At 61.8% G+C, this 115343-nt stretch carries 97 protein-coding genes and 1 tRNA gene (2 of these 98 cut by a window edge); 49 read left to right on the top strand and 49 right to left on the bottom strand.

Annotated elements, in window-relative coordinates; genetic code table 11:
• From C4J90_RS24200 to pqqE, 11 genes are all read left to right on the top strand, one after another.
• Positions 1 to 1739: the 3' end of a bifunctional diguanylate cyclase/phosphodiesterase gene (locus C4J90_RS24200; RefSeq protein ID WP_124420974.1), read on the top strand. 2005 nt of this gene lie to the left of the window's left edge; 1739 of the gene's 3744 nt are visible here — the last part of the coding sequence; the start codon falls outside the window, past its left edge; its stop codon occupies positions 1737 to 1739.
• 15 nt (positions 1740 to 1754) lie between these two features.
• Positions 1755 to 1831, top strand: a tRNA-Ile gene (locus C4J90_RS24205).
• 110 nt (positions 1832 to 1941) lie between these two features.
• A complete protein-coding gene (locus tag C4J90_RS24210; RefSeq protein WP_124420975.1) occupies positions 1942 to 2388 on the top strand; it encodes an Lrp/AsnC family transcriptional regulator in 447 nt (148 codons plus the stop codon).
• 167 nt (positions 2389 to 2555) lie between these two features.
• A complete protein-coding gene (locus C4J90_RS24215; protein WP_124372479.1) occupies positions 2556 to 4238 on the top strand; it encodes an NAD(P)/FAD-dependent oxidoreductase in 1683 nt (560 codons plus the stop codon).
• 10 nt (positions 4239 to 4248) lie between these two features.
• Positions 4249 to 5043 (top strand): carbon-nitrogen hydrolase family protein, encoded by a 795-nt coding sequence (locus C4J90_RS24220; RefSeq protein WP_124408345.1) that lies wholly within the window; start codon positions 4249 to 4251, stop codon positions 5041 to 5043.
• A gap of 48 nt (positions 5044 to 5091) precedes the next feature.
• Positions 5092 to 7479: a pyrroloquinoline quinone biosynthesis protein PqqF gene (gene pqqF, locus C4J90_RS24225; protein WP_124420976.1), complete on the top strand. Its 2388-nt coding sequence runs from the start codon at positions 5092 to 5094 to the stop codon at positions 7477 to 7479.
• Positions 7480 to 7637: 158 nt separating this feature from the next.
• Positions 7638 to 7712, top strand: a complete 75-nt coding sequence (pqqA, locus tag C4J90_RS24230; RefSeq protein WP_003194766.1) for a pyrroloquinoline quinone precursor peptide PqqA — start codon at positions 7638 to 7640, stop codon at positions 7710 to 7712.
• A 71-nt stretch (positions 7713 to 7783) separates the two neighbouring features.
• The gene (gene pqqB, locus C4J90_RS24235) at positions 7784 to 8695 is read left to right on the top strand and encodes a pyrroloquinoline quinone biosynthesis protein PqqB (protein WP_124420977.1); all 912 of its coding nucleotides are present in this window, start codon (positions 7784 to 7786) and stop codon (positions 8693 to 8695) included.
• A 9-nt stretch (positions 8696 to 8704) separates the two neighbouring features.
• Positions 8705 to 9457 carry a pyrroloquinoline-quinone synthase PqqC gene (gene pqqC, locus C4J90_RS24240; RefSeq protein WP_124364666.1) on the top strand — a complete coding sequence of 251 codons (753 nt, stop codon included), beginning with the start codon at positions 8705 to 8707 and terminating at the stop codon, positions 9455 to 9457.
• Positions 9454 to 9729, top strand: a complete 276-nt coding sequence (pqqD, locus tag C4J90_RS24245) for a pyrroloquinoline quinone biosynthesis peptide chaperone PqqD (RefSeq protein ID WP_124420978.1) — start codon at positions 9454 to 9456, stop codon at positions 9727 to 9729. The genes pqqC and pqqD overlap by 4 nt, the downstream gene beginning before the upstream one ends.
• Entirely contained in the window at positions 9671 to 10852 is a 1182-nt protein-coding gene (pqqE, locus tag C4J90_RS24250) for a pyrroloquinoline quinone biosynthesis protein PqqE (protein ID WP_124364668.1), read from the top strand. Before pqqD ends, pqqE begins: the two co-directional genes overlap by 59 nt.
• Positions 10853 to 10857: 5 nt before the next feature.
• On the opposite strand, the gene C4J90_RS24255 is transcribed toward pqqE, so the two are convergent.
• A complete protein-coding gene (locus C4J90_RS24255) occupies positions 10858 to 11016 on the bottom strand; it encodes a YqaE/Pmp3 family membrane protein (protein ID WP_003194776.1) in 159 nt (52 codons plus the stop codon).
• Positions 11017 to 11196: 180 nt separating this feature from the next.
• Positions 11197 to 12459, bottom strand: coding sequence for an aspartate aminotransferase family protein (locus C4J90_RS24260; RefSeq protein ID WP_124420979.1), 1263 nt, complete (start codon positions 12457 to 12459; stop codon positions 11197 to 11199).
• A 209-nt stretch (positions 12460 to 12668) separates the two neighbouring features.
• Between C4J90_RS24260 and C4J90_RS24265 the strand changes: the two genes are divergently transcribed.
• Positions 12669 to 13568, top strand: a complete 900-nt coding sequence (locus C4J90_RS24265) for a LysR family transcriptional regulator (RefSeq protein WP_124364670.1) — start codon at positions 12669 to 12671, stop codon at positions 13566 to 13568.
• Positions 13569 to 13795: 227 nt separating this feature from the next.
• On the opposite strand, the gene C4J90_RS24270 is transcribed toward C4J90_RS24265, so the two are convergent.
• The 10 genes from C4J90_RS24270 to bioB all read right to left on the bottom strand — a co-directional run bounded on the left by C4J90_RS24270 (position 13796) and on the right by bioB (position 26245).
• Positions 13796 to 15574: an acyl-CoA dehydrogenase C-terminal domain-containing protein gene (locus tag C4J90_RS24270; RefSeq protein ID WP_124420980.1), complete on the bottom strand. Its 1779-nt coding sequence runs from the start codon at positions 15572 to 15574 to the stop codon at positions 13796 to 13798.
• Between the two features lie 139 nt (positions 15575 to 15713).
• On the bottom strand, positions 15714 to 17483 hold the full coding sequence (locus tag C4J90_RS24275; RefSeq protein ID WP_124420981.1) for an acyl-CoA dehydrogenase C-terminal domain-containing protein: 1770 nt from the start codon (positions 17481 to 17483) through the stop codon (positions 15714 to 15716).
• Between the two features lie 89 nt (positions 17484 to 17572).
• Complete coding sequence (locus C4J90_RS24280; RefSeq protein WP_124420982.1) at positions 17573 to 18862, bottom strand: diguanylate cyclase; 1290 nt, start codon at positions 18860 to 18862, stop codon at positions 17573 to 17575.
• A 344-nt stretch (positions 18863 to 19206) separates the two neighbouring features.
• Positions 19207 to 21012, bottom strand: coding sequence for a phenylacyl-CoA dehydrogenase (locus tag C4J90_RS24285; RefSeq protein ID WP_124368582.1), 1806 nt, complete (start codon positions 21010 to 21012; stop codon positions 19207 to 19209).
• Between the two features lie 334 nt (positions 21013 to 21346).
• Positions 21347 to 21628, bottom strand: coding sequence for a pyrroloquinoline quinone biosynthesis protein PqqE (locus C4J90_RS24290; protein WP_124364675.1), 282 nt, complete (start codon positions 21626 to 21628; stop codon positions 21347 to 21349).
• A 106-nt stretch (positions 21629 to 21734) separates the two neighbouring features.
• Positions 21735 to 22415, bottom strand: a complete 681-nt coding sequence (gene bioD, locus C4J90_RS24295) for a dethiobiotin synthase (RefSeq protein ID WP_124364676.1) — start codon at positions 22413 to 22415, stop codon at positions 21735 to 21737.
• A complete protein-coding gene (gene bioC / locus C4J90_RS24300) occupies positions 22412 to 23224 on the bottom strand; it encodes a malonyl-ACP O-methyltransferase BioC (RefSeq protein WP_124420983.1) in 813 nt (270 codons plus the stop codon). Before bioC ends, bioD begins: the two co-directional genes overlap by 4 nt.
• Positions 23217 to 23948 (bottom strand): alpha/beta fold hydrolase, encoded by a 732-nt coding sequence (locus tag C4J90_RS24305; RefSeq protein WP_124420984.1) that lies wholly within the window; start codon positions 23946 to 23948, stop codon positions 23217 to 23219. The genes bioC and C4J90_RS24305 overlap by 8 nt, the downstream gene beginning before the upstream one ends.
• Positions 23941 to 25122, bottom strand: coding sequence for an 8-amino-7-oxononanoate synthase (bioF, locus tag C4J90_RS24310; RefSeq protein ID WP_124420985.1), 1182 nt, complete (start codon positions 25120 to 25122; stop codon positions 23941 to 23943). Before bioF ends, C4J90_RS24305 begins: the two co-directional genes overlap by 8 nt.
• Positions 25123 to 25189: 67 nt before the next feature.
• Entirely contained in the window at positions 25190 to 26245 is a 1056-nt protein-coding gene (gene bioB / locus C4J90_RS24315; protein ID WP_124364680.1) for a biotin synthase BioB, read from the bottom strand.
• A gap of 92 nt (positions 26246 to 26337) precedes the next feature.
• Here bioB and C4J90_RS24320 point away from each other — a divergent pair, with 92 nt between their 5' ends.
• The 5 genes from C4J90_RS24320 (at position 26338) to rarD (ending at position 32080) form a co-directional block, all read left to right on the top strand.
• On the top strand, positions 26338 to 27075 hold the full coding sequence (locus C4J90_RS24320; protein ID WP_124420986.1) for a ComF family protein: 738 nt from the start codon (positions 26338 to 26340) through the stop codon (positions 27073 to 27075).
• 57 nt (positions 27076 to 27132) lie between these two features.
• On the top strand, positions 27133 to 27897 hold the full coding sequence (locus C4J90_RS24325; protein ID WP_124420987.1) for a TOBE domain-containing protein: 765 nt from the start codon (positions 27133 to 27135) through the stop codon (positions 27895 to 27897).
• 79 nt (positions 27898 to 27976) lie between these two features.
• Positions 27977 to 29875, top strand: a complete 1899-nt coding sequence (locus C4J90_RS24330; RefSeq protein WP_124420988.1) for a PhoX family phosphatase — start codon at positions 27977 to 27979, stop codon at positions 29873 to 29875.
• Positions 29876 to 30042: 167 nt separating this feature from the next.
• Entirely contained in the window at positions 30043 to 31017 is a 975-nt protein-coding gene (locus tag C4J90_RS24335; RefSeq protein ID WP_124364684.1) for a serine/threonine protein kinase, read from the top strand.
• Positions 31018 to 31195: 178 nt separating this feature from the next.
• Complete coding sequence (gene rarD / locus C4J90_RS24340) at positions 31196 to 32080, top strand: EamA family transporter RarD (RefSeq protein ID WP_124415752.1); 885 nt, start codon at positions 31196 to 31198, stop codon at positions 32078 to 32080.
• A gap of 222 nt (positions 32081 to 32302) precedes the next feature.
• Here the strand turns inward: rarD and C4J90_RS24345 are convergent, their stop codons facing one another.
• On the bottom strand, positions 32303 to 32815 hold the full coding sequence (locus C4J90_RS24345; protein WP_124420989.1) for a glycine cleavage system protein R: 513 nt from the start codon (positions 32813 to 32815) through the stop codon (positions 32303 to 32305).
• Positions 32816 to 33082: 267 nt separating this feature from the next.
• On the opposite strand from C4J90_RS24345, the gene C4J90_RS24350 reads away from it, so the two are divergent.
• A complete protein-coding gene (locus C4J90_RS24350; protein WP_124420990.1) occupies positions 33083 to 35260 on the top strand; it encodes a malate synthase G in 2178 nt (725 codons plus the stop codon).
• A gap of 176 nt (positions 35261 to 35436) precedes the next feature.
• On the opposite strand, the gene C4J90_RS24355 is transcribed toward C4J90_RS24350, so the two are convergent.
• A complete protein-coding gene (locus tag C4J90_RS24355) occupies positions 35437 to 35883 on the bottom strand; it encodes a response regulator (protein ID WP_124405473.1) in 447 nt (148 codons plus the stop codon).
• 246 nt (positions 35884 to 36129) lie between these two features.
• Here C4J90_RS24355 and C4J90_RS24360 point away from each other — a divergent pair, with 246 nt between their 5' ends.
• The 8 genes from C4J90_RS24360 (at position 36130) to C4J90_RS24395 (ending at position 45200) form a co-directional block, all read left to right on the top strand.
• Positions 36130 to 38052, top strand: coding sequence for a putative nucleotidyltransferase substrate binding domain-containing protein (locus C4J90_RS24360; RefSeq protein ID WP_124415754.1), 1923 nt, complete (start codon positions 36130 to 36132; stop codon positions 38050 to 38052).
• Positions 38049 to 38756, top strand: a complete 708-nt coding sequence (locus C4J90_RS24365) for a PolC-type DNA polymerase III (RefSeq protein WP_124372079.1) — start codon at positions 38049 to 38051, stop codon at positions 38754 to 38756. Before C4J90_RS24360 ends, C4J90_RS24365 begins: the two co-directional genes overlap by 4 nt.
• 183 nt (positions 38757 to 38939) lie before the next feature.
• Positions 38940 to 39458: an RNA polymerase sigma factor gene (locus tag C4J90_RS24370; protein WP_124415756.1), complete on the top strand. Its 519-nt coding sequence runs from the start codon at positions 38940 to 38942 to the stop codon at positions 39456 to 39458.
• Complete coding sequence (locus C4J90_RS24375) at positions 39455 to 40423, top strand: FecR family protein (protein ID WP_124420991.1); 969 nt, start codon at positions 39455 to 39457, stop codon at positions 40421 to 40423. The genes C4J90_RS24370 and C4J90_RS24375 overlap by 4 nt, the downstream gene beginning before the upstream one ends.
• Before the next feature lie 207 nt (positions 40424 to 40630).
• A complete protein-coding gene (locus tag C4J90_RS24380) occupies positions 40631 to 43060 on the top strand; it encodes a TonB-dependent siderophore receptor (RefSeq protein WP_124420992.1) in 2430 nt (809 codons plus the stop codon).
• A gap of 64 nt (positions 43061 to 43124) precedes the next feature.
• Positions 43125 to 44228 carry a PepSY domain-containing protein gene (locus tag C4J90_RS24385; RefSeq protein ID WP_124420993.1) on the top strand — a complete coding sequence of 368 codons (1104 nt, stop codon included), beginning with the start codon at positions 43125 to 43127 and terminating at the stop codon, positions 44226 to 44228.
• Positions 44225 to 44407 carry a hypothetical protein gene (locus C4J90_RS24390; protein WP_124420994.1) on the top strand — a complete coding sequence of 61 codons (183 nt, stop codon included), beginning with the start codon at positions 44225 to 44227 and terminating at the stop codon, positions 44405 to 44407. The genes C4J90_RS24385 and C4J90_RS24390 overlap by 4 nt, the downstream gene beginning before the upstream one ends.
• Before the next feature lie 163 nt (positions 44408 to 44570).
• Positions 44571 to 45200, top strand: coding sequence for a glutathione S-transferase N-terminal domain-containing protein (locus C4J90_RS24395; RefSeq protein WP_124420995.1), 630 nt, complete (start codon positions 44571 to 44573; stop codon positions 45198 to 45200).
• Positions 45201 to 45374: 174 nt separating this feature from the next.
• On the opposite strand, the gene creD is transcribed toward C4J90_RS24395, so the two are convergent.
• The 4 genes from creD to C4J90_RS24415 are packed head-to-tail and all read right to left on the bottom strand — an operon-like array spanning position 45375 to position 49432.
• A complete protein-coding gene (gene creD / locus C4J90_RS24400) occupies positions 45375 to 46748 on the bottom strand; it encodes a cell envelope integrity protein CreD (RefSeq protein WP_124420996.1) in 1374 nt (457 codons plus the stop codon).
• A 51-nt stretch (positions 46749 to 46799) separates the two neighbouring features.
• Positions 46800 to 48239: a two-component system sensor histidine kinase CreC gene (gene creC, locus C4J90_RS24405; RefSeq protein ID WP_124420997.1), complete on the bottom strand. Its 1440-nt coding sequence runs from the start codon at positions 48237 to 48239 to the stop codon at positions 46800 to 46802.
• Positions 48239 to 48907 (bottom strand): two-component system response regulator CreB, encoded by a 669-nt coding sequence (creB, locus tag C4J90_RS24410; protein WP_124364700.1) that lies wholly within the window; start codon positions 48905 to 48907, stop codon positions 48239 to 48241. Before creB ends, creC begins: the two co-directional genes overlap by 1 nt.
• A gap of 9 nt (positions 48908 to 48916) precedes the next feature.
• Positions 48917 to 49432, bottom strand: coding sequence for an ATP-dependent zinc protease (locus C4J90_RS24415; RefSeq protein ID WP_372237481.1), 516 nt, complete (start codon positions 49430 to 49432; stop codon positions 48917 to 48919).
• 171 nt (positions 49433 to 49603) lie between these two features.
• Here C4J90_RS24415 and C4J90_RS24420 point away from each other — a divergent pair, with 171 nt between their 5' ends.
• Positions 49604 to 50491, top strand: coding sequence for an acyltransferase (locus C4J90_RS24420; RefSeq protein ID WP_124364701.1), 888 nt, complete (start codon positions 49604 to 49606; stop codon positions 50489 to 50491).
• On the opposite strand, the gene C4J90_RS24425 is transcribed toward C4J90_RS24420, so the two are convergent.
• Positions 50488 to 51060, bottom strand: coding sequence for a DUF2780 domain-containing protein (locus C4J90_RS24425; protein WP_124420998.1), 573 nt, complete (start codon positions 51058 to 51060; stop codon positions 50488 to 50490). The genes C4J90_RS24420 and C4J90_RS24425 overlap by 4 nt on opposite strands.
• Positions 51061 to 51185: 125 nt before the next feature.
• On the opposite strand from C4J90_RS24425, the gene C4J90_RS24430 reads away from it, so the two are divergent.
• Positions 51186 to 51644 (top strand): anti-sigma factor domain-containing protein, encoded by a 459-nt coding sequence (locus tag C4J90_RS24430; protein ID WP_124420999.1) that lies wholly within the window; start codon positions 51186 to 51188, stop codon positions 51642 to 51644.
• A gap of 140 nt (positions 51645 to 51784) precedes the next feature.
• On the opposite strand, the gene fdhA is transcribed toward C4J90_RS24430, so the two are convergent.
• The 8 genes from fdhA to C4J90_RS24470 form a co-directional block, all read right to left on the bottom strand.
• Positions 51785 to 52984: a formaldehyde dehydrogenase, glutathione-independent gene (gene fdhA, locus C4J90_RS24435; RefSeq protein WP_065885453.1), complete on the bottom strand. Its 1200-nt coding sequence runs from the start codon at positions 52982 to 52984 to the stop codon at positions 51785 to 51787.
• A gap of 121 nt (positions 52985 to 53105) precedes the next feature.
• Complete coding sequence (purU, locus tag C4J90_RS24440; RefSeq protein WP_124421000.1) at positions 53106 to 53963, bottom strand: formyltetrahydrofolate deformylase; 858 nt, start codon at positions 53961 to 53963, stop codon at positions 53106 to 53108.
• Positions 53964 to 54083: 120 nt separating this feature from the next.
• Entirely contained in the window at positions 54084 to 54716 is a 633-nt protein-coding gene (locus C4J90_RS24445; protein ID WP_124421001.1) for a sarcosine oxidase subunit gamma, read from the bottom strand.
• Between the two features lie 138 nt (positions 54717 to 54854).
• The gene (locus tag C4J90_RS24450; protein ID WP_124408367.1) at positions 54855 to 57872 is read right to left on the bottom strand and encodes a sarcosine oxidase subunit alpha; all 3018 of its coding nucleotides are present in this window, start codon (positions 57870 to 57872) and stop codon (positions 54855 to 54857) included.
• Positions 57869 to 58171 (bottom strand): sarcosine oxidase subunit delta, encoded by a 303-nt coding sequence (locus tag C4J90_RS24455; RefSeq protein WP_124421002.1) that lies wholly within the window; start codon positions 58169 to 58171, stop codon positions 57869 to 57871. Before C4J90_RS24455 ends, C4J90_RS24450 begins: the two co-directional genes overlap by 4 nt.
• Before the next feature lie 15 nt (positions 58172 to 58186).
• On the bottom strand, positions 58187 to 59437 hold the full coding sequence (locus C4J90_RS24460) for a sarcosine oxidase subunit beta (RefSeq protein ID WP_010207084.1): 1251 nt from the start codon (positions 59435 to 59437) through the stop codon (positions 58187 to 58189).
• A 22-nt stretch (positions 59438 to 59459) separates the two neighbouring features.
• Positions 59460 to 60713 (bottom strand): serine hydroxymethyltransferase, encoded by a 1254-nt coding sequence (gene glyA, locus C4J90_RS24465; protein ID WP_124372094.1) that lies wholly within the window; start codon positions 60711 to 60713, stop codon positions 59460 to 59462.
• Between the two features lie 252 nt (positions 60714 to 60965).
• Positions 60966 to 61694 carry a TraX family protein gene (locus tag C4J90_RS24470; protein WP_124421003.1) on the bottom strand — a complete coding sequence of 243 codons (729 nt, stop codon included), beginning with the start codon at positions 61692 to 61694 and terminating at the stop codon, positions 60966 to 60968.
• Between the two features lie 90 nt (positions 61695 to 61784).
• On the opposite strand from C4J90_RS24470, the gene C4J90_RS24475 reads away from it, so the two are divergent.
• The 3 genes from C4J90_RS24475 (at position 61785) to C4J90_RS24485 (ending at position 63836) form a co-directional block, all read left to right on the top strand.
• Positions 61785 to 62825 (top strand): low specificity L-threonine aldolase, encoded by a 1041-nt coding sequence (locus tag C4J90_RS24475; protein ID WP_124364710.1) that lies wholly within the window; start codon positions 61785 to 61787, stop codon positions 62823 to 62825.
• A gap of 193 nt (positions 62826 to 63018) precedes the next feature.
• A complete protein-coding gene (locus tag C4J90_RS24480; protein ID WP_124368612.1) occupies positions 63019 to 63219 on the top strand; it encodes a hypothetical protein in 201 nt (66 codons plus the stop codon).
• Positions 63220 to 63302: 83 nt separating this feature from the next.
• Positions 63303 to 63836: a transposase gene (locus C4J90_RS24485; RefSeq protein ID WP_124408369.1), complete on the top strand. Its 534-nt coding sequence runs from the start codon at positions 63303 to 63305 to the stop codon at positions 63834 to 63836.
• Between the two features lie 133 nt (positions 63837 to 63969).
• Here C4J90_RS24485 and gbcB read toward each other — a convergent pair whose 3' ends face one another.
• Positions 63970 to 65070, bottom strand: a complete 1101-nt coding sequence (gene gbcB / locus C4J90_RS24490; RefSeq protein ID WP_124364713.1) for a glycine-betaine demethylase subunit GbcB — start codon at positions 65068 to 65070, stop codon at positions 63970 to 63972.
• Between the two features lie 284 nt (positions 65071 to 65354).
• Here gbcB and gbcA point away from each other — a divergent pair, with 284 nt between their 5' ends.
• Positions 65355 to 66650, top strand: coding sequence for a glycine-betaine demethylase subunit GbcA (gene gbcA, locus C4J90_RS24495; protein WP_124368614.1), 1296 nt, complete (start codon positions 65355 to 65357; stop codon positions 66648 to 66650).
• Between the two features lie 688 nt (positions 66651 to 67338).
• On the opposite strand, the gene C4J90_RS24500 is transcribed toward gbcA, so the two are convergent.
• From C4J90_RS24500 to C4J90_RS24525, 6 genes are all read right to left on the bottom strand, one after another.
• Positions 67339 to 68109, bottom strand: coding sequence for an electron transfer flavoprotein subunit beta (locus tag C4J90_RS24500; protein WP_124421004.1), 771 nt, complete (start codon positions 68107 to 68109; stop codon positions 67339 to 67341).
• A 10-nt stretch (positions 68110 to 68119) separates the two neighbouring features.
• Positions 68120 to 69340 (bottom strand): electron transfer flavoprotein subunit alpha/FixB family protein, encoded by a 1221-nt coding sequence (locus C4J90_RS24505; protein ID WP_124421005.1) that lies wholly within the window; start codon positions 69338 to 69340, stop codon positions 68120 to 68122.
• A complete protein-coding gene (dgcB, locus tag C4J90_RS24510; RefSeq protein WP_124421006.1) occupies positions 69340 to 71283 on the bottom strand; it encodes a dimethylglycine demethylation protein DgcB in 1944 nt (647 codons plus the stop codon). Before dgcB ends, C4J90_RS24505 begins: the two co-directional genes overlap by 1 nt.
• 172 nt (positions 71284 to 71455) lie before the next feature.
• Positions 71456 to 73516, bottom strand: a complete 2061-nt coding sequence (gene dgcA, locus C4J90_RS24515; RefSeq protein ID WP_124421007.1) for a dimethylglycine demethylation protein DgcA — start codon at positions 73514 to 73516, stop codon at positions 71456 to 71458.
• Between the two features lie 15 nt (positions 73517 to 73531).
• On the bottom strand, positions 73532 to 74062 hold the full coding sequence (locus tag C4J90_RS24520; protein WP_124368619.1) for a DUF5943 domain-containing protein: 531 nt from the start codon (positions 74060 to 74062) through the stop codon (positions 73532 to 73534).
• 51 nt (positions 74063 to 74113) lie between these two features.
• Positions 74114 to 75091 carry a dipeptidase gene (locus C4J90_RS24525; protein ID WP_017531059.1) on the bottom strand — a complete coding sequence of 326 codons (978 nt, stop codon included), beginning with the start codon at positions 75089 to 75091 and terminating at the stop codon, positions 74114 to 74116.
• 218 nt (positions 75092 to 75309) lie between these two features.
• Here C4J90_RS24525 and C4J90_RS24530 point away from each other — a divergent pair, with 218 nt between their 5' ends.
• Together C4J90_RS24530 and C4J90_RS24535 are read left to right on the top strand one after the other, a co-directional pair.
• On the top strand, positions 75310 to 75711 hold the full coding sequence (locus C4J90_RS24530) for a lysozyme inhibitor LprI family protein (RefSeq protein WP_124364720.1): 402 nt from the start codon (positions 75310 to 75312) through the stop codon (positions 75709 to 75711).
• Between the two features lie 40 nt (positions 75712 to 75751).
• On the top strand, positions 75752 to 76168 hold the full coding sequence (locus C4J90_RS24535) for a DUF3010 family protein (protein WP_124421008.1): 417 nt from the start codon (positions 75752 to 75754) through the stop codon (positions 76166 to 76168).
• Between the two features lie 121 nt (positions 76169 to 76289).
• Here the strand turns inward: C4J90_RS24535 and C4J90_RS24540 are convergent, their stop codons facing one another.
• On the bottom strand, positions 76290 to 77231 hold the full coding sequence (locus tag C4J90_RS24540) for a GlxA family transcriptional regulator (protein ID WP_164488029.1): 942 nt from the start codon (positions 77229 to 77231) through the stop codon (positions 76290 to 76292).
• A 191-nt stretch (positions 77232 to 77422) separates the two neighbouring features.
• On the opposite strand from C4J90_RS24540, the gene C4J90_RS24545 reads away from it, so the two are divergent.
• The 5 genes from C4J90_RS24545 (at position 77423) to C4J90_RS24565 (ending at position 81384) form a co-directional block, all read left to right on the top strand.
• Positions 77423 to 78367 carry a choline ABC transporter substrate-binding protein gene (locus C4J90_RS24545; RefSeq protein ID WP_124421010.1) on the top strand — a complete coding sequence of 315 codons (945 nt, stop codon included), beginning with the start codon at positions 77423 to 77425 and terminating at the stop codon, positions 78365 to 78367.
• 72 nt (positions 78368 to 78439) lie between these two features.
• Entirely contained in the window at positions 78440 to 79327 is an 888-nt protein-coding gene (locus C4J90_RS24550) for a 3-keto-5-aminohexanoate cleavage protein (protein ID WP_124421011.1), read from the top strand.
• Between the two features lie 84 nt (positions 79328 to 79411).
• Positions 79412 to 80377, top strand: a complete 966-nt coding sequence (locus tag C4J90_RS24555; RefSeq protein WP_124421012.1) for an L-carnitine dehydrogenase — start codon at positions 79412 to 79414, stop codon at positions 80375 to 80377.
• A 27-nt stretch (positions 80378 to 80404) separates the two neighbouring features.
• Complete coding sequence (locus C4J90_RS24560) at positions 80405 to 80896, top strand: thioesterase family protein (RefSeq protein ID WP_124421013.1); 492 nt, start codon at positions 80405 to 80407, stop codon at positions 80894 to 80896.
• A gap of 224 nt (positions 80897 to 81120) precedes the next feature.
• Positions 81121 to 81384, top strand: coding sequence for a hypothetical protein (locus tag C4J90_RS24565; protein ID WP_124421014.1), 264 nt, complete (start codon positions 81121 to 81123; stop codon positions 81382 to 81384).
• An 88-nt stretch (positions 81385 to 81472) separates the two neighbouring features.
• Here C4J90_RS24565 and C4J90_RS24570 read toward each other — a convergent pair whose 3' ends face one another.
• The 11 genes from C4J90_RS24570 to pilM form a co-directional block, all read right to left on the bottom strand.
• Positions 81473 to 82576 carry a GlxA family transcriptional regulator gene (locus C4J90_RS24570; protein WP_124364728.1) on the bottom strand — a complete coding sequence of 368 codons (1104 nt, stop codon included), beginning with the start codon at positions 82574 to 82576 and terminating at the stop codon, positions 81473 to 81475.
• A gap of 500 nt (positions 82577 to 83076) precedes the next feature.
• Positions 83077 to 84144, bottom strand: coding sequence for a uroporphyrinogen decarboxylase (gene hemE, locus C4J90_RS24575; RefSeq protein WP_124368627.1), 1068 nt, complete (start codon positions 84142 to 84144; stop codon positions 83077 to 83079).
• Positions 84145 to 84385: 241 nt separating this feature from the next.
• Positions 84386 to 85804 carry an FAD-dependent oxidoreductase gene (locus C4J90_RS24580; protein WP_003171228.1) on the bottom strand — a complete coding sequence of 473 codons (1419 nt, stop codon included), beginning with the start codon at positions 85802 to 85804 and terminating at the stop codon, positions 84386 to 84388.
• Between the two features lie 32 nt (positions 85805 to 85836).
• Complete coding sequence (gltB, locus tag C4J90_RS24585) at positions 85837 to 90282, bottom strand: glutamate synthase large subunit (protein WP_124405500.1); 4446 nt, start codon at positions 90280 to 90282, stop codon at positions 85837 to 85839.
• Between the two features lie 349 nt (positions 90283 to 90631).
• Complete coding sequence (locus tag C4J90_RS24595) at positions 90632 to 92203, bottom strand: SPOR domain-containing protein (RefSeq protein ID WP_124364733.1); 1572 nt, start codon at positions 92201 to 92203, stop codon at positions 90632 to 90634.
• 10 nt (positions 92204 to 92213) lie between these two features.
• Positions 92214 to 93314, bottom strand: coding sequence for a 3-dehydroquinate synthase (aroB, locus tag C4J90_RS24600; protein WP_124421015.1), 1101 nt, complete (start codon positions 93312 to 93314; stop codon positions 92214 to 92216).
• 125 nt (positions 93315 to 93439) lie between these two features.
• Positions 93440 to 93958, bottom strand: a complete 519-nt coding sequence (gene aroK / locus C4J90_RS24605; RefSeq protein ID WP_003171222.1) for a shikimate kinase AroK — start codon at positions 93956 to 93958, stop codon at positions 93440 to 93442.
• Positions 93959 to 93962: 4 nt separating this feature from the next.
• On the bottom strand, positions 93963 to 95345 hold the full coding sequence (locus C4J90_RS24610) for a type IV pilus secretin PilQ (protein WP_124421016.1): 1383 nt from the start codon (positions 95343 to 95345) through the stop codon (positions 93963 to 93965).
• A 12-nt stretch (positions 95346 to 95357) separates the two neighbouring features.
• Entirely contained in the window at positions 95358 to 96329 is a 972-nt protein-coding gene (locus tag C4J90_RS24615) for a pilus assembly protein PilP (protein WP_124421017.1), read from the bottom strand.
• Entirely contained in the window at positions 96326 to 96877 is a 552-nt protein-coding gene (locus C4J90_RS24620; RefSeq protein ID WP_124415780.1) for a PilN domain-containing protein, read from the bottom strand. The genes C4J90_RS24615 and C4J90_RS24620 overlap by 4 nt, the downstream gene beginning before the upstream one ends.
• Complete coding sequence (gene pilM / locus C4J90_RS24625; protein ID WP_256658892.1) at positions 96874 to 97530, bottom strand: type IV pilus assembly protein PilM; 657 nt, start codon at positions 97528 to 97530, stop codon at positions 96874 to 96876. The genes C4J90_RS24620 and pilM overlap by 4 nt, the downstream gene beginning before the upstream one ends.
• Before the next feature lie 220 nt (positions 97531 to 97750).
• Here pilM and C4J90_RS24630 point away from each other — a divergent pair, with 220 nt between their 5' ends.
• A complete protein-coding gene (locus C4J90_RS24630; RefSeq protein WP_372237511.1) occupies positions 97751 to 100213 on the top strand; it encodes a penicillin-binding protein 1A in 2463 nt (820 codons plus the stop codon).
• A 199-nt stretch (positions 100214 to 100412) separates the two neighbouring features.
• On the opposite strand, the gene C4J90_RS24640 is transcribed toward C4J90_RS24630, so the two are convergent.
• From C4J90_RS24640 to rpmE, 3 genes are all read right to left on the bottom strand, one after another.
• Positions 100413 to 101681, bottom strand: a complete 1269-nt coding sequence (locus C4J90_RS24640; RefSeq protein WP_124364741.1) for a malic enzyme-like NAD(P)-binding protein — start codon at positions 101679 to 101681, stop codon at positions 100413 to 100415.
• A 181-nt stretch (positions 101682 to 101862) separates the two neighbouring features.
• Positions 101863 to 102669, bottom strand: coding sequence for a thermonuclease family protein (locus C4J90_RS24645; protein WP_124421019.1), 807 nt, complete (start codon positions 102667 to 102669; stop codon positions 101863 to 101865).
• Positions 102670 to 102683: 14 nt separating this feature from the next.
• Positions 102684 to 102920 (bottom strand): 50S ribosomal protein L31, encoded by a 237-nt coding sequence (gene rpmE / locus C4J90_RS24650; protein WP_003237330.1) that lies wholly within the window; start codon positions 102918 to 102920, stop codon positions 102684 to 102686.
• A 251-nt stretch (positions 102921 to 103171) separates the two neighbouring features.
• Here rpmE and C4J90_RS24655 point away from each other — a divergent pair, with 251 nt between their 5' ends.
• From C4J90_RS24655 to phaC (C4J90_RS24695), 9 genes are all read left to right on the top strand, one after another.
• Positions 103172 to 105391, top strand: a complete 2220-nt coding sequence (locus tag C4J90_RS24655) for a primosomal protein N' (protein ID WP_124421020.1) — start codon at positions 103172 to 103174, stop codon at positions 105389 to 105391.
• 237 nt (positions 105392 to 105628) lie between these two features.
• Positions 105629 to 107365: an arginine--tRNA ligase gene (gene argS / locus C4J90_RS24660; RefSeq protein ID WP_124421021.1), complete on the top strand. Its 1737-nt coding sequence runs from the start codon at positions 105629 to 105631 to the stop codon at positions 107363 to 107365.
• A 1-nt stretch (position 107366) separates the two neighbouring features.
• Positions 107367 to 108068 (top strand): SPOR domain-containing protein, encoded by a 702-nt coding sequence (locus C4J90_RS24665; protein ID WP_124368642.1) that lies wholly within the window; start codon positions 107367 to 107369, stop codon positions 108066 to 108068.
• A 232-nt stretch (positions 108069 to 108300) separates the two neighbouring features.
• A complete protein-coding gene (hslV, locus tag C4J90_RS24670; protein ID WP_003171209.1) occupies positions 108301 to 108831 on the top strand; it encodes an ATP-dependent protease subunit HslV in 531 nt (176 codons plus the stop codon).
• A gap of 37 nt (positions 108832 to 108868) precedes the next feature.
• Positions 108869 to 110206, top strand: coding sequence for an ATP-dependent protease ATPase subunit HslU (gene hslU / locus C4J90_RS24675; protein ID WP_124364746.1), 1338 nt, complete (start codon positions 108869 to 108871; stop codon positions 110204 to 110206).
• Between the two features lie 148 nt (positions 110207 to 110354).
• Positions 110355 to 110732: a gamma-butyrobetaine hydroxylase-like domain-containing protein gene (locus C4J90_RS24680; RefSeq protein ID WP_124368644.1), complete on the top strand. Its 378-nt coding sequence runs from the start codon at positions 110355 to 110357 to the stop codon at positions 110730 to 110732.
• Positions 110733 to 110980: 248 nt separating this feature from the next.
• The gene (gene phaC, locus C4J90_RS24685; RefSeq protein WP_124421022.1) at positions 110981 to 112660 is read left to right on the top strand and encodes a class II poly(R)-hydroxyalkanoic acid synthase; all 1680 of its coding nucleotides are present in this window, start codon (positions 110981 to 110983) and stop codon (positions 112658 to 112660) included.
• A 149-nt stretch (positions 112661 to 112809) separates the two neighbouring features.
• The gene (phaZ, locus tag C4J90_RS24690; protein WP_124368646.1) at positions 112810 to 113655 is read left to right on the top strand and encodes a poly(3-hydroxyalkanoate) depolymerase; all 846 of its coding nucleotides are present in this window, start codon (positions 112810 to 112812) and stop codon (positions 113653 to 113655) included.
• Positions 113656 to 113744: 89 nt separating this feature from the next.
• Positions 113745 to 115343: the 5' portion of a class II poly(R)-hydroxyalkanoic acid synthase gene (gene phaC / locus C4J90_RS24695; protein ID WP_124421023.1), read on the top strand. 84 nt of this gene lie beyond the right edge of the window; the window shows 1599 of its 1683 coding nt (coding positions 1-1599); the start codon lies at positions 113745 to 113747; the stop codon falls past the right edge of the window.

Here is a 115343-nt window from a genome sequence, read left to right on the forward strand (position 1 = left end):
GCGACATCACCGAACGCCAGCTGATGCAGGAAAAACTGCAACAAGCCGCCACGGTGTTCGAAAGCACCGCCGAAGGCGTATTGATCACCGACACCCGGCAGAACATCAGTGCAGTAAACCGCGCCTTCAGCGAAATCACTGGCTACAGCGAGGCCGAAGCGCTGGGCCATACCCCGCGCCTGCTCGCCTCCGGCATGCACGACAGCGCTTTCTATGCCGCAATGTGGCACCAACTGACGACCCAGGGTCATTGGCAGGGCGAAATTTCCAACCGGCGCAAGAACGGTGAGCTGTACCCGAGCTGGCTGACCATCAGCGCCGTGCGCAATCGCGAGCAGGTGGTCACGCATTTTGTCGCCGTATTTGCCGACATCTCCAGCCTCAAGCTCGCCCAGGCGCGCCTCGACTATCAGGCCCATCACGACCCATTGACCGGCCTGCCCAACCGCACGCTGTTTGAAAGCCGACTGCAGGCCGCCCTCAACGGCCAGCAGGAAAGCGGCAGTCAAGGCGCGGTGTTGTTTCTCGACCTGGACCGCTTCAAACACATCAACGACAGCCTGGGCCATCCGGTCGGCGACCTGCTGCTCAAAGACATCGCCGTACGCCTCAAGGACCAGCTGCGCGATATCGACACCGTCGCCCGCCTGGGCGGCGATGAATTCATCATCCTGCTGCCCGGCCTGCACCAGGCCAGCGATGCCCAATACCTGGCGAACAAATTGCTCGATTGCTTCACACCGCCCTTCCAGGCCGGCGAGCACGAGTTCTTTATCAGCGCGAGTATCGGCACAAGTTTGTACCCGCAGGACGGCACCGATGTCGCCACCCTAGTCAAAAATGCCGACGCCGCGATGTACCGTTCCAAAGCCAAGGGCCGCAACCGCGTTGAAAGCTACACCCGCGACCTGACGGCCCAGGCCAATGAACGCGTGGCACTGGAGCATGAACTGCGCCGCGCCATCGAACGTGAAGAGATGAGCCTGTATTACCAACCCAAACGCAGCCTGCTCACCCAGCAACTGATCGGCGCCGAAGCCTTGATACGCTGGCACCACCCGACCTTTGGCGACGTACCGCCGGAACACTTCATCGCCTTGGCCGAAGAGAACGGCACGATCCTGCAAATTGGCGACTGGGTACTGGAACAGGCCTGCCGACAGATGCACGCCTGGCAAGGCGCTTTCGATGATTTCGGGCCACTGTCCGTCAACCTCGCCGGCGCGCAACTGCGTCACCCCAACCTGCTGTCACGCATCGAACAACTGCTGCGCGACTACCGCCTGGAGCCCGGCTGCCTGCAACTGGAGATCACCGAAAACTTCATCATGAGCCAGGCCGAAGAAGCGCTGGACGTGCTGCACCAACTCAAAGGCCTGGGCGTGCAACTGGCAATCGATGATTTCGGTACCGGCTATTCCTCCCTCAGCTACCTCAAGCGCCTGCCGCTGGACTTCCTCAAGATTGACCAATCCTTCGTCCGCGGCCTGCCCGACGACCCTCACGACGCCGCCATCGTCCGCGCCATCATCGCCCTCGGCCACAGCATGCAATTCACCATCATCGCCGAAGGCGTGGAGAACCCCGCACAGCAAGCCTTCCTCGCCGCAGAAGGCTGTGAACAGATGCAAGGCTACATCGTCAGCCTGCCCTTGCCACCGGAGCAATTTGCCGCAACCTTCCTTCGCACGAGGCAGGAGGATTTTTCGGATGGCACAGTGAACAAACCATCGTTATAATCCGCGACCTACTGAGGGCCTATAGCTCAGTTGGTTAGAGCAGGGGACTCATAATCCCTTGGTCGTAGGTTCGAGTCCTACTGGGCCCACCAATTTCAAAAGCCGCGCATTGCGCGGCTTTTGCATGTCTGGCGCCGCAGTTCTGTAAGCCCGACCAAGCCTGTAACATGCACACCCACTGCCCCCCACTGGAGCTCCATCCTTGCCCGTCCTCGACGAAATCGACCGCCAACTGATCGCCGCGCTGCAGCTCAACGCCCGCGAAAGCGTGGCCATGCTTGCCCGGCAGTTGGGGATCGCGCGTACCACGGTGACTTCGCGCCTGGCGCGTCTTGAGAAGACCCAGGTGATTACCGGTTATGGCGTGCGCCTGGGCCAGCGCGTGGCGGATGGCGGGTTGCAGGCGTATGTGGGCATTACCGTGCAACCGCGTTCGGGCAAGGAAGTGCTGCGCCGGCTGAGCGCGATGGCTCAGGTGCAGCAGTTGTGCGCGGTGAGCGGCGAATTTGATTATGTGGCGTGGCTGCGCACAGAGTCGCCGGAGCAGCTTGATCAATTGCTGGATCAGATTGGCAGTGTCGAGGGTGTGGAAAAAACCACTACTTCAATCATTCTCAGTAACAAATTGGACCGTGGACAACCTATCTGACCAGCTACTTCGCCATATTGACTAAAACCAGTGCAATCCGACGACACATTGCGTCTTATTAACGAACGCAACGCTCCCTAAACTGGCTGCCATCTTTTCCTATACTCAACGGGCCCTGTCCCGCAGAGTCGTCAGTAAGGTCAGCCATGAGCATTCCGTCCAGCACCATCAGCAAGACCAACCGACACCCCGCCAATGGTAAAAAGCCTATCACCATCTTCGGCCCGGATTTTCCGTTTGCCTTTGATGACTGGATCGAACACCCGGCCGGCCTGGGCAGTATTCCCGCCGCCAACCATGGTGCTGAAGTGGCGATTGTCGGCGCGGGGATCGCGGGCCTGGTGGCCGCTTACGAACTGATGAAGCTGGGCCTCAAGCCGGTGGTATACGAAGCTTCGAAGATGGGCGGTCGCCTGCGTTCCCAAGCGTTTGAAGGCGCCGAAGGCATCATCGCCGAGCTGGGCGGGATGCGCTTTCCGGTGTCGTCCACCGCCTTCTATCACTATGTGGACAAGCTGGGCCTGGAAACCAAACCCTTTCCCAACCCGCTGACGCCGGCGTCTGGCAGTACCGTCATCGATCTGGAAGGCCAGACGCACTACGCGCAAAAACTCTCCGACCTGCCGGTGCTGTTCCAGGAAGTCGCCGACGCCTGGGCCGACGCGCTGGAAGCCGGTTCGCAGTTCGGCGATATCCAACAGGCGATCCGTGACCGCGACGTGCCGCGCCTCAAAGCGCTGTGGAATAAGCTGGTGCCGCTGTGGGACGACCGCACCTTCTACGACTTCGTCGCCACCTCAAAAGCCTTTGCCAAGCTGTCGTTTCATCATCGCGAAGTATTTGGCCAAGTCGGTTTCGGCACCGGCGGCTGGGACTCGGATTTCCCCAACTCGATGCTGGAAATCTTCCGCGTGGTGATGACCAACTGCGACGACCATCAGCACCTGGTCGTTGGCGGCGTGGCCCAGGTGCCCATGGGCATTTGGCGTCACGTACCGGAGCAATGCGCCCACTGGCCTGCCGGCACCAGCCTCAGCTCATTGCATCGAGGCGCGCCACGGGCCGGCGTGAAGCGTATTGCTCACGCCGCCGACGGCCGTTTCGCCGTTACCGACATCTACGGTGACACCCGCGAATACGCCGCCGTATTGACCACCTGCCAAAGCTGGCTGCTGACCACCCAGATCGAATGCGACGAAACCCTGTTCTCGCAAAAAATGTGGATGGCCCTGGACCGCACGCGCTACATGCAGTCATCGAAAACTTTTGTCATGGTCGACCGCCCGTTCTGGAAAGACAAAGACCCGGAAACCGGCCGCGACCTGATGAGCATGACCCTCACCGACCGCCTGACGCGCGGCACTTATCTTTTCGACAACGGCGACGACAAGCCTGGGGTGATCTGCCTGTCCTACTCGTGGATGAGCGACGCGCTGAAAATGCTGCCCCAGCCCATCGATAAGCGGGTCAAACTGGCACTCGACGCGCTGACGAAGATCTACCCGAAAGTAGACATCAAGGCGCGCATCATCGGTGACCCGATCACCGTGTCCTGGGAAGCCGACCCGCATTTCCTCGGGGCCTTCAAAGGTGCATTGCCCGGCCACTATCGGTATAACCAGCGCATGTATGCGCACTTCATGCAGAAGGACATGCCCGCCGAACAACGTGGGATTTTTATCGCCGGCGACGACGTTTCCTGGACCCCTGCCTGGGTGGAGGGCGCGGTACAAACCTCGCTGAACGCGGTGTGGGGCATCATGACCCACTTCGGCGGCAGCACCCATCCGGAAAACCCAGGGCCCGGAGATGTGTTTGACGAGATAGGGCCAATCGCCCTGCCCGAATAAGGAGCCTGACATGCGTGTCGCCCTGTACCAATGCCCGCCACTGCCGCTGGACGTGGCCGGTAATCTCAAGCGCCTGCAGCAACTGGCGCATGAAGCGTCGGGTGCCGATGTGCTGGTGCTGCCGGAAATGTTCCTGACGGGCTACAACATTGGCGCCGAAGCCACAGGCGCCTTGGCCGAGGCCCGGGATGGCGAGTCGGCACACACCATTGCTGAAATCGCGCAAAGTGCCGGGCTGGCGATTCTGTATGGTTACCCGGAGCGGGCCGAAGACGGCCAGATCTACAACGCTGTGCAGTTGATCGACGCCCACGGCAAGCGCTTGTGCAACTATCGCAAGACTCACCTGTTTGGCGACCTCGATCACGCGATGTTCAGCGCTGGTGAGGATGACTTCCCGCTGGTGGAAGTGAACGGCTGGAAGCTGGGTTTCCTGATTTGCTACGACCTGGAGTTTCCGGAAAACACCCGGCGCCTGGCCCTGGCCGGTGCCGAACTGATCCTGGTACCGACTGCCAATATGGTGCCGTTCGACTTTGTTGCCGACGTCACCGTGCGGGCGCGGGCGTTCGAGAACCAATGTTTCGTGGCCTATGCCAATTACTGCGGGCACGAAGACGATATTCACTATTGCGGCCAAAGCAGTATTGCCGGGCCCGATGGCCAACGCATCGCCCAGGCGGGCCTGGATGAAGCGTTGATTGTCGGCACGCTGGACCGGCAATCGATCCTCGACGCCCGCGCCGCCAATCACTACCTGCACGACCGTCGCCCCGAGCTTTACGGCGCGCTGCACAAGCCCTGATCGACCGGGTTTGCTAGCATAGGCGCTTCCCCCGCTTCGGAAGTGCCCATGCCTGCGTCGGTTCACGCTCAACCCCTGCACCTCACTCTGGCTAATGGCCTGCGGATTCGCCTGCGCCATGCACCGCGCTTGAAGCGCTGCGCGGCTGTTTTGCGTGTGGCTGCCGGCAGCCATGACGCGCCATTGGCATGGCCGGGGCTGGCGCATTTCCTTGAGCATTTGTTGTTTTTGGCAACCGAGCGCTTTCCGGCAGACGAAGGGTTGATGGCCTACGTGCAGCGCCATGGCGGGCAAGTGAATGCCAGCACCCGCGAGCGCACTACCGAATTCTTTTTCGAGCTGCCGGTTCCGACCTTCGCCGATGGGCTCGTGCGGTTAGCCGACATGCTGACGCACCCTCGTCTGGCCCTCGACGACCAACTACGCGAGCGCGAAGTGCTGCACGCCGAGTTCGTTGCCTGGTCGCAAGATGCCAAGGCGCAGCAACAGGTGGCCTTGCTGGAGGGCTTGGCCGCTGATCACCCGTTGCGCGGCTTCCATGCGGGCAATCGCGACAGCCTGCCAGTGGAATGTGAGGCTTTTCAGCAGGCGTTGCGCGAATTTCATCAGCGCTTCTATCAAAGCGGGCAGATGACGTTGAGCCTTGCCGGCCCACAATCGCAGCAAGACCTGGAAGCGCTGGCGCAGCAAGACCTGGAAGCGCTGGCGCAGCAATTCAGTGCGCAGTTGAACGGCGGCCCGTTACATCCCCAGGCCGCGCCGCCAGCGTTGATGGCCGGGCAAGCCAGGGGCTATCAACATGTTGCCGATCATCATCTGCATCAGGTCATCACCTGTGACGCACCGCGCGAAGCGCTGGCGTTTCTCTGTACCTGGCTCAACAGCCCGGCGCCGGGTGGCTTGCTCGCTGAACTCAAAGCGCGACGCCTGGCGACTGCCTTGCACGCCTCGGTGCTGTACCACTTTGCCGGACAGGCTGTGCTGGATATCGACATCCAAGGCGATGCGACTACACAGATCGAGGCGCTGCTGCACGACTGGCTGAGTTTTTTCGCACACAGCGACTGGACGCCCCTACGCGAAGAGTTCGTCTTGCTGACTGCTCGCCAACAACAAGTCCAAAGCGCCCTGGGGCTGGCACGCAACGACCTCGAAGACGTATCGGACCAAAGTCTCGCAGCGCTCAAGGCCATGCTCGACGCACTGCATCTGCCGCCCGCCAGGCATGAATGGCAGCTTGCGCCGGCTAACCCGTTTCTTCGTCCCGCTGCTCAAGAAGAACGTGCCGGCTTGATTCGCGGCCAGACCAGCGCCCACCGGGGCTTGCGCACATTCGCCCAGGACCGCTCGCGGGGCCGACGGGAAACATCGGCGCTGACATTCAGCCAGGCATTGGCCAATGACACCGGTGAAGGCGCCCTGTACCTGCGCTGGCGATTTGAGGGCGCCGTGCCTGCTGGCCTGGACAGTCTGTTACAACCGCTGCGCGACAGTGCCGGTCAAGCGGGCGTCGAGTTGGCTTTCGAAACCATCGCCAATGACTGGCAGGTAAAAATGCTCGGTTTCCACGAGCCCATGCCAGCCGTGCTTGAAGCAATGACGCGCTGCTTGAGCACTGGCGCTGAACACTTGGCGCCTCCACCCCCGGCACCGATGATTGCCATCCGCGAATTGCTCAAGGCATTGCCCGCCTGCTGTGTCGGCGTTCAACCGACGCCCCAAGCGACGCCAGCCTCGTGGGCCACCGCCCACTGGCAAGGGCTGGGCTCAGGGTTGCCGGCAGCCTGTGAAGCGGCGATCAAGACCGCAGCAGCCCGCTTGCCTGGGCAGCCTGCGCCTTTGCAATACGAGCCTCAACCGCTCAAAGGTCAGCGCCGCTGGCACGAGATCAACACCGCGTCCAGCGAAGCGGCGATGCTGTTGTTTTACCCGACACCCACTCAAGCCCTGTCCGATGAAGCCGCCTGGCGCTTGCTCGGTCATCTGCTTCAGGGGCCGTTCTACCAGCGCCTGCGGGTCGAACTACAAATCGGCTACGCCGTTTTCAGTGGCATCCGACAGGTCAATGGGCAGACCGGCTTGCTGTTCGGCGTGCAGTCTCCCAGCGCATCCCTCGGTGAGATCGTCGAACAGGTGCAGACGTTCCTGGCACTACTGCCGTCGTTGATCGAGCGCAGCGCAGACATGGGCAACGAGGCCTTGGCGCAGCAATTCACTGCCCAATCCCTGCCGATGGCCCAAGCCGCTGATTTGCTGTGGCATGCGCAGTTGGCGGGCCACTCATCGGGTCATCTGGAACAATTACAAGAATTGATACAAAGCTGCTCGCGGGACGATATGCGGCGCGCCGCGCAACAACTGAACGACGCCACAGGCGGCTGGCGCTGCATTGCCAACGGCCCATGCATCGGGGGGCGCTGGCAGCCAGCGGCGTGATCATTGCCAACCGTGCAACAGGCTTTTTCTTTCGGGACAGCGCTAACTTGAAAAGAATTGCGTAATATTCCCACGCAATATCTGAACATCTCCCATGGGAGGTGGACTATATGTACTACTTGGTAGTGAACATCCCGTCCCTTGATAGGAGTATGAATATGACCTGGTCCAAACCTGCTTACACTGATTTGCGCATCGGTTTCGAAGTCACCATGTACTTCGCCAGCCGTTAATCCGCTGGGTAATACAACGCCTCGGTTCGCCCGGGGCGTTTTTGTTTTGAGCTGTGCTTGATGGAGCGATCATGTTTGTCCAGATTCTAGGTTCCGCCGCCGGCGGCGGCTTCCCGCAGTGGAACTGCAACTGCGTGAATTGCGCAGGTTTTCGTGATGGTAGCCTGCGGGCCCAGACGCGGACCCAGTCGTCCATCGCGATTTCCGATGATGGTGTGAATTGGGTACTGTGCAACGCATCGCCGGATATCCGCGCACAACTGCAAGGGTTTGCGCCGATGCAACCGGGCCGCGCCCTGCGTGACACCGGCATCAGCGCGATCATCCTGATGGACAGTCAGATCGACCACACCACCGGCCTTCTGAGCCTGCGCGAGGGTTGCCCGCACCAGGTGTGGTGCACCGACATGGTCCATGAAGACCTGAGCACCGGTTTCCCGCTGTTCACCATGCTTACTCACTGGAACGGCGGCCTGGCCTGGAACCGTATTGAGCTGGACGCCAGTTTCACCATCCCGGCCTGCCCCAACCTGCGCTTCACGCCACTGCCGCTGCGCAGCGCCGCCCCGCCGTATTCTCCGCATCGCTTCGACCCGCACCCAGGCGACAACATCGGCCTGATCGTCGAAGACCTGCGCACTGGTGGCAAACTGTTCTATGCCCCAGGCCTGGGCAAGGTCGACGCGCCGCTGCTGGACATCATGGCCGGTAGCGACTGCCTGCTGGTAGACGGCACGATGTGGGACGACGACGAAATGCAGCGCCGTGGCGTCGGTACCCGCACCGGCCGCGAAATGGGCCACCTGGCGCAAAATGGCCCTGGCGGCATGCTCGAAGTGCTGGAACAGTTGCCCGAGCAGCGCAAAGTGCTTATCCACATCAACAACACCAACCCGATCCTCGATGAAGATTCCCCCGAGCGAGCCGAGCTGGTGCGGCGTAATGTCGAAGTAGCCTACGACGGCATGAGCATCGAGTTGTAGGAGACTCATATGACTGATACACCGATGACCCCCGAAGCATTCGAACACGCCTTGCGCGCCAAAGGCGCCTTCTACCATATTCATCACCCGTATCACGTGGCGATGTACGAAGGCCGCGCCACCCGCGAGCAGATCCAGGGCTGGGTCGCCAACCGTTTCTATTATCAGGTGAACATTCCCCTCAAGGACGCAGCGATCCTGGCCAACTGCCCGGACCGTGAAATCCGTCGCGAATGGATCCAGCGCCTGCTCGACCACGATGGCGCGCCCGGAGAAGACGGCGGCATCGAAGCCTGGCTGCGCCTGGGCCAAGCCGTCGGTCTCGACCCGGACCAACTGCGCTCCCAGGAACTGGTATTGCCCGGCGTACGCTTTGCGGTAGACGCCTACGTCAACTTCGCCCGCCGCGCCAGTTGGCAAGAAGCCGCCAGCAGCTCCTTGACCGAACTGTTCGCGCCGCAGATCCACCAGTCGCGCCTCGACAGTTGGCCGCAGCATTACCCGTGGATCGACCCGGCCGGCTACGAATACTTCCGCACCCGCCTGGGCCAGGCCCGTCGCGACGTGGAACACGGGTTAGCGATCACCCTGCAGCACTACACCACCCGTGAAGGCCAGGCGCGCATGCTGGAAATTCTCCAGTTCAAACTGGACATCCTGTGGAGCATGCTTGACGCCATGAGCATGGCCTACGAACTGAACCGCCCGCCATACCACAGCGTGACCGAGCAGCGGGTGTGGCATAAAGGGATCATCCTATGAGCTTTGATCGCAGCAAAAAACCGACCTGGCGCCCGGGTTACCGCTTCCAGTATGAGCCCGCGCAGAAAGGCCATGTGCTGCTTTACCCGGAAGGCATGATCAAGCTCAACGACAGCGCCGCGCTGATTGGTGGCTTGATTGACGGTGAGCGCGACGTGGCGGCCATCATCGCCGAGCTGGACCGGCAATTTCCCGGCGTGCCGGAACTCGGTGATGACATCGAGCAATTCATGGAGGTCGCCCGTGCCGAGCACTGGATCACCCTTACCTGAAAAACCCGCCATCGGCCTGCCGCTGTGGCTGCTCGCCGAGCTGACTTACCGCTGCCCGCTGCAGTGCCCGTACTGCTCCAACCCGCTGGATTTTGCCGAGCAGGGCAAGGAGCTGAGCACCGAGCAATGGATCAAGGTCTTTCGCGAGGCCCGCGAGATGGGCGCCGCGCAGCTCGGGTTTTCCGGCGGCGAACCGCTGGTGCGCCAGGACCTCGCCGAACTGATCTTTGAAGCGCGCAAGCTGGGGTTCTACACCAACCTGATCACCTCAGGCATTGGCCTGACCGAACAGAAGATCAGTGATTTCAAAAAGGCCGGCCTGGACCATATCCAGATCAGCTTCCAGGCCAGCGACGAACAGGTCAACAACCTGCTGGCCGGCTCGAAAAAAGCCTTCGCGCAAAAGCTCGAAATGGCTCGGGCGGTGAAAGCCCACGGTTACCCGATGGTGCTGAACTTCGTCACCCATCGGCATAACATCGACAAGATCGACCGCATTATCGAGCTGTGCATTGCCCTCGAGGCGGATTTTGTCGAGCTTGCCACCTGCCAGTTCTACGGCTGGGCGCAGCTCAATCGTGTGGGGTTATTGCCGACCAGGGAACAACTGGTACGCGCCGAACGCATCACCAACGAATACCGCGCCAAGCTCGAAGCCGAAGGCCACCCGTGCAAGCTGATTTTCGTCACGCCGGATTACTACGAAGAACGCCCGAAAGCCTGCATGAATGGCTGGGGCAGTATTTTTCTGACAGTGACACCGGACGGTACCGCCCTGCCCTGTCATGGTGCCCGACAAATGCCGGTGCAGTTTCCCAATGTGCGCGACCACAGCATGCAACACATCTGGTACGACTCGTTCGGCTTCAACCGTTTTCGTGGCTACGACTGGATGCCCGAGCCGTGCCGTTCATGCGATGAGAAGGAAAAGGACTTCGGCGGCTGCCGTTGCCAGGCCTTCATGCTCACGGGGGATGCGAGCAACGCCGACCCGGTGTGCAGCAAGTCCGAGCAGCACGGCATCATCCTTCAAGCGCGGGAAGAAGCCGAACACGCCACCCAGACCATCGAGCAACTGGCGTTTCGCAATGAGCGCAATTCGCGCCTCATCGCCAAAGGCTGAGGGTCTCAGCGCTTGGCGATGATGTACACCGCGTGAATGATGCCGGGGAAGTAACCGCACAGGGTCAGCAGAATGTTCAGCCAGAACGCGCCGCCGAAGCCTACTTGCAGGAACACACCCAGTGGCGGCAGCAGAATGGCGATGATGATACGAATGATGTCCATGGGTCAGCTCCAGAAATCGGCTCGTGTGAGCCGTGTAGCTAATCGACCTTGGCGCTTCGTGAGGGTTCAGTAGGTTCTGGCGTTGGGCCATCCTTTAATCAACAGACAAAAAAACGCCCCCAGCCAAAAGAATCAGGCTGGAGGCGCCGCGTATCCCGCGAGACGGTTCAGGAAATGGGGTTAGACGGCAATGCCCTTGCGGCATTGCAGTTGGGCGGTGCGTACCCGAGAGAAGGCACGGGCAAGGCGCAGAAGCATTTCGTCGATGTGGTTTTTGCTGACATTCAGGGCGGGGGTAAAGCGCAGACAATCAGGCTGCGTAGCGGTGAGGATCACGCCTTCGTGCAGCGCGGCCTTTACCACCGCAGCCGCAGAATCGTCCGACAGCGTGAGGCCCCATAGCAGACCGTTGCCGCGCAATTGTCCGTGTTCATAACGGTGAGCCAGGCGCGCAAGGCCTTCTGCCAGATACGTGCCGGATTCGCGTACCTGTTCAAAAAAGCCGCTGGCCAACACGGCATCGAGTACCGCACCACCCGCTGACGCCATCAGCGCATTGCCGTGATGCGTGCCGTCCAGCTCGCCCGCCTCGAAGCAACAGGCTGTGCCGCGCGCCAGCAACGCCGCGAGGGGCACGCCACCGCCCAGGCCTTTGCCGAGGGTAATGATGTCGGCGCGTACGCCGTATTGCTGTTCGGCGAGCAGGCTGGCGCAGCGGCCGATGCCGGTTTGCACTTCGTCAAGAATCAGCAGGATCCCCAGCTCGCGGCACAGGCGTTCGACGCCTTTGAGGTAGTGTTCGGTGGCGGGAATGACACCCGCGGCGCTCTGGATTGGCTCCAGCATGATGGCGACGGTGTGCGCATCGACGGCGGCGTGCAGCGCCGGCAGATCGTTGAACGGCACATGGCTGAAGCCCGGCAGTTGCGGTTTGAAACGGTTTTCGCAGGCACCTGCCGAAGCCGACAAGGCCGCGAAACTGCGGCCATGGCAGCCGTTGCCTGCCGTGATGATGTGGTAAGCCCCGCCGCGATGCAACTGGCCCCATTTGCGCGCCAGCTTGATGGCGGCTTCAGAGGCTTCCGCACCGCTGTTGAGCAGGTACGCCTGATCGCTGCCGGTGTGATGGCACAGGCGATCAACCAGGTCGAGCTGAGCCCGGTTGTGCAGGCCCATCCCAGGGTTGATCACGCTTTGCATCTGCTCGGCAATCGCGTCGCGCACGACTTGTGGACTGTGACCGAGGCTATTGGCGCCGCTGCCTTGGCTGAAATCCAGGTAGGCACGGCCGTCGCTGTCCGACAGCCAGGCGCCTTGACCCTGGACGAACACCTCGGCGGGGCGAGTGGCAGACGGCATCAGACATTGGCTGGAAAAATCATGCTGCGCAGCCTGAAGCACCAGGTCGTCAAGGCTCGGCGCGGCGCGCCGGAACAGGTTCACAGTTCACCCCTGACAGCAAGCAGACTTTGGTCGGTATCGGGTGCAAGCTCGGTGCTGAGGTGTGTTGCCTTGCCTATGTAAACGCCATTACCAAAAACGTTATTCATTGCTCGATCCGGCCCTGTAAGCCCTGCGAATAGGCGCTAGACTAGGCGTCTCAAGGGCCCACGGCCATTTCGATTTTTCAGCTTTTTCGATAAGCAAAACTTATGGATTTCAAGCAACTGCGTTATTTCGTCGCGGTTTACGAAGAAGGTCATGTAGGCCGTGCCGCCGAGCGTCTGTCGATCTCCCAGCCGGCCTTGTCGCAGCAGGTTCGCCAACTGGAACAGAACCTCGATGTGAGCCTGTTCGAGCGCAGCAGCAAACGCCTGCTCCCCACGCTGGCGGCACATACGTTGTACAACCATGCCTTGCCCCTGATCGACGGCATGCAGCAAGCCGTGGAGGCGTTGCGCAACTTCAAAGGCCAGGCGATGCGCACCTTGGCCATCGGCGTGCTGCAAACCGTGCACACCAGCCTGGTGCCGCAGATGCTCGAGCGGGTGCGCAAGGCCCAACCCCACCTGGTGGTGCAAATCTACGAATTGACCGGGCTGGAAATCGAACGCCGGCTGCTCAACGGCTCGCTGGACATCGGTATCAGCTACCTGCCACCGCGCCAGCCGGGCCTGCATGGCGTGTTGTTGTATGAAGATGAATTGAAGGTGGTCATCCCTGAGCAGCATCCCTTGCGGGAATTCAAGAAGGTCTCGCTGAAACAGGCAGCCGAGTTGCCCATGTTGCTATTGGGCGAGGAATTTCAGGTGCGCCAGATCTGGCAGGCCCAGTTGGCCAACCTGGGCCGGCGCCCGCAGGTGCAGGCGGAGCTCAATACCATGGTGGGGATTCTCGACAGCCTGCCCCACACCCAGTTGGCCACTGTGCTACCGGGGCGCTCACAGGACGAACACAACAGCCAGTCGTTGCTGTGGAAACCCTTGAGCGAACCCAGGGTACCGTTGAAAGTCGGATTGGTGTGCCGTGACGTGCAGCGCCAGCAAGCGACGGTGGCATTGCTGCTCACGTTGCTGGAAGACGTGATGAATGCCCCGCAGGCAGGCGCCTAACTTTTTCGCGGGCAAAAGAAAACCCCGCCGAAGCGGGGCTTTGCAGACTGTTTCCCTGACATCCATTTCACTCCGCCATCCTGGCAGAATCCTACGTGTCCGTGTTGTTGCTTTGCGCTTCCTGCGCGACGTCCATGTGAAGTAGATTATCCGTGGATCCAATATGGCGATAGAGGACGATTAGCAGCACGTCATGTAAGAGAATGCTTACATACGTGCCTCGCCCCCTAGAACAGCGCTTCATCCATCAGGAACAGTGATTCACTACCGGCTTTTACCGACGCGCTCAACGAGTGGATACGCGGCAACAGGCGTGCAAAGTAGAAGCGCGCAGTGCCCAGCTTGCTGGCATAGAAATCCTCTTCGGCCTCCTTGCCCAACGCGGCCTTGGCCATGCGCGCCCACATATAGGCGTACGCCATGTAACCGAACGCATGCAGGTATTCCACCGAGGCTGCGCCGATTTCATTCGGGTTGGTTTTGGCACGGTCCAGCACCCAGGCGGTCAGTTCATCCAGGTTATCCACCGCCGCGCCGAGCGGACGGGTGAACTCGCCCAATGCCTCGCCCGCAGTGGCGATGAACTGGCGGATCTCATCGGCGAACAAGGTGTAGAACGCGCCACCGCTGCCGACAATCTTGCGCCCCATCAAATCCAGCGCCTGGATACCATTGGTGCCTTCGTAGATCTGGGTGATGCGCACATCACGCACCAACTGCTCCTGGCCCCACTCGCGAATGTAGCCGTGGCCACCAAATACTTGCTGGCCGAGCACGGTGGTTTCCAGGCCCAGGTCCGTGAGGAATGCCTTGGCGACCGGCGTCAGCAACGCCACCAGGTTGTCGGCGCGCTCGCGGGCGGCTGCGTCTTCGCTGAACTTGGCGATGTCCAATTGCGTTGCGACGTAGGTGGAGAACGCACGGCCGCCTTCGTTCGCCGCCTTCATGGTCAGCAGCATGCGGCGCACGTCCGGGTGCACGATGATGGGATCGGCGGGCTTGTCCTTGGCTTGTGCGCCCAACGGGGAGCGGCTTTGCAGGCGGTCGCGGGCATATTCGATCGCGTTCTGATAGGAGCGCTCGCCGGAAGCCAGGCCTTGAATGCCCACCCCCAGGCGCTCGTAGTTCATCATGGTGAACATCGCCGCCAGGCCACGGTTGGGCTCACCCACCAGGTAACCCACGGCTTCGTCGAAGTTCATCACGCACGTCGCGGAGGCCTGGATGCCCATCTTGTGTTCGATCGAGCCGCAGTTCACCGGGTTGCGTGCACCGAGGCTGCCGTCGGCGTTCACCATGAACTTCGGCACCAGGAACAGCGAGATGCCTTTGGGACCCGCTGGTGCATCCGGCAATTTGGCCAGCACCAGGTGGATGATGTTTTCGGTCAGGTCGTGTTCGCCGCCGGTGATGAAAATCTTGGTGCCGCTGACCTTGTAGGAACCGTCCGCTTGGGGCTCGGCCTTGGTGCGAATCATGCCCAGGTCGGTGCCGGCATGGGCTTCGGTCAGGCACATGGAACCGGCCCACTCGCCGGAATACATCTTCGGCAGATAGGTGGCCTTGAGTTCCTCGCTGGCGTGGGTATTGATCGACACGCAAGCGCCCGAGGTCAACATCGGGTACAGGCCGAAAGCCAGGCTGGACGAGTTGATCATCTCTTCGACCTGTGCCGACACCGCCTTGGGCATGCCCATGCCGCCGTACACCGGGTCGCCACCCACACCAACCCAGCCGCCTTCGGCGTAAGTCGCGTAGGCCTGGGGGAAACCGTCCGGCGTAGTGACCGCACCGTCCGTCCAATGGCAACCTTGCTCATCGCCGCCACGGCTTAACGGCGCGATGGATTTGGCGGTGACCTTGCCGGCTTCTTCGAGGATCGCTTCAACGGTTTCGGCGTCAACCGTGTCTGCCAGGGCAGGCAATTGGGCCCACGTCGTGGCGACTTCAAAAACTTCGTTGAGGACGAAGCGCATATCACGCAACGGCGCTTTGTAATCAGCCATGGCAAACCTCGTGAGAAGGTGAAAAGTGATTCGATAGGATCGGTTTTACAGACTCCGAGTGTACCCGAACAACTTTTCAGACACATAGGGTCCGTTCGTGACCAATAAGTATTTATAAGTCACGACGACCCCGTTCGGCCTATAGGGAAAACGCGTGCGCCGGTAAGCTCATCAGGCAGTCGCTGCCCGCCTCCACCGCAGCCCGGTGCATGGCGGTGCGTGGCAACAGGCGCTTGAAGTAAAAGTCGCAGGTTGCCAGTTTGCCCTGGGCAAACTCTGGCTCGTGGTGTGCCTGCGCCGCGATCGCCATGCGCAACCACAGGTAGGCAAGGATTATGTAGCCGCTGTACATCAGGTAATCCATGGCCGCCGCGCCCACTTCGTCGGGATTTTTCATCGCCGCCGTGCCGACCTTCAGGGTCAGCTCACCCCATTGCTGGTTCAACTGGTTGAGCTGCTCTACAGCGGCCTTGAGTTGCGCGTGCTCGGCATTGGCGACGCAGAACTTATGCACAATTCTGGTAAAGCCGCGCAGCAACTTGCCCTGGCTGCCCAGCACCTTGCGCCCCAGCAGGTCGAGGGCCTGGATACCGTTGGTGCCTTCATAGATCGGCGCAATCCGGGCATCCCGGGCCAATTGCTCCATGCCCCACTCGCGAATGTAGCCATGGCCGCCGAATACCTGCATACCGTGGTTGGTCACCTCCAGCCCGGTTTCGGTCATGAAGGCTTTGCAGATCGGCGTGAGGAAGGCCAACAGGTCCCCGGCCTCCTGGCGCTGGCCGGCGTCGTCACTCAGGTGCGCCGTGTCGAGCAACTGGGCGGTGAAGTAGGTCAGCGCGCGATTGCCTTCGTTGAAGGCTTTCATGGTCAGCAGCATGCGGCGTACGTCGGCGTGCACGATGATCGGGTCGGCGGCCTTCTCCGGGGCCTTGGCGCCGGTCAATGAGCGCATTTGCAGGCGATCGTTGGCATATTTGATCGCGCCCTGGAAGCTCGCCTCGCCATTGCACAAGCCCTGCATCCCGGTGCCCAGGCGCGCGTGGTTCATCATGGTGAACATGCAGTTGAGGCCTTTGTTCGCCTCACCAATCAGGAAGCCCTTGGCGCCGTCGAAGTTCAGCACGCAGGTGGCCGAGGCCTTGATGCCCATCTTGTGCTCGATGGAGCCGCAGTGCACCGCGTTGCGTTCACCGGAGTCGGCATGGAACTTGGGCACGATAAACAACGAGATGCCTTTGGTGCCCGCCGGTGCATCCGGCAGTTTGGCCAGCACCAGATGGATGATGTTGGCACTCATGTCGTGCTCGCCGGCCGAGATGAAGATCTTGCTGCCGGTGACCGCATAACTGCCGTCGGCCGCAGGTACGGCGCGGGTCTTGATCAAGCCCAGGTCGGTGCCGCAGTGGGCTTCGGTCAGGCACATGGTGCCGGTCCATTCGCCAGCGGTGAGCTTGTGCAGGTAAGTAGCTTTCTGTTCGTCGGTGCCATGGGCGTGGATCGCTGACATTGCACCGTGGGTCAGGCCTGGGTACATGCCCCAGGAGGTGTTGCTGGAGCCGATCATTTCGCTCAGCACCAGCCCCAGGGACTGCGGCAAGCCTTGGCCGCCGTAGGCCGGGTCGGCCGCCAAGCCGTGCCAGCCACCTTCCGCGTACTGGGCGAAGGCTTCCTTGAAGCCCTTGGGCGTGGTCACCACGCCCTGATCGAAATGGCAGCCCTCTTCATCGCCGCTGCGATTGAGCGGCGCGAGTACGTTCTCGCAGAACTTCGCGCCCTCCTCAAGAATTGCATTGACCATGTCGGGGCTGGCGTCCGTCGCGCCCAGGGCCGCGTAGTGGCCGTGGAAGTCGAACACGTTGTCGATCAGAAAGCGCATGTCGCGCAGGGGAGCTTTGTATTCAGGCATGGCAATATCTCCGGCGGCAGATAGTTCAACCTACTGCCGGCCAACGCCCCGGACAATCACTGTAGCGCTGCTGAATACAGCACCATTACTCAGCCGGCAGCACGCTCCATACGCACCGCACCGCGACGGTTCTGCCCGGCCGCGATCACGCAATTGCGCCCGGCGCCCTTGGCGGCGTAGAGCGCCTGGTCGGCGGATTTGAGCACTTCTTCTGGGCTGCGCTGCTCGGCCTGGCGCTCGGCCACGCCGATGCTGACGGTCACCGACACACTGGAGGCGCCGCTGCCGGCCCGACGCTGGCGGCCTTGATGATCGTCAGGAGGGCGGTCCGGGTTGCGCAATTTGATCGCATAGTTGGCGATGATCTCGCGGATTTCCTCCAGGTGCGGCAAGCATTCATCCAGGCTCTTGCCGGCGAACACCACGGCAAACTCTTCCCCGCCATAACGATAGGCGCGCCCGCCGCCGTTGACCTTGGACAGCTTGCTCGCCACCAGGCGCAACACCTGGTCACCCACGTCATGGCCATGGGTGTCGTTGAAACGCTTGAAGTGGTCGACGTCGCCCATCGCCAGCACGTAGTTGCGCCCCAGCCGCTGCATGCGCTCGTTAAGGGCGCGGCGCCCCGGCAAGCCGGTCAGCTCATCGCGAAACGCCATTTGATACGCCTCGTGCGCCACACCGGCAGCGATCATCAGCATGACCTGGCTGCACATGATGTTGAGGGTAAACGGCAGGATGAAGGTTTGCGGCAGCATCCAGAACATCCCCAGCAACCCCACCAGTTGCGCGGCGTGCAGCGGGCGCGGCTGATACCAGTACTGGGCGGCCAGGGTGAGAAAGCCGATCAGAAACATCGGGTATGACAGCTGGATCAGGCTCATCCAGGCGCCATGCAGCACCGGCCAGCGAATTTCAGCCAACCAGTCCAGCACGCCCTGGGGATAACTTTGCTCCAGCGCCAGCGCCACGCTGCCGACGGCAAGCAACACCGCGCAACGTGCGACGAAGTCGCGGAACAGGTGGGTCTTTTCCTGCCACAGCGCATACACGCTGAACAACAAGGGCAGCAGCAGGCAGCACAGGTGAAACACCACGGCGGCGTCTTCGCGCACGCGGCCATTATCGCGGTAGAAATCGGTCTGGGTGTCGAGCAGGAAATAAGCGACATACACCGTGATCATCAGGAACAGCTCACGCTGGCGCCGGTACACCGCGCAGTACGCACCGCCGAGCAACAGCACCAAGGTTGGCAGCACGTTGAACAGCGAGGTGAAGAAGACGTTGAGGTCTTTGAGATACGCAGCCGAGAGCCCGGCCAGCAACAGCAGCAACGAGGGCAGGAAATGGCTGAACCGTACAGCAGACACGCGTGACAAGGGTAAAACTCCGACCCGCAAAAAATGATGGCATAGTGCCCCTGCGCGACCAGTTAACCACAACTCGTCCGGCATGTATCACATTGCCATCACTGTAACGGCACCGGCTGGTAATCCCTTAATGCCAGAGCGCATTTTTATGGCCGACAGTGACCGAATGTGGGAGGGGGCTTGCTCCCGATAGCGGTGGGTCAGCTACAAAGGGGCTGACTGATACACCGCTATCGGGAGCAAGCCCCCTCCCACAGGGGATCGCATTAACACTCTCAGGCTCGTGGCATTACAACTGGCGAAAAAAAACCGCCGCCCCTTAGGGCGGCGGTTTTGGAAGATCCCGGTGCAGCTTAGTAAGCCAGGCCGAAGTCTTCTTCTTTCATGTCCATCAGGTTGCTCGCGCCCGACAGCATGGTTGCCACGTGGGTGCGGGTGCGCGGCAGGATGCGCTGGAAGTAGAAGCGCGCGGTCTGCAGCTTGGCGGTGTAGAACGCCTCTTCGGTGGTGCCAGCAGCCAGTTTTTCAGCGGCCAGGCGGGCCATGTCGGCCCAGAAGTAAGCCAGGCACGCGTAACCGGAGTACATCAGGTAGTCCACCGAGGCGGCACCGACTTCTTCACGGTCTTTCATCGCGGCCATGCCGACCTTCATGGTCAGCTCGCCCCACTCTTTGTTCAGCGCCGCCAGCGGTGTAACGAACTCTTTGACCGCGTCATTGCCTTCGTTGGCCTGGCAGAACTTGTGGACGATCTTGGTGAAGCCCTTCAGCGCTTCGCCTTGGGTCATCAGCACTTTACGACCGAGCAGGTCCAGCGCCTGAATGCCGGTGGTGCCTTCGTACAGCATCGAAATACGGCTGTCGCGAACGTTCTGCTCCATGCCCCACTCAGCGATGAACCCGTGGCCGCCGTAGATCTGCACGCCGTGGTTGGCGGACTCGAAACCGACTTCGGTCATGAACGCCTTGGCGATCGGGGTCATGAAGGCCAGCAGGCCATCAGCCTGTTTCTTGGCTTCGTCATCGGTGCCGTACTTGACGATGTCCACTTGCTTGGCGGTGAAGTACACCATCGCACGGTTGCCTTCGGCGAAGGCTTTCATGGTCAGCAGCATGCGGCGTACATCGGGGTGCACGATGATCGGGTCGGCGGCTTTGTCCGGCGCTTTCGGGCCGGTCAGGGAGCGCATCTGCAAGCGATCACGCGCATATTTGAGGCCGCCCTGAAAGCCGATTTCGGCGTGGGCCAGGCCTTGCAGCGCAGTCCCCAGACGCGCGGTGTTCATAAAGGTGAACATGCAGTTCAGGCCTTTGTTCGCCGGGCCGATCAGGTAACCGGTAGCCGCGTCGAAGTTCATCACGCAGGTGGCGTTACCGTGGATACCCATCTTGTGCTCCAGGGAGCCACAGGTCACCGCGTTGCGCTCGCCCACCGAACCATCGGCGTTGGGCAGGAACTTGGGCACGATGAACAACGAGATACCTTTGGTGCCAGCCGGTGCATCCGGCAGGCGCGCCAGGACGATGTGGACGATGTTGTCGGCCATGTCGTGTTCACCGGCCGAGATGAAGATCTTGGTGCCGGAGACTTTGTAGGAACCGTCAGCCTGGGGTTCGGCCTTGGTGCGCAGCATGCCCAGGTCGGTGCCGCAGTGCGGTTCGGTCAGGCACATGGTGCCGGTCCACTCGCCCGAGACCAGTTTGGTCAGGTAGGCGTCTTGCTGCTCGGGCGTGCCATGCTCGGAAATGGTGTTCATCGCGCCATGGGACAGGCCTGGGTACATGCCCCACGACCAGTTGGCTTCGCCGACCATTTCACTCACCGCCAGGCCCAGGGACTCCGGCAGACCTTGGCCGCCGTGCGCCACATCGTGAGCCAGGCTCGGCCAGCCGCCTTCGACGAACTGTTTATAGGCTTCTTTGAAACCTGCTGGGGTTTTAACGCCTGACTCGCTCCAGGTACACCCTTCGATGTCACCCACGCGGTTCAACGGTGCCAGCACTTGCTCACAGAACTTGGCGCCTTCTTCCAGAATGGCGTCGACCATGTCCGGCGTAGCGTCCTGGCAAGCCGGCAGGCTCTGATAGTGCGCTTCATAGCCGAGCAGTTCGTCACGCACGAAGCGAATATCACGCAAGGGGGCCTTGTAGTCAGGCATAGCGATAAACCTCTGCTGATGTATCTGGGATGAACAACCGCGTGGATGTGTGATGGCGGTCAAACAGGTGTTTGAAACATACGTTTACGACCTGGGGTTGTCAAGCGTCGGCCCGATGCCGTTTGTCTTGATACGGGTCAATGGCGCGCACGGCAAAGCCTGTGGCGTGATGCCACAGATCAAGAAGTGTAGGAGTTCGGCGGGAGGGCACGGAACAAATGTGGGAGGGGGCTTGCCCCCGATGGCGGTAGGTCAGCTATGAATAAGCTGACTGATAGACCGCTATCGGGGGCAAGCCCCCTCCCACATTTTTAAATGGCATGCAGCGAGAGAGTCAGGCGTAGGTATCGATCAACGTACCGAGCATTTCGTCCGAAGCCTTGGCAACTTTTGCCCCCAGCTCCACTTGAAACTTGCCCTGGGCCATTTCGACCATATTGCTCGCCGAATTGGATGCCTGGGCACGATCGTTGGCTTGCAGGCGGTCGCTCTGCGCGGCCGATGGCTGGGTGGTCGCGGCGCTGGCAATGTTGCCGGCGGCCTGGTCGACACGGCTCTGCCCGGCCTGAATGGTGCTCAGGCCCGAATAAAACGCGCTGCTTCCAGAGATTTCCATGGCGCAAGCCTGCCTTTAGAGAATCGTGATAGCCAATTGAACCAGACATCCTGGCAAAAGGCTCGCTAAAAACACTAATGGCATATTGCCTTAGCGATAGCCAAAATCAGTCAAGCAGGTCCATTTCCAGGTAGGCGGCCACCGCGGCTGCCCCGGCGTGCTTGAGTTTGGGCACTCGCCCCAGGCAAGGCGCCGGCAAACGCTCGGCCAAGGTGGCGAGGTTCTCTTCCAGACGAGAGGTCTTCGGATCGATGATATTGGCCACCCAACCGGCCAGCGACAGACCATCTCGTGCGATCGCTTCGGCCGTGAGCAACGCGTGGCTGATACACCCCAGCCGAACCCCCACCACCAGAATCACCGGCAGCTTGAGCGCAATGGCCAGGTCCGACAGATTGGCCTGGTCGGCCAGGGGCACACGCCAACCGCCCGCGCCTTCGATCAACGTGAAGTCCGCTTGGTGCGCCAGGATCCGTTGCATCGGCTTGAGCAGCGACTGCACTGTGAGCGCGACACCTGCCTCACGGGCGGCCAGATGCGGTGCAATCGCCGGTTCGAACGCCACCGGGTTGACCTCGGCATACGTCAAGGGCAACGAACATTCGGCGAGCAGCGCCAGGGCATCGGCATTGCGCAACCCCTTGGGCGTTACCTGGCAGCCCGAGGCCACGGGCTTTCCCGCCGCCGTGCTTTTGCCGGCTTGACGCGCAGCATGCAGCAGGCCGGCAGCGATGGTGGTCTTGCCCACATCGGTGTCGGTACCGGTGATGAAATAAGCGGCGCTCATAGCGGTTTCTCCAGTACGGCGTACACCACTTGATAGGTGGCGGGCAGGCCCTGGGCCCGACGGAACTGCTCGTAAGCCTGGATCAATGCCGCGATTCGCGCACGGCCGGTCAACCCTCCCGGGCGCCCTGGGTTGAGGTTATGCGCGCCCAAGGCTTTCAATTCGTGGGTCAGGCTGCGTACGTCCGGGTAATGCAGTACATGGGCCCGCCGCTCCAGGCTCGCCACCCGAAAACCACTGGCGGCGCACAGCTGTTGATACGCCTCGAAGGTGCGGAAGCGGTTGACGTGAACCAGGCCATCCGCCGCGCGCCAGCTTTCGCGCAGCTCATCCAGCGTGCCTACGCACAGGCTGGCGAAGGCCAGCACGCCGCCCGGTTGCAGCACGCGAAACGCTTCACTGAGGACCGCATCGAAATTCGCACACCACTGCACCGCCAGGCTGGAGAAGATCAGCTCGAAGCTGTCGGCCTTCAGCGGCAGGCGTTCCGCATCCCCCGCGACGAAGTGCTGCGCGCCGCCCAAAGGCAGCGCATGGTTGAGCATGCCCTCGGCAATATCCAGCGCCGTGCCTTGGCCGGCCGGCAGGCGCTCAGCCAGTGCACGGCTGAAATAGCCCGTGCCGCAGCCCAGGTCGAGCCAGCGCTGGGGCGCACGGCCCATCGGCAGCCGAGCGAGCAGTGCGTGCCCGACCGCCCGCTGCAACTCGGCCACGCTGTCGTAACTGGCGGCGGCTCGAGAGAACGACGCGGCCACCTGACGCTTGTCCGGCAAGGCGCCCGGCAGAGGAGGATGGGATAGATCAGTCATCAGCATACTCATGCAAAAAAGCCTGGATGGCCCCCGCCACACCGTGGGGGTCTTCCAGAAGAAAAGCGTGACCGGCCTGTTCAATCAGGCCGATCTCCACATCGGGCAGCAGCGCCAGCAGGTCACTGGCGGCTTCGGCCGGCACCAGCCCGTCCAGGCCGGCAAACAGATGCAGCTGTGGCCCGCGAAAGGCCTGCAAGGCGGCGCGGGTGTCCAGTTGGGCGAGCAACTCCAGGCCGGGCATCAACACGCTGGGCGCCGTGTTCGGTGCTCCACTGACCAGCAGCCGCGACAGCCCGCGTGGGTCGGCGGCGCCTTTGGCGCACAACAGGCCAAAGCGCTTGAGGGTGACCTGGGAATCCGCGTGGCAGCCGGCGAGGAACGCGTCGAATGTTTCAGCGGGCATGGCATGGGGCCAATCAGCGTGGGCGACAAAACACGGATTGCTCGCCAGGGTAAGCAAACCGCAGCAACGCTCGCCGCGTCGCGCCGCCAGCTCTGAGGCGAGCATGCCGCCGAGGGACCAGCCGCCGAGCCAGACATTGTCCGGCAGCGTGGCATCCAGTTCGTCGAGCCATTCGGCCAGTTCGCTGCCGTCCAGTGCCGGCAAGGGCTCGACCTGCACCTGCAGGTGTTCATTCAAGCCGTGCAACGCCGCAGCCAGCGGCTCCAGCGGCGACACCCCCAGGCCCCAGCCGGGCAGCAATACCAGTCGGTCACGCATGTTCGGGCTCCATGGCGTTCAACAAACGGAAACACGCCTCCAACGCGTTTAACAATAGCTGCACCTGCGCCGCGCTGTGGGCCGCCGTCAATGTCACGCGCAAACGAGCACTGCCGGCGGGCACAGTGGGCGGGCGGATCGCGGTCACCATCAACCCGCGCTCGCGCAGCATGTGCGACAGGCGCAGGGCGCGCGCGCTGTCGCCAATCAGGATCGGCTGGATCGGGGTAAAACTGTCCATCAGCGCCAGGCCGAGCTGTTCGGCGCCCTGGCGAAACTGGCGAATCAACGCGTTGAGGTGCTCGCGGCGCCAATGCTCGCTGCGCAGCAGCTCGAGGCTTTTCAGGGTGGCGCAGGCCAAAGCCGGCGGCTGGCTGGTGGTGTAGATGTACGGGCGGGCGAATTGGATCAGGCTTTCGATCAGTTCTTCACTGCCCGCCACAAAGGCCCCGGCGGTGCCGAACGCTTTGCCCAGGGTGCCGACCAGCACCGGCACGTCCTCCAGACTCAGGCCGAAATGTTCGACGATGCCCGCGCCATTGGCCCCCAGCGGGCCAAAGCCGTGGGCGTCATCCACCATCAACCAGGCACCTTTGGCCTTGGCTTCACGGGCCAGCGCCGGCAGATCGGCCAGGTCGCCATCCATGCTGAATACGCCATCGGTCACCACCAGCGTGTTACCGCAGGCTTTCTCCAGGCGCTTGGCCAGGCTGGCGGCATCGTTATGCAGGTAGCGGTTGAAACGGGCCCCCGACAACAAGCCGGCATCCAGCAACGACGCATGGTTGAGACGGTCTTCCAGCACCGTATCGCCCGGCCCCACCAACGCCGTGACCGCACCGAGGTTGGCCATGTAGCCGGTGGTAAACAGCAACGCACGCGGGCGCCCGGTCAGGTCGGCCAGTGCTTCTTCCAACGCATGGTGCGGCGTGGCGTGGCCCACCACCAAGTGCGACGCACCACCGCCCACGCCCCAGCGGGACGCACCGACGCGCCAGGCCTCGATCACCTGCGGATGGTTGGCCAGGCCCAGGTAGTCGTTATTGCAGAAGGCGAGCAACGGCTTGCCGTCCACCACCACTTCCGGGCCCTGAGGGCTCTGCAGCAGAGGGCGTTGACGGTAAAGGTGTTCGGCACGGCGGGCAGCGAGGCGCGCGGCGAGATCGAAAGACATGCAGGGTCAACTCGGTCAAAACTGTGGGAGGGGGCTTGCCCCCTCCCACATTGGGATTTGGTTTCAGTCAAACAGCGGCGTTGTAGAACTGTTCGCTGCTTTTCTGCTCCACCAACGCCTGTTCAATGGCCGCCTGATGCACTTCATCAGCGTGCTCCTCGCGGGCTTCCGGCAAGATGCCCAGGCGCGAGAACAATTGCATGTCCTTGTCCGCCTGCGGGTTGGCGGTGGTCAGCAGCTTGTCGCCGTAGAAGATGGAGTTGGCGCCAGCAAAGAACGCCAGCGCCTGCATCTGCTCGTTCATCGCCTCACGCCCAGCCGACAGGCGCACATGGGATTGCGGCATCAGGATGCGCGCCACCGCCAGCATGCGGATGAAGTCGAACGGGTCGATGTCGTCGGCATTTTCCAGCGGCGTACCGGCCACCTTGACCAGCATGTTGATCGGCACCGACTCCGGATGCTCCGGCAGGTTGGCCAGTTGGATCAGCAGGTTGGCACGGTCATCCAGGGACTCGCCCATGCCAAGGATGCCGCCCGAGCAGATTTTCATCCCCGACTCACGCACGTAGGCCAGGGTTTGCAGACGCTCGCCGTAGGTGCGCGTGGTGATGATCGACCCGTAGAATTCCGGCGAGGTATCCAGGTTGTGGTTGTAGTAATCAAGGCCAGCCTGGGCCAGCGCGGCGGTCTGGTCCTGATCGAGACGGCCGAGGGTCATGCAGGTTTCCAGGCCCATGGCCTTCACGCCTTTGACCATCTCCAGCACGTAGGGCATGTCTTTGGCCGAAGGATGCTTCCATGCGGCGCCCATGCAGAAACGCGTCGAACCGATGGCCTTGGCGCGCGCGGCCTCTTCGAGGACCTTTTGCACTTCCATCAGTTTTTCTTTTTCCAGGCCGGTGTTGTAGTGACCCGACTGTGGACAATATTTGCAATCTTCCGGGCACGCGCCAGTTTTGATCGACAGCAGGGTGGATACCTGCACGCGGTTGGCGTCGAAATGCGCGCGGTGCACGGTCTGCGCCTGGAACAACAGGTCATTGAACGGCTGCACGAACAGTGCTTTGACTTCGGCCAAAGACCAATCGTGACGCAGGGTGGCAGAGGTGCTGGCGCTCATGGGCGATTCCTTGATTATGCTTAGGCTAACGCTGCGGGCAGGGCAATACCCACAGGTACGACACGGATGCTCGGCATATTTAAGGAAGATTCATGCGCTGTCAACCAATCCACAAACACCAGGTTTACATCTGGTTAAAAAGCGTACAAACCTGTTTAATCTGCGATGAACGGGCTGATAGCGTCGATTGTGTGTGCAATGCCTGCGAAACCGAGCTGCCATGGTTGATGGAGCAGTGCGACGTGTGCGCCCTGCCCTTGCCGATGGACGGGTTGATTTGCGGCCAATGCCAGAAACACCCACCCGCGTATAAACAGGTGATCGCGCCCTGGACCTACAGTTTTCCGGTGGACAGCCTGATCAGCCGGTTCAAGCATCAGGCACGCTGGCCCTTGGGGCACTTGCTGGGACGCCTGCTCGGGCGATTCCTGCACCACCGGTTCGAGAATACCGAACTCAGCCGCCCCGATTGCCTGCTGCCGGTGCCGATGCCACCCAAACGTCTGCGCCAGCGGGGTTATAACCAGGCCGCAATGCTGGCGCGCTGGCTCAGCAGCGACCTGAACATCCCCTACGATGAACACCTGCTGTTACGTCCCCATGAAACCGTTGCGCAACAAGACCTCGACGCCAAGACGCGCAAGCGCAACCTGCGCGATGCCTTCGCCCTGGCACCCGGCGCCTGGGTGCAGGGACGTCACCTGGCGCTGGTCGACGATGTACTGACCACCGGCGCCACCGCCCATAGCCTGGCGCGGTTATTGATGCAGGCCGGTGCGCGCCAGGTCGATGTGTATTGCCTGGCCCGCACGCCAAAACCCGGCGCGTGACTTGACTCCCGTGCCGCTGGGCGGCAACGTCCGCTCATTCCAGCCAAGCGTGTCCACATGCCCCTGACCTCCCCGCTCAGCCAGCACATCATCCGCCGCCCCCAGCGCATTGCCCTGCTGGGGCATATCGCCGAGCAGGGTTCCATCACCCGCGCCGCCAAAAGTGCCGGGTTGAGCTACAAAGCCGCCTGGGACGCCATCGATGAACTGAACAACCTGGCGCAAAAGCCCCTGGTGGAGCGCAGCGTCGGCGGTAAAGGCGGTGGCGGCGCCAGGCTGACCGCCGAAGGTGAGCGCGTGCTGCGCCTCTATCAGCGCCTGCAAGTGCTGCAAGCTGAAGTGCTCGCCACGGACGAAGCGGCCCGCGACTTCAACCTGCTGGGGCGCCTGATGCTGCGCACCAGTGCGCGCAATCAATTGCACGGCCAGGTCAGCGCCATTGAGCGCCAGGGCCGTAATGACCGAGTCCGCCTGCGATTGGCTGGCGGCCTGCAGCTGGACGCACAGATCACCCACGACAGCACGCAACGGCTGGAGCTTGAGGCTGGCGTGGAAGTGGTTGCCCTGATCAAGGCCGGATGGTTGGAATTGTTGGCCATCGGGCAAGCCGCAACACCTGGACACAATTGCCTGAGCGGTATGATCGAGACGATTCTGGACGCCGAAGACGGCCCCAGCGAAGTGCGCATCGGCCTGCCCAACGGTCAGGTGCTGTGTGCCCTGGCGCAGCCCGCCGCACTTACCGCGGTCGATGCCGCGCAAGGCCAGCCGATCCAAGTGCAATTCGCCCCCGGCAATGTATTGCTCGGCACCCCGGTGTAGCCGGCACGCGCCATCAAACTGCAACAATTTCGTCACGCGCGCTCCTTAAGGTGTCTGCAAAAACCGTAGGGAGCCTGACATGAACTTATTAGAAGAAAACCAAGCCACCGACCTTGAACAGATGGTCGGCCTCACCCGTCGCCGCTTCATCGGCGCCGGCGCCCTGTGCGGCGCTGCGATGTTCCTGGGCGGCAACCTGCTCAGCCGCAGCGCACTGGCCGTGAACGCCGCTTCTGCCAGCCCGTTGCTGGGGTTTGCCAGCATCGGCGCGGCTACCAGCGACGGCATCACCCTGCCGCCCGGCTACAGCGCCTCGGTGCTGATCAGTTGGGGCCAGCCCTTGAGCAAGCGTGCGCCAGCCTTCGACCCCAGCGGCAACGGCACCGCCGAGGCCCAGGAACAGCAGTTCGGCGACAACAACGACGGCATGAGCCTGTTTCCCTTCCCCGGTGACGACCGCCGCGCACTGATGGCGATCAACAACGAATACACCAACTACCGCTACCTCTATGCCCATGGCGGCGCGCCGCAATCGGCCGAAGACGTGCGCAAGGCGTTGGCCAGCGAAGGCGTTTCGGTGATCGAAATACAGCGCAAGGGCGATACCTGGCAGTTCGTCCAGGATTCACGCTACAACCGGCGCATCCACGGCAACACGCCGATCCGCCTGAGCGGGCCCGCCGCCGGCCACGACTGGTTGAAAACCCGCGCCGACAAGACCGGCAAGAAAGCCCTCGGCACCTTCCAGAACTGCGCCAACGGCAAGACGCCGTGGGGCACTTACCTGACCTGCGAAGAGAACTTCACCGACTGCTTCGGCAGCAGCGACCCACAGCAAAGCTTCGACGCCGGGCAAAAACGCTATGGCGTGGTCGCCGCCAGCAAAGACATCCACTGGCACACCCACGACCCGCGCTTCGACCTGGCCAAGAACCCCAACGAACTCAACCGCCATGGCTGGGTAGTAGAAATCGACCCGTTCGACCCGCACTCCACACCCGTCAAGCGCACCGCCCTGGGCCGCTTCAAGCATGAAAACGCCGCGCTGGCAGAAACCCGCGATGGCCGCGCCGTGGTGTACATGGGCGATGACGAGCGCGGCGAGTTCATCTACAAGTTTGTCAGCCGCGATCGGATCGACCACAACAACCCGAAAGCCAACAAGGATCTGCTCGATCACGGCACTTTGTACGTGGCGATCTTCGACGCGGGCGATGGCGATGCCGATCACCCCAAGGGCAAAGGCCAATGGGTCGAACTCACCCACGGCAAAAACGGCATCGATGCCAGCAGCGGCTTTGCCAACCAGGCCGAAGTGCTGATCCATGCCCGCTTGGCCGCCAGCGTGGTGAAAGCCACGCGCATGGACCGCGCGGAATGGATCGTGGTCAGCCCCACCGACGGCCAGGTCTATTGCACACTCACCAACAACGCCAAGCGCGGCGAAGACGGCCAGCCGGTGGGCGGGCCCAACCCGCGTGAAAAGAATGTGTATGGCCAGATCCTGCGTTGGAAAGCCGACGCCGATAACCACGGTGCCACGCACTTTACCTGGGACCTGTTCGTGGTCGCCGGCAACCCCGGCGTGCACGCGGGCTCGCCGAAGGGCGGCTCGTCCAATATCAATCCGCAAAATATGTTCAACAGCCCGGACGGCCTGGGTTTCGACAAGGCCGGCCGCCTGTGGATCCTCACCGACGGCGATTACAGCAACGCGGGCGACTTCGCCGGCATGGGCAATAACCAGATGCTCTGCGCAGACCCAACTACTGGAGAAATCCGCCGGTTCATGGTCGGGCCGGTGGCGTGTGAAGTGACCGGGATCAGCTTTTCGCCGGATCAGAAAACCCTGTTCGTGGGCATTCAGCATCCGGGTGAAACCGGGGGCTCGACCTGGCCGGAGCACCTGCCGAATGGCAAGCCGCGCTCGTCGGTGGTGGCGATTCGGCGTGATGATGGTGGAGTTGTCGGCGCCTGACAAAACGCTATCGGGGCAAGCCCCCTCCCACATTTTGAACTGCGGATACATTCAAGTGTGGGAGGGGGCTTGCCCCCGATGGCGATAGCACAGCCCCCACCTATCTCAAGCCCGGTGCGTTACCATACCCGGCCGGACGCGGCGCCCTGCTGCGCGCAGGAGTTCGCATGGCCCACCCGTTTGAAACACTCACTCCCGACCTGGTGCTCGACGCCGTCGAAAGCATCGGCTTTCTCAGCGACGCCCGTGTATTGGCGCTCAACAGCTACGAAAACCGCGTGTATCAGGTGGGCATCGAAGACTCCGAACCGCTGATCGCCAAGTTCTACCGGCCCCAGCGCTGGACCAACGAAGCGATCCTGGAAGAGCACCGTTTCACCTTCGAACTGGCTGACTGCGAAGTACCGGTGGTCGCCCCACTGATCCACAACGGCGAAAGCCTGTTCGAGCACCAGGGTTTCCGCTTCACTCTGTTTCCACGCCGTGGCGGCCGGGCGCCGGAGCCGGGTAACCTCGATCAGCTCTATCGCCTCGGGCAATTGCTCGGGCGTTTGCATGCCGTGGGTTCCACCCGCCCGTTCGAACACCGCGAAGCGCTCGGCGTGAAGAACTTCGGTCACGACTCCCTGACCACGTTGCTCGAAGGCAACTTCATTCCCAAGAGCCTGTTGCCGGCCTACGAGTCCGTGGCCCGCGACCTGCTCAAGCGTGTGGAAGAGGTCTACAAGGCCACCCCGCACAAGAACATTCGCATGCACGGCGACTGCCACCCCGGCAACATGATGTGCCGCGACGAGATGTTCCACATCGTCGACCTGGATGACTGCCGCATGGGCCCGGCGGTGCAGGACCTGTGGATGATGCTCGCGGGTGACCGCCAGGAATGCCTGGGCCAACTGTCGGAATTGATGGACGGCTACCAGGAATTTCACGACTTCGACCCACGGGAACTGGCCCTGATCGAACCCTTGCGCGCCCTGCGCCTGATGCACTACAGCGCCTGGCTGGCGCGACGCTGGGAAGACCCGGCATTTCCCCACAGCTTCCCGTGGTTTGGCAGCGAGCGCTATTGGGGCGACCAGGTGCTGGCGTTGCGTGAGCAGTTGTCGGCGCTCAATGAAGAGCCGCTGAAACTGTTCTGACCGCTGATCGCTGATCGTTCCCACGCTCCGCGTGGGAATGCATCGGGTGACGCTCTGCGTTACACATTCAAGAGCAGACGCAGAGCGTCCAAATCGGCATTCCCACGCGGAGCGTGGGAACGATCGAAAAACCCAATTACAATCGCCCTTTGTTAGCTGCCTAAGCAAGGATTCTGCAATGCACGCCGCCAACCCTCGCAAGGGGTACATCCTGGGCCTGAGTGCCTATGTCATCTGGGGTCTGTTCCCGCTCTATTTCAAAGCCATAGCCAGTGTGCCCGCCGCCGAGATCATCGTGCATCGCGTGCTGTGGTCGGCGCTGTTCGGCGGTTTGCTGTTGATGGTGTGGAAACACCCAGGCTGGTTTCGCGAGCTGCGCGACAACCCCAAACGCCTGGCGATCCTCGCCCTCAGTGGCTCGCTGATCGCCGCCAACTGGCTGACCTACGTGTGGTCGGTGAACACGGGGCGCATGCTTGAAGCGAGCCTGGGTTACTACATCAACCCGCTGGTGAATGTGCTGCTCGGCATGCTCCTGCTCGGCGAACGCCTGCGCCGTCTGCAATGGGTGGCCGTGGGTTTGGCGGCGGTCGGTGTGGCGCAACAGGTGTGGCAGGTCGGCAGCTTGCCGTGGGTGTCATTGGTGTTGGCGCTGACGTTTGGCTTCTATGGCCTGATCCGCAAGCAGGCGCCGGTCAAAGCGCTGCCGGGGCTGGTGGTGGAAACCTGGATGCTGGTACCGATTGCCATCGCGTGGTTGCTGTTCAACCCGACGGCGCACAGTGCACAACTGGCTTTCTGGAGCACCTCCGAGGCCTGGTGGCTGGTGGCGGCCGGGCCAGTCACGCTGGTCCCGCTGGTGTGTTTCAACGCCGCCGCACGGCATTTGCCCTACACCGCACTGGGCTTTCTACAGTACGTCGCGCCCACGCTGGTGCTGTTGGAAGCCGTGCTGCTGTTCGGCGAACATCTGGCGCCCAGTACGTTGATCGCCTTCGCCTTCATCTGGGCCGGCCTGGTTATCTACAGCCTGGACGCCTGGCTGACCGTGCGCAAACGCTGATCAAATAACGTACAAACCCTTGCAAGCCACGGCCTTCGTGGCTTGCAGCGATTCACCCCAAGGTTATCCACAACCTGATCCCCGCCATTTGTGCACAAGCCCTTGAAACTGTTCGTTTTTTGCTCAGGCGGCAAAGAGGCCCGGTCGGCGTGGCTTGGCGACGGGTCTCTACAGGTTATCCACAGGCCCATGCAAGATTTCCATGCATAACCTTGTGCATGATTATTCGTCGGCGCGCAGTTCCACCATCAGATCATCCGCCAGGGTTTCCAGGGAGGCCTGCAACGTATCCAGGGATAACGTCGACGGCACCTGCAGCAAGGCCTCGGCGTTGAACAGCGGATCGCCGCTCATCGGCGCCGGGCGCACATCGGTGCTCAAGCGTTCCAGGTTAACGCCCTGCTGGCTCAACAGCGCAGTGATCTCACGCACGATGCCCGAGCGGTCATTGCCCACCAGGGTCATCACAATCGGTTTTGAAGTCGACGCCTGCCCGGAACTGCCTTCACCCACCAGCACGCGAATGCCGTGTGTGGATAAATCCTCCAGCGCCCCCACCAATGCCTGACGGCTTTCCGTAGGAACGCTGACACGCAGGATCCCGGCAAACTGCCCGGCCATATGGGCCATGCGGCTTTCCAGCCAGTTGCCACCGTGGGCGGCAATATTTTGCGCGATGCGCTCAACCAGGCCGGGTTTGTCGGCGGCGATAATTGTGAGTACAAGATGGTCCATGGCGAAGCCCTCTGGAATTCAATCTACAAGGTGGACCCGCGAGCCCTTGAAAACAAATCGTGTACCATTTTTATATTTATCTGGAACAATCCAATAGTTTTTTGAGAACATCCGGTTCTCCGCTGTGACCGTACGACCAAAGTGGGTCGCTAAACGACGTATTTAGTCTAATTTTCACAACCGCAAGTCATCATGTAGTATGCCCAACCGTGCACTACATAATGAAAATCTGAAAAAGCGCATAAGCTCCGCAGAGTGAGGCAAGCAATGACTGAACACGTTCAAGTCGGTGGCCTGCAGGTCGCCAAAGTCCTGTTCGACTTCGTGAACAACGAAGCCATTCCCGGTACCGGCATCACTGCCGACCAGTTCTGGGCCGGCGCCGACAAGGTCATCCACGACCTGGCCCCGAAGAACAAAGCCCTACTCGCCAAACGCGACGACTTCCAGGCGCGGATCGATACCTGGCACCAGACCCATGCCGGCCAGGCCCACGACCCGGTGGCCTACAAAGCCTTCCTGCAAGACATCGGATACCTGCTGCCAGAAGCCGCAGACTTCCAGGCCTCGACCCAAAACGTCGACGATGAAATCGCGCGCATGGCCGGCCCTCAGCTGGTGGTGCCGGTGATGAACGCCCGCTTCGCCCTCAACGCCTCGAATGCGCGCTGGGGTTCGCTGTATGACGCGCTGTATGGCACCGACGCCATCAGCGAAGCCAACGGCGCGGAAAAGGGCAAGGGCTATAACAAAGTGCGCGGTGACAAGGTCATTGCCTTCGCCCGTGCGTTCCTCGACGAAGCCGCGCCGCTCAGTGCGGGCAGCCACTTTGATTCCACCGGCTACAAGATCGTCGACGGCAAGCTGATCGTCAGCCTCAAGGGCGGCAGCAACAGCGGCCTGCGTGACGACGCGCAGTTGATCGGTTTCCAGGGCCCTGCGGCCGAGCCGATTGCGATTCTGCTCAAGCACAACGGCCTGCACTTCGAGATCCAGATCGACGCCAGCACCCCGGTCGGCCAGACCGACGCGGCCGGCGTCAAAGACGTGCTGATGGAAGCCGCGCTGACCACCATCATGGACTGCGAAGATTCCGTCGCCGCTGTGGACGCCGACGACAAAGTCGTGATCTACCGCAACTGGCTCGGCCTGATGAAGGGCGACCTGGCCGAAGAAGTGGCCAAGGGCGGCAAGACCTTCACCCGCACCATGAACCCCGACCGCGTCTACACCGGCGTGGATGGCAACGACGTGACCCTGCATGGCCGTTCGCTGCTGTTCGTGCGCAACGTTGGCCACTTGATGACCATCGACGCGATCCTCGATAAAGACGGCAACGAAGTGCCGGAAGGCATCCTCGACGGCCTGCTTACCAGCCTGGCGGCGATCCACAGCCTCAACGGCAACAGTACGCGCAAGAACAGCCGCACCGGTTCGGTGTACATCGTCAAACCGAAGATGCACGGCCCCGAAGAAGCGGCGTTCACCAATGAGTTGTTCGGCCGTATCGAAGACGTGCTGAACCTGCCGCGCAATACCCTCAAAGTCGGGATCATGGACGAGGAGCGGCGTACCACCGTCAACCTCAAGGCCTGCATCAAGGCGGCCAGCGAGCGTGTGGTATTTATCAACACCGGCTTCCTCGACCGCACCGGCGATGAAATCCACACCTCCATGGAAGCTGGCGCGATGGTGCGCAAGGCCGCCATGAAAGCGGAAAAATGGATCGGCGCCTACGAGAACTGGAACGTCGATATCGGCTTGAGCACGGGCCTGCAAGGGCGTGCGCAAATCGGTAAAGGCATGTGGGCGATGCCCGACCTGATGGCCGCGATGCTCGAACAGAAAATCGCGCACCCACTGGCCGGCGCCAACACCGCCTGGGTGCCCTCGCCCACCGCGGCTGCGCTGCATGCGCTGCACTATCACAAGGTTGACGTGTTCGCGCGCCAGGCCGAACTGGCCAAGCGCGAGCGCGCATCCGTGGACGATATCCTGACTATTCCTCTGGCCAGCAACACCGATTGGTCTGACGAAGAAATCCGCAACGAACTGGACAACAATGCCCAGGGCATCCTGGGTTATGTCGTCCGTTGGATCGACCAGGGCGTCGGCTGTTCGAAAGTGCCGGACATCAACGATGTCGGCCTGATGGAAGACCGCGCCACCCTGCGTATCTCCAGCCAGCACATCGCCAACTGGTTGCGCCACGGCATCGTCAACGAAGCCCAGGTGATGGAAAGCCTCAAGCGCATGGCGCCGGTGGTAGACCGTCAGAATGCCGGGGATACGTTGTACCGCCCGCTGGCGCCGGATTTCGACAGCAACATCGCGTTCCAGGCAGCGGTGGAGTTGGTGATTGAAGGGACCAAGCAACCGAACGGGTATACCGAGCCGGTGCTGCACCGCAGGCGTCGGGAGTTCAAGGCTAAAAACGGCCTGTAAATGAAAAAGCCCTGATCGGAAGATCGGGGCTTTTTATTTGCGGTTGCGGTGGCTGGACTGGCGCTATCGGGGGCAAGCCCCCTCCCACATTTGACTGTGTTCACAAATCAAAGTGTGGGAGGGGCGGTGCGACGATTCGACTTGCCCCCGATGAGGCCCGCACAATCAATAAGGAATCAGGAAACCATCCCCAACTCCTGCTTCACCAACTTCGCCAACTTCGCGCTATCAATCGGCTTGAGCAAAAAATCCACCACGCTCAAGTGCATGGCATCGATTACATCCGGCGCTTCGGCGTCCCCCGACATGATGATGATCGGCAACGCCGCGCGGGTCGACTCGCGCACTTTTCGGATCAGTTCCAAACCGTTGCTCGGTGCCATGCGCAGGTCGGTGATCAGCAAACCGATGGAGCTGGTGGAATTCAACAATTCCCATGCTTCCTCACCACCGTCAGCCGTCATGCAGCGAATGCCGTTCAGCCCGAGGATTTCCGCCAGCAATTCACGCGCATCCTTGTCGTCGTCCACGATCAATACACGTTGGGGCGGTAAATCGGGCTCCAGCATCACGGCGCTAAGCGCCTCGCGCTCGGCATCACTCAAAATATCGTGGTCGGACATACAGTTCTCAGCAATTCTCATCAATCTCGCAGCACACTCGTCAGACATCTGCGGGAGGGCGAACAATGTGCACTTCGTCGGAAAGTTTGCCTAGTGGGTGTTCTACGGGTTTTGGACGATAGTCATGTAAGGTTTTTCCTTAGTTTTGCGTGGGTTTCACCAACCTAGACTTACGTCCAATGGGCACCCGCCGTGCGGCAGTCGACCATGCAGCACGATAACGACAAAAAAACTGCGGTCACTGTTATGAGTAAAGCTGATGCTTTCACGCAGGCGGGTAAAACCGCCGTGTTGCAGAACATCCATGGCACTTTGCAATTCCTGCAACGATTTCCTCCATTCAATCAGATGGAGCAGGCACACCTGGCGTTTCTGGTGGAACAGTGCCAACTGCGCTTCTATGGCCCCGGCGACAGCATCCTCAAACCGTCGGGCGGGCCGGTCGAGCATTTTTATATCGTCAAGCAGGGCCGCGTGGTCGGCGAGCGCCCGGACTCGGCAGATACCACGTTCGAAATCACCACCGGCGAGTGCTTCCCCCTCGCCGCTTTGCTCGGCGAACGCGCCACCCGCACCGAGCACAAAGCCTGCGAAGACACCTTCTGCCTGCAACTGAACAAGATGGCGTTCATCAAGCTGTTCGCCCTGTCCAGCCCGTTTCGGGATTTCGCCTTGCGCGGTGTCAGCAGCCTGCTTGATCAGGTCAACCAGCAGGTGCAGCAAAAAGCCGTGGAAACCCTCGGCACCCAATATTCCCTGAACACGCGCCTGGGGGAACTGGCCATGCGCCATCCCGTCACCTGCAGCCCGGACACCGCGCTGCGCGAAGCGGTGAGGCTGATGCACGAGCAGCAGGTCGGCAGCATTGTGATTGTCGATGAGCACAAGGCGCCGCTGGGCATCTTTACCTTGCGTGACCTGCGCCAGGTAGTGGCCGACGGCACCGGTGATTTCAGTCAAGGTATCGCCGGCCATATGACCCAGGCGCCGTTTTTCTTGTCCCCGGACCACAGCGCGTTCGACGCGGCGATCGCCATGACCGAGCGGCATATCGCCCATGTATGCCTGGTGCAGGACCGGCGCCTGTGTGGCGTGGTATCGGAGCGCGATCTGTTTTCCCTGCAGCGCGTCGACCTGGTGCACCTGGCGCGGACCATCCGCAACGCGTCCCGGGTGGAACAGCTGGTGGCGATCCGCGGCGAAATCGGCCAACTGGTCGAGCGCATGCTGGCCCACGGCGCTTCGTCGACCCAGATCACTCACATCATTACCTTGCTGAACGATCACACCGTGTGCCGGGTCATCGAGCTGACCCTGGCGGAAAGAGGCGACCCCGGCGTGCCCTTCAGTTGGTTGTGCTTTGGCAGCGAAGGCCGCCGCGAACAGACGCTGTACACCGACCAGGACAACGGCATCTTGTTCGAGGCCAAAGACGCCGTGGAGGCCGCCGACATTCGCGAGCGCCTGCTGCCCCTGGCGCAACAGATCAACCAGAGCCTGGCGCTGTGCGGCTTCAGCCTGTGCAAGGGCAATATCATGGCCGGCAACCCGGAGCTGTGCCTATCACGGGCCGAGTGGGCGCGGCGGTTTGGCGCCTTCATCCGCGAAGCGACGCCGGAAAATCTGCTGGGGTCGAGCATCTATTTCGATTTGCGGGTGGTGTGGGGCGACGAGCAGGGCTGCGAGCAACTACGCCAGGGCATTCTGGATCAGGTGGCGGACAACCGACTGTTCCAGCGCATGCTGGCCGAGAATGCCTTACGCCAACGCCCACCCGTGGGGCGCTTTCGCGAGTTCGTGCTGACGCGCAAAAGCGGTGAAAAGGCCACCCTTGATCTCAAGGTGCAGGGCCTCACGCCGTTTGTGGACGGTGCGCGCCTGCTGGCCCTGGCCCACGGCGTGCATGCCAACAACACCCTGGAGCGGCTGCGCCAGTTGGTCGCCAAAGGCGTGATCGAGCCACTGGACGGCGCCGCGTATGAAGAGGCCTATCACTTCATCCAACAAACCCGCATGCAGCAGCACCAGGTGCAGACGCGGGAAAACCAGCCGTATTCCAATCGCGTCGATCCGGACAGCCTAAATCACCTGGACCGGCGCATCCTGCGCGAATCCCTGCGTCAGGCCCAGCGCCTGCAAAGCAGCCTGACCTTGCGCTATCAACTGTGAGCCTGTTCAGTTGGCTGCGCGCGAAAAAACCCAGGCTCGACGCGGCGCAGCAGCAGCGCCTGGCCGAGTTGCGCGGCCCCTCGGCGCTGGGCCATGGCACATTGCGCAGCCAGCGCTGGGTGGTGGTCGACCTGGAAACCAGCGGCCTGAACCTCAACCGTGACCAGGTGCTGTCCATCGGCGCCGTGGTGATCGAGGACGGTGCGGTGGATTTCTCGCAGATGTTCGAACGCACCCTGCAACGCACCGCCACCAAACTCAGCCCCAGCGTGTTGATCCACGGCCTCGGCCCCAGCGCCATCGCGGCCGGCAGCGACCCGGTGGACGCGCTGCTGGACTTCATGGCGTTCGTTGGCGACAGCCCGCTGCTGGCCTTCCATGCGCCGTTCGATCAACACATGCTGGGCCGGGCGCTGATGGACAGCCTGAGTTATCGCCTGACCCACCCGTTTCTCGATGTGGCCGATATCGCCCCGCTGTTATGCCCTGAAGCGAACATCCGTGAGGCGGGGCTGGATGACTGGATCAGCCATTTCAAATTGCAGGTGGGCGAGCGCCATCACGCCAGCGCTGACGCACTGGCGACGGCGGAGCTGATGCTGATTCTGTTCAGCCGTGCGCGCCAGCAACACATCGACACGCCCCAGGCGCTGCAAGAGCGTTTGTCCCAGTGGAAGCGGCGTAAACAAGCTCCGTCGTTCTAGGGGACGCGGAGCGTCCAGGGCGGCATTCCCACGCCGTCGTTCTAGGGGACGCGGAGCGCCCAGGGCGGCATTCCCACGCAGAGCGTGGGAACGATCTCCCGACAGACGCCAATTGCGCCCATCCCACGCCTCTGACACAATCGCGAATAATTCTCGTTAGTTTAAACTTTATTCGGTGATGCCTTGTCGTCGGTCCAGCCCCCACACAGTGAGCTTGTTGGCGCGTTGTATCGCGACCATCGTGGCTGGCTGCTGGCCTGGCTGCGGCGCAACGTAGCCTGCCCGAGCCGCGCCGAAGACCTCAGCCAGGACACCTTCATGCGCCTGCTGGGCCGAGATGAGCTGCGCGCACCCCGCGAGCCACGCGCCTTTCTGGTAGCGATTGCCAAAGGCTTGCTGTTCGACTACTTCCGCCGCGCCGCCCTGGAACAGGCCTACCTCACCGAATTGATGCTGATCCCGGAAAGCGAACACCCTTCGCCCGAAGAACAGCACCTGATCCTTGAAGACCTCAAGGCCATCGACCGCCTGCTCGGCACACTGTCGAGCAAAGCCCGCGCCGCGTTCCTCTATAACCGCCTCGACGGCATGGCCCATGCAGAAATCGCCCAGCGCCTGGGTGTGTCGGTGCCGCGTGTGCGCCAGTACCTGGCCCAGGGCATTCGCCAGTGCTACATCGCGCTGTATGGCGAGCCGACGTGACGCTGATCAGCTCCAAGCCGGTGTCGGCCCGCGTGCTGGACGCCGCGATTGCCTGGCAACTGTCCCTCGACGCAGGCGATGGCAGCGAGGTGGAACAGGAAGAATTCGCCAAATGGCTGGCCAGCGATGAAGAACACGCCCGCGCCTGGCGCCAGCTGGGCATGCTCGACCAGCGTTTCAGCGTAGCCTGCGGGCCCGCGCGGGCCGCGTTGTTGCAGTCGCGCGAAAGCGTTCGCCAGCGCATGCGCAAGCTGGGCCGTGGCCTGGCGAGTATTGCGCTGGTAGTGGGGCTGGCGTTGTTTGCCGGTGAGCGGTATGTGCCGATCCACTATTGGCTGGCCGATCAACGCACCGCCACCGGCGAACAGCGCACGCTCACGCTGGCGGACGGCAGCCGGATCACGCTCAATACCCACAGCGCAATTGACGTGCATTTCGACGATAAACGCCGTTTGATTGTGTTGCAGGAAGGCGAAATTTTCGTCGAAACCGGCCACAACGATGCGCGTCCGTTCTCTGTCCAGACCCGCGACGGCAACCTGCGGGCGTTGGGGACGCGGTTTATCGTCAGGCGCGAAGATCACGCCACGCGCCTGAGCGTGCTGCAATCGGCCGTGGCCGCCCAGCCTCAGGCACTGCATCAGGAGCAGGTGTTCAAGCAAGGCCAGCAAGTGCTGATGCGCAGCGATGGCCTCGGCCCTTTGCTTGCCGTCCCGCCGGCCACCGACGCCTGGACCCGCGGCATGCTGGTCGTCGACAACGCCCGCCTGGGCGATGTGGTGGCGGAACTCGGCCGGTATCGCACCGGCCATCTGGGCGTGGATGACAACGTGGCCGACCTGCGCATCACCGGCAGCTTCCCACTGCATGACACCGCCCTGGCGCTCAATGCGCTATTGCCCACACTGCCGGTGCGGATCGAGCAGCACACGCCGTGGTGGGTGACTGTCAAGGGTAAACCTTAGGGTTTGAAGTGCCTGGGCGATTGCTATCGGGGGCAAGCCCCCTCCCACATTTTGAATGTATTCACAAATCAAAGTGTGGAAGGGGGCTTGCCCCCGATGAGGCCCTCAAGAGCACCACCCAAAAAATAGTTTCACCCCGCCCTATCACTTTCCAACTCTCGTCCGGCACCTAGGCAATTGAGAAATATTTCCATTCAGGAGCCGCCCATGTCCCGCACGCTAGACACTTTATTGCGCCCCAGCCTGTTAGCCGTGGCAATAGCCCTCGGCGCCCCGCTGGTCAGCTCCCCGCTCATCGCCGCCGAACAGGCCACCAGCGTGCGCGCCTACAACCTGGCGCCCGCCCCACTGGCCTCCACCCTGAACCAGATCGCCAGCCAGGCCGGCCTCGCCCTCACCCTCAATCCGGCGCTCGCCGCCGGCAAGACCTCAGCCCCGGTCAAGGGCCAGTTCGACGCGCAGGGTGCGCTGCGGGAAGCGTTGCGGGGCACGGGGTTGCAGTTGGAGCAGAGCAGCGCCGGGACGTTTACGTTGGTGGCGATTGCAGATGGTGTCGTGGCGTTGCCGCAGACGAGCATTATTGGTCAGGGCAGTTATGAGAGTGCGTGGGGGCCGGTCGAAGGTTACCTGGCGAAACGCACCGCCGCCGGCACCAAGACCGACACGGCCCTGGTCGAGGCGCCGCGCTCGATCTCCGTGGCCACCCGCGAGCAAATGCAGGATCGCAACGTGCAGAACCTCGACGACGCCGTCAAATACATGCCTGGCATCGTCTCCGCCAGCTACGGCAGCGACACCCGCTACGACTGGATGCGCGTACGCGGTTTCGAACCCACCCAATTCCTCGACGGCCTGCCACTGTCCCGTGGCGTATACGCTAACCCGAAAGCTGAAACCTGGAACCTGGATCGCCTCGCCCTGCTGCGCGGCCCGGCTTCGTCGGTCTATGGTCAGACCCCGCCGGGCGGCCTGTTGGACATGGTCAGCCGCCGTCCCAGCGCAGAATCGAGCCACGCTATCCAGGTGCAATACGGCAGTGACAACTACCGCCAGATCAATTTCGAAAGCACTGGCAAGATCGATGATGAAGGCCAGTTTCTCTACGGCCTTGGCGGCGTGGTGCGCGATGCCGGCACCCAGGTCGATCACATCGACAACAAGCGCTACAACATCGCGCCAAGCCTGACCTGGAATATCGACACCGATACCAAGCTGACTTTCCTGTCGCAGTTCACCCGTGACGATACAGGCACCACCAGCCAGTTCCTGCCGATCCAAGGCACCAAGATCAAATCGCCGCTGGGCGACGTTTCCCACCACAAGAACCTCGGTGACCCCGATTACGATTTCTACGACCGCACCTACTACGCACTCGGCTACGCGTTCGAGCACCGCTTCAATGACACCTGGCAGTTCAAGCAAAACCTGCGCTACACCAAATCCGAGCTGGCGTTTCAGCAACTGACGGTGGGTTCGTACGCCTTCTCACCGGCCGACACCAATGGCAACATCAGCCGCTCGTCGACCAACGTGGACGAAGACATCAGCCAGTTCGCCGTCGATAACAACTTCCAGGCGGACTTCTCAACCGGCGCTGTGAACCACACCGTTCTGCTCGGTCTGGACCATCAACGTACCGATACGTCGTACTTGGCGATTTTTGGCGACGGCGGCACCACGAACATCTTCAACCCGGTCTACGGCCAGCCGATCGTGCGCCCAGCGCGCTCCACTGCGTTCTACGATTACAACCAGAAAACCGTACAGACCGGCCTTTACGTGCAGGACCAGATGGCCCTGGACAACTGGCGCCTGACCCTCGGCGGACGCGAAGACTGGGTACACCAGGGCACCACCTACTTCAACAAAAGCGACGCAACCAATACCGACCGCAGCAAAAACTTCAGTGGCAATGCAGCACTGAGTTATGTGTTTGACTCGGGTTTCGTGCCCTACCTCTCGTACGCCGAGTCATTCCAGCCCGCAAGCAACGCCAGTGTGGACCCCCTTCAGTCGTTTAAACCGACGGAAGGCAAACAGTGGGAACTTGGGATCAAATACCAGCCACCGGGCTCCAATACATTGCTCAGCGCTGCGGTCTACGACCTGACCCAGAAAAACGTGCAGGTCACCAGCTTCCAGTCCGGCGGCGCCTCGGTAACCGACCAGACCGGCGAGGTAAAGGTCAAGGGCCTGGAGCTGGAGGCTATCTCTGACGTAACCGAAAACCTCAAGGTAATCGCGGCGTATACCCTGGCCAAATCCGAAGTGCAAAAAGGTGACTTCAAAGGCAACCGCCTGCAACTGATGCCAAACCAGCAAGCCTCCCTGTGGACCGACTACACCTGGCATAGCGGCGCACTGGATGGGTTCGGCATCGGTTTTGGCGCCCGCTACACCGGCAATACCTATGGCGACCAGGCCAATACCTGGTCCGGCAAAGCCAACGCCTACACCGTATTCGACGGCGCCGTGCACTACGACCTCGGCCGCCTGGACAACAGCCTCAAGGGCGCGTCGGTGAAAGTGAACGCGACCAACCTGTTCAACAAAGATTACATTTCCACCTGTGACGGTTCCTACTGCTACTTCGGCGACCAACGCAGCGTCGTCGCCAGTGCCACCTACCAATGGTAATCGGCTGAGTTAACAACCGGGCCGTCCCAAACGGGGCGGCTTTGGTGTGTCTGAAGGCTAGAACATGAAAAGCAAAACCATCCGCCGCTGGTCCTTCATCCACACCTGGACCAGCCTGATCTGCACCGTATTCCTGCTGCTGCTCGCCCTAACCGGCTTGCCGCTGGTGTTTCACCACGAGATCGACCATCTGCTGGGCAACGAGCCGCAGCTCAAGCAGATGCCCGCCGGGACGCCGCAACTCAACCTGGAGCAACTGGTGGCCAAGGCCCAGGCTCATCGACCCGGCGAGGCCATGCAGTACCTGGCGTGGGACGAGGACGACCAGAACGGTGTGATCGCGATTATGGCTGCCACGGCCGGCACCGAACCGAATTCGTCCCACACCTTCATGCTGGATGCGCGTACCGGCGAAGCGGTGGAAATGCCCTCCGCCAATGGCGGGCTCACCCTGTTCCTGCTGCGCCTGCATGTGGACATGTTCGCCGGGCTGCCAGGCAAGCTGTTGCTCGCGTTCATGGGCCTGCTGTTCGTGCTGGCGATTATCTCGGGCACGGTGCTGTACCTGCCGTTCATGCGCCGTTTGAAGTTCGCCACCGTGCGCCAAAACAAGTCTACTCGCCTGCGCTGGCTCGACCTGCACAACCTGATCGGTGTGGTCACCCTGACGTGGGCACTGGTGGTGGGCGTGACCGGTGTGATCAGCGCCTGCGCCGACCTGATCATCGCCGCCTGGCGCGAGGACGCCCTCAGCACCATGATCGAACCCTATAAAAACGCCCCGCCACTGACTCAGCGCGCACCGGCCACTGAGCTGCTGAGCATTGCCGCCAACGCCGCGCCGGGAATGGAGCCAGACTTCATCGCCTTCCCCGGCACGCGCTTTTCCAGCGAACATCACTACGCCGTGTTCATGAAGGGCAGCACCCACCTCACTTCCCATCTGCTCACCCCGGTATTGATCGACGCCCGCACCCTGGCCGTGACCGCCATCGCCGCACGGCCCTGGTACATGGACGCCATGGGCATGTCCCAGCCGCTGCACTTCGGTGACTACGGCGGCATGCCGATGAAAATCCTCTGGGCGGTGCTGGATGTGCTGACCATCATCGTGCTGGTCAGCGGGATTTACTTATGGATCGTGCGGCGCAAGGCGGGTAAGGCATGAAGCCCCGGCAGTCGAGTTTCTGGAAAGTGTTCGGCATTCCGCTGGGGATTGGCCTGTTGAGCGCCGTCGGGTTGTTTGCGGCGTTGCTGGGGGATGGGGGGTGGGATGTGTTGAGTTGGGTCGGGTTGGGCGTTCCTGCTGGCATTGGTGCATGGGCGTTGTTCAAGCGGCGCGGCTGAGGGCGCTATCGGGGCAAGCCTCCTCCCACATTGGATCGGGTTCACACAATCAAGTGTGGGAGGGGGCTTGCCCCCGATGAGGCCTTCGAAACCACCAAAAATCCCCCTCGCCAGCCACGGCGCAAGCCTCTAGGCTAGCCACATCCCATTTCGAGGAATGCCCATGTCCGCCCCCAGCATGACCTTGTTCCACAACCCCGCGTCGCCGTTCGTGCGCAAAGTGCGCGTGCTGCTGATCGAGACCGGCCAGCAGGACCGTGTGGCCCTGCATGCCTGTATGCCCACCCCCGTCAACCCGGATGCGCACGTGGTGCAAGGCAACCCGGTCGGCAAGATCCCGGCCCTGCGCCTGGCCGACGGTTCGGTACTGCATGACAGCCGGGTGATCCTCGATTACTTCGACCACCAGCACGTCGGCAACCCGCTGATCCCCCGCGACGGCTCGGCCCGCTGGCGCCGCCTGACTCTGGCCTCGATGGCCGACGGGATCATGGATGCCGCCGTGCTGGTGCGCTACGAGACTGCGATGCGCCCGGTGGAGAAACATTGGGACCAGTGGCTGGACGAGCAGCGCAACAAGATGCGGCGCGCACTGGCCGAGCTGGAGGCCGAGGCGATTGCTGAACTGGCCAGCCATTTCGACATCGCCGCGATCAGCGTGGCCTGTGCCTTGGGCTACCTCGACTTCCGCCATCCCGACCTGCAATGGCGCATGGATAACCCAAGGCTTGCCGCCTGGTACGCCGAGGTCAGCCAGCGGCCTTCGCTGCAGCAGACCCAACCGCCCGCGTGATGTTCACACAGACCCAATGTGGGAGGGGGCTTGCCCCCGATTGCGGTGTGTCATTGCGCTCATTTTTCTCTGAACCACCGCTATCGGGGGCAAGCCCCCTCCCACATTGAGCGGCGGTGTGATTGAGGAAGTCGATCATCCTGGCCTTCATTTGCTGATCCTCGCGCAACCCGATCATTGCACCGCCTCCAGATCGAACTGTAACGGCTCTGCCACCTTGCGCTTGCCCACGCCATACCAATCCAGCCTGCGCGTCAGCACCATCACCGTGCCCAGCAGGCTGAACAGCAACAACGAGCCCATCAGCAACGCGTAATCCTCGGCACTCAGCAGCCCGTACAACAACCCATACAACGCCGCCAAGCCCACCGAAAAGCCCAGGCCATGGACCACGCTGCGCAGCACATGGCACACGTAGAAGCCGATCAACAGCACGCAGGCGCTGGCCGATATCAGGTACGCCAGGGCAAACCCCAGATGCTCGGACAGCGACAACAGCAGCAGGTAGAAGAACGCCAATGCAAAGCCCACCAAGGCGTACTGGATGGGGTGCACCGCCAGGTTCTTGAGCACTTCGAACAGGAAGAAGCCGGCAAAGGTCAGGGCGATGAACAGCAGCGCGTATTTGATCGCGCGCTCGCTCTTGAGGTACTGGTCCACCGGGTCGATGAAGTTCACGCCGAAGCTGCGGTTATTGAAGTCATCACAGCCCTGGCGGTCCAGGCAAGTTTGCAGGGCCTGCTCGAGGTTGGTTGCGAAGAACGAGGTTTGCCAGTGGGCGGTAAAGCCCTTGTCGGTGACTTCCCGCTGCGCCGGCAGGAAGTTGCCGATAAAGCTTGGGTGCGGCCAGTTGGAGGCAAGTGATACCTGGCTGGTCTTGCCCACGGGCACCACCTGCAGTTGTTCGGTGCCCTGCAGGCGCAGGTCAAAGGCGAAGTCCACGGCGGCGGGTTTTCTGCTGTCCTGGTCGGGCAGCAGCACATGCACGCCCTCCCCCAGCCAGTCCACCAGGGAGCCCGGCGCAAATTCCAGGCGCTGATCGCCCAGCTCCAGCGTCAGCGCATTTTCGATGCCGCGAATATCGCTGATGCCCATCGCCAGAAACGCCGGTTCAAAACGGTAATCAGCGAAGTTTTCCGTGATGCCCAGTTGTGCTGGCAGTTGGAAACGCCCACTGATGCGGTTGTCGGCATGAAACAACCGCGCCTGGTAGATGCCCCGTGCGCGCAGCTCGGTCTGCACCTGGCCGTCGAGTTCAAAGCGCTCCGGCAGGAAATACAGACGGCCGCGCTCCTCGCGGGTTTCTTCGTAGCGTTTGTTGAGTTTTTCATTGAGTTTCCATTCGCGCACCGTCTTGCGATAAGGCACCACCATTACCGGGCCGGTGAGGCGCTGCGCGAAGCTGGAACTGCGGGCGATGTCCATCAATACGCCGTCGCGCAGTTGCTGGCGGTCGCTGATAATGCCGTTGATCATCAGCAACGGAATCAGCAACAGCAGGATCAGCAGCGCAATCGCGCCAAGTTTGAAAAGCAGGCTGCGGTTCATGGGACTCTCCCTGTTTTGATAAGGAGAGTCTGGGCAGCCTGTGTGGGGGATTTATGTGGGCAGTGTGGAGATTGTGTGGAGATGCAGCACCACCTCCACGCCACCCGGTACGTTGCCGATCTGCAGCGTACCGCCGTGCAGCTTCATCACTTCTTCGACAAAGTTAAGGCCCAGGCCGGTGCTTTTGCGCCCGCTGGCCGGACGCGGCAGGGAATAGAAACGCTCGCTCAGGCGCGGCAAGGCGTAATCCGGAATCGGCGCGGCCTGGTTGAACAGGCTCACCCGAACGTCGTTGTGCCGCACCTGCGCACTGAACCGCAGTTCGCCGCCGGGCGGGGTGAAATCCATGGCGTTGTCCAGCAGGTTGCCCAAGGCCTGGCGCAGCAGGAAGGGTTCGCCAAACACCCGCACATCGGCGCCGATACTTTGCTCGACCTGCAGGCCGGCGCTTTCGATCCGCGCACATTGCGCCTTGAGTACATCATCGACCAGGCCCGCCAGCGCGATACTCGATTGTTCTTCCAACCCCTGGCGTTGCTCCACCTGCGCCAGGTTCAACAACCGCTCGATCAACTGTTGCAGGCGCGCGCTTTCACTGTCGATATTGCCGACAAAACGCTGCTGCTGTTCGCGGGTCATGTCGCCCTGCAGCAACTCCGCCGCGCCGCGAATGGCCGCCAGCGGGCTTTTCAGTTCGTGGGTCAGGGTGTGCACGTAATGTTCGACATAGGCTTTGCCCTCCAGCTGCGTGCGCATGTGTTCGACAGCGGTGGACAGCTGCTTGAGCTCGCCGCCACGGTAATGCGGCAACTCGGCCCGACGCCCTTCGCTGACGGCCTCGGCATAGGCGGTCAAGCGTTTCAGGGCGACGCTCAGCCACCAAGACAACAGTGCGCCCAGCAGCAGGCCCAGAGTCACCAGCCCGGCGCCGTACCACAGCAGGCGCCGCTCGGTGCGGTCGACGTAGGGCTGTAACGAGCTATTGGGCTTGGCCACGGTGACCACGCCGATAATCCGGCCGTCGTCACGAATCGGCGCGCCCACGTGCATCACCGACGAGGTTGGGTCATCCGCTTCGCTGCGGGTTGAGCGCGCGCCGTACTCACCGCGCAGGGTCAGGTACACGTCGTTCCACCTGGAATAGTCCTGGCCCACCGCCTCGCCCGTGGAGTCGAGCAATACCGTGCCCTTGGCGTCGGTGACATAGATGCGGTGGTTGACCTGGTTCTTCGGCAGGCCCCAGATGACCGCGCCCGGCTGACGATTGCCATACGCCTTGAGCACCTGCGGCCAGTGGCTCTGGCCGAGGGTGCCGTTCTTCACATCGGTGCGCAGGACTTCGGCGAGCAGGTTGGCGGTGTCCACCAGGGTTTCTTCGGTGGACTGGCGTACGCCGGGGCGGATTTCCTTCATCACTGTGTTGAGCACAAAGTAACCGGTCAGGCCGATAAACAGCGCGTAAACCAGGAAAATCCGCAGCCCCAGGCGCATCAGCTATGGCTCGGGCTGTAGCTGTAACCCAGGCCGCGATGCGTCTGGATCGGCTCGGCATCGGCGGCCACGCTGCGCAACTTGCCGCGCAGGCTTTTGATATGGCTGTCGATGTTGCGCTCGTAACCAGCGTCGGCGGGTACGCCTACCGCGTCCAACAGTTGCTCGCGGCTGAACACACGCTCAGGTTGCTCCAGCAGGCTTTGCAGCAGGCGGAATTCGTGACGCGTCAGGCTCAGCGGCTGGCTGCGATAGTGGATCTGCATGCGTTCCAGGTCGACCTGGAACACCGCAGGCGCCACAGTCGGGCCGACCCGCTTGAGAATCGCCCGCACCCTGGCCGCCACTTCACGCGGGCTGAAGGGCTTGACCACGTAATCGTCGGCGCCGATTTCCAGCCCCACCACCCGATCGATCTCGCCATCGCGCGCGCTGAGGAACATCACCGGCACTTCGCTGAACCGGCGCAATTGCTTGCAGGTTTCAAAACCGCTGATGTCGGGCAGGCCGATGTCGAGGATGATCAGGTCGGCCGGGGTTTGGCGCTGATGCTCCAGCGCCGCCTGGCCCAGGCTCAGCCAGGTGGTGCTGAAGCCTTCGCCTTGCAGGGCGAAGATCAGCGTGTCGGCAATCGCCGCTTCGTCTTCGACAATCAGGATATGCGGCATGTGGGTCCGTCAGCAGTCCGGTTTGTCGGCAGTGTAACGACGGGCCGGGTTTACTGCTGCACCGAATTCACGCAAGGCCTTGGCGCCGATCAGCAGCGGGTAATTGAAGCTGCTGCGGTCGGTAAGGTTGACCTCGACGGTACGCTTGACGTCACCCAGGCACATCTCCAGGTCGATCACCGGGCGCTTGGCCACACTGGCTTCGTCCTTGTCGTCATCTTCGTCGGCGCGGCTCTTGATCTTGCTGATGCGCGAGACCTTGTGCTCGTAGACTTTGTTGTCGGCGTCCTTGCCGCCGAGGCGGAAGCGCACCCAGTCGTCGCCATCACGGGTGAAGGTTTCGATATCGCGGGCCGACAGCGAGGCGGTCAACGCGCCGGTGTCCATCTTGGCCTTGAAGGTCTGGCCGATTTCCGGCAGTTGAATGTATTCGTAGCGACCGTAGAGGGTCGGTTCGGCGGCCATCACGGGCATGGCGGTGATAACGGGAAAAACTAGGGCGAACGCGCCAAGGAGCAATTTCACGGCATGATTTCCTCGAAAGAAGTGGACGGATTCTAGACCGCACGCACGGCACTTAGTTGGATCACCGAGCATAACCGGCACGTTGTGAAACATTCGTACAGCCATTTGCGATTTGGCCTCTAGACTCACCTTGCTTATCATTGCCCGCCCACAGAATTTCAAGAGTTGCTTATGCGCCGCCTGCTCACCGGCTGTTTGGTCACACTGCTGCTGTTACTCAACACGCTGATCCTGATCGGCCCCTTGCTGGTGTTTGCCCTGCTCAAGCTGGTGGCACCGGGCCGCTCGCGTGACTATGCGTCATCGGCGGTGATGTGGATCGCCGAGACCTGGGCCGAGATCGACAAGCTGATCTTCGCGGTGTGCATTCCCACCCAGTGGGATATTCGCGGCGGTGAGGACCTGCGGGGCGACACCTCTTACCTGGTCATCAGCAACCACCAGTCCTGGGTGGATATTCCAGCGCTGATCCAGGCATTGAACCGACGTACACCGTTCTTCAAATTCTTCCTGAAAAAAGAGTTGATCTGGGTGCCCTTCCTTGGCCTGGCCTGGTGGGCGCTGGATTATCCGTTCATGAAGCGCTACACCAAAGCGTACCTGGCCAAGCACCCGGAGCTGGCCGGGCAGGACCTGAAGATCACCAAAGAGGCCTGCGAGCTGTTCAAGCGCCAGCCGGTGACGGTGGTCAACTACCTGGAAGGCACGCGGTTCAGCGAGGCTAAACGCAAGCAGCAGGACTCGCCGTTTAACCGACTGCTCAAACCGAAGGCGGGCGGCGTGGCCTTTGTGTTGGCGGCGCTGGGCGAGCAGTTGGATGCCGTCCTCGACGTGACCGTGGTCTATCCACAGCCAAAGATTCCAGGGTTCTGGGATTTGATCAGCGGCGCAGTGCCGAAGGTGATCGTGGATATCCGCACCCGTGAATTGGACGCGGCGCTGTGGCAGGGGGACTACGAGAACGATCCGGCGTTTCGCCTGACCGTCCAGAACTGGGTCAACCAGCTCTGGCGGGAGAAGGATGCGCGCATCGAGCAGCTGCGCGCGCAGCAGTCTTAGCTGCCGGTGCCCCAGGCCTGGGCCAGCTTGCCCAGCACCGAGCTATCGGCGCCCTGCCCGCCCAGGTATTGCAGGATCACCGGGGCAAACTGACCGATCATGCCGCTGTCCATGCCCAGGGCGCTGAACGCGGTGTTCAAGTCATTGGTGTTTTTCACGTTGCCCAGCAGGCCGTCCAGGCCGCTGGTCTTGCTGCCGCCGGCCTGGCCGAGCATCCCGCTCAAGGCACCCAGGCTGCCCAGGGCGTTGTTACCCGACAGTTTATCGAGGCCCGGCACGCTATTGCCCAGCTGCGAAAAGTCATTGCTGCTGAGCTTGTTCTTCGCCAGGCCCAGCATCGCGCCCGTGCCGCCGACGGCTTGCTCCGGGGTGATATTGAGTTGAGAGGTCAAGGCTGTCAGCAGGTCGGCCGTCTCCGATGTTGGAGCAGCGGCGGCGGCTTTGTTGTTGCCACCCTGCATGCCGGAAATGGCGTTGGCCGCATCGCCAAGGCTGAAGCCTGCGGCAAACACCGGGCTGGCGGCCACGGTCAACAGGCAGGAAAGGGCAAAACCGCGTGAAATCTTCATCAAGACAACCTCAGGAGATAGGTGCAAAAGCAGGCGTTGGACTGGGTATCCCGTCGGTTGTTCCGGAACCCATCGGGGATAAGCGGGTCTAGGAACTGACTACAAAATTTGTCAGGAAGAGACTTATGACTGCGATCCAACCCCAAGTGATTGAGCACAAGCCTGCCTTCTGGAGCCGCCCGCGTCTGTTCATCGGCGCCTGTGCCGTAGTGGCTGCCGGCATCGGCGGCGCGCTCTACACCCAGGACAGCGTCAAATCCGCGGCGACGTTGGTGACGACGACCCTGCAGCCGGCCGCGCAAATCATGGCGCACAAGGATTATCTGGAAGTACAGCCGATTGCCGCCACGGCGCCTGCGCCCGACCAGAGCCTGGAGCTGTGGGCCATCCCCAAAGACGGCACGCCTGTGTCTCTGGGACTTTTGCCGGAAGATGGCAAAGGCATCATCGGCCTGAACCCGCGTCAGCAGGAAAGCATCAGCAAACCGGTGGAGTTGATGGTGAGTTCGGAGACCAAGGGTGGCTCGCTGAGCAAGCAGCCAACCGGCCCGACCGTCTACCAGGGTGCGCTGGCCGCACGCTAAACACCCTGAATCCCTTGTGGGAGGGGGCTTGCTCCCGATAGCGGCAGGTCAGTCACAGCGGCACTGACTGAACCACCACCATCGGGGGCAAGCCCCCTCCCACATTTGGTTTTCAGTGGCTGGGACATCTGCCCAAGGCTTTACGCCGCGCTGAACAGCTTATGCGGGTCAATCACAAACTTCTTCGGCACACCCGCATCGAACTCGCCATAGCCACGTGGCGCGTCATCCAGGCTGATTACCTGCACGCCAACGATTTCAGCGATGTTGATACGGTCCCACATGATCGCCTGCATCAGCTGGCGGTTGTACTTCATCACCGGCGTTTGCCCGGTGTGGAAGCTGTGGGATTTGGCCCAACCCAGACCAAAACGAATGCTCAGGCTGCCCATTTTAGCGGCGGCATCGACAGCGCCTGGATCTTCGGTGACGTACAGGCCAGGGATACCGATCTTGCCCGCCACGCGCACCACACCCATCAGTGAGTTGAGCACCGTGGCCGGGGCTTCGGCCTTGACGCCATCGTGGCCGTGGCCGCGTGCTTCAAAGCCGACGGCATCGACGGCGCAGTCCACTTCCGGCTCGCCGAGCAGCGCGGCAATCTGTTCGTGCAACGGAGTGTCGGTGGACAGGTCGGCGATTTCAAAGCCCTGGGCCTTGGCGTGGGCCAGGCGGATCGGGTTGACGTCGCCGATGATCACGACCGCAGCGCCCAACAGACGTGCTGACGCGGCAGCGGCGAGGCCTACGGGGCCGGCACCGGCGATGTAGACCGTGCTGCCTGGACCAACGCCTGCCGTGACCGCGCCGTGATAACCGGTCGGCAGAATGTCGGAGAGGCACGTCAGGTCGCGGATTTTCTCCATCGCCTTGTCGCGGTCCGGCAGTTTCAACAGGTTGAAGTCGGCGTAAGGCACCAGCGCGTATTCAGCCTGACCACCGGTCCAGTCGCCCATGTCGACATAGCCGTAAGCACCGCCCGGGCGCGCCGGGTTGACACTCAAGCACACGCCGGTGTGCATTTCCTTGCAGGAGCGGCAACGACCGCACGCTACGTTGAAGGGCACCGACACCAGGTCGCCGATCTTCAGGTTCTCGACGTCGCTGCCCTTCTCGATCACTTCGCCGGTGATTTCATGCCCCAGCACCAGGCCGGTCTGGGCGGTGGTGCGGCCACGCACCATGTGTTGGTCGGAGCCGCAGATGTTGGTAGAGACCACGCGCAGGATGACGCCGTGCTCGATCTTCCTGCCACGGGGGTCCTGCATTTTGGGATAGTCGATTTTCTGTACTTCGACCTTGCCGTTGCCGAGATACACGACACCACGATTACCAGACATGTCAGTCACCTCTATATTTATCGTTGTTGAGAGAGTGGAGTGAGCTTCAAGCGGCAAGCTACAAGCCGCAAGAAGTGTGCAGTACCGCTTTTACTTGCGGCTTGAAGCTTGCAGCTAGCTACTAAAGAACGACCGTCCTGTTAGCGTTCAAGAACACACGTCTTTCGATGTGATACCCCACCGCCCGCGCCAACGTGAGCCCTTCGATATCGCGCCCCTTGGCAATCAAATCCTCGGGATAGTGGCTGTGATCCACCACCTCCACGCCTTGGGCGATGATCGGGCCTTCATCCAGATCGTTGTTGATGTAATGCGCCGTGGCGCCGACCAGTTTCACGCCCTTGTTGTACGCCTGGTGATAGGGCTTGGCGCCCTTGAAGCCCGGCAGCAACGAGTGATGGATGTTGATCGCCTTGCCGTCCAGCTTGCGGCACAGTTCCGGCGACAGCACCTGCATGTAGCGCGCAAGAATCACCAACTCGGCGCCGGTGTCTTCCACCACTTGCCACACCTCGCGCTCCTGGGACGGCTTGTCGTTGGGGTCCAGCGGGAAATGGAAGTAAGGAATCTGGTGCCAGTCGGCCAAGGGTTTCAGATCGGGGTGGTTGGACACCACCGCGACCACGTCCATCGACAATTGGCCGATGCGCTGGCGGTACAGCAAGTCATTCAGGCAGTGATCGGCCTTGGAGACCATGATCACCACTTTGGGCCGGTAGTTGGGCGCCGTCAGCTCGAAGATCATGCCAAAGGCTTCGCCGCGCGTGGCCAGGCCGTCGCGAAAGGCTTGCTCGTCAAAACCGTCCGGCTGGCGAAATTCCACGCGGATGAAAAACCGGCCCGAGAGGCGGTCATCGAACGAGTGGTGCTCGGTGACGTAGCAGCCCTGCTCGAACAGGTAGCGGGTGACCGCGTCCACCGTGCCGAGCACGCTGGGGCAGTCGGCGGTTAAAATCCATGTATCGGGTGCGCGGCTCATTACGGTTGACTCCTTGATCGTTCCCACGCTCTGCGTGGGCATGCCGCCATGGACGCTCTGCGTCCGCTCTTGGGACGCGGAGCGTCCCGGGATGCGTTCCCACGCGGAGCGTGGGAACGATCAGGCTTGAACGCTCAGGCCAAACTCGGCGCAGGCGTCCTGCAACCACAACCACCAGTAGTCCGAGAAGCTGCGACGGATCAGCAGTTCCCAGGTGTCTCCTGCGGTATGACGGATCACCAGTTGCGACTTGGCGAACACCGTGCCCACCGCCTTGCCCACCGGGAAGTTGTTGGGGTGCACGTCGTAGCTGGTGGACTTCATCAGCACATCGCGCACGTTCGGACCGCTGAGTTCAAGAATTTGCTGGCCGCCGCTGACGTTGACGATCTGAATATGCAGGTCGCCCAACGCCGCGCGCAGGTTTTGTTCGGCAGCGAACTCTTCGCCGCCTGGCACGATCAACAGCCACTCGTCCGGGCCGAGCCATTGCAGGCTGGTTTCACCGTTGACGATGACCTGCAGGGCGCCAGGCAGCTCGATGCCCAGGGCCTTGTGCACGCCGCTGGCGAACGCGGCATCGTGGCCGTCGCCGCGGAGGGTCAGGTGGCCCAGAAGCTTCTTTTCACGCACGGTCACGCCGGCATTCTTGCGGCCCTTGCCGACCAGGCTGGCGAGGTCGGCATGGTGCAGCGAGGACTCCGCCTTGGCGCCGGTGGTGGGGCGTTGTTGGTATACGTTGGCTGCTGTCATAAAGCACCTGTCTGAATTCTGTATTGATCGTTCCCACGCTCTGCGTGGGAATGCCGCCATGGACGCTCTGCGTCCGCTCAAGGGACGCGGAGCGTCCCGGGGATGCATTCCCACGCCGAGCGTGGGAACGATCAGGTATCAGATGTTCTGCCGCTCACCTTTCGGATCAAAGAACACCGAAGACACAATCTCCGCCTCGATCACGCTGCCATCGGCCTGGGGCGAAAACACCCGTTCGCCGATGCGCTTCAAGCCGCCCTTCACCACGCCCATGGCAAACGAATAGCCCAGGGAGTTGTGCGCATAGCTTGAGGTGACGTGGCCGACCATCTTCATCGGGATCGTCTGCTTCGGATCGAACACCAACTGTGCGCCTTCCGGCAGCCATACCGTCGGGTCAATCGGTTTGAGCCCGACAAGCTGCTTGCGCTCTTCACGCACGCAGTCTTCGCGGTTCATTCCGCGCCAGCCGATCCAAGAGAACGGCTTGGTACGGCCTACGCACCAGCCCATGTTCAGGTCGTCCGGGGTCATCGAGCCGTCGGTGTCCTGGCCGACGATGATGAAGCCCTTCTCGGCGCGCAGTACGTGCATGGTTTCGGTGCCGTACGGCGTCAGGTTGTACTTTTTGCCGGCCTCGACGATCTGTTCCAGCACGCCCATGGCGTAGTCGGCCTGCACGTTGACTTCGTACGACAGCTCGCCGGTAAACGAGATACGGAACACCCGCGCCGGTACGCCGCCCACCAGGCCTTCTTTCCAGGTCATGAACGGGAAGCCGTCCTTGTCCAGGTCGATGTCGGTGACTTCACTCAGCAGTTTGCGGCTATTGGGGCCAGACAGGGTCATGGTTGCCCAATGGTCAGTGACCGAGGTGAAGTACACCTTGAGGTCCGGCCATTCGGTCTGTTGATAGATTTCCAGCCACTGCAGAACACGCGCGGCACCGCCGGTGGTGGTGGTCATCAGGAAGTGATTGTCGGCCAGACAGGCGGTGACGCCGTCGTCGAAGACCATGCCATCTTCCTTGCACATCAGGCCGTAGCGCGCCTTGCCCACGTCGAGCTTGGTCCAGGCGTTGCTGTAGATACGGTTGAGGAACTCACGGGCATCCGGGCCCTGGATATCGATCTTGCCGAGGGTGGACGCATCCAGCAGGCCGACGCTGTCGCGCACGGCCAGGCATTCGCGTTTGACCGCAGCGTGCAGGTCTTCGCCGTTGCGCGGGAAATACCACGGGCGTTTCCACTGGCCGACGTCTTCAAATTCGGCGCCGTTCTTCACGTGCCAGGCTTGCAGCGCGGTGTAGCGCACCGGTTCGAAGATGTGCCCACAGTGACGACCCGCTATCGCACCGAATGTCACGGGTGTGTAGTTGGGACGGAACATGGTGGTGCCCATCTGCGGGATGGTCACGTTCAGCGAGCGGGCGGCAATGGCCAGGCCGTTGACGTTACCCAGCTTGCCCTGGTCGGTACCGAAGCCCAGCGCGGTGTAGCGCTTGACGTGCTCGACCGATTCGAAACCTTCGCGGGTAGCCAGTTCGATGGCGGCGGCAGTCACGTCGTTCTGCAGGTCGACGAATTGCTTCGGCGCCCGTGCGGTAACTTTTTCGTGCGGCACCTGGAACAGCGCCAGGGTCGGCTCTTCCAGACGGCTCAAGGCTTTCGGCAACACGCCTTCAACCGGGGCGAACCCGGCTTCGCTGGCCGCACGTACGCCGCCTTCGAACCCATCGGCCAGGGAATCGCCCAGGCCGTAGACGCCGTTGATACCGCCGACGCACACGCGTTTCTGCGGCGCTTCGCCCGGCACGAAACCGAGGATGTCTTCACGCCAGGTCGGCTTGCCGCCCAGGTGCGAGGCCAAGTGGACCACCGGGCTGTAGCCGCCGGAGCTGGCCACCAGGTCGCAGTCCAGCCACTCGCCGGGGCTGGTGACTTTGTGTGCTTTCACATCGATCGCAGCCACTCGGGCAGCGCTCACGCGCTTGGTGCCACGCGCTTCGACTACGGCGCTGCCGGTGAGGATACGAATGCCCTTGGCGCGGGCTTCTTCAACCAGCGCGCCGCGTGGGTTGTGGCGTACATCGGCCACCGCGACCACTTGCAGGCCCGCATCGAGCCAGTCCAGTGCAACGCGGTAAGCGTGGTCGTTGTTGGTCGACAGCACCAGCTTTTTGCCCGGTGCCACGCCGTAGCGGCGCACGTAAGTAGAGACGGCTCCGGCGAGCATGTTGCCCGGCACGTCGTTGTTGCCGTACACCAGCGGACGCTCACACGCACCGGTGGCCAGCACCACACGCTTGGCACGCACGCGGTGGATACGCTGGCGCACCACGCCAATCGGCGCACGGTCGCCAAGGTGGTCGGTGAGGCGCTCGTGAATGGTCAGGAAGTTATGGTCGTGGTAGCCGTTGACGGTGGCGCGGGGCAGCAGCACCACGTCCGGCAGGGCTTTCAACTCGGCAATGACGCTGGCAACCCATTCGGTCGCCGGCTTGCCGTCAAGGCTTTCACGCGAATCCAGCAGCGAACCACCGAACTCTTCCTGTTCATCGGCAATGATCACCCGCGCACCGCTGCGCGCAGCCGCCAGTGCAGCGGCGAGGCCGGCCGGGCCGGCACCGACCACCAGCACATCGCAGTGACGGTTGAAGTTGTCGTAGGTGTCCGGATCGTTCTCCGTCGGCGAACGGCCAAGGCCGGCCGCCTTACGGATGTACTTCTCGTAGGTCATCCAGAACGACTGCGGGTACATAAAGGTTTTGTAATAGAAACCCGGCGGCATCAGCTTGCCGCCGACCTTGCCAAGGATGCCCATCATGTCGTTGTTGACGCTCGGCCAGCCGTTGGTGCTGGTGGCAACCAGGCCTTGGTACAGCGCTTGTTGCGTGGCGCGCACGTTGGGAATCTGGGTGGCTTCGGTGGCGCCGATCTGCAGCACCGCGTTCGGCTCTTCGGCGCCGGCGGCGAAGATGCCGCGAGGGCGCGAGTACTTGAAGCTGCGGCCGATGATGTCGACGCCGTTGGCCAGCAGTGCAGCAGCCAGGGTGTCGCCTTCAAAGCCTTTGTAGCTCTGCCCGTTGAAGGTAAAGGTCAGGACTTTGTTACGGTCGATCCGGCCACCGTTGGACAGGCGATTGATCTGGCTCATACCTTCTCTCCAGCGGCCTTGGCGGTGAATTTCGGCTTCTCGCCGATCTTGTAGGTTTCAAGAATTTCGTAAGTCAGGGTGTCGCGCGTTGCGTTGAAGTACTGGCGGCAACCGGCGGCGTGAATCCACAGTTCGTGGTGCAGGCCACGGGGGTTGTCGCGAAAGAACATGTAGTCGCCCCACTCGGCGTCGGTGCAGGCATTCGGGTCCAGCGGGCGCGGGATGTGCGCTTGGCCGGACGCGTGGAATTCCTCTTCGGAGCGCAGTTCGCCACAGTGAGGACAGAAGATATGCAACATAGGAAATTTCTCCTGTTAGTGGGCGACGGCCGCAGCGCCGTGTTCGTCGATCAGCGCACCGTTGTGGAAACGGTCGATGGAGAATGGCGCGGCCAACGGGTGCATTTCACCCTTGGCCAGGCTCGCGGCAAACACGTTGCCTGAGCCCGGCGTAGCCTTGAAGCCACCGGTACCCCACCCGCAGTTGAAGAACATGTTCGGCACCGGGGTCTTGGAGATGATCGGGCAGGCGTCCGGCGTGGTGTCGACGATGCCGCCCCACTGGCGGTTCATGCGCACCCGGGACAATACCGGGAACATCTCGACGATGGCCTGGATGGTGTGTTCGATCACCGGGTACGAACCACGCTGGCCGTAGCCGTTGTAGCCGTCGATACCGGCGCCGATCACCAGGTCGCCCTTGTCGGACTGGCTGATGTAGCCGTGCACGGCGTTGGACATGATCACGCTGTCGATAATCGGCTTGATCGGCTCCGACACCAACGCTTGCAGCGGGTGGGATTCGATCGGCAAACGGAACCCGGCGAGTGACGCCATGTGCCCGGAGTTACCCGCCGTGACCACACCGACGCGCTTGGCGCCGATAAAGCCCTTGTTGGTTTCCACGCCGATGCACACGCCGTTTTCCTTGCGAAAGCCGATCACCTCGGTCTGCTGGATCAAGTCCACACCGAGAGCGTCAGCGGCGCGGGCAAAACCCCAGGCCACGGCATCGTGACGGGCCACGCCGCCGCGACGTTGCACGGTGGCGCCGAGGACCGGGTAACGGGTGTTTTTCGAGCAGTCGAGGTACGGGATCTCGTCCGCTACCTGTTTGGCGTTTAGCAGTTCGCCGTCCACGCCGTTGAGGCGGTTGGCGCTGACGCGACGCTCGGAATCGCGGATGTCCTGCAGGGTGTGGCACAGGTTGTAGACACCGCGCTGGGAGAACATCACGTTGTAGTTCAGGTCCTGGGACAAGCCTTCCCAGAGTTTCATCGCGTGTTCGTACAGGTGCGCCGACTCATCCCACAGGTAGTTGGAACGCACGATGGTGGTGTTGCGCGCCGTGTTGCCGCCGCCCAGCCAGCCTTTCTCGACCACGGCCACGTTGGTGATGCCGTGCTCTTTGGCCAGGTAGTAAGCGGTCGCCAGACCATGCCCGCCGCCGCCGACGATGACCACGTCGTAGACCTTTTTCGGGGTCGGCGTGCGCCACATCTTCTGCCAGTTTTCGTGATGGCTGAGGGAGTGCTTGAAGAGGCCGAAGCCTGAGTAGCGTTGCATAGTCATTACTCCAAAACCGCGCTCAGCGATAAACCGGGAAATCAGCGCACAGGGCAGACACGTGCTTGGCCACGTTGGCCTCGACATCGGCGTCGCCGAGGTTGTCGAGGATGTCGCAGATCCAGCCGGCCAGTTCGATGCACTGCGGCACTTTGAAGCCACGGGTGGTGACCGCCGGGGTACCGATGCGCAGGCCCGAGGTCACGAACGGCGACTGCGGGTCATTCGGCACAGCGTTCTTGTTGACGGTGATGTGGGCGCGGCCGAGGGCGGCGTCCGCGTCTTTGCCGGTGAGGCCCTGACGGATCAGGCTGACCAGGAACAAATGGTTGTCGGTGCCACCAGAGACCACATCGTAGCCGCGCTTGATGAACACTTCGGCCATGGCCTGGGCGTTGTCGATCACTTGTTGCTGATACGCCTTGAAGCCTGGCTCTGCTGCTTCCTTGAAGCACACCGCCTTGCCGGCGATCACATGCATCAGCGGGCCGCCCTGGGCGCCAGGGAAGACAGCCGCGTTGAGTTTCTTTTCGATGGCTTCGTTGGCCTTGGCCAGGATCAGGCCACCGCGTGGACCGCGCAGGGTCTTGTGGGTGGTGGTGGTGACCACGTCCGCGTAGGGCAGCGGGTTCGGGTACAGACCGGCGGCCACCAGGCCGGCGACGTGGGCCATGTCGACAAACAGCAGCGCACCCACCTTGTCGGCGATCGCACGGAAGCGTGGGAAATCCAGGGTCTTGGAGTAGGCAGAGAAACCGGCCACGAGCATTTTCGGCTGGTGCTCCACGGCCAGGCGCTCGACTTCGTCGTAGTCGATCAGGCCAGTATCGGTGTTGATGCCGTACTGCACCGCGTTGTACAGCTTGCCCGAGGACGACACTTTGGCGCCGTGGGTCAGGTGGCCGCCGTGGGCCAGGCTCATGCCGAGAATGGTGTCGCCGGCATTGATCAGCGCCAAGTACACCGCACTGTTGGCGGACGAACCTGAGTGCGGCTGCACGTTGGCGTAATCGGCGCCGAACAGCTGCTTGGCGCGCTCGATGGCCAGGGCCTCGACCTTGTCCACATGCTCGCAGCCACCGTAGTAGCGCTTGCCCGGATAGCCTTCGGCGTATTTGTTGGTGAGGCCGCTGCCTTGAGCTTCCATCACGCGCTTGCTGGTGTAGTTCTCCGACGCGATCAGCTCGATATGATCTTCCTGACGCTGCTCCTCGGCATTCATCGCCGCCAGCAGTGCGTCGTCATATCCCTGGATCTGGTCTTGTTTGCTGAACATCGCGTCTCTCCCAGCCTTTCGTATTGTTGAGGCCCGTGCAGGGCCCTTTGATGCGATGGTAGGGCTGGCGCGTGCAGGTCAAATGCCTGCGCACGCCACGCAAAGGTGCGTTTACGACATTGCTCAAACAACACAGAAATAAATGTGGGAGGGGGCTTGCTCCCGATAGCGGTGTGTCAGCTTGCACATATGCTGGCTGACCCACCGCCATCGGGGGCAAGTCGAATCGTCGCACCGCCCCTCCCACAAGGGTTAGGCGATGATCTGGCGGATGAGTAGCAGCAGGAGGAAATGCGCGGGGTACAGAGCGTACGCCCAGCGACGCATGGCGGGCGGGGAGGCGCTTTTGGCATGTCGCAACAAGACCAATCCGGCCAATGGCGCGATCAGGCACGCGGCCAACCCAGTCAGCGCAACAACTGAGCCGCTGTTGAGCAAAATCTGCCATTGGTTGGCGGCCACGCAAACCAAGCCCGGCAATACACTGAAATACCATGGCCGACTGAATACCAGCAGTATCGCCAGTGGCAGCAATACACCAAAAAACCCGAACATCAGTTGCGTGGAAAAGATAGCGCCTATTGCGAGCGCCAGCAGCGCCAATCCCCGATCAACCAGGGCTTTGTGCTGCCATCCCCTGGCAACCAGCACGCCCAGTGCCAGGGTCGGCAGCACATTCAACGTATCGGCATCTTCGATGAACAGCCGGTAGGGCACTTCGCTGATCACACTGAACAACAGCAGCCAGCCCAGGTAGCGCCACTGGCCGCTCATCGGCGCCTCGCGCGCGCGGTGCAGGTTCGCCGCGATCGCCAGGCAAAACCACGGGAACGCCAGGCGCCCCGGCACGTACAGCCCATCCAGGCTCAACCCCACATAGCGCAGGTGGTCCAGCACCATACTCAGCAGTGCCAGCCACTTGAGCAGATCCAAAGCGCCATCGCGGATACGTCCGACAGGAATCGTTTCAGTACCGTGCATAATTCCCCAACGACTTTGCATTTACAGTGCGTGCGCCCTCCTCCCAATCTTGGTTAAAGTGCGCACCAACATCGACCACAGGAATGGGCCATGACCGACAAGAGCCAACAATTCGCCAGCGACAACTATTCCGGCATCTGCCCGGAAGCCTGGGCCGCCATGGAACAAGCCAACCAGGGCCATCAACGCGCCTACGGTGATGATGAATGGACCCACCGTGCCGCCGACGGTTTCCGCAATCTGTTCGAAACCGACTGCGAAGTGTTCTTCGCCTTCAACGGTACCGCCGCCAACTCCCTGGCGCTGTCTTCGCTGTGCCAGAGCTACCATAGCGTGATTTGCTCGGAAACCGCCCACGTCGAGACCGACGAATGCGGCGCGCCGGAGTTTTTCTCCAACGGTTCCAAACTGCTCACCGCGCGCACCGAAAACGGCAAGCTGACCCCGGAATCGATCCGCGAAATCGCCCTCAAGCGCCAGGACATCCACTACCCGAAACCGCGCGTCGTCACGCTGACCCAGGCCACCGAGGTCGGCAGCGTCTACACCCCGGAGGAAATCCGCGCCATCAGCGCTACCTGCAAGGAACTGGGCCTGAACCTGCACATGGACGGCGCACGCTTCTCCAACGCCTGCGCCTTCCTCGGCTGCTCGCCGGCCGACCTGACCTGGAAGGCCGGTGTGGACGTGCTGTGCTTTGGCGGCACCAAGAACGGCATGGCGGTGGGTGAAGCCATCCTGTTCTTCAACCACAAGCTGGCCGAAGACTTCGACTACCGCTGCAAACAGGCCGGCCAACTGGCGTCGAAGATGCGCTTTTTGTCGGCACCGTGGGTGGGCCTGCTGGAAAACCACGCCTGGCTCAAGCATGCGCGCCACGCCAACCACTGCGCGCAACTGCTCAGCAGCCTGGTGGCGGATATTCCTGGCGTTGAGCTGATGTTCCCGGTGCAAGCCAACGGCGTGTTCCTGCAACTCTCGGAACCGGCCATCGCAGCGCTGACCGCCAAGGGCTGGCGTTTCTACACCTTTATCGGCAAAGGCGGCGCACGCTTCATGTGCGCGTGGGATACCGAGGAAGAGCGTGTAAGAGAATTGGCGGCCGATATCAGGGAAGTGATGAACGCTTGAAGTAGAAATCAGCCCAGCCCGTGCTGGCCGATTGCCGAGTCTGTTTTTTGATATTTCTGACAGCAGCGCAACGTGATTTCGTTGTCTAGCCTCCTGGAACCCGGAAGGAAAACGCAGCGCTACCTGCCACCTTTCGGGTCTATTACCTGTCGAATGATCGGCCGGAAATACCTATCCAATGGAGAGCTTAATCATGGAATATCAAAACAACATCAATACCCTGCAAAGCAACGGCACCGACAGCACCACTGTCATCGACTGGGACGAGTTCAGGAAGCACGCCAAAGTCGGCGATACCATCCGCGAGCCATCCAGAACGCTCAGGATCTATGACAAAGTCTACGAAATGACCGCCTCAGGCCAACACTTCGTCATCCACATCTACGCCCAGTAACCCCCAGATCGTTCCCACGCTCTGCGTGGGAATGCCTCCTCCCCTGGACGCTCCGCGTCCCACCCCAACTCAAGGATGAGCACGTGGGTAGAAGCCGCTACGTCATCACCGAGCCCGAAAAGCCGCACTTTCTAACCTGTACGGTCATGGAGTGGCTGCCACTCTTCACCCGCAGTTACTTGGTGGACCATCTTTTAGATTGCTGGCGATATCAACAAAGTAACCATGCGTTAAACCTGTTTGGCTACGTCGTGCTGGAAAACCACCTGCACTTCGTTGCCCAAGCGCCCGACTTGGGAAAATGCGTCAGCCAATTCAAATCCTTCACTGCCCGCACCATCATCGACGACCTGCAAAGCAAAGGTGCGGAGCGCGTGTTACAGCGCCTGCGTTTCAGCAAACGTGCGCACAAGGCAGATCGTGTTTATCAACTCTGGCAGGAAGGCTCCCATGCAGAACTGGTCTACAGCGAGGCCGTCATGCGTCAGAAGCTTGATTACATCCATCACAACCCCGTGAAACGAGGCTATGTGGACCGCGCAGAACACTGGCGGTACTCCAGCGCTCGCAACTATGCAGGGATGGAAGGGCTGATCAACATCCAGCCTTGGTTCTAAAGAGAGGCGGGACGCGGAGCGTCCCAAGAGGCGTTACCACGCGGAGCGTGGGAACGATCAGCGCTAGTCAAGATCGTTCCCACGCTCCGCGTGGGAACGCCTCCCCTGGACGCTCCGCGTCCCAGCGCTCGGATCAGAACTCGATGCGCACATCGCCCTTCGGCACACTGCAGCACGACAGGATGTAACCCTCGGCTTCGTCCTCTTCGGTAATCCCGCCGTTGTGCTCCATCTCCACCTCGCCGCCCAGCTTCATCACCTTGCATGTGCCGCAGATACCCATGCCGCATGCTTTCGGGATCAACAGGCCAAGCTTGGCCGCCGCCGCATGCACGGTTTCGCCCGGCGCAACGCGGATGCTCTTGCCGGACGCAATGAATTCCACCTGATGCAGGTCCGCCAGGTCGACTTCAGGGGCATCAGCGGCCTGTTCGGCCTGCTCCACCGCGTCGGCCCGCGCTTCCGGCGGCGTCGCGCCGAAGGATTCTTCGTGATAGCGCGTCATGTCGAAACCGGCGGCTTCCAGCAGGCGTTTTACCGCGCTCATGTACGGCGTCGGGCCGCAGCAGAACACTTCGCGCTCGAGGAAGTCCGGCACCATCAGTTCCAGCATCTTGTGGTTCAGGTAGCCGCGGTACCCAGCCCAGGGTTCTCCAAGGCCATGCTTTTCGCAGATCAGGTGCAGGCTGAAGTTATCGATCCGCGACGCCATGTGCTCCAGCTCGCGGTGGTAGATGATGTCTTTCGGTGAACGGGCGCTGTGCACGAAGACCATGTCGACATTGGCGTTGGTGTCGTAAAACCAGCGCGCCATGGACATCACCGGGGTGATACCGACGCCGCCGCTCAGGTACAACACTTTCGGATTGGTGTAGTCGATCGCGTTGAACAGCCCCACCGGCCCGTGCACCGCCAGCTCCTGGCCTTCATGCAGCGTGTCGTGCAGCCAGTTGGAAACTTTGCCGCCAGGTACGCGCTTGATGGTCACCGAAAAGCTGTAGGGCACCGAGGGCGAACTGGAAATGGTGTAGGAGCGCATGATCGGCTGGCCTTCGATTTCCAGCTCCAGGGTGACGAACTGCCCGGGCTTGAAAAAGAACAGGATCGGTTGATCGGCCATAAAGCAGAAGGTGCGCACGTCCCAGGTTTCCTGGATGACTTTGACGCAACGGACGATGTGCCGACCATTGGCCCAGGTCTGGGTGGTTACCGGATTCAGGAAGCTGTTGGACATACTGTTCTCCACCGCCGAGGCTCGGCCTTATGGTGGCGATTCTGCGTAACGCGAGAATCCGCCATTTACCTATCTGCGACATTCACATACTTACCGCGACCAGCCCCCAACGACAGGGGGTTGCGCGTCGGGATCAGATTGGGCCATGTCGCCCATGGATAAGGTTCGACGCAACGCCGGGCCCACACTCGCTCCCAACGAAAGACACTTTCTTTACGCCTTGCACAGCACCAACCGTAGCCACTATTCGCCGGCCACACAGAATGGCCATGAGGACATACACGATGGACGTCACCGCAACCTTAAGCTTGGGCGATCCGCTGGAACCCGCACGCAAGGCCACCGCGCAGATGCTGCAAGAGCGCGAGCGCACCTTTTCGCTGCCACAGCCGTTTTACTCTGATGAGCGACTGTTCGATATCGACATGCAGGAGATCTTCCAGAAAGAGTGGTTGATTGCCGGCATGACCTGCGAAATCCCCACCAAGGGCAATTACCTGACCCTGCAAGTGGGCAAGAACCCAATCATCGTGATCCGTGGCGCCGACGGTGTGGTGCACGCCTTCCACAACGTATGCCGCCACCGTGGCTCGCGCTTGTGCACCAGCGAGAAGGGCAAGGTCGCCAAGCTCGTTTGCCATTACCACCAGTGGACCTACGAGCTGGACGGTCGCCTGTTGTTCGCCGGCACCGAGATGGGCGCTGACTTCGACATGAAGCAGTACGGCCTCAAACCGGTGAACGTGAAGACCGCCGGCGGCTACATTTTCATCAGCCTGGCCGAAAACCCACCGGCCATCGATGACTTCCTGTCGACCCTGAACCATTACATGGAACCGTACGACATGGAGAACACCAAGGTGGCGATCCAGACCACCTTGTTTGAAAAAGCCAACTGGAAGCTGGTGCTGGAAAACAACCGCGAGTGCTACCACTGCAACGCGTCGCACCCGGAACTGCTGAAAACCTTGCTGGAATGGGACGACGTCACCGACCCGCGCGCCGACCAGGCGTTCAAGGACCACGTGGCTGCTTCCGCCGCCGCCTGGGATGCCGAGAAAATCCCTTATGCTCACGCCAGTTTTGGCCTGCGCAACCGTATCGTGCGCATGCCACTGCTCAAGGGCACCGTGTCGATGACCCTGGACGGCAAACAGGGCTGCGCAAAACTGATGGGCCGGATCAAGAACCCCGACCTGGGCTCGATGCGTATCCTGCACCTGCCCCACTCGTGGAACCACTGCATGGGCGATCACATCATCGTGTTCACCGTGTGGCCGATCAGTGCCCAGGAAACCATGGTCACCACCAAGTGGATCGTGCACAAGGACGCGGTGGAAGGCGTTGATTATGACGTGGAGCGCATGCGCCAAGTGTGGGACGCCACCAACGACCAGGACCGTCGCCTGGCCGAAGAGAACCAGCGCGGGATCAACTCCACCGCTTACCAGCCAGGCCCGTACTCCAAGACCTATGAGTTCGGCGTGGTTAACTTTGTCGATTGGTACAGCGAACGCATGCTGAACAACCTCGGTGCCGCGCCCGCGCCCTACCTCAAAGGTGTGGCCGCCCACGAATAACTGACACGCCTTGGATCAAAATGTGGGAGGGGGCTTACTCCCGATAGCGGAGTATCAGCCAATGCATGTGCAAGCTGATCCATCCCTATCGGGAGCAAGCCCCCTCCCACACTTGTACCAGGCGCTGAACAATATTTGATCAACTCTCGCACGGACCGCTAAAAGCCTGCCCTCCAGCCATTGCCCAACAACTTATCCACAAAGCCACCCACAGCAATTGTGGGCAACTGCGCTTTCCTTTGAAAATAAATCAAGAAAATCCGTGACTTATTCAAAGCCCAGGGTTTCACCTCCCATTGATCATTTTTTGATCTAAAGCCTGTAAGCCACGGTACTCAAGGGCTACAGAGGAACGCGAACACCTTATCCACAGAAGCACCAACAGACTTTGGGGGCAACTTTGCTCACGCTGTGGAAAACCGCGTCAAACCTGCATATATCGGGGGGTTCAGCACTTTCAGGGCTGTAAAAACAACCTTTGATCAGATTTTGAGCAGATTGAGGATAGCCTTTGTTTATAAGGCCTGTAACCGACAGCGAACATCTTATCCACAGGCGGATCAACAGCCATTGTGGGTAAACCTCAGATCCAAATGTGGGAGGGGGCTTGCTCCCGATAGCGGTGGGTCAGTTACAGCTATATCAACTGATACTCCGCCATCGGGAGCAAGCCCCCTCCCACAGGGGTTCAGCGTACGACGCCTTCTTCTATCAACAGCTTGAGAATGGCTTCAGCGCCCGCCTCCGGGCTCACGCCCTTGAGCACCTGCCCACCACCACCACTGGCCTTGGCCGTTGCTGCCTTCATACGGTCGGCGCCGCTCTTGGCCTTGATCACCTTGAGGCGCTTGGGCCGCGGCTTGGCCGGCTGCAGCAGCGCGTCTGTGAATAACTCATCCTGTTCGATCTCGACTTCGTGGGCGGCAAGCTCGCCACGTTGCGCTGGCCCATAGGCGCTTTGCCGAGGCTTGGGCGCGGCGTTATCCACAGTGGCGAGAAAAGGCAGGCGTACCTTCAAGCGCCGCCGCTGGCCACGGGGCAAGGCTTGCAGCACGTGGGCTACGCCGCTTTCGATGGACTCCACCTGGGCCAAGCCGACAATCAGCGGCCAACCCAATTGTTCGGCCAGCAGGAACGGCAGCATGCCCGACCCCTCGCCGGTTTCCGCCTGGCTGCCGGTGAGCACCACCTGGGCACCGGCGTCGCGTAGATAGTCACTCAACACCGGCAACGCATCGGCGCCCGCCGGCTGTTCCAGTACATGCAGTTGCGGCAGGCCCATGCCCAGGTAGCTGCGCAAGGTCGGCTCGCTGATGTCGCCGGCGTGCAGTACCTGCAACTTATCCCCAGCCATCTGCAGCCCCAGCTCGACCGCACGCGCATCTTGTTCGGCACGGCGCGGGCGCCCGGAAGTCGGGTGGGCGCCGACGGATACCAGGCTGATTACATTGGTTATCATGGTCATATCCCTAGGCTGCATCGCGCTTGGCGCCGTTGCGGTGGGCCTCGACCGCAGCGATCAAGGCTTGCAGAATCGCGGCGCTTTCGCCGATCACCGACAGGTCGGCACGCTTGATCATGTCGCAACCCGGGTCGAGGTTGATCGCCACCACCTTGTCGCAGGCACCGATGCCTTGCAGGTGCTGGATCGCCCCGGAGATGCCTACGGCCACGTACACCCGAGCCGTGACCCAAGTGCCGCTGGCGCCGACCTGGCGATCACGCGCCATATAGCCATCGTCCACCGCCACCCGCGACGCGCCCTCGGTGGCGCCCAAAGCGGCGGCGGTCTGGTGGAACAGCGCCCAGTCCTTCACGCCGTTGCCGCCAGAAAAAATGAATTCCGCTTCAGCCATGGGAATCGCCGCCGGGTCTACCGCCACGGCGCCGAGGTCTTCGATACGTGGCAGGCTGCGCGCCAGGGTTGTGGATAACTCCACAGGCAAGGCTTCATGGCGCGTCTCGCTGACCGGATCAGCACATTCAGCGGCCGCGAGGATCAGGCGCGGCAATGGCCGGGCCAGATCTTCCTGGCCCGCACCGGCGCGGCCGATGCACGCCTGGCCTTTGATCTGCCACACCCGCGTGGCCGGGCGCTCCTTGAGGCTGGCGGCAAAGCGCCGCCCCAGCTCGCCGCCGCCGCTGCGGCTGTCCGGCAGCAACCAGTGGCGCGGGTTGAACTGGTTATCCACAGCGCGCAGGCCCTGGACGCGCTGCTCCGGTGAATAACCGTCGAACTCGTGACCGTCCAGCACCAGCAGGCGGTCCACACCCGCTGTAGCAAACGCGCTCTCCTTGTGTTCACCAAACACCACCGCCAGTACCGCGCCGTCACTGCCGGCCAGTTGCCGGGCCAGGCCGAGCAGGTCGCGGTCGTGACTGCTCAAGCGGCCGCCGACCATGTCCGGTACCACGCTGATGTAGAACGCCGGCGTCGGCACCTGGTGCAGCGGCAACAGCACCTCGACCGCCGCCGTACGCTTGGCCGCACCGCCCTGCTGGGCGCCGCTGCGGTCGATGCGCTTGATCCCGTTGGGACCGATAAAACCGACACCATGCACGTTCTTGCGGATCACACCGTTGGGCCCCATCCAGCTCTGTTGCACGGGCTGCATCGCCGCGTGCAAAGGATGAAGACGGTTACGGGCGATCCATTCGGCACGGGGATCGCGGCGGATAATGTCGCTCATCAATGCACCTCCGCAGGTTCACGCTTGTTGGGCGCCTTGGCCGGTGCCGCCTCTTCAAGCAAGGCGTCGGCCACCAATTCGGCAATGTCTTTGATCAACGGGCGCGGTTCGACCACGCCTTCAAGCATCGCCGTGCACTGCGGGCAACCCACAGCTACCAGTTCGGCGCCGGTCTCGCGGATGTCGTCCATGCGCATGTCGGGGATGCGTTGCTTGCCGGGGATGTCGGTGATCGGCGCACCGCCACCGCCGCCGCAGCAGCGTGAACGAAAGCCCGAGCGTTGCATCTCCTTGACCTCGATGCCCAGCGCCCGCAGCACCTGGCGCGGCGCTTCGTATTCGCCGTTGTAGCGGCCCAGGTAGCAGGGATCGTGATAGGTCACGCTGTTGCCTTTGTGCTGACCCAGGTTCAGCGCGCCCTCGCCGATCAGCTCGGCCATGAAGGTGCTGTGGTGCTGCACGAGGTAGTTGCCGTTGAAGGCGCCGTATTCGTTTTTCAGCACATGAAAACTGTGCGGATCGCAGGTGACGATGCGCTTGAAGCTGTACTTGGCCAGGGTCTGGATATTGCGCGAAGCCAGCAACTGAAAGGTCGCTTCATCGCCCAGGCGCCGTGCCACGTCGCCGCTGTCGCGTTCTTCCAGGCCAAGCACGGCGAAGTCGACCTTGGCCGCCTTGAGCACTTTGACGAACGCGCGCAGGGTGCGTTGGTTGCGCATGTCGAAGGCACCGTCGCCGACCCAGAACAGCACCTCGCAGCTGCCTTTTTCGCTGAGCAGCGGCAGGTTCAAATCCGCCGCCCAGTTCAGCCGGCCGCCGGGTGCGAAGCCGCCGGGGTTGTCGGTGGCGATCAGGTTTTCCAGGACTTCGGCGCCTTTGTTCGGCGTTGCGCCCTTTTCCAGGGTGAGGTAGCGGCGCATGTCGACGATGGCGTCCACGTGCTCGATCATCATCGGGCACTCTTCCACGCAGGCGCGGCAGGTGGTGCATGACCACAGGGTTTCGGCGTCCACCAGGCCGTTGACGATCGGCTGGTGCGGGTTGCCGCTGTGCTCGCCTACCGGTTTGCCTGGATAGGGGCTGCCGGCGAACTTGGCATCGGTGCCACCGGCCAGGCCGACCACCATGTCCTGGATCAGCTTTTTCGGGTTCAGCGGCTGGCCGGCGGCGAACGCCGGGCAGGCGGCTTCGCACTTGCCGCACTGCACGCAGGCGTCGAAACCGAGCAGTTGGTTCCAGGTGAAGTCCTTGGGTTTTTCCACGCCCAACGGCGCGGTTTTGTCGCTCAGGTCCAGCGGTTTCAAACCGGTGGAACGCCCACCCCCAAAGCGCTCGGCGCGGCGGTGCCAGGCCAGGTGCAAGGCACCGGCGAAGGCGTGCTTCATCGGGCCGCCCCAGGTCATGCCGAAGAACATTTCGGACACGCCCCACAACACGCCCACGCCGAGCAACGCGGCCAGCAGCCAGCCACCGAAATCAGCGGGCAGGATCCCCGCCACCGGCAGCGTCACCAGGAAAAAACTCACCGAGAACGCCATCAGGCTTTTCGGCAGGCGCATCCACGGGCCCTTGGACAGGCGCGAAGGCGGGTTGCGGCGGCGCAGGTACATGAAGACGGCACCAACAAACATCAGCACCGAAGCCAGCAACAAGGCGTAGCCGAGGATACGGTTGTGCAGGCCGAAACCGTGCACCAGGATCGCCAGCAGCGCCGACAGCACAAAGCCCAGCGCAGTAGCGACGTGGGTATTGGCGATGTATTTGTCGCGGGCGACCACATGGTGCAGGTCGACCATGTAGCGCTTGGGCATGGCCAACAGGCCGCCGAGCAGGTCGACCTTGGAGGCGCGGCCACGGCGCCACATGTTCACCCGGCGCAGGGCGCCGAGGACGGCAAGGCCTAGGGCGGCAAACAAAAGAATAGGCAGCAAGGTGTTCAACATGGTGAAGCTCCCACAGACCACACAGGTCTACTGTGAAACTGGCCTTGAAATGTGGGAGGGGGCTTGCTCCCGATGGCGGAGTGTCAGTCGATATAGCTGTAGCTGACCCACCGCTATCGGGAGCAAGCCCCCTCCCACATTTGGACCGAGTCCACTTTGGTTCGGTGTCGGCTTAGAAATCCTTGCACAAGCGCAGGGCGTCATAGATCGCGGCATGGGTATTACGCTGGGCCACACAGTCACCGATGCGGAACAACAAGTACCCTTCACCCGCTTCGCTCAGGCACGGCTGTGGCTTGATCGCGAACAAGGCTTCGACGTCTATCTGGCCCTTGTTGCGCGAACCTTCCTTGAGCCCGTAATAAATCGCCTCGTCCGGGCGCACGCCGTTCTCCACCACCACCTGGTCGACCACCCGCTCTTCCTTGGCCCCGGTGTATTCGTTCTCCAGCACCGCCACCAGCTTGTCGCCCTCGCGGTAGACCTTTTCCAGCATCATGTCGCCGGTCATGATCACTTCCTTGGGGTACATGCTGCGGTAGTAAGTCGGGAACGACGTACCGCCGATGGCCACGCCCGGCTTGATATCGTCGGTGACGATCTCGACCTGGCAGCCTTTGTCCGCAAGGAAATCCGCCACCGACATGCCGGTGAATTCGCAGATGGTGTCGTACACCAGCACGTTCTTGCCCGGTGCGACTTTGCCGTCGAGCACGTCCCAACTGCTCACCACCAGGCCTTCGGCAGCGCCCCAGTGTTCGTTCTGTTCAATGAACGGATGCCCACCGACGGCCAGCACCACCACGTCCGGGCGCAGGTCGAGGATAGTTTCGGCATCCGCCGCCACACCCAGGCGCAGATCGACTTTCAAACGTGCCAGCTCCAACTGGAACCAGCGCGTGATACCGGCAATCTGGTCGCGTTGCGGGGCTTTCGATGCGGTGGTGATTTGCCCGCCGATAAATTCTTTCTTTTCGAACAGGGTCACCTCATGGCCGCGTTCGGCGGCGACGCGCGCCGCTTCCATCCCCGCAGGGCCAGCACCGACCACCACGACTTTGCGTTTGGGCCCGGTGGACTTCTCAATAATGTGCGGCACGCCCATGTATTCACGGGAGGTCGCGGCGTTCTGGATGCACAGCACATCCAGGCCCTGGTACTGGCGGTCGATGCAATAGTTGGCGCCGACGCACTGTTTGATCTGGTCGATCTGGCCCATCTTGATCTTGGCGATCAGGTGCGGGTCGGCAATATGAGCGCGGGTCATGCCGACCATGTCCACGTAGCCGCCTTCCAGAATGCGCGTGGCCTGGTTCGGGTCCTTGATGTTCTGCGCGTGCAGCACCGGGACTTTCACCACTTCCTTGATACCGGCCGCCAGGTGCAGGAACGGCTCCGGCGGATAACTCATGTTCGGGATCACGTTGGCCAGGGTGTTGTGCGTATCGCACCCCGAGCCCACCACGCCGATGAAGTCGAGCATGCCGGTGTCGTCGTAATACTTGGCGATCTGCTTCATGTCCTCGTGGGACAGGCCGTCCGGGTGAAACTCGTCGCCGCACAGGCGCATGCCCACACAGAAATCGTCACCGACTTCGGCGCGCACGGCCTTCAACACTTCCAGGCCGAACTTCATGCGGCCTTCGAAGGTACCGCCCCATTCGTCGGTGCGCTTGTTGACCCGCGGGCTCCAGAACTGGTCGATCATGTGCTGGTGCACGGCGGACAGTTCCACCCCGTCCAGGCCACCGGCCTTGGCGCGCTTGGCGGCGCTGGCATAGTTGCCGATCACGCGCCAGATCTCTTCCGGCTCGATGGTCTTGCAGGTGGCACGGTGCACCGGCTCACGCACGCCGGACGGCGACATCAGGGTCGGCCAGTTGAAGCCGTCCCAACGCGAGCGACGGCCCATGTGGGTAATCTGGATCATGATCTTGGCGCCATGCTTGTGCATGGCGTCGGCCAGGTTCTGGAAGTGCGGGATGATGCGGTCAGTGGACAGGTTCACCGAACTCCACCATTCCTGGGGGCTGTCGATGGCCACCACCGAGGAGCCGCCGCAGATCGCCAGGCCGATACCGCCCTTGGCCTTCTCTTCGTAGTACTTCACATAGCGGTCGGTGGTCATGCCGCCGTCGGTGGCATACACCTCGGCGTGGGCGGTACTGAGCACGCGGTTGCGGATGGTCAGTTTGCCGATCTGAATCGGTTGGAACATTGCTTCGAAAGCCATGGCACGGTCCTCGGCTTACAACGGCTTGACGGTGAACAGGCCATCATCGTGGCCCTCTTCGGAGCCTCCGTAGACTTGTTCGGCCACAGTGCGCAGGGTGCTGCCACGCGCTTGAAGGATCTGGTCCATCGCGCCGGCAAACCAGCCGGTGAACATGTAGTCGACTTTGCGCCCGACCTTGCCGTACACGTAGACGAAGGCCGAATGTTCCAGCTTGACGCTGGCGGTGCCTTTATCCAGGTCGATGTCCTGGATCTTGAACAGGCCCCAGCCGCGTTGCGACAGGCGCTTCATGTAGTGCTCGAACACCGCGACGCCTTCCAGGCCGTGGCACTCGGCTTCTTTTTCACACCAGTGCCAGGCGGACTTGTAGCCGGCCTTGTAGAGGATCTCGGCGTAGGCGTCGGCGCCCAGTACTTCTTCGATGCCCATGTGGTTGTTGACGAAGAAATGGCGCGGCACGTACAGCATCGGCAGGGCGTCGGAAGTCCAGACACCGGTTTCGCTGTCGACTTCGATTGGCAATTGCGGGGCGATCTTGGCCATGGAAACTTAACTCCAGAAAAATTCGTAGTGGTGTTGCCGGTGGTGTCTGGCTTATTCGCCCCAGACGTCTTTCAAGACATTGACCCAGTTCTCGCCCATGATCTTGCGCACCACGCGTTCAGGATGGCCGCGCTTGAGCAGGGTCTCGGTGAGGTTGGGAAACTCGCCCACGGTGCGGATGCCCAGCGGGTTGATGATCTTGCCGAAGCTGGTCAGGCGGCGGGCGTAGCCTTTGTCATGGGTCAGCATTTCAAAGAAATCCTGGCCATGGCCCTGGGTGAAGTCGGTGCCGATGCCGATGGCGTCTTCGCCGACGATGTTCATGGTGTATTCGATGGCTTCGGCGTAATCGTCGATGGTCGAATCGATGCCCTTGGCCAGGAACGGCGCGAACATGGTCACGCCGACAAACCCGCCGTGGTCGGCGATGAACTTGAGTTCTTCATCGGATTTGTTGCGCGGGTGCTCCTTGAGGCCCGAGGGCAGGCAGTGGGAATAGCACACCGGTTTTTTCGATTCGAGGATGACTTCTTCGCTGGTCTTGGAACCGACGTGGGACAGGTCGCACATGATGCCGACGCGGTTCATCTCGCCGACAATCTCACGCCCGAAACCCGACAGGCCACCGTCGCGCTCGTAGCAGCCGGTGCCCACCAGGTTCTGGGTGTTGTAGCACATCTGCACCACACCGACGCCGAGCTGTTTGAAGATCTCGACATAGCCGAGCTGGTCTTCAAACGCGTGGGCATTCTGGAAGCCGAAGATGATGCCGGTCTTGCCCTGCTCCTTGGCGCGACGGATATCGGCGGTGGTTTTCACCGGGATCACCAGGTCGCTGTTTTCGCGGATCAGGGTCTGGCTGGCGACGATGTTATTGATCGTGGCCTGGAAGCCTTCCCACACCGACACCGTGCAGTTGGCGGCCGTCAGGCCACCTTTGCGCATGTCTTCGAACAGGTCGCGGTTCCACTTGGCAATAATCAGACCGTCGATAACGATGCTGTCGGCGTGCAACTCGGCTGGGCTCATCAGGCGTCCCCTTATTGGCGATTCATGCGCCGAATCGTCTGCCGGCGCTTTGGGGCCAGCATATGCCCAGGGGCCGACGGAGCCGGGTGCAAAAACGACAGGGGAATTGCCGAAAGCGTCAATCCGCGACAAAGCCTGTGTAGACATGCCTGACTGGCGGCTGTTCTTTGTCTTACGCTTGAGCCAGAATTCCGCATCACCTGATATGAGACGGCGCAATGAAATCGATTTTCCTGGCTTTGGCACTCATCGCAACCGGCGTCCACGCCGCCGAAGACACCGACAGCACGCCGTGCGACGGCATCGAGAACGACCAGCAAACCCTGGAATGCGCCACCTACAACAAAACTACCGCCGAGCAATTGTTGAAAGACAACTATCAGGGCCTGCTGGAACGCATGGGGTCCACCTACGGCAGCGACAAGACCAAGCTCGCCGACATTACCGCTCGTCTGAAGGATGCCCAGCAGAAGTGGGAAAAACTGCGCGATGCCGATTGCGCGGTGGACACCTTCCCGGCGGCGACCGGGACCAAGGCGTATGCGATTGCGCTGAATGATTGCCTGGCGCGGATGAGTGACGAGCGGTCGGAGTTTTTGGAGTCGATTGGGCAGGAATAAGCGACAATCCTGCGACTTTCCTTCTGAACCAGGGCTTTTCATGACTCTCTGCGGTATCGAAATCAAAGGCAGCGAAGCCATCATCGCCGTCGCCTCCCTGGATGGCCTGGCGCTGACCCACGTCGCTCTGGCCACCAAGAAAATCGCCCTTGAAGACGATGACGAAGCCGCCAACGTCAAGGCCTTCGCCGCCCAGGTGGAGGCATTCGTGCAGGCAAACGCCATCACCCGTATCGCGATCAAGAAACGCAGCAAGAAAGGCGAATTCGCCGGTGGCCCGACGACGTTCAAGATTGAAGGGGTGTTTCAGTTGCTGGAGGGGGTGGAGGTGACCCTGCTATCGCCGCAGACCATTAACGCGCAGAACAAGAAGCACAACTTCGAGCTGCCGGCGACACTGAACAAGTATCAGCATGAGGCCTACAAAACAGCGTGTTCAGCCCTGCTGAAAAAATAAGTCACACCAAAATCTACTGTGGGAGGGGGCTTGCTCCCGATGAGGGTGTGTCAGCCGCTTATGTGCTGCTGACCCACCGCTATCGGGGGCAAGCCCCCTCCCACATTTGATCCGTGTGCACTCAAACTGAGATTCGCCGATCCTCCCTCGGACACTTCGCAAACCTCGCCCGATAACTGCGGGTGAAATACGACGGCGACTCGAACCCGCAAGCAATACTCACTTCCAGCACGCTCATATCGCTCTGGCGCAGCAGTTGCCGGGCTTTTTCCAGGCGCAGGCGCAGGTAGAAGTTACTCGGTGTGTCGTTCAGATGCAGGCGGAACAAGCGCTCGAGCTGGCGCCGGGTAACCTTGATCGCGTCGGCCAGGGCCAGGGTGCTCAGCGGTGGCTCGGTGTGTTGCTCCATCTCGCCGATCACCTGCACCAGTTTTTTGTTGTTGATGCCGTAGCGCGTGGCAATCTGCATGCGCTGGTGGTCTTGGCGCGGGCGGATGCGGCCCAGTACGAACTGTTCGGACACCTGGATTGCCAGGTCAGGGCCGTGGGCCTGGGCGATGAGGTCGAGCATCAGGTCGATGGATGCGGTGCCGCCGGCACAGGTGATGCGACGGCGGTCGATCTCGAACAGTTCCTGGGTGACGCTCAGGTGCGGATACGATTCCTTGAACGCATCGATGGCTTCCCAGTGCAAGGTCAGGCGGTGGCCGTCGAGCAGGCCCGCTTCGGCCAGCACGCAGGCGCCGGTGTCGATGGCGCCGAGGGTCACGCCGTCGTGGTCGAGACGGCGCAGCCAGTGATCCAGCGCGGGCGTGGCGAACTGCAGCGGTTCGAAGCCGGCCACCACCAGCAGCGTTGCGCCCTTCTTCAGCGGTTCCAGTGCGGCGTCGGCATTGACCGACATGCCGTTGCTCGCCAATACCGCGCCGCCATCGGCGCTCAAGACATGCCAGCGGTACAGCTCGCCACGGAAGCGATTCGCCACTCGCAGCGGCTCCAGCGCGGAAATAAAGCCAATGGCCGAGAACCCCGGCATCAGTAAAAAGTAGAAATCCTGGGACATGGTGGCGCTCTCGTCGGGCCGGCAGCGTGGCACTGTGATACTCCCGTTCCTGGGCGGATTCAAGGGGCAGGTCGCTGCAGTGCAAAAGTGGGTCGCCGCCGTGCGTTTTGTCACCAGCCAAGCTGCGTAACGTGGCACCACGGCGCACAAAGACGCCGGCCCCACAATAACGAACTGCCGAGGGATTCACCATGAACCGACTGATCAGCCGCAGCGTGCTTGCACTCAGCGTCAGCGCTATTTTGAGCGCCCCCGTCATGGCAGCGGATGCCGCTTCCTGCCAGAACGTGCGCCTGGGCGTGGTGAACTGGACCGATGTGATCGCCACCAGCGCCATGACCCAAGTGCTGCTCGACGGCCTCGGCTACAAGACCAAACAAACCAGCGCGTCCCAGCAGATCATCTTTGCCGGCATTCGCGACCAGCGCCTGGATCTGTTCCTGGGCTACTGGAACCCGTTGATGACCCAGACCATCATGCCGTTCGTCGACGCCAAGCAAGTCAAAGTGCTCGACAAACCGAGCCTGGAAGACGCCCGCGCCACCCTCGCCGTGCCGACCTACCTGGCGGACAAGGGCCTGAAAACGTTCACCGACATCGCCCGCTTCGAAAAAGAGTTGGGCGGCAAGATCTACGGCATCGAGCCGGGTTCGGGCGCCAATACCCAGATCAAGGCCATGATCGCCAAGAACCAGTTCGGCCTGGGCAAGTTCCAACTGGTCGAATCCAGCGAAGCGGCCATGCTCTCTGCGGTCGACCGTGCGGTACGGCGCAAGGAACCCGTGGTGTTCTTCGGCTGGGCGCCGCACCCGATGAACGTCAACGTCGCCATGACTTACCTCACCGGCAGCGAAGACGCCCTGGGGCCCAATGAAGGCAGGGCAACCGTGTGGACCGTCACCTCACCGACCTATGCCGAGCAGTGCCCCAACGTACACAAGCTGCTGACCAACCTGACCTTCACCGCCGCCGATGAAAGCCGGATGATGCAGCCCTTGCTGGATCACAAGGACCCCATTGAGTCGGCCAAGCAGTGGCTCAAGGATCATCCGCAAGACCAGGCGCGCTGGCTGGAAGGTGTGACCACCTTCGATGGCAAGCCGGCGGCGGCCAACCTCCAACTGACCGTTAAATAACCTTTTCCAAACACCGCTTCGCAGCCCCGACCGGCTGCGAACAGCACCCCCACGCCTGTAAGGAACCGCCTCATGAACCACGACGTCATCATCACCTGCGCACTCACCGGTGCTGGCGACACGACCGCCAGAAGCCCGCACGTGCCGGTCACCCCCAAACAAATCGCGGCCGCCGCCGTGGAAGCCGCCAAGGCCGGCGCGACCGTGGTGCACTGCCACGTGCGTGACCCGCACACCGGCAAGTTCAGCCGCGACGTGGCGCTGTACCGCGAAGTGATGGAGCGCATCCGCGAGGCCGACATCGACATCATCGTCAATCTCACTGCCGGCATGGGCGGCGACCTGGAGATCGGCAGTGGCGAGCACCCCATGGAGTTCGGTCCCAACACCGACCTGGTCGGCCCACTGACACGCCTGGCCCATGTCGAAGAATTGCTGCCGGAAATCTGCACCCTCGATTGCGGCACCCTGAACTTCGGCGATGGCGACACCATTTACGTGTCCACTCCGGCGCAATTGCGCGCCGGCGCCAAGCGTATCCAGGCGTTGGGCGTTAAAGCCGAGCTGGAGATTTTCGACACCGGCCACCTGTGGTTCGCCAAGCAGATGATCAAGGAAGGCCTGCTCGACAACCCGCTGTTTCAACTGTGCCTGGGCATCCCGTGGGGCGCGCCGGCCGACACCACCACCATGAAAGCCATGGTCGACAACTTGCCCGCCGACGCCGTGTGGGCCGGCTTCGGCATCGGCCGCATGCAGATGCCGATGGCGGCGCAGGCGGTGCTGCTGGGCGGCAATGTGCGAGTCGGCCTGGAAGACAACCTGTGGCTGGACAAAGGCGTGCTTGCCACCAATGGGCAGTTGGTGGAGCGCGCCGGTGAAATCCTCAGCCGCCTGGGCGCGCGAGTCATGACCCCGGCTGAGGGCCGCATCAAGATGGGCCTCAAAAAACGCGGCTGACTCCCCGCCGAAACCGAATCAGAAATGTGGGAGGGGGCAAGCCCCCTCCCACAAGGGATCACCGAACGCTTTAGGAATGTGCCAATGAGCTTTATCACAGAAATCAAAACCTTCGCCGCCCTCGGCAGCGGCGTTATCGGCAGCGGCTGGGTGTCCCGCGCCCTCGCCCACGGCCTGGACGTCGTGGCCTGGGACCCGGCACCCGGCGCCGAAGCGGCCCTGCGCAAACGTGTCGCCAACGCCTGGGGCGCCCTGGAGCAACAAGGCCTGGCGCCGGGAGCATCCCAGGCGCGCCTGCGCTTTGTCGCCACCATCGAGGAATGTGTAAGGGACGCCGACTTCATCCAGGAAAGCGCCCCGGAACGCCTGGAGCTGAAACTGGATTTGCACAGCAAGATCAGCGCCGCAGCCAAGCCAAATGCGCTGATCGGCTCGAGTACTTCCGGCCTGTTGCCGAGTGAGTTCTACGAGCGCGCCACCCACCCGGAGCGTTGCGTGGTTGGCCACCCGTTCAACCCGGTTTACCTGCTGCCGTTGGTGGAAGTGGTCGGCGGCAAGCACACCGCGCCGGAGGCGATCCAGGCCGCGATCAAGGTCTATGAATCCCTCGGCATGCGCCCACTGCACGTGCGCAAGGAAGTGCCGGGGTTTATTGCTGACCGCCTGCTGGAAGCGCTGTGGCGCGAGGCGCTGCACCTGGTCAACGATGGCGTGGCGACCACGGGCGAAATCGACGACGCGATTCGCTTTGGCGCCGGGCTGCGCTGGTCGTTCATGGGCACCTTTCTCACCTACACCCTGGCCGGTGGCGATGCGGGTATGCGCCACTTCATGGCGCAGTTCGGCCCGGCATTGCAGTTGCCGTGGACCTATTTGCCGGCCCCGGAGCTCACTGACAAGCTGATCGACGATGTGGTCGATGGCACCCGCGACCAGCTAGGCAAACACAGCATTGCGGCGCTGGAGCGCTACCGTGATGATTGCCTGCTGGCGGTATTGGAGGCAGTCAAAGTGACTAAAGCCAAACACGGCATGAGCTTCGCCGAATAACCCACATTCTTGACCGAGTCTGGATCCATGCACGCATTGAAAATCTACACCACTAAAATCCTGCCTGAGTGGGTCGACTACAACGGCCACCTGCGCGATGCGTTCTACCTGCTGATCTTCAGCTACGCCACCGACGCACTGATGGATGTACTGGGCCTGGACAGTGACAACCGCGAAGCCAGCGGCCACTCGCTGTTCACCCTCGAGTTGCATCTGAACTACCTGCACGAAGTGAAGCTGGGAGCCGAAGTGGAGGTGCGCACCCAGCTGATCGCCCACGACGCCAAGCGCCTGCATCTCTATCACAGCCTGCACCCGGTGGACGATGACAAGGAACTGGCCGGCAACGAACAGATGCTGCTGCATGTCGACCTGGCGGGGCCGCATGCCACGCCGTTCACCGAGGCCACGCTGGAAAGGCTGACGGCTATCAGCGCCGCACAGGCCGAGCTGCCAATGCCCGTGCTGCTTGGCCGTGTCATTGGCTTGCCGGCAAAAAAAGCCCCGAGCCAGCCGTGACTGGATCGGGGCAGAGTGCCTTGTGTGAGCCGTGCATCCGGAGGGTGACCAAACCATCAAGCTGCGTGCCTGGGACCAGTGTGCCGGTAAGTGCACCTGGCGCATGGCCCGAAAACGACACCCTCATAGCCATCTGAGGCATTCACGCATTCTGCCCTTGCCGACCGCCTGGGCGGCTACCAGAATCGAGGTCGAACCCCGCTCCCCTCACCAGGATAAACGTCATGATGCATGCGGATTTGATTGACCAGGATGACCTGTTGGGCCAACTGCGCTCGTTGGGTTTCGAAGTGTCCAGCGGTGCCAGCGCCGAGCAGGCTTGCGAGTGCGCGGTACGCGGTTTGAGCGAGGCACGGGCCAAGGCGCTCAAGGGCATGGTTGAGCGGATGTACAGCGGCAGCGCGACGATTCTGCCGGCGGTGCGTCAGGCGATTGATAAGCAGTTGTTGCCGGCCTTGATGCAGTTCAGGCAGAGCTCCGGCGCCTGACAGAGTGCTATCGGGGGCAAGCCCCCTCCCACATTTGGAACGCGTTCCCCTGTGGGAGGGGGCTTGCCCCCGATGCAGTCAACCCGGTCTAGAGCCTCACACTGGCAAAAGTCGACTCATTCCTGGCCTGGCTCAACGCCGACATCGGCCCCGACAACGGTGACAACACCAGCGCCTGCGGAATCGGCAGCATCGCCACCTGCTGGGTGGTGTTGGAGCCTACACGCTCATCGCGCGGCGGAATGCCGAAGTATTCGCGGTAGCACTTGGAGAAATGCGGGGTGGACACAAACCCGCACACCGACGCCACTTCGATGATCGACATCGGCGTTTGCTTGAGCAACTGCCGCGCACGGATCAGGCGCAACTTGAGGTAGTAGCGCGACGGCGAACAGTGCAGGTATTTCTGGAACAACCGCTCCAGCTGGCGACGCGACACGGCGACATAGACCGCCAGTTCGTCCAGGTCGATGGGCTCTTCCAGGTTGGCTTCCATCAGCGCCACGATTTCCTGCAGCTTCGGCTGGTTGGTCCCGAGCATGTGCTTGAGCGGCACACGCTGGTGATCCTGTTCGTTGCGGATGCGTTCGTACACGAACATCTCGGAGATGGCGGCCGACAGCTCACGGCCGTGGTCGCGGCTGATCAGGTGCAGCATCATGTCCAACGGCGCGGTGCCGCCGGAGCTGGTGAAGCGGTTGCGATCGAGGGTGAACAGGCGTGTGCTCATGGCCACGCGGGGAAACGCTTCCTGCATCGACGCCAGGCATTCCCAATGCACGCTGCAATCGAAACCGTCGAGCAGGCCCGCACAGGCCAGGGCCCAACTGCCGGTGCAGACCGCACCGAGACGACGGGATTGACGCGCCTGGCTTTGCAGCCACGACACGTGTTCGCGGGTGACGGTGCGCTGGATGCCCACGCCACCGCACACGATCACCGTGTCCAGGGCCGGAGCCTTGTGCATGGCGGCATCGGGGGTGATCTGCAGGCCGTCACTGGCCCATACTTGGTTGCCGTCGACACTCAGGGTTGTCCAGCGATACAACTCGCGGCCGGACAGCTGGTTGGCCATGCGCAGAGGCTCCACGGCCGACGCCAGGGAAATCAGCGTGAAATTGTCCAGCAGCAAAAAGCCGATGGATTGAGGCGCACGGTTCTGGGGTTGAGCCCCGGAGTTGAACGACGTCATCGCAGTATCTCCTCACACAAAGCGGGTGATGGCCTCAGGCGAGGCTCTTGTTATTGCGCTCATCTCCTGAGAGGGAGAGAGGCTTTGAATTGATAGAGCAAATGCCATGCCTGAAATTGAATAGCCATTCAACAAATCCTGAAAACGACCTGTTGATGCGTCTATATAAGCCCGCCGATTAAACGCGAGATATGACGCACGAGGCCGGGGCCCAGAGGGCCGTGAGCAGATCGGTAGCACTTGTGGGAAGGCGCTTTGCGGGCGTAGGAGAAGTCTGTCACCCAACGCACGGGAGACGGGTGGTCGAGGGAGAAATCGTTCGCGAGCTACTTATCTATTTGCGACGCGCTAAAAGGTGGCGCTTTAGGCTCGGGTGTTCACTTTATGAGCAGTGCTGGCTGCCCTGGCGCTATCGGGGGCAAGCCCCCTCCCAGCGTTGAAATGTATTCACAGGTCAAAATGTGGGAGGGGGCAACCCCTTCCCACATTGGTCTTGCGTGTTACTCGTGATATTGCGCTGACAGCTCGTGCACCGCGCGCAGGAAGGCGCCGGCATGTTCCGGGTTCACCTCCGGGGTGATGCCATGACCCAGGTTGAACACGTGCCCGGTGCCTTTGCCGTAGCTGGCGAGGATGCGCCCGACTTCGGTGCGGATCGCTTCCGGCTTGGCGTACAGCACGGTCGGGTCCATGTTGCCCTGCAGCGCGACCTGGTTACCAACGCGGCGGCGGGCTTCGCCAATGTCGCAGGTCCAGTCCAGGCCCAGGGCATCGGCACCGGCGTCGGCGATGCTTTCCAGCCACAGGCCACCACCCTTGGTGAACAGAATCACCGGCACCTTGCGGCCTTCGTGTTCGCGGATCAGGCCGCTGACGATCTTGCGCATGTAAGCCAGGGAGAACTCCTGGTACGCCGCCGCCGACAGGTTGCCGCCCCAGGTATCGAAAATCTGCACCGCTTGCGCGCCGGCCATGATCTGGCCATTGAGGTAGGACGTGACCGACTGCGCCAGCTTGTCCAGCAGCAGGTGCATGGCGTGCGGGTTGTCGTAGAGCATGGCCTTGGTCTTGCGGAAGTCTTTCGACGAGCCGCCTTCGACCATGTAGGTGGCCAGGGTCCATGGGCTGCCGGAGAAACCGATCAGTGGCACGCGGCCGTTGAGCTCGCGGCGGATGGTGCTGACGGCATCCATCACGTAGCCGAGGTCTTTGTGCGGATCAGGGATCGGCAAGGCTTCGATATCAGCCAGGGTACTGACGACTTTCCTGAAACGCGGGCCTTCGCCGGTCTCGAAGTACAGGCCTTGGCCCATGGCGTCCGGGATGGTGAGGATATCGGAGAAGAGGATGGCCGCATCCAGCTGCGGGTAGCGGTCCAGCGGCTGCATCGTGACTTCGCAGGCGAACGTAGGGTTCATGCACAGGCTCATGAAGTCGCCGGCATTGGCGCGACTGGCGCGGTATTCCGGCAGGTAGCGACCGGCTTGACGCATCATCCACACGGGCGTGACGTCTACGGGCTGCTTGAGCAGGGCACGAAGGAAACGGTCGTTCTTGAGGGCAGTCATGTCGGCATCCGCAAAAAAAGTGCGGGCATTTTCTCAGAGCGCGACGCAAAAGGCACGGAATGCGCCGTGCCTTTTGTCTATCGGGTCAATTTGTCGCGGACATGGAAACGCTGCAAAACCAATGTGGGAGGGGGCTTGCTCCCGATTGCGGTGGTTCAGTTATAGATACTGAAACTGACACACCGCTATCGGGAGCAAGCCCCCTCCCACATTTTGATCCCATTTCAAGCGGGGATCGGGGTCAGACTTGCAGGTAGTCCAGGATCCCTTCCGCGGCGTTACGGCCTTCGAAGATCGCGGTTACCACCAGGTCCGAGCCGCGCACCATATCGCCGCCGGCGAAAATTTTCGGGTTGCTGGTCTGGTGCTTGTACTGGCCTTGCTCCGGGGCCACAACACGGCCCTGGCTGTCGGTCTGGATCTCGAACTGCTCGAACCACGGCGCCGGGCTTGGGCGGAAACCGAAGGCGATGACCACGGCGTCGGCCGGGATGATCTCTTCGGAACCCGGGATGGGCTCAGGGCTGCGACGACCACGGGCGTCCGGTTCACCGAGACGGGTCTCGACCACCTTCACGCCTTCGACGCGGTCTTCACCAACAATCGCGATCGGTTGGCGGTTGTAGAGGAATTTCACGCCTTCTTCCTTGGCGTTCTTCACCTCTTTGCGCGAACCGGGCATGTTGGCTTCGTCACGGCGATACGCACAGGTCACCGACTTGGCGCCCTGGCGGATCGAGGTGCGATTGCAGTCCATCGCGGTGTCGCCACCGCCAAGCACCACGACCTTCTTGCCTTTCATGTCGACGAAGTCTTCCGGCGACTTTTCAAAGCCCAGGTTGCGGTTGACGTTGGCGATCAGGAAGTCGAGCGCGTCATACACGCCCGGCAGGTCCTCACCGGCAAAGCCGCCCTTCATGTAGGTGTAGGTGCCCATGCCCATGAATACCGCATCGTATTCGGCGAGCAGTTGCTCCATGGTGATGTCTTTGCCGATCTCGGTGTTCAGGCGGAACTCGATGCCCATGCCGGTGAACACTTCGCGACGGTTGCTCAGTACGGTCTTTTCCAGCTTGAACTCGGGGATGCCGAAGGTCAGCAAGCCGCCGATTTCCGGGTTCTTGTCGAACACCACCGGAGTCACGCCACCACGCACCAGCACGTCGGCACAGCCCAGGCCCGCAGGGCCCGCGCCGATGATCGCGACGCGCTTGCCGGTCGGCTTGACCTTGGACATATCCGGGCGCCAGCCCATGGCGAACGCGGTATCGGTGATGTACTTCTCCACCGAACCGATGGTCACCGCGCCAAAACCGTCGTTGAGGGTGCACGCGCCCTCGCACAGACGGTCCTGCGGGCACACCCGGCCGCAGACTTCCGGCAGGGTGTTGGTCTGGTGCGACAGCTCGGCGGCGGCGAGGATGTTGCCCTCGGCCACCAACTTGAGCCAGTTGGGAATGAAGTTGTGCACCGGGCACTTCCATTCGCAATACGGGTTACCGCACCCCAGGCAGCGGTGGGCCTGGTCGGCCGAGTGCTGGGGTTTGAAGGGTTCGTAGATCTCCACGAACTCTTTCTTGCGTTGACGCAACAGTTTCTTCTTCGGATCTTTGCGCCCGACATCGATGAACTGGAAGTCGTTATTCAGACGTTCAGCCATGTTAAAACCTCATCAAACTGTTCAGGCGCATATCACTGCGGGTTGGCACGGATGCTGGAAAGCAACGATTTCAGGTTGGCAGCCTTGGGCTTGACCAGCCAGAAACGACGCAGGTAGTCATCGAGGTTTTCGGCGAGGTTACGCCCCCATTCACTGCCGGTTTCCTCGACGTACTCGTCCAGCACGTGCTGCAAGTGGTTTCGGTATGACTCCATGGCTTCGCCGCTGATCCGCTGGATCTCGACCAACTCGTGGTTGACCTTGTCGACGAAGGTGTTGTCCTGGTCGAGCACGTAGGCGAAACCGCCGGTCATGCCCGAACCGAAGTTGTAACCGGTCTTGCCCAGTACCGCGACAAAGCCCCCGGTCATGTACTCGCAGCAGTGATCGCCGGTGCCTTCCACCACGGTGTGGGCACCGGAGTTACGCACGGCGAAACGCTCACCGGCGGTACCGGCGGCGAACAGCTTGCCACCGGTGGCGCCGTACAAGCAGGTGTTGCCGATGATGGCGCTGTCCTGCGACTTATAGACGCTGCCGAGTGGCGGAACGATCACCAGCTTGCCGCCGGTCATGCCCTTGCCCACGTAGTCGTTGGCGTCGCCTTCCAGGTACATGTGCAGCCCGCCGGCGTTCCACACGCCGAAGCTCTGGCCCGCAGTGCCCTTGAAGCGGAAGGTGATTGGCGCTTTCGCCATGCCCTGGTTGCCGTGCTTGCGCGCGATTTCGCCGGAAACACGAGCGCCGATGGAACGGTCGCAGTTGCAGATATCCAGGGCGAATTCGCCACCGCTGGCATCGTTGATCGAGGAACCGGCCAGGTCGACCATCTTCTCGGCCAGCAGGCCTTTGTCGAACGGCGGGTTGCGGTCTACCTGGCAGAATTGTGGCTTGTCTGCCGGGATGTGATCGCTGCCCAGCAGCGGCGTCAGGTCCAGGTGTTGTTGCTTGGCGGTCTGGCCTTCGAGGATATCCAGCAAATCGGTACGACCGATCAGCTCTTCCAGCGAGCGCACGCCCAGCTTGGCCAGCCACTCACGGGTCTCTTCGGCGACGTAGGTGAAGAAGTTCACCACCATGTCCACGGTGCCGATGTAGTGATCCTTGCGCAGCTTCTCGTTCTGAGTGGCGACGCCGGTAGCGCAGTTGTTCAGGTGGCAGATGCGCAGGTATTTGCAGCCCAGTGCGATCATTGGCGCGGTGCCGAAGCCGAAGCTCTCGGCGCCGAGGATTGCGGCCTTGATCACGTCGAGGCCGGTTTTCAGGCCACCGTCGGTCTGTACCCGGACTTTGCCGCGCAGGTCGTTGCCACGCAGGGTCTGGTGGGTTTCGGCAAGGCCCAGTTCCCATGGCGCACCGGCGTATTTGATCGAGGTCAGCGGCGATGCGCCGGTACCGCCGTCGTAGCCGGAGATGGTGATCAGGTCGGCATAGGCCTTGGCCACGCCAGCGGCGATGGTGCCCACGCCCGCTTCTGCTACCAGCTTCACCGAGACCAGCGCCTGCGGATTGACTTGTTTGAGGTCAAAAATCAGCTGCGACAAATCTTCAATCGAATAGATGTCGTGGTGCGGCGGCGGCGAAATCAGGGTCACGCCGGGTACCGCATAGCGCAACTTAGCGATCAGGCCGTTGACCTTGCCGCCGGGCAGTTGGCCGCCTTCACCGGGCTTGGCGCCCTGGGCCACCTTGATCTGCAGCACTTCGGCGTTGACCAGGTATTCCGGGGTCACCCCGAAACGGCCGGTGGCAACCTGCTTGATTTTCGAACTCTTGATGGTGCCGTAACGCGCCGGGTCCTCACCGCCTTCGCCGGAGTTGGAACGCGCACCCAGGCGGTTCATGGCTTCGGCCAGGGCTTCGTGAGCCTCGGGCGACAAGGCGCCCAGGGAAATACCGGCGGAGTCGAAGCGCTTGAGGATCGATTCCAGTGGTTCGATTTCGCTGATGGCCAGCGGCGTGTCCAGGGTCTTGACCTTGAACAGGTCGCGGATCATCGACACCGGGCGGTTATCCACCAGGCTCGTGTACAGCTTGAACTTGGCGTAGTCGCCCTGCTGCACGGCGGCTTGCAGGGTGCTGACCACGTCCGGGTTATAAGCATGGTATTCGCCACCGTGCACAAACTTGAGCAGGCCGCCTTGCTGGATTGGCTTGCGCGCGCTCCAGGCTTCGGCCGCCAGGGCTTTCTGTTCGGCTTCGATGTCGACGAAACGCGCACCCTTGATGCGGCTCGGAACGCCACGAAAGCTCAGCTCGCAGACTTCTTCGGACAGGCCGATGGCCTCGAACAGTTGCGCGCCACGGTAGGAGGTGACGGTGGAGATGCCCATCTTCGACAGGATCTTCAGCAGGCCTTTGGTGATGCCCTTACGGTAGTTCTTGAACACTTCGTAGAGGTCGCCCAGCACCTCACCGGTACGAATCAGATCGCCGAGCACTTCGTACGCAAGGAACGGATACACAGCCGAGGCGCCGAAACCGATCAACACGGCGAAGTGATGCGGGTCACGGGCGGTGGCGGTTTCCACAAGGATGTTGGAGTCGCAGCGCAGGCCTTTTTCAGTCAGGCGGTGATGTACCGCGCCCGTCGCCAGGGCGGCATGGATCGGCAGCTTGCCTGGGGCGATATGACGGTCGGTCAGCACGATCTGGGTACGACCGGCGCGCACGGCTTCTTCGGCCTGGTCGGCGACGTTGCGCACAGCGGCTTCAAGGCCCAGGCTCTCGTCGTAGTTCAGGTCAATGATCTGGCGATCGAAGCCCGGACGCTCCAGGGTCATCAAGGAGCGCCACTTGGCCGGGGAAACGACCGGCGAGCTGAGGATCACGCGGGACGCGTGCTCCGGCGACTCCTGGAAAATGTTGCGCTCGGCACCCAGACACACTTCCAGGGACATCACGATGGCTTCGCGCAGCGGATCGATCGGTGGGTTGGTCACCTGGGCGAATTGCTGGCGGAAGTAGTCGTACGGCGTGCGCACACGCTGGGACAGCACGGCCATCGGCGTGTCATCGCCCATGGAGCCGACCGCCTCGTAGCCTTGCTCGCCGAGCGGACGCAGCACCTGGTCGCGCTCTTCGAACGTAACCTGGTACATCTTCATGTATTGCTTGAGCTGGTCGACGTCGTAGAAAGCCGAACCGTGGTCGTTGTCTTCCATGGTCGCCTGGATGCGCAGGGCGTTCTTGCGCAGCCATTGCTTGTACGGGTGACGGGACTTCAAACGGTTGTCGATGGCGTCGGTATCGAGGATCTGCCCGGTTTCGGTGTCCACAGCGAGGATCTGGCCAGGGCCTACGCGGCCTTTGGCGATCACATCTTCAGGCTTGTAGTCCCACACGCCGATTTCCGACGCCAGGGTGATAAAACCGTTGGTAGTGGTGACCCAACGCGCCGGGCGCAGGCCGTTGCGGTCGAGCAGGCACACCGCGTAGCGACCATCGGTCATGACCACGCCGGCCGGGCCGTCCCACGGTTCCATGTGCATCGAGTTGTACTCATAGAACGCCCGCAGGTCGGGGTCCATGGTCTCGACGTTCTGCCACGCTGGCGGAATGATCATGCGCACGCCACGGAACAGGTCGATGCCGCCGGTGACCATCAGCTCGAGCATGTTGTCCATGCTGGAGGAGTCGGAACCGACGCGATTGACCAGCGGGCCGAGCTCTTCCAGGTCCATCAAATCATTGGCGAACTTGGTGCGACGGGCCACGGCCCAGTTGCGGTTGCCGGTAATAGTGTTGATCTCGCCGTTGTGGGCGAGGAAGCGGAATGGCTGGGCCAGCGGCCACTTCGGCAGGGTGTTGGTGGAGAAGCGCTGGTGAAACACGCAGATTGCGGTTTGCAGGCGCTCATCGCTCAGGTCCGGATAAAAGGCGGTGAGGTCCGCCGGCATCATCAGGCCTTTATAAATGATGGTTTTGTGGGAAAAGCTGCAGATGTAGTGGTCGGTATCGGCGGCGTTGGCCACCGACGAACGACGGCGGGACGTGAACAGTTTGATCGCCATGTCCTGGTCGCTCAGGCCGTCGCCTGCGATGAACACTTGTTCGATCTGCGGCAGGCGCTCCAGGGCCAGGCGGCCGAGTACGCTGGTGTCGATCGGCACTTTGCGCCAGCCGACGAGCTGCAGGCCGGCAGCAACGATCTCGCGGTTCATGTTCTCGCGAGCAGCTTCGGCTTTAACCGGGTCCTGGTTGAAAAACACCATGCCCACGGCGTACTGCTTGGGCAGCTCGACGGCGAAGTGCTCTTTGGCGACCGCGCGCAGGAACTGGTCGGGCTTTTGAATCAGCAAGCCGCAACCGTCACCGGTCTTGCCGTCGGCGTTGATCCCACCGCGGTGGGTCATGCAGGTCAGGGCCTCGATGGCCGTTTGCAAAAGGGTATGACTGGGCTCGCCCTGCATGTGGGCTATCAGGCCGAAACCGCAGTTATCCTTGAATTCATCGGGTTGGTACAGACCTGCTTTCATAGACACTTTCTCACCAGGCTGCCTCTTATATCGAGGCAAATTTCTTTTCAATTCAACCGGTTACCTTCCACGCCGAACGTGCGCCGGCTTAGCGGGGGCAAAAGGGAGGTCATTGTACACACCGCCACAGACGCTCACAAATTTAGCGACGAAATGTCGCAAATCTATGTCGCATTTATGAAAGGTTTAAAGCGATATGCTGTGCTAGTCAAAACTTTTTTAATTCTGACCGCTACGACTCAAAAGCTACCGTGACGCAGACACCACAAAGCGCGCGGCCTTCAGGGCTGCACGCTGTTGTAGTTTTTTGAGGTGCCGGGAGGGCGGCCTGGGTAAGGCCGCCGGATCTTCAGCGAGTTGTTGCCAGTTCTTGTTGAACGCTGGCAACAGTGCGAGGCCAAGGTTTACCAGCCTGAACCTTCGCTGGCAAGGCCTTGATGGCGGAATCGGCTGCGGCGCGGCTTGGGAAGCTGCCGTAGGTGATCACATACAGCGGCTTGCCGTTGAGCACTTTCTTGAAATAACGGTACTGGCCGCCCTGCTCTTTGACGAACGCCTGCGCGTTGGCCTCGGAGCTGGTGCCGAGTATCTGCACCACGAAGTTGCCGGTGGGCTGGCTGCTGTACCAGCTGCTGCCGGCAGCGCCGGCCTTGGCAACGGTGGCCGCCGGTTTTTCCGCCGGCTTGGCCGCTGGAGCAGGCGTTGGCGCGGGCTTGGTCACCGGCGCAGGCGCAGGCTTGGCTGTGGCAACCGTCGGTGCCGGGGTCGGCTTGGCAGCTGGCGCAACCGGTGCAACGGGAGTCGCTGGCGTACCGGCAGGCACGCCCGCAGGTGGCGCGGTGGTGGTCACGGTTGGCGGTGTCGCGCTGGAGCCTTCCACCGGCACGCCGTCGTCGCCTTCGGAGATACCACCGGCTTCTTCGGCCAGCGGGCCGCGCATCACAGGTTGGCCGACCATCGGCAGGTTGGTCGGTTGGCCGGAATTGGCGAATTCGACGTTCGGCGTGGGCTTGCCCAGTGGCAACTGCGCCTGTTCGGTTGGCGCGCCAGCGGTTGCCGGTGCCTTGCTGCGGCCTGGGATCAACCAAGCGGCGGCAACAGCGACCACGACAACGGCAGAAATAGCCAATACGTGCTTCTTAGGCATAGTGAACCCCATCTTTGGACGCTTGACCGCAGAGCGGCTGGCAATCATGGCTTCGATCATTGCATCGCGGGCAACCTGATTGATGTTGCCAGGCCAGCCATCGGAGCTTTCGTGAATATCAGAGATCTGCGCAGCGGAGAAAAGTTCGATACCCGCCCCCGCGCCCTCAAGGCGTTGAGCCAGGTATTCGCGGGTCTCTTCTTCTTCGTACGGCTGCAATTCGATGACGTGGAACAGCTCTTGTTCACCGCTGATCTGCTCCAGATCGGCGATCAGTGACGACTCGCCAAACAGGAACACATGGGGACGCCCTTCCGGGGTACCCGCCGCCAGCGCCAACAAGGCTTCCAGGGCGGATTCGTCGAGCTGCTCGGCGTCATCTACCAGCAGATAGACTTCCTGGCCGGTCAGGCCCAGTTGCACCACCTGCTTGAGAATCGCGTTCGGCTCAGGGTTGGCCACGTCCAACGCCTGCGCAACCTGGCGCAACACGCCCGCCGCATCACCGGCACCACGGGCCGAGACGACGACGCTCTGCACCGATTGCTTGTTGGTGCTGGCAACCAGCGCCTGGCGCAGCAAGGTCTTGCCGCTGCCCAACGGCCCCGTCACCACCAGCAGCAACTGGCTGTAGCGCGCGAGATGGTGCAATTGCCCCAGTACCGGCTTGCGCTGGGCAGGGAAGAATTTGAAACCAGGTACCCGAGGCGCAAAAGGGTCGTGGCTCAGGTGGTAGTGGCCGAGGAACGCCTCGTCGGCATGCAAACTAGTCATCGGGATCTTATTAACCTTTAAGCTGGGCCAGGGCGCGGTAATCCGCTCCCAGCGTGGCCTGTAAAATCTCTTTCGGATAATCGTCGGTCACCACCGCTTCGCCCATGTGGCGCAACAGCACCAGTCGCAGTCGACCGTCGATCACTTTCTTGTCTATCGCCATGTGTTCCAGGAAATCCGCCTCGCTCATTTCAGGCGGCGGAATCACCGGCAAACCGGCGCGCTGGAACAGACGGATACCGCGATCACGCTCCTGGACGCTGATCCAGCCCAGGCGCTGCGACATCTCCAATGCCATCACGGTGCCAGCCGCTACGGCTTCCCCATGCAGCCACACACCATAGCCCATGTGGGTTTCGATCGCATGGCCGAAGGTGTGGCCCAGGTTCAGGGTAGCCCGCACACCGGACTCCCGTTCGTCGGCATTCACCACCAACGCCTTGGCCGCACAGGAGCGGGAAATCGCTTCGGTGAGTGCCACCTGGTCGAGGGCGCGCAAGGCGTCCATGTGTTCTTCCAGCCAGGTCAGGAAGGGCTCGTCGCAGATCAGCCCGTACTTGATGACTTCCGCCAAGCCCGCCGACAGCTCGCGGGGTGGCAGGGTATTGAGGGTTGCGGTGTCAATCAGCACGGCCTGCGGCTGATAGAACGCGCCGACCATGTTCTTGCCCAGCGGGTGGTTGATACCGGTCTTGCCGCCCACCGACGAATCGACCTGGGACAGCAGCGTGGTCGGCACCTGGATAAAGTCCACGCCACGCTGGTAGCAGGCGGCCGCGAAGCCGGCCATGTCACCGATCACACCGCCGCCCAGAGCGACCACGGTGGTACGGCGGTCATGCCGTGCGCTCAGCAGGCCATCGAAAATCAGTTGCAGGGTTTCCCAGTTCTTGTGGGCTTCGCCGTCGGGCAGGATCACCGAGATCACCGAGTACGCCGCCAGGCTGCGGCTCAGACGCTCAAGATACAGCGGCGCCACCGTTTCGTTGGAGATGATCGCCACTTGCCGACCGGCAATATGCGGTGCGAGCAGCTCGGGTTGGTCCAGCAGACCTTCGCCAATATGGATCGGGTAGCTGCGCTCGCCTAGATCGACCTTAAGTGTCTGCATGTGTCCCCGCGTTGAAGATATTTTGACGACCGGTAACGCCTGGATCAGACGCTGCCTGATGGCTCTACGCCACACCCCGCGAGGTCATGGCGCGCCGCCGAGAATAGCGCATTTGCGGCCAGGCTTTAACGGGGTGGTAGCCGTTGCAGGCGCTCAAGAATGTCGAGCACCACCATTCGCGGCGGCCGTTCATCGGTTTCCACCACCAGATCGGCAATTTCCCGATACAGCGGATCGCGCAGCGCCAGCAGGTCTCGCAGGGTTTTTTCCGGGTTGGCCGTGCGCAGCAACGGGCGATTGCGATCACGGGCGGTGCGGCCCACCTGCTGCTCCACCGAGGCATGCAGGTACACCACTCGCCCCCCGGCGTGCAGGGCGCGGCGATTTTCATCGCGCATCACCGCGCCACCGCCGGTGGCCAATACCACGCCATCGCAGCCGCACAGTTCGGCAATCATTGCCTGTTCGCGGTCGCGAAAGCCCAGCTCGCCTTCCTTATCGAAGATCCATGGGATATTGGCACCCGTGCGCAATTCAATTTCCTTATCGGAATCTTTGAATGGCAGGCGCAGCTCTTTGGCCAGCAAACGGCCGATGGTGCTTTTTCCAGCCCCCATCGGCCCTACAAGAATCAAATTTCGCACAGAATCAACGACTCACAGCAATCGCCTGGTTATTCATGATACGCGGAGTCAGGAATACCAGCAGCTCGGATTTTTTCTCCGCCCGCACATCGCGCCGGAAAAGGCGGCCAAGATACGGCACATCGCCTAAAAATGGCACTTTATCTACCACTTTGCTTTGGGTATTGGAGAAAACCCCGCCGATGACAATGGTCTCGCCATCCTTGACCAGGACCTTGGCATTGACCTCGTTTTTCTTGATCGGCGGAACATCGTTGAGCTTGTTCAGATAGTCGGGCTCGTCCTTGGTGACCTTGACCACCATGATCACATGATCGTCGGGGGTGATTTGCGGCGTGACCTCCAATGACAGCGAGGCTTCCTTGAACGACACCGAGGTTGCGCCCTGGGACGTGGATTCCTGGTAGGGGATCTCGGTGCCCTTGAGGATGCGTGCGGTTTCCTTGTCCGAGGTGACCACCTTGGGCTGTGAGACGATTTCGCCGTTGCCGGACTTTTCCATGGCGGTCAGCTCAAGGTCCAGCAGCAGGTTGTCGGTGATAAAGGCCAGTCCCAAGCCCGAGGTGGCGGTCAGCGAACCCAGGTCGACGAAGGGTGAGCTGGGTGGGTTCTCTGGTAGCTGCGCGCCGTCCGCCTGGGGCTTGGGGATACCGCCGGCGCTCCAATTGCCGCGATTGAGCCGCCCACCCCAGCGTGCGCCCAAGCCTTTGTCGTAATCGACATTGGCCTCGACGATGCGCGCCTCGATCATCACCTGGCGCACCGGCACATCCAACTGCGCCACGATCCGCCGCAGTTCTTCCAGCCGCTCTCCAGTCTGGTAGGCGATGATATTGTTGGTGCGGTCGTCGACCGCCACCGAGCCGCGCTCGTCGGTGGCGCCTTCAAAGCCGGTAACTGACTGGAACAGCTTGGCCAGGTCCGCTGCCTTGGCATAATTGACCTGCAGCAACTCCCGGCGTAAGGGTGCCAGCTCAGCCATCTGCTTGCGCGCCTCCAGCGTCAGCAGTTCGCGAGCGGCCAATTCGTCAGCCGGCGCCACCAGCAAGACGCCAGCCTTCACCCGTTTGTCCAACCCCTTGGCTTGCAGCACCAGGTCCAGCGCCTGGTCCCAGGGCACCTCCTTGAGCCGCAGGGTGATCGAACCTTGTACCTCGTCACCGGCCACCAGGTTGAGGCCTGCGACATCGGCGATTTGCTGCAGCGCCGCGCGCAGATCGATGTTCTGGAAATTGAGATTCAGCTTGTCGCCGGTGTAGCCGACCGAAGCAGCACTTTCGGGCGGCGGCAATTGGATCAGGTCGAGGCGATTGGGTACAGCAGCAGCCTTCGGCACCGTGAACGCTATCCATAGCGCCACACCGAAGCACGAGAAAATCCTTTTCATGGTTTGATTCCGTTATGAGTTGACGTTCATTACCAGGGTTCGCGGGCGCTCCAGCCAGAGGCCCTGTTCATCGGGAAAGCGCTCGATCAGCTCGACATGACTGTCCTGGATGGACATGACCTGGCCATGATCGGGCCCGAGGTAGTCACCGACCGCCAGCCGATGCACTGTCGGTCCGGCACGCAATAGCGCGAAGGTCTGTCCACCGCCCGACAGCGTACCGACCATGGCGAACTGCTCGATTGCGATGCCCTCCAGCGGCCCGCGAGGCCGAGTGAGGTCTGGAGCAAGGGCCGCTCGCCCAGGCGTGTGCTCCGCCTGCAAGGCGGGGCGTTGAAACGGGTCGCGCAGGGATGATGAGTCATAAACAAAGCGCGGAGCCGGGACGACCGCCTGGGACGCGCTGCCGCCTGGCGACGCACTTCGATAGGCCTTGGCCAGCAGGTCAAGACGCAACAATGCCCCTTCAGGCCGCACCGCCACGTCATGCACCGTGACGATGCGCTGCAACCCGCCCAGGGCACTGACGAACGCCGCCAAGTCGTGATAGGCCCCCGTAGCGGCAATCTCCACGGGCTGCTCGACATGGAACGGCAGCGACGCCTCATCCAGCACCGCGACGCCTTCGATCCAGACGCCTTTGGCAACCGCCAGCCGGGCGATGTCCTCCAGCAAGCCCGGCACGGAGGACTCACCGGACAACTGCCCTTGAAGGCCCGCGACAGTCTCTTCCATCCCCCTGACTTGTTCGGTGTACGCCTCAAGCTCGGCGGCCAAGCCGGTTTTTTCTTCGAGCTGCGCTTGCAGCGCCTGCTCCCGAGCCTCTAGGCCGTGCAGTCGCTCCCGCGAAGCCCCCAGGTAAACCCCCTCTCCAAGCAACAGCACCAAGCCGGCCAGCGCACAGCCAAGCAGGGCCTTTCCAGGCCAGGGCCATTTTGCAGCGTTGTAGGAGAGTGCGGAAAAGTCGAGCCTGGGCAGGCTCATGGTTGCGCCTCGATGGTTTCCCCCTGACGCACCATCAACTGAAACTCGTGATCGCCGCGCTCGCCCTCTGCGCGCACCCGCTCGAGCCGCGCGGAGTGGCCACCCTGTGACGCCTCCAACCGACGCATCAACTGGGCGATATCCTGATTGCTGTCGGCACTGCCACGAATGCTGATCGTATCGCCACTCGCGACCACTTCATGCAGATGAACGCCATCGGGCATCGCGCGCGCCAACTGATCGAACAGCCGAGCACCGGAAGAGCGCGCATCGTGCAGGTCCTGCACGACCTTCATGCGCTGCGCCAATTGCTGGCTTCGCTCCTGCAGGTCGTCGATGGTCTTGATGCGTGAGTCCTGCACGGCGACATCCCCGTTCAGGCGCACATTGCGGGTAACCTGCCGGTCGATCGCCTGGTCGATCACCTGGTCAGCCAGCCACACCGCCGCGAGCGCCAGGCAGGCAAATACCAGCAACAGTGCCAGGAAATATTTGCGGCGCCGCTCCGCCAGCAACCGGCGCCAGGGCAAAAGATTGATTCGTGTCATCCAGCGAAACTCCTCAGGGCTAACCCGCAAGCCACTCCCATCCCCTGGGCATCGACGGCCCATTGTGCGCCATCGACTCGATGACCCGGCATGAAGCTGGCAAAATCCTGACGGCAAGCGCGCTCCAATGCAAACGCTTCGACATCCACTACCTGCGTCACCAGCCCGGCCAGGGCCAGCGCCGCCTCGCGGGCCTCGACCTGCTCACGCAGGCACGCCACCAGCAACACCTCGACCCGCCCCGCTTCCTGGGGCGATGGCCCGCGCACCTGAAAATCGATGGCGACCTCGTCCAGAGGATAAGGAATGTACTGGTCGGCCTCCATCTGTATCTGCCAGGCCATCTCTTCGTCGCCCAGGTCCGTGTCCATTTCGATCACCCGCGTAATGACCGAAGGGCCCGCCACCGCGACGGCCGCGTGCCTGGTGCCACTGTGCAAGCGGGATAATGCCTGGTGCAGCGCCCGCCCTACGCCGTCGAGGTCAAGCAATGTGCCATCGACCACCGCATGTGCCGGCAATACCTGCGTGACATACCGCTGAATGCTGAAACCTTGCGCCGAACGGCCCAGCTCGACCAGCTTGATACCCTGGTCATTGATGTCAACGCCGAGGACGACGTCGAGTTTTCGCCTGAAAAATCCCTTTCCCATAAAACTCCCTAAAGCTTTGCCTGTCTTACCGCCTGATTGCCGCCGGGCAGCGTGCATTCGGTCGACTTGTTTGAGCCGCGCGAATGACGCCCGAAGGCGAAAATGCTTTAATGCCCAGCGTTTTTTCCCGCTTTTTATCTGCTGCCCGGGTCGATCCATCGTTTGCCATGCATGCCCCGACGCGTAACTCTTTCATTTCTCTGGAAATCCAAAAGCCTTGATTCGTCTGCTGAAGTTTTTCGGGTACTCCATTGTCGCGATCGTCTGCGGGCTGCTGCTCGTACTCAGCGGGGCCTACCTCTACCTTAGTCCGGGTTTGCCGTCCGTAGAGGCTCTCAGAAGTATCCAGTTGCAGATTCCTTTGCGGGTCTACAGCAGCGATGAAAAACTGATCGCGGAGTTCGGCGAAATGCGCCGCACCCCGATCCGTTTCGCCGACATTCCACCCAATTTCATCAGCGCGTTGCTGTCGGCTGAAGACGATAATTTCGCCAACCACTACGGCGTCGACCCCAGTAGCCTGGTACGCGCAGCCACGCAGTTGGTAAAAAGCGGACACATTCAATCGGGCGGCAGCACCATCACCATGCAGGTGGCGAAGAACTTCTTCCTCACCAGCGAGCGCAGTTTTTCGCGCAAGGCCACCGAGATCCTGCTGGCGCTGCAGATTGAACGTCAGCTGACCAAGGATGAAATTCTCGAGCTGTACGTCAACAAGATTTACCTGGGCAACCGCGCCTACGGCATCGAGGCGGCTTCCCAGGTGTACTACGGCAAGTCGATTCGTGATGCCAGCCTGGCGCAGATGGCGATGATTGCCGGCCTGCCCAAGGCGCCGTCGCGCTTCAACCCCTTGGCCAACCCGGCGCGCAGCAAGGAGCGGCGCGATTGGATCCTGGGGCGCATGTACAAGCTGGGCAAGATCGACCAGGCGGCTTACGAAAGCGCCGTGGCCGAACCGTTGAACGCCAGCTATCACGTGCCGACGCCGGAAGTGAATGCGCCGTATATCGCCGAAATGGCGCGTGCCGAGATGGTCGGCCGGTATGGCAGCGAGGCCTACACCGAAGGTTTCCGTGTTACTACCACCGTTCCAAGCAACTTGCAGGAAATTGCCAACCATTCGCTGCACGAAGGCCTGATCACCTATGACCAGCGCCATGGCTATCGCGGCCCTGAATCGCGCCTGCCGGGCAAGACCCTGAGCGCCTGGACCACCGAGCTGGGCAAACAGCGCTCCATCAGTGGCCTGGAGCCAGCCATCGTCACCCAGGTGAAGAAAGACGGCGTGCAAGTGCTGACCCGCACCGGCGAAGCGCATGTGGCGTGGGACAGCATGAAATGGGCGCGCCCGTTCCTGAATACCAACAGCATGGGCCCGATGCCCAAGCAGCCGTCCGACGTGGCGCAGGTGGGTGATTTGATCCGCGTGCAGCGCCAGGCGGATGACAGCCTGAAATTCAGCCAGGTCCCGGTCGCCCAAGGCGCCCTGGTGTCCCTCGACCCGCAGAACGGTGCGATCCGCTCCCTGGTCGGCGGCTTCGCCTTCGAGCAGAGCAACTACAACCGCGCCACCCAGGCCAAGCGCCAGCCGGGCTCGAGCTTCAAGCCATTCGTCTACAGTGCCGCGCTGGATAACGGCTATACCGCCGCCAGCCTGGTCAACGATGCACCGATCGTGTTTGTCGATGAGTACCTGGACAAAGTCTGGCGCCCGAAAAACGACACCAACACCTTCCTCGGCCCGATCCGCATTCGCGAAGCGTTGTACAAGTCGCGCAACCTGGTGTCGATCCGCCTGCTGCAGGCGATGGGCGTGGGCAAGACCATCGACTACATGACTCGCTTTGGCTTCGCCAAGTCTGACCTGCCGCCGAACCTGTCCCTGGCCCTGGGTACCGCCACTCTCACGCCGATGGAAATCGCCACCGGCTGGAGCACCTTTGCCAACGGTGGTTACAAAATCTCGCCATACCTGATCGACAAGATCGAAAGCCGCAATGGCGACACCCTGTTCACCGCCAACCCGCCACGGGTGCCCGGCGATGTGGTCAATGGCGTGGCGGCGACCGATGGTCTCGCCGCACCCAGCAACGGCGGCATCACCATCGAGCCGACCCCAGGCACGACGCCTGCCGCAAATACCCCCGCGCCGGCCGAGCCGCAGGCGCCGGCAGTGGCCGAGCGCATCGTGGATGGCCGCACCACCTATATCCTCAACAGCATCCTGCAAGACGTGATCAAGAAAGGTACCGGCCGGCGCGCATTGGCCCTCGGCCGCGCGGACATCGCCGGCAAGACCGGTACCACCAATGAATCCAAGGATGCCTGGTTCTCCGGCTACAACGGCGACTATGTGACCACCGTATGGACCGGTTACGACCAACCGGAAAGCCTGGGCCGTCGCGAATTCGGGGGCACCGTCGCGCTGCCGATCTGGATGAGTTACATGGGCGCGGCGCTGAAAGACAAGCCGCTGCACACCCAGCCGGAACCGGAAGGCATTCTCAGCCTGCGCATCGACCCGGTAAGCGGCCGCGCAGCCTCGCCAAGCACACCGAACGCCTACTTCGAACTGTTCAAGAGCGAAGACACGCCGCCGTCGGTCAATGAGCTGGGCAACGGGGTTGCACCGGGCAGCCCGCTGCCGGCGGATGAAGGTGCGCCGATCGATCTGTTCTGATGACGCTCGTTCCCACGCTCCGCGTGGGAACGCCGCTTTGGACGCTCTGCGTCCAGGGTGCGCGCACGGCCTTGTGGTCAAGCACATGTGACGCGGAGCGTCACGGGGTGCATTCCCACGCGGAGCGTGGGAACGATCAGCCACAAAAAAGCCCCGACTCGCGAGAGCCGGGGCTTTTTTGTGGGTGCGCTACAACGGCTTAGCCGTTGAACACATCATCCACGCTTTTGAGCGGGTAGTTCTTCGGATACGGCAGGGTTGCCACACCGGTCTCGATTGCAGCCTTGGCCACGGCATCGGAGATCAGGGTGATCAGGCGCTTATCCATTGGTTTGGGAATGATGTACTCACGCCCGAATTCCAGCTTGGCGCCACCGTAGGCGTCGCATACATCCTGCGGCACCGGCAGTTTGGCCAGTTCACGCAGGGCGTTGGCGGCCGCTACTTTCATCTCTTCGTTGATGCGCTTGGCGCGAACGTCCAGGGCACCACGGAAGATGAACGGGAAGCCCAACACGTTATTGACCTGGTTCGGGTAGTCCGAACGGCCGGTGGCCATGATCACGTCGCTGCGGGTGGCGTGCGCCAGTTCCGGGGAGATTTCCGGGTCTGGGTTGGAGCAGGCGAACACGATCGGGTTCGGCGCCATCGACTTCAGGCCTTCGGCGCTCAGCAGGTTCGGGCCGGACAGACCGACGAACACGTCGGCACCGTCGAGGGCATCCGCCAGGGTGCGCTTGGAGGACGGGTGGGCGAACATCGCCTTGTACTGGTTCAGGTCGGTACGCTCGGACTGGATCACGCCCTTGCTGTCGACCATGTAGATGTTTTCCAGCTTGGCGCCCATGCTGATGATCAGCTTCATGCAGGAAATGGCCGCAGCACCGGCGCCCAGGCAGACGATTTTCGCCTCGCTCAGGGTTTTGCCGGCGATTTCCAGGGCGTTGATCATGCCGGCCGCAGTAACGATCGCGGTGCCGTGCTGGTCATCGTGGAATACCGGGATGTCGCACTGTTCGATCAGGGCCTTTTCGATCTCGAAGCACTCAGGTGCCTTGATGTCTTCCAGGTTGATGCCACCGAAGGTGATGGAGATGCGCTTGACGGTGTCGATGAAGGCCTGCGGGCTTTCGGAGTCGACCTCGATGTCGAAAACGTCGATGCCGGCAAAGCGCTTGAACAGCACGCCCTTACCTTCCATGACCGGCTTGGAAGCCAGTGGGCCGAGGTTACCCAGACCCAGGATCGCGGTGCCATCAGAAATCACTGCAACCAGGTTGCCCTTGCCGGTGTACTTGTACGCCAGCTCGGGGTCGCGGGCGATTTCACGTACGGGCTCGGCAACGCCAGGGCTGTAGGCCAGCGACAGGTCGCGGGCGGTGGCAGTGGCTTTGGTGAGCTCTACACTCAGCTTTCCTGGACGAGGATTGGCATGATATTCGAGAGCGGCAGTTTTCAAATCAGACATATCGGCATTCCGCTTTTACTGTTGGTCGACGGACCGCCGAGGATACGCGTGTCGTAAAGCCCCTACAAGACTGGTCGGTCACAGGTGTCAAGGCCCTGCAACAGCGTACTTTAGTCTAAAGCCACGGGATACAAGGGCTTGACTGTTCACAATCGACTGAAAAAATGTCTACAATTTTTTATCATTGCACCAATTTGAGCATGCCGGGATCGGTGATCGGCAGCAGCCAACGTGCCTGGTCGCTTTTGTGCCCACCACGCCGAGAGCGATCCTGCACCCAGCCACGCGCCTCGATTGTCTTGCCTTGCAGACCATCGAGCATGGCAGTGTCGAATTGATGGGCCAGATCGGGCGCAACGCGTAATACCAGTGAACCCTGCAATTCGATCCAGGTTCCGCCGCGATTGCGTTCGATCTTGCTGACACGGCCGCTGACCAGGGCGAAGCCGGACTGCTTGAGCCGGGCCACACCTTGCACCGGCGATTGCCGCCACAGGCCCAGCCCTGCCTGGCGCGCCGTGTGCTCAGCCGCCTGCTGACAGGCAACGAGGTCGACGTTGGGCGCGACACCCACCTGAAAACCCAGGCCCTCGGCCAGTAACTGGGCTTCCAGATTATTGCCGTCGGCGCCGTAAAGGTGCGCCAGGGTTCGCCCATAGCGATCCTTGGCCTCGCGACCCGGCACCAGCCCGACGCGTCCTCCACTGGCGCTCACCAAGGCTTGCAAGCGCTGGCGCGCGGCGATGGCAAAGGGCTCGTCAGCGCGGCCCTTCTTACCGGTTTCCGGGGCGTTGAGGCCGATCAGCCGCACGCTGCGGCCATCCTTGAGGCGCACGGTGTCGCCATCCACCACGCGCTGTACTTCTACACGCGCCACGGAGGCCGGCGCCGGGCAAAACACCTGGGCCTGGGCCGCGCCGAACCAAATCCCAGGCACAAAAAAGGCGCCCACAAGGGACGCCTTTTTCAACAGCTGGCAAAAGCCCATAAGGCCTTTGAGCCTTACTCTGCTGGAGTAGCAGCAGCAGGCTTCTTGCCGAAAGCACCAAAGCGATCTGCGAAGCGCTGTACACGGCCGCCGGTGTCCAGAGTTTTCTGCTTACCGGTGTAGAACGGGTGGCACTCGTTGCATACGTCAGTACCCAGTGGCTTGCACAGGTTCGAACGAGTCTCGAACTTGTTGCCGCAGCTGCAGGTGACTTCGATGGTTTCGTACGCTGGATGGATATCGGCTTTCATGGCACTTCCTCGGGCTAGCGTGCCGCCACTCGACACTATTGTCGAATACCGCACGTAATTAGGCCGCGAATTCTAACAGACCTTTTCAATCGCGCAAGCGGCGGTGACGGCCGAGTACGCCCTTTCATCAGAAAATCCCGGCGCCTGCGCAAGTCTCTCCTTCCTGCAGCAGAGACGGGACACCTCCACCGTCGGTCTGCTAGGCTCCCGCCCCTGCGCCACCGCCTGCCTTTATAGATGAGACTTCTCGCGTGCCCGACGCCATTTTGCGCCTAGCCCTGCCCTCGCCCCTGCGCCGCCTGTTCGATTATCGGGCCCCGGCCGGTGTGCCGCGTGCGCAGCTGGAGCCAGGCATGCGCGTGCGCGTGCCGTTCGGGCGCCGGGAAATGATCGGCATCCTGGTGGAAGTCACCGACCACAGCGAAGTGCCCGCCGAAAAACTCAAGCCGGCCATCGCCATCCTCGACGCCACACCGCCGCTGCCCCCCGCGCTGTTCAAGTTGTGCCTGTGGACCGCGCAGTATTACCAGCACAGCCTGGGCGATACCTTGAGCTGGGCGCTGCCGGTGCTGCTGCGCCAGGGCGAACTGGCCGAAGCGCGCCAGGAGCGATTCTGGTCGATGACGCCCGGCGCCCGCCTGGATGACCCGCGTATCGCCCGCGCCCCGCGCCAGCGTGAAGCCCTGGCCACCCTGGCCCAGCACCCGCATGGCGTCGCCCATCAGCTCTTGAGCAAGCTGATGCTGAGCAAAGACAGCCTCGACCTGTTGCTCGCCAAAGGCCTGGTGCAGGTGGAAATCCGCAAGCATGCCCCCGACCCGCGCCACGAACACTGGCTGGCGCAACCGGAGCTGCCGTTGAACCCCGAACAGCGCGCCGCCTATGAAGCGATCCGCGCCGGGTTCGACAGCTTCCACGCGTTCCTGCTGGCCGGCGTTACCGGCAGCGGCAAGACCGAAGTCTATTTGCAGTTGATCCGCGAAACCCTGCAAGCCGGTAAACAGGCGCTGGTGCTGATCCCCGAGATCAACCTAGGCCCGCAGACCCTGGCGCGTTTCGAACAGCGTTTCAACGCCCGCATCGCCCTGGTGCACTCGGCGGTCAACGACCGTGAGCGCCTGGAGTCGTGGCTGGCGGCGCGGGACGGCGAAGCCGACATCATCATCGGCACCCGCTCGGCGCTGTTTACCCCGATGAAAAATCCGGGGCTGATCATCATCGACGAAGAACACGACGGCTCCTATAAACAGCAGGAAGGCCTGCGTTACCACGCCCGCGACCTGGCGCTGGTACGCGCACGCCAGGAAGACATCCCGATTGTGCTCGGCTCGGCCACGCCTTCCCTGGAAAGCCTGCATAACGCCTACACCGGCCGGTATGGCCTGCTACGCCTGAATGAGCGCGCAGGTGGCGCCAAACAGCCGCGTTTCCTGCGCCTGGATGTAAAAAGCCGTCCGCTGGACAGCGGTATTTCCGGCCCGATGCAGCAAGCCATCGGCCAGACTCTCGCCGCCGGCCAGCAAGTGTTGGTGTTCCTCAATCGCCGTGGCTTTGCGCCGACGCTGTTGTGCCATGACTGTGGCTGGATGTCCGAATGCGAACGCTGCGATGCCCGCATGACCGTGCACCAGCGCTACGGCGAATTGCGCTGCCATCACTGCGGCCATGTCGAGCCGGTGCCGCGCCACTGCCCGCAATGCGGCAAGGTCGACCTGCGCCCGGTCGGCGCGGGCACCGAGCGCGCCGAAGAGCGCCTGGGCATTCTGTTCCCGGATTACCCGGTACTGCGGGTGGACCGCGACAGCACCTCGCGCAAAGACGCGATGAACCAATTGTTCGCCACCATCCAGAAAGGCCAGCCGTGCATTCTGGTTGGCACGCAAATGCTCGCCAAAGGGCATCACTTCCCACGGGTGACCCTGGTGTCGATCCTGGATGCCGACGGTGGTTTATTCTCCGGCGACTTCCGCGCCAGCGAGCGCATGGCGCAGTTGATCGTGCAGGTCGCCGGCCGCGCCGGGCGCGCCGAAGAGCCGGGCCGGGTGATTATCCAGACACACCTGGCCGACCACCCACTGCTGATTCAACTGACCGAGCAAGGTTACTTTGCCTTCGCCGAGCAGGCATTGAGCGAACGCCGCGCCGCCGGGCTGCCGCCGTTTTCGCACCTGGCACTGCTGCGCGCCGAGGCGCATAAACCGGGCCAGGCCGAAGCCTTTCTCGACGAGGCCTGCAGCGCCGCCGAACGTTTGCTCGCCGAACTGGGTCTGAGCGGCATCGAACTGCTCGGCCCGGTGCCCGCACCGATGGAGCGCCGCGCCGGGCGCTATCGCGCGCAGTTACTCTTGCAGGCAACGTCCCGCGCACCGCTGCATCGGCTATTAAGTAGCTGGTTGCTTGCCCTGGAGCAAATGCCCAGCGGCCGGCAAGTGCGATGGTCGCTGGATGTAGACCCGGTAGATTTGTATTAAGCCGTTCCCTGTAGGAGCGAGCTTGCTCGCGAAAAACGTTAACGATAACGCGGTATCCTGATTTCACGCGGCGCCCTCGGGTTTTTCGCGAGCAAGCTCGCTCCTACAGGGAGGCACAACGCCCTTAAACAGCTCCACAGGTCTGGAACGGTTGGCAAGCCCGCCCTCGCCACGGATAATGCCCAGTTTTTCCACCTGCGCATCGCGCGCCGCCGCTTGCGGTCGAAAGAGAACACCATGAAAGACACCATTCGCCAGCTGATCCAGCAAGCCCTCACCCAACTCGTCAACGAAGGTGTGTTGCCTGAAGGCCTGTCGCCGGCGATCCAAGTGGAGAACACTCGCGACAAGACCCACGGCGACTTCGCCAGCAACATCGCGATGATGCTGTCCAAGCCCGCGGGCATGAAACCCCGCGACCTGGCGGAAAAAATCATCGCGGCGCTGCCGGCCGACGCCAGTGTCACCAAGGCCGAAATCGCCGGCCCAGGCTTTATCAACTTCTTCCAGAACACCCAGGCCCTGGCGTCGCGCCTGGATGCCGCCTTGGCCGATGCCAGCATCGGCGCACGCAAAGCCGGCGACAGCCAGCGCGTGGTCATCGACCTGTCGGCACCGAACCTGGCCAAGGAAATGCACGTTGGCCACCTGCGCTCGACCATCATTGGCGACGGCGTGGCGCGGGTACTGGAGTTTCTCGGCGACACCGTGATCCGCCAGAATCACGTGGGCGACTGGGGCACCCAGTTCGGCATGCTGATGGCGTACCTGCAGGAAAACCCGATCACCAGCAACGAACTGGCCGACCTGGAAAACTTCTACCGCGCCGCCAAGAAGCGCTTCGACGAATCCGCCGAGTTCGCCGACCGCGCGCGCAGCCTGGTGGTCAAGCTGCAAGCGGGCGACAAGGAATGCCTGGAACTGTGGGGTCGTTTCCGCGATATCTCGCTGTCCCACTGCCAGGAAATCTACGAACTGCTCAACGTCAAGCTGACCATGGCCGACGTGATGGGCGAAAGCGCCTACAACGATGACCTGATCAACGTGGTCAACGACCTCAAGGCCGCAGGCCTGCTGGTCGAGAGCAACGGCGCGCAGTGCGTGTTCCTTGAAGAATTCAAGACCGCCGAGGGCGAACCGCTGCCGGTGATCATCGTCAAGGCCGATGGTGGCTATCTCTACGCCACCACCGACCTGGCCGCCGTGCGCTACCGCAGCGGCGTGCTCAAGGCCGACCGCGCGCTGTATTTCGTCGACCAGCGCCAGGCCCTGCATTTCCAGCAGGTGTTCGAAGTGGCGCGCCGCGCCGGCTTCGTCACTCACCCGATGCACATGGAACACATGGGCTTCGGCACTATGAACGGCGCCGATGGCCGCCCGTTCAAGACCCGTGACGGCGGCACCGTGAAGCTGATCGACCTGCTGACCGAAGCCCAGGAACGCGCCTACAGCCTGGTGAAGGAAAAGAACCCTGAGCTGGCCGAGGCCGACCTGCGCAACATCGCCCGCGTGGTAGGCATTGGCGCGGTGAAATACGCCGACCTGTCCAAGCATCGCACCAGCGACTACAGCTTCAACTTCGACCTGATGCTCAACTTCGAAGGCAATACCGCACCGTACCTGCTGTACGCCTACACCCGCGTGGCCGGTGTGTTCCGCAAACTGGGCAAGGACTTCAGCGAAGTCGAAGGCCAGATCGTGCTGGACGCACCCCAGGAGCAGGAACTGGCCGCCAAGCTCGCGCAGTTCGGCGAAGTGCTCAACAGCGTCGGCGAGAAAGGCACGCCGCATATCCTCTGCACCTACCTGTACGAAGTGGCCGGCCTGTTCTCCAGCTTCTACGAGAGTTGCCCGATCCTCAGCGCCGAGGATGAAGCCCAGAAGCACAGTCGCCTGCGCCTCGCCGCACTGGCTGGACGGACCCTCAAGCAAGGCCTGGAGCTGTTGGGCCTGGAAACTCTGGAGCGCATGTAAGTTGGCCGCCAAGAAAAAACCTGCACCCAAGCGCGGCGCCAGCCGCTATCAGGCCCCGGCCAAGCAGCCGATTCCGGGTTGGCTGTGGATGGCCATCGGCCTCACGGTCGGCGCATTCGTGGTATTTCTGATGAAGCTGGAGCCCGGCCAGGGCGATGACGTCAAGCGCGTCAAACAGGAGCAGCAGAAAGCCACGAAGATCGCCGAGGCTAACAAGACCGCACCAAGCCCGACGGCGCCGGTGAAGCCCAAGTACGACTTCTACACACTGCTGCCGGAATCGGAAGTGATCGTGCCGCCCGACGCCGTGCCGGAGAAAACCCTGCCGACGCCGCAAGTGCCGACCACGCCGGTGACGCCTGCGGAAGCGGCGAAAATCGACACGGCGCGCGCCCAGGCGGCATTGGCAGGTATCACCCCGCCGCCGGCACCTCCAGTGGCAGAGACCAAGGCCGCCCCGGTGACCAAGTTCTTCCTGCAAGCGGGTTCGTTCCCGAAACAGGCGGATGCCGATCGCGTGCGGGCGCAGATCATTCTGCTGGGTCAGGCGGTGACGGTGGAATCCGGCACGGTGAAGGACGCGACCTGGTATCGCGTGCTGGTAGGCCCGTTCAGCAACCGCGAGCAGTTGACCGTGGCGCAGAAACAATTGGCCGGCGCGGGGTTTAGCAACCTGCTGTTACAACAGCGTCAGAGCCGCTGATCATCCCTCATGATCGTTCCCACGCTCCGCGTGGGAATGCAGCCGTGACGCTCCGCGTCACAAGAGAAGACGCAGAGCGTCAATTGCGGCATTACCACGCAGAGCGTGGGAACGATCAGGGCCAGTAAACGCCACTCGTCCGCCGTCCCGTCCTACGGTTGAAATCCCCTCCGCCACCCCCATATCAGTTTCCATCAGGGCATTTTCGCCCCGCTGCGTGGAGACTCTCCCCTTGACCACCATCGTTTCAGTACGTCGCCACGGCAAAGTCGTCATGGGCGGCGACGGCCAGGTTTCCCTGGGTAATACCGTGATGAAAGGCAACGCCAAGAAAGTGCGTCGCCTGTACCACGGCCAGGTGCTCGCCGGGTTCGCAGGCGCGACCGCCGACGCCTTCACCCTGTTCGAGCGTTTCGAAGGCCAGCTTGAAAAGCACCAGGGCCACTTGGTGCGCGCCGCCGTCGAACTCGCCAAGGAGTGGCGCACCGACCGCTCCCTCAGCCGTCTTGAAGCCATGCTGGCGGTCGCCAACAAAGACGCGTCCTTGATCATCACCGGCAACGGCGATGTGGTTGAACCTGAACACGGCCTGATCGCCATGGGTTCCGGTGGCGGCTATGCACAGGCTGCGGCCAGCGCGCTGTTGAAGAAAACCGATCTGTCGGCGCGTGAAATCGTCGAGACCGCGCTGGGTATCGCCGGTGATATCTGCGTGTTCACCAACCACAACCAGACCATTGAGGAGCAGGACCTCGCCGAGTAAGCCGTAGGCTTATTCCCGCTTGAGGCCGCCAAACACTATGTCCATGACTCCCCGCGAAATCGTCCATGAACTCAATCGCCATATCATCGGCCAGGACGATGCCAAGCGCGCCGTTGCCATTGCGCTGCGTAACCGCTGGCGCCGGATGCAACTGCCCGAAGAGTTGCGCGTTGAAGTAACGCCAAAGAACATCCTGATGATCGGCCCGACCGGTGTTGGTAAAACCGAGATCGCCCGGCGTCTGGCCAAGTTGGCCAATGCACCGTTCATCAAGGTCGAAGCCACCAAGTTCACCGAAGTCGGTTATGTGGGCCGCGACGTCGAATCGATCATTCGCGACCTGGCCGACGCCGCCTTGAAAATGCTGCGCGAGCAGGAAGTGACCAAGGTCAGCCACCGCGCCGAAGACGCCGCCGAAGAACGCATCCTCGATGCCTTGCTGCCACCGGCACGCATGGGCTTCAACGAAGATGCCGCGCCGTCGTCAGACTCCAACACCCGTCAGCTGTTTCGCAAGCGCCTGCGTGAAGGCCAGTTGGACGACAAGGAAATCGAGATTGAAGTGGCCGAGGTGTCCGGCGTCGATATCTCCGCGCCACCGGGCATGGAAGAAATGACCAGCCAGTTGCAGAACCTGTTCGCCAACATGGGCAAGGGCAAGAAGAAAAGCCGCAAGCTCAAGGTGAAGGAAGCGCTGAAACTGGTGCGCGACGAAGAAGCCGGGCGCCTGGTGAATGAGGAAGAACTCAAGGCGAAGGCCCTGGAAGCGGTCGAGCAACACGGTATTGTGTTTATCGATGAGATCGACAAAGTCGCCAAACGCGGCAACTCCGGTGGTGTCGATGTGTCTCGCGAAGGCGTACAGCGCGACCTGCTGCCGCTGATCGAGGGCTGCACGGTGAACACCAAGCTGGGCATGGTCAAGACCGACCACATCCTGTTTATCGCTTCCGGTGCGTTCCACCTGAGCAAGCCAAGCGACCTGGTGCCGGAGCTGCAAGGTCGCCTGCCGATCCGCGTGGAACTCAAGGCGCTCACTCCGGGCGACTTCGAGCGCATCCTCAGCGAGCCGCATGCGTCGTTGACCGAGCAGTATCGTGAGCTGCTGAAAACCGAGGGCCTGGGGATCGAATTCCAAGCAGACGGTATCAAGCGCCTGGCGGAGATTGCCTGGCAGGTCAACGAGAAGACCGAGAATATCGGTGCGAGGCGTCTGCACACGCTGCTTGAGCGCCTGCTTGAAGAAGTGTCGTTCAGCGCCGGGGACATGGCAGGTTTGCAGAATGGCGTGGCGATCAAGATCGATGCGGATTACGTCAACAGCCACCTGGGCGAATTGGCGCAGAACGAAGACTTGTCGCGGTATATCCTGTAAGCCTCACACAGAACTGCTTCGCTTCAATGTGGGAGGGGGCTTGCCCCCGATTGCAGTGGGTCAGCTACAGATAAGCTGACTGATCCACCGCTATCGGGAGCAAGCCCCCTCCCACATTGTTAAGCTGGTTTATTCAGGAGTACCTCATATGGCCAAGTTTCCTACTGCTGTAAACCTGCACAAAACCTCCAATACCCTCGGCCTCACCTACGGCCCCGACGAGGTTTACCAGTTGCCCGCCGAATTCCTGCGCGTGCACTCACCCTCCGCCGAGGTCCAGGGCCACGGCAAACCCATCCTGCAATTCGGCAAGCTCAACGTTAAGTTGATCAAGCTGGAACCGGCCGGCCAGTACGCACTGAAATTGACCTTCGACGACGGCCATGACAGCGGGCTGTTCACCTGGGACTACCTGTATCAACTGGCCGTGCGTCAGGACGCGCTGTGGGCGGATTACCTGGCCGAACTGAAAGCTGCCGGAAAAACCCGCGACCCGAGTCAGTCGGTCGTGCGCCTGATGCTCTAGCCCAGGCTTCTTGCTCTTTAGAGGGCATTTTCTAATTTCATCTGCTTGAATGCCCTGTCTGGTGGCCAACGATTGGCCCGCTTGCGAAAAAAATTAAACTCGGGTAACCAATGGAACTGGCAAGTTCCCTGCATTTGACGATGCGGTATCAACGGTCACCCGAGTCGCAGTACCAGGCTGGTGTCGTGTATCGAAATGGGTGCGCAGCAATCGCCGGTACTCGTCTTTCGGACAATGGAGCGTCGTAGATGAGTAACAAGAATAACGATGACTTGAAACGCCAGGCCTCGGAAAACACCCTGGGGTTGAACCCGATCATCGCGTTACGCAAAAAGGATCTATTGGCCTCGGCGAGGATGGTGCTGACCCAAGCCATCAAGCAACCGTTACACAGCGTCAAACACGTCGCCCATTTTGGGGTGGAGCTCAAGAACGTGATGTTCGGCAAATCGGCGCTGGTGCCGGAAAGCGACGACCGCCGCTTCCACGACCCGGCCTGGAGCCAGAACCCGCTCTACAAGCGCTACCTGCAGACTTACCTGGCGTGGCGCAAGGAACTGCACGACTGGATCGGCGACAGCAATCTGTCGGAACAGGACATCAGCCGTGGCCACTTCGTGATCAACCTGATGACCGAAGCCATGGCCCCCACCAACAGCGCAGCCAACCCGGCGGCGGTCAAACGCTTCTTTGAAACCGGTGGCAAAAGCCTGCTCGACGGCCTGTCCCACCTGGCAAAGGACATGGTGCACAACGGCGGCATGCCGAGCCAGGTCAACATGGGCGCCTTCGAAGTGGGCAAGACCCTGGGCATCACCGACGGCGCCGTGGTGTTTCGCAATGATGTGCTGGAGCTGATCCAGTACAAGCCGATCACCGAGCAGGTGCACGAGCGCCCGCTGCTGGTGGTGCCGCCGCAGATCAACAAATTCTATGTATTCGACCTGAGCCCGGAGAAGAGCCTGGCGCGTTTCTGCCTGCGCAATGGGCAGCAGACCTTTATCGTCAGTTGGCGCAACCCCACCAAGGCACAGCGCGAATGGGGCCTGTCGACTTACATCGAGGCGCTCAAGGAAGCAGTGGATGTGATCAGGGCGATTACCGGCAGCAAGGACGTGAACATGCTGGGCGCCTGCTCCGGCGGTATCACCTGCACCGCGCTGCTGGGCCACTACGCGGCGCTGGGCGAGAAGAAGGTCAACGCCCTGACCCTGCTGGTGAGTGTGCTGGACACCACGCTGGACACCCAGGTGGCGCTGTTCGTCGATGAACAGACGCTGGAAGCGGCAAAGCGCCATTCCTATCAGGCCGGCGTGCTCGAAGGCCGCGACATGGCCAAGGTATTCGCGTGGATGCGGCCCAACGACTTGATCTGGAATTACTGGGTCAACAATTACCTGCTCGGCAACGAGCCGCCGGTGTTCGATATTCTGTTCTGGAACAATGACACCACGCGCCTGCCGGCCGCCTTCCATGGCGACCTGATCGAGCTGTTCAAGAACAACCCGCTGGTGCGCGCCAACGCCCTGGAAGTGTGCGGTACGCCCATCGACCTCAAGCAAGTCACGGCCGATATCTATTCACTGGCCGGCACCAACGACCACATCACACCCTGGCAGTCCTGCTACAAGTCGGCGCAATTGTTTGGCGGCAAGGTGGAGTTCGTGCTGTCCAGCAGCGGGCATATCCAGAGCATCCTCAACCCGCCGGGCAACCCCAAGTCGCGCTACCAGACCAGCGAGGGGCTGGCGGGCACTGCGCTGGAGTGGCAGGAAAACGCGACCAAGCATACGGATTCGTGGTGGCTGCACTGGCAGGTGTGGCAGGCGGAGCGGGCGGGTAAGTTGAAAAAAGCGCCTACGACATTAGGCAGTAAGACCTATGCTGCCGCCGAAGCGGCGCCAGGCACCTATGTACATGAGCGGTAGATTGGAATGAGATCCAAATGTGGGAGGGGGCTTGCTCCCGATAGAGATGGATCAGTGTCAGGTGTGCTGACTGACACACCGCCATCGGGAGCAAGCCCCCTCCCACATTTTGACCCCATTTCTCCTGTAATACTTCACAGGGCTTGAGCATGCCGCAACCGTTCATCTTCCGCACTATCGACCTGGATGGCCAAGCCATCCGCACGGCGGTACGACCGGGCAAGCCGCATTTGACGCCGCTGCTGATCTTCAACGGCATCGGCGCCAATCTGGAGTTGGTGTTTCCGTTCGTGCAGGCCCTGGACCCGGACCTGGAGGTGATCGCCTTCGACGTGCCGGGCGTGGGCGGTTCCTCCACGCCCAACCGGCCCTATCGCTTCCCCGGCTTGGCCAAGCTGACGGCGCGCATGCTCGATTACCTGGACTATGGCCAGGTGAACGCGGTGGGCGTGTCGTGGGGCGGAGCGCTGGCGCAGCAGTTCGCCTATGACTACCCGGAACGGTGCAAAAAACTGATCTTGGCGGCCACGGCGGCGGGTGCGGTGATGGTGCCGGGCAAGCCGAAAGTGTTGTGGCTGATGGCCAGCCCCAGGCGTTATATCCAGCCGTCCCACGTGGTGCGTATTGCGCCGATGATTTATGGCGGCTCGTTTCGCCGCGACGCCAAGCTGGCCGCCGAACATGCCAGCAAAGTGCGCTCGGCCGGTAAGCTGGGCTACTACTGGCAACTGTTCGCGGGGCTGGGCTGGACCAGCATTCACTGGTTGCACAAGATCCGTCAGCCCACCCTGGTATTGGCCGGGGACGACGACCCGCTGATCCCGCTGATCAACATGCGCCTGCTCGCCTGGCGCATCCCCAATGCACAGCTGCACATCATCGATGACGGCCATTTATTCCTGATCACCCGGGCGGAAGCCGTGGCGCCGATCATCATGAAGTTTCTCGAGGAGGAGCGCCTGCGCGCCGTGATACATCCGCGCCCGGCGGTGTGAAGGATCGCACCACCGCGCAACTTGCCAGGAACCGACTATGGTTCTGAATTGGCGTGCCTCTTGATGGCTTGACGAAGGAGTGTTGGCTCATGCGAGAAAGGCCCGTGACGAACCCGGCGCCCACCCCTGCTGCGTTCGTCAACGCGCAAAACGCGATCACTGGGCTGCGCGGCCAGGATCTGCTGTCGACCCTGCGCACCGTCGCGGCACATGGCATGCGCAACCCGATGCACACCGCACGCCACGCTCTGGCCCTGGGCAGCCAACTGGGCCGCGTGTTGCTGGGTGAAACGGTGCATGAACCCAACCCCAACGACAACCGCTTCAGCGACCCCACCTGGAAGCTCAACCCCCTGTACCGGCGCAGCCTGCAGGCCTACTTGAGCTGGCAAAAGCAGACGCGCAACTGGATCGATGACAGCGCCCTCAGCGCGGATGACCGCGTTCGCGCACAGTTCGCCTTCACCCTGCTCAACGATGCTGTCTCCCCGTCCAACACCTTGCTCAACCCGCTGGCGATCAAGGAACTGCTCAATTCCGGCGGCAACAGTGTGGTGCGCGGCGTGAGTCACTTGTTCGAAGACCTGCTGCACAACAACGGCCTGCCGCGCCAGGTCAGCAAGCATGCCTTCGAAGTGGGCAAGACTGTCGCCACCACCCCGGGTTCAGTGGTGTTTCGCAACGAACTGCTGGAGCTGATCCAGTACAAGCCCATGAGCGAAAAACAATACGCCAAGCCCTTGCTGGTGGTGCCGCCGCAAATCAACAAGTACTACATCTTCGACCTCAGCCCGGCCAACAGCTTCGTGCAATACGCCCTGAAAAACGGCCTGCAGACCTTCATGGTCAGTTGGCGTAACCCGGATGTGCGCCATCGCGAGTGGGGCCTGTCCACCTACGTTGCCGCGCTGGAGGAAGCGCTCAACGTCTGCCGCGCGATCACCGGCGCGCGCGAGGTCAACCTGATGGGCGCCTGCGCGGGTGGCCTGACCATTGCGGCTCTGCAAGGCCACCTGCAAGCCAAGCGCCAGCTGCGGCGCGTCGCCAGCGCCAGTTACCTGGTGAGCTTGCTGGACAGCCAGATCGACAGCCCGGCCGTGTTGTTCGCCGATGAGCAAACCCTTGAAGCCGCCAAGCGTCGCTCCTACCAGAAAGGCGTGCTGGACGGCCGCGACATGGCCAAGGTGTTCGCCTGGATGCGCCCCAATGACCTGATCTGGAACTACTGGGTCAACAACTACCTGCTGGGCAAGGAACCGCCGGCCTTCGACATCCTGTACTGGAACAACGACAACACGCGCCTGCCCGCCGCGTTGCATGGCGACCTGCTGGATTTCTTCAAGCACAACCCGCTGAGCCATCCCGGGGGCCTGGAGGTGTGCGGAACCCCCGTCGACCTGCGCAAGGTCACGGTAGACAGCTTCAGCGTGGCCGGCATCAACGATCACATCACGCCATGGGACGCCGTGTATCGCTCCACCCAACTGCTGGGCGGTGAGCGGCGTTTCGTGCTGTCCAACAGCGGGCATATCCAGAGCATCCTTAACCCGCCCGGCAACCCCAAGGCCAATTACGTCGAGAACCCCAAGCTGAGCAGCGACCCGCGCGCCTGGTACTACGACGCTCATCACGTCGAAGGCAGTTGGTGGCCGCAGTGGTTGGCGTGGGTCCAGCAACGTTCGGGCGTG

This window comes from Pseudomonas sp. R2-60-08W (genome assembly GCF_003852335.1).
Lineage (GTDB): Bacteria > Pseudomonadota > Gammaproteobacteria > Pseudomonadales > Pseudomonadaceae > Aquipseudomonas.

What these genes read in the sequence shown, in the direction of transcription:
- C4J90_RS24220 (WP_124408345.1), top strand. Translation starts at nt 4,249, where the DNA reads ATGCGTGTCGCCCTGTACCAATGCCCGCCACTGCCGCTGGACGTGGCC.
- pqqF (WP_124420976.1), top strand. Translation starts at nt 5,092, where the DNA reads ATGCCTGCGTCGGTTCACGCTCAACCCCTGCACCTCACTCTGGCTAAT.
- pqqB (WP_124420977.1), top strand. Translation starts at nt 7,784, where the DNA reads ATGTTTGTCCAGATTCTAGGTTCCGCCGCCGGCGGCGGCTTCCCGCAG.
- pqqC (WP_124364666.1), top strand. Translation starts at nt 8,705, where the DNA reads ATGACTGATACACCGATGACCCCCGAAGCATTCGAACACGCCTTGCGC.
- pqqD (WP_124420978.1), top strand. Translation starts at nt 9,454, where the DNA reads ATGAGCTTTGATCGCAGCAAAAAACCGACCTGGCGCCCGGGTTACCGC.
- pqqE (WP_124364668.1), top strand. Translation starts at nt 9,671, where the DNA reads ATGACATCGAGCAATTCATGGAGGTCGCCCGTGCCGAGCACTGGATCA.
- C4J90_RS24255 (WP_003194776.1), bottom strand. Translation starts at nt 11,016, where the DNA reads ATGGACATCATTCGTATCATCATCGCCATTCTGCTGCCGCCACTGGGT.
- C4J90_RS24265 (WP_124364670.1), top strand. Translation starts at nt 12,669, where the DNA reads ATGGATTTCAAGCAACTGCGTTATTTCGTCGCGGTTTACGAAGAAGGT.
- C4J90_RS24270 (WP_124420980.1), bottom strand. Translation starts at nt 15,574, where the DNA reads ATGGCTGATTACAAAGCGCCGTTGCGTGATATGCGCTTCGTCCTCAAC.
- C4J90_RS24275 (WP_124420981.1), bottom strand. Translation starts at nt 17,483, where the DNA reads ATGCCTGAATACAAAGCTCCCCTGCGCGACATGCGCTTTCTGATCGAC.
- C4J90_RS24285 (WP_124368582.1), bottom strand. Translation starts at nt 21,012, where the DNA reads ATGCCTGACTACAAGGCCCCCTTGCGTGATATTCGCTTCGTGCGTGAC.
- C4J90_RS24290 (WP_124364675.1), bottom strand. Translation starts at nt 21,628, where the DNA reads ATGGAAATCTCTGGAAGCAGCGCGTTTTATTCGGGCCTGAGCACCATT.
- bioD (WP_124364676.1), bottom strand. Translation starts at nt 22,415, where the DNA reads ATGAGCGCCGCTTATTTCATCACCGGTACCGACACCGATGTGGGCAAG.
- bioC (WP_124420983.1), bottom strand. Translation starts at nt 23,224, where the DNA reads ATGACTGATCTATCCCATCCTCCTCTGCCGGGCGCCTTGCCGGACAAG.
- C4J90_RS24305 (WP_124420984.1), bottom strand. Translation starts at nt 23,948, where the DNA reads ATGCGTGACCGACTGGTATTGCTGCCCGGCTGGGGCCTGGGGGTGTCG.
- bioF (WP_124420985.1), bottom strand. Translation starts at nt 25,122, where the DNA reads ATGTCTTTCGATCTCGCCGCGCGCCTCGCTGCCCGCCGTGCCGAACAC.
- bioB (WP_124364680.1), bottom strand. Translation starts at nt 26,245, where the DNA reads ATGAGCGCCAGCACCTCTGCCACCCTGCGTCACGATTGGTCTTTGGCC.
- C4J90_RS24320 (WP_124420986.1), top strand. Translation starts at nt 26,338, where the DNA reads ATGCGCTGTCAACCAATCCACAAACACCAGGTTTACATCTGGTTAAAA.
- C4J90_RS24325 (WP_124420987.1), top strand. Translation starts at nt 27,133, where the DNA reads ATGCCCCTGACCTCCCCGCTCAGCCAGCACATCATCCGCCGCCCCCAG.
- C4J90_RS24330 (WP_124420988.1), top strand. Translation starts at nt 27,977, where the DNA reads ATGAACTTATTAGAAGAAAACCAAGCCACCGACCTTGAACAGATGGTC.
- C4J90_RS24335 (WP_124364684.1), top strand. Translation starts at nt 30,043, where the DNA reads ATGGCCCACCCGTTTGAAACACTCACTCCCGACCTGGTGCTCGACGCC.
- rarD (WP_124415752.1), top strand. Translation starts at nt 31,196, where the DNA reads ATGCACGCCGCCAACCCTCGCAAGGGGTACATCCTGGGCCTGAGTGCC.
- C4J90_RS24345 (WP_124420989.1), bottom strand. Translation starts at nt 32,815, where the DNA reads ATGGACCATCTTGTACTCACAATTATCGCCGCCGACAAACCCGGCCTG.
- C4J90_RS24350 (WP_124420990.1), top strand. Translation starts at nt 33,083, where the DNA reads ATGACTGAACACGTTCAAGTCGGTGGCCTGCAGGTCGCCAAAGTCCTG.
- C4J90_RS24355 (WP_124405473.1), bottom strand. Translation starts at nt 35,883, where the DNA reads ATGTCCGACCACGATATTTTGAGTGATGCCGAGCGCGAGGCGCTTAGC.
- C4J90_RS24360 (WP_124415754.1), top strand. Translation starts at nt 36,130, where the DNA reads ATGAGTAAAGCTGATGCTTTCACGCAGGCGGGTAAAACCGCCGTGTTG.
- C4J90_RS24380 (WP_124420992.1), top strand. Translation starts at nt 40,631, where the DNA reads ATGTCCCGCACGCTAGACACTTTATTGCGCCCCAGCCTGTTAGCCGTG.
- C4J90_RS24385 (WP_124420993.1), top strand. Translation starts at nt 43,125, where the DNA reads ATGAAAAGCAAAACCATCCGCCGCTGGTCCTTCATCCACACCTGGACC.
- C4J90_RS24390 (WP_124420994.1), top strand. Translation starts at nt 44,225, where the DNA reads ATGAAGCCCCGGCAGTCGAGTTTCTGGAAAGTGTTCGGCATTCCGCTG.
- C4J90_RS24395 (WP_124420995.1), top strand. Translation starts at nt 44,571, where the DNA reads ATGTCCGCCCCCAGCATGACCTTGTTCCACAACCCCGCGTCGCCGTTC.
- creD (WP_124420996.1), bottom strand. Translation starts at nt 46,748, where the DNA reads ATGAACCGCAGCCTGCTTTTCAAACTTGGCGCGATTGCGCTGCTGATC.
- creC (WP_124420997.1), bottom strand. Translation starts at nt 48,239, where the DNA reads ATGCGCCTGGGGCTGCGGATTTTCCTGGTTTACGCGCTGTTTATCGGC.
- creB (WP_124364700.1), bottom strand. Translation starts at nt 48,907, where the DNA reads ATGCCGCATATCCTGATTGTCGAAGACGAAGCGGCGATTGCCGACACG.
- C4J90_RS24420 (WP_124364701.1), top strand. Translation starts at nt 49,604, where the DNA reads ATGCGCCGCCTGCTCACCGGCTGTTTGGTCACACTGCTGCTGTTACTC.
- C4J90_RS24425 (WP_124420998.1), bottom strand. Translation starts at nt 51,060, where the DNA reads ATGAAGATTTCACGCGGTTTTGCCCTTTCCTGCCTGTTGACCGTGGCC.
- C4J90_RS24430 (WP_124420999.1), top strand. Translation starts at nt 51,186, where the DNA reads ATGACTGCGATCCAACCCCAAGTGATTGAGCACAAGCCTGCCTTCTGG.
- fdhA (WP_065885453.1), bottom strand. Translation starts at nt 52,984, where the DNA reads ATGTCTGGTAATCGTGGTGTCGTGTATCTCGGCAACGGCAAGGTCGAA.
- purU (WP_124421000.1), bottom strand. Translation starts at nt 53,963, where the DNA reads ATGAGCCGCGCACCCGATACATGGATTTTAACCGCCGACTGCCCCAGC.
- C4J90_RS24445 (WP_124421001.1), bottom strand. Translation starts at nt 54,716, where the DNA reads ATGACAGCAGCCAACGTATACCAACAACGCCCCACCACCGGCGCCAAG.
- C4J90_RS24450 (WP_124408367.1), bottom strand. Translation starts at nt 57,872, where the DNA reads ATGAGCCAGATCAATCGCCTGTCCAACGGTGGCCGGATCGACCGTAAC.
- C4J90_RS24455 (WP_124421002.1), bottom strand. Translation starts at nt 58,171, where the DNA reads ATGTTGCATATCTTCTGTCCTCACTGTGGCGAACTGCGCTCCGAAGAG.
- C4J90_RS24460 (WP_010207084.1), bottom strand. Translation starts at nt 59,437, where the DNA reads ATGCAACGCTACTCAGGCTTCGGCCTCTTCAAGCACTCCCTCAGCCAT.
- glyA (WP_124372094.1), bottom strand. Translation starts at nt 60,713, where the DNA reads ATGTTCAGCAAACAAGACCAGATCCAGGGATATGACGACGCACTGCTG.
- C4J90_RS24470 (WP_124421003.1), bottom strand. Translation starts at nt 61,694, where the DNA reads ATGCACGGTACTGAAACGATTCCTGTCGGACGTATCCGCGATGGCGCT.
- C4J90_RS24475 (WP_124364710.1), top strand. Translation starts at nt 61,785, where the DNA reads ATGACCGACAAGAGCCAACAATTCGCCAGCGACAACTATTCCGGCATC.
- C4J90_RS24480 (WP_124368612.1), top strand. Translation starts at nt 63,019, where the DNA reads ATGGAATATCAAAACAACATCAATACCCTGCAAAGCAACGGCACCGAC.
- gbcB (WP_124364713.1), bottom strand. Translation starts at nt 65,070, where the DNA reads ATGTCCAACAGCTTCCTGAATCCGGTAACCACCCAGACCTGGGCCAAT.
- gbcA (WP_124368614.1), top strand. Translation starts at nt 65,355, where the DNA reads ATGGACGTCACCGCAACCTTAAGCTTGGGCGATCCGCTGGAACCCGCA.
- C4J90_RS24500 (WP_124421004.1), bottom strand. Translation starts at nt 68,109, where the DNA reads ATGATAACCAATGTAATCAGCCTGGTATCCGTCGGCGCCCACCCGACT.
- C4J90_RS24505 (WP_124421005.1), bottom strand. Translation starts at nt 69,340, where the DNA reads ATGAGCGACATTATCCGCCGCGATCCCCGTGCCGAATGGATCGCCCGT.
- dgcB (WP_124421006.1), bottom strand. Translation starts at nt 71,283, where the DNA reads ATGTTGAACACCTTGCTGCCTATTCTTTTGTTTGCCGCCCTAGGCCTT.
- dgcA (WP_124421007.1), bottom strand. Translation starts at nt 73,516, where the DNA reads ATGGCTTTCGAAGCAATGTTCCAACCGATTCAGATCGGCAAACTGACC.
- C4J90_RS24520 (WP_124368619.1), bottom strand. Translation starts at nt 74,062, where the DNA reads ATGGCCAAGATCGCCCCGCAATTGCCAATCGAAGTCGACAGCGAAACC.
- C4J90_RS24525 (WP_017531059.1), bottom strand. Translation starts at nt 75,091, where the DNA reads ATGAGCCCAGCCGAGTTGCACGCCGACAGCATCGTTATCGACGGTCTG.
- C4J90_RS24530 (WP_124364720.1), top strand. Translation starts at nt 75,310, where the DNA reads ATGAAATCGATTTTCCTGGCTTTGGCACTCATCGCAACCGGCGTCCAC.
- C4J90_RS24535 (WP_124421008.1), top strand. Translation starts at nt 75,752, where the DNA reads ATGACTCTCTGCGGTATCGAAATCAAAGGCAGCGAAGCCATCATCGCC.
- C4J90_RS24540 (WP_164488029.1), bottom strand. Translation starts at nt 77,231, where the DNA reads ATGTCCCAGGATTTCTACTTTTTACTGATGCCGGGGTTCTCGGCCATT.
- C4J90_RS24545 (WP_124421010.1), top strand. Translation starts at nt 77,423, where the DNA reads ATGAACCGACTGATCAGCCGCAGCGTGCTTGCACTCAGCGTCAGCGCT.
- C4J90_RS24550 (WP_124421011.1), top strand. Translation starts at nt 78,440, where the DNA reads ATGAACCACGACGTCATCATCACCTGCGCACTCACCGGTGCTGGCGAC.
- C4J90_RS24555 (WP_124421012.1), top strand. Translation starts at nt 79,412, where the DNA reads ATGAGCTTTATCACAGAAATCAAAACCTTCGCCGCCCTCGGCAGCGGC.
- C4J90_RS24560 (WP_124421013.1), top strand. Translation starts at nt 80,405, where the DNA reads ATGCACGCATTGAAAATCTACACCACTAAAATCCTGCCTGAGTGGGTC.
- C4J90_RS24565 (WP_124421014.1), top strand. Translation starts at nt 81,121, where the DNA reads ATGATGCATGCGGATTTGATTGACCAGGATGACCTGTTGGGCCAACTG.
- C4J90_RS24570 (WP_124364728.1), bottom strand. Translation starts at nt 82,576, where the DNA reads ATGACGTCGTTCAACTCCGGGGCTCAACCCCAGAACCGTGCGCCTCAA.
- hemE (WP_124368627.1), bottom strand. Translation starts at nt 84,144, where the DNA reads ATGACTGCCCTCAAGAACGACCGTTTCCTTCGTGCCCTGCTCAAGCAG.
- C4J90_RS24580 (WP_003171228.1), bottom strand. Translation starts at nt 85,804, where the DNA reads ATGGCTGAACGTCTGAATAACGACTTCCAGTTCATCGATGTCGGGCGC.
- gltB (WP_124405500.1), bottom strand. Translation starts at nt 90,282, where the DNA reads ATGAAAGCAGGTCTGTACCAACCCGATGAATTCAAGGATAACTGCGGT.
- C4J90_RS24595 (WP_124364733.1), bottom strand. Translation starts at nt 92,203, where the DNA reads ATGACTAGTTTGCATGCCGACGAGGCGTTCCTCGGCCACTACCACCTG.
- aroB (WP_124421015.1), bottom strand. Translation starts at nt 93,314, where the DNA reads ATGCAGACACTTAAGGTCGATCTAGGCGAGCGCAGCTACCCGATCCAT.
- C4J90_RS24610 (WP_124421016.1), bottom strand. Translation starts at nt 95,345, where the DNA reads ATGAAAAGGATTTTCTCGTGCTTCGGTGTGGCGCTATGGATAGCGTTC.
- C4J90_RS24615 (WP_124421017.1), bottom strand. Translation starts at nt 96,329, where the DNA reads ATGAGCCTGCCCAGGCTCGACTTTTCCGCACTCTCCTACAACGCTGCA.
- C4J90_RS24620 (WP_124415780.1), bottom strand. Translation starts at nt 96,877, where the DNA reads ATGACACGAATCAATCTTTTGCCCTGGCGCCGGTTGCTGGCGGAGCGG.
- pilM (WP_256658892.1), bottom strand. Translation starts at nt 97,530, where the DNA reads ATGGGAAAGGGATTTTTCAGGCGAAAACTCGACGTCGTCCTCGGCGTT.
- C4J90_RS24640 (WP_124364741.1), bottom strand. Translation starts at nt 101,681, where the DNA reads ATGTCTGATTTGAAAACTGCCGCTCTCGAATATCATGCCAATCCTCGT.
- C4J90_RS24645 (WP_124421019.1), bottom strand. Translation starts at nt 102,669, where the DNA reads ATGGGCTTTTGCCAGCTGTTGAAAAAGGCGTCCCTTGTGGGCGCCTTT.
- rpmE (WP_003237330.1), bottom strand. Translation starts at nt 102,920, where the DNA reads ATGAAAGCCGATATCCATCCAGCGTACGAAACCATCGAAGTCACCTGC.
- argS (WP_124421021.1), top strand. Translation starts at nt 105,629, where the DNA reads ATGAAAGACACCATTCGCCAGCTGATCCAGCAAGCCCTCACCCAACTC.
- hslU (WP_124364746.1), top strand. Translation starts at nt 108,869, where the DNA reads ATGTCCATGACTCCCCGCGAAATCGTCCATGAACTCAATCGCCATATC.
- C4J90_RS24680 (WP_124368644.1), top strand. Translation starts at nt 110,355, where the DNA reads ATGGCCAAGTTTCCTACTGCTGTAAACCTGCACAAAACCTCCAATACC.
- phaC (WP_124421022.1), top strand. Translation starts at nt 110,981, where the DNA reads ATGAGTAACAAGAATAACGATGACTTGAAACGCCAGGCCTCGGAAAAC.
- phaZ (WP_124368646.1), top strand. Translation starts at nt 112,810, where the DNA reads ATGCCGCAACCGTTCATCTTCCGCACTATCGACCTGGATGGCCAAGCC.